91 protein-coding genes (2 of these 91 only partly in view) are annotated in these 115,343 nt (G+C 48.9%); 53 read left to right on the top strand and 38 right to left on the bottom strand.

Features of this window, described 5'->3' with window-relative positions; translation table 11 throughout:
* From ACJJIZ_RS05140 to ACJJIZ_RS05175, 8 genes are all read left to right on the top strand, one after another.
* Positions 1 to 169, top strand: the 3' portion of a protein-coding gene (locus tag ACJJIZ_RS05140) for an MBL fold metallo-hydrolase (protein WP_444915424.1). Its footprint begins 482 nt before the window's first position; 169 of the gene's 651 nt are visible here — the last part of the coding sequence; the start codon falls outside the window, past its left edge; it ends in the stop codon at positions 167 to 169.
* Positions 170 to 224: 55 nt separating this feature from the next.
* Positions 225 to 839: a DUF2799 domain-containing protein gene (locus tag ACJJIZ_RS05145; RefSeq protein ID WP_444895986.1), complete on the top strand. Its 615-nt coding sequence runs from the start codon at positions 225 to 227 to the stop codon at positions 837 to 839.
* 82 nt (positions 840 to 921) lie between these two features.
* A complete protein-coding gene (locus ACJJIZ_RS05150; RefSeq protein WP_444915425.1) occupies positions 922 to 1,350 on the top strand; it encodes a hotdog fold thioesterase in 429 nt (142 codons plus the stop codon).
* A gap of 33 nt (positions 1,351 to 1,383) precedes the next feature.
* Positions 1,384 to 2,091, top strand: a complete 708-nt coding sequence (locus ACJJIZ_RS05155; protein WP_444915426.1) for a M48 family metallopeptidase — start codon at positions 1,384 to 1,386, stop codon at positions 2,089 to 2,091.
* A 43-nt stretch (positions 2,092 to 2,134) separates the two neighbouring features.
* Positions 2,135 to 3,496 carry a 23S rRNA (uracil(1939)-C(5))-methyltransferase RlmD gene (gene rlmD / locus ACJJIZ_RS05160; protein ID WP_444915427.1) on the top strand — a complete coding sequence of 454 codons (1,362 nt, stop codon included), beginning with the start codon at positions 2,135 to 2,137 and terminating at the stop codon, positions 3,494 to 3,496.
* 61 nt (positions 3,497 to 3,557) lie between these two features.
* The gene (locus ACJJIZ_RS05165) at positions 3,558 to 3,926 is read left to right on the top strand and encodes a DUF2750 domain-containing protein (RefSeq protein ID WP_444895989.1); all 369 of its coding nucleotides are present in this window, start codon (positions 3,558 to 3,560) and stop codon (positions 3,924 to 3,926) included.
* Positions 3,927 to 3,981: 55 nt separating this feature from the next.
* Positions 3,982 to 4,356, top strand: a complete 375-nt coding sequence (locus ACJJIZ_RS05170; protein WP_108734658.1) for a VOC family protein — start codon at positions 3,982 to 3,984, stop codon at positions 4,354 to 4,356.
* A 23-nt stretch (positions 4,357 to 4,379) separates the two neighbouring features.
* A complete protein-coding gene (locus ACJJIZ_RS05175) occupies positions 4,380 to 5,309 on the top strand; it encodes an SDR family oxidoreductase (protein WP_413663457.1) in 930 nt (309 codons plus the stop codon).
* A gap of 6 nt (positions 5,310 to 5,315) precedes the next feature.
* Here ACJJIZ_RS05175 and mnmH read toward each other — a convergent pair whose 3' ends face one another.
* Entirely contained in the window at positions 5,316 to 6,419 is a 1,104-nt protein-coding gene (mnmH, locus tag ACJJIZ_RS05180) for a tRNA 2-selenouridine(34) synthase MnmH (protein ID WP_444915428.1), read from the bottom strand.
* Between the two features lie 351 nt (positions 6,420 to 6,770).
* On the opposite strand from mnmH, the gene ACJJIZ_RS05185 reads away from it, so the two are divergent.
* Positions 6,771 to 7,361, top strand: a complete 591-nt coding sequence (locus tag ACJJIZ_RS05185) for a hypothetical protein (protein ID WP_413663455.1) — start codon at positions 6,771 to 6,773, stop codon at positions 7,359 to 7,361.
* A gap of 128 nt (positions 7,362 to 7,489) precedes the next feature.
* Positions 7,490 to 9,331, top strand: a complete 1,842-nt coding sequence (locus tag ACJJIZ_RS05190) for an SLC13 family permease (RefSeq protein WP_444915429.1) — start codon at positions 7,490 to 7,492, stop codon at positions 9,329 to 9,331.
* Between the two features lie 11 nt (positions 9,332 to 9,342).
* On the opposite strand, the gene ACJJIZ_RS05195 is transcribed toward ACJJIZ_RS05190, so the two are convergent.
* Entirely contained in the window at positions 9,343 to 9,789 is a 447-nt protein-coding gene (locus ACJJIZ_RS05195) for a CBS domain-containing protein (protein WP_444915430.1), read from the bottom strand.
* Between the two features lie 550 nt (positions 9,790 to 10,339).
* Here ACJJIZ_RS05195 and ACJJIZ_RS05200 point away from each other — a divergent pair.
* Positions 10,340 to 10,816, top strand: coding sequence for a DNA binding protein (locus tag ACJJIZ_RS05200; protein WP_282931121.1), 477 nt, complete (start codon positions 10,340 to 10,342; stop codon positions 10,814 to 10,816).
* Positions 10,817 to 10,985: 169 nt separating this feature from the next.
* Positions 10,986 to 11,549 (top strand): SixA phosphatase family protein, encoded by a 564-nt coding sequence (locus ACJJIZ_RS05205; protein WP_444915431.1) that lies wholly within the window; start codon positions 10,986 to 10,988, stop codon positions 11,547 to 11,549.
* Here the strand turns inward: ACJJIZ_RS05205 and cobB are convergent.
* From cobB to ACJJIZ_RS05220, 3 genes are all read right to left on the bottom strand, one after another.
* Positions 11,546 to 12,256, bottom strand: a complete 711-nt coding sequence (gene cobB, locus ACJJIZ_RS05210) for a Sir2 family NAD+-dependent deacetylase (RefSeq protein WP_444915432.1) — start codon at positions 12,254 to 12,256, stop codon at positions 11,546 to 11,548. The genes ACJJIZ_RS05205 and cobB overlap by 4 nt on opposite strands.
* Before the next feature lie 195 nt (positions 12,257 to 12,451).
* Positions 12,452 to 13,759, bottom strand: coding sequence for an NAD(P)/FAD-dependent oxidoreductase (locus tag ACJJIZ_RS05215; protein WP_444915433.1), 1,308 nt, complete (start codon positions 13,757 to 13,759; stop codon positions 12,452 to 12,454).
* A gap of 207 nt (positions 13,760 to 13,966) precedes the next feature.
* Positions 13,967 to 16,249 carry a slr1591 family oxidoreductase gene (locus ACJJIZ_RS05220; RefSeq protein ID WP_444915434.1) on the bottom strand — a complete coding sequence of 761 codons (2,283 nt, stop codon included), beginning with the start codon at positions 16,247 to 16,249 and terminating at the stop codon, positions 13,967 to 13,969.
* Between the two features lie 258 nt (positions 16,250 to 16,507).
* On the opposite strand from ACJJIZ_RS05220, the gene ACJJIZ_RS05225 reads away from it, so the two are divergent.
* The 3 genes from ACJJIZ_RS05225 (at position 16,508) to ACJJIZ_RS05235 (ending at position 23,104) form a co-directional block, all read left to right on the top strand.
* Entirely contained in the window at positions 16,508 to 21,706 is a 5,199-nt protein-coding gene (locus tag ACJJIZ_RS05225) for a DUF748 domain-containing protein (protein ID WP_444915435.1), read from the top strand.
* 392 nt (positions 21,707 to 22,098) lie between these two features.
* The gene (locus tag ACJJIZ_RS05230) at positions 22,099 to 22,506 is read left to right on the top strand and encodes a GFA family protein (protein ID WP_413663447.1); all 408 of its coding nucleotides are present in this window, start codon (positions 22,099 to 22,101) and stop codon (positions 22,504 to 22,506) included.
* Between the two features lie 292 nt (positions 22,507 to 22,798).
* A complete protein-coding gene (locus tag ACJJIZ_RS05235) occupies positions 22,799 to 23,104 on the top strand; it encodes a hypothetical protein (RefSeq protein WP_282931129.1) in 306 nt (101 codons plus the stop codon).
* 70 nt (positions 23,105 to 23,174) lie between these two features.
* Here ACJJIZ_RS05235 and ACJJIZ_RS05240 read toward each other — a convergent pair whose 3' ends face one another.
* Positions 23,175 to 23,975, bottom strand: a complete 801-nt coding sequence (locus tag ACJJIZ_RS05240) for an ABC transporter permease (RefSeq protein ID WP_444911598.1) — start codon at positions 23,973 to 23,975, stop codon at positions 23,175 to 23,177.
* Positions 23,972 to 24,577, bottom strand: a complete 606-nt coding sequence (locus ACJJIZ_RS05245; RefSeq protein ID WP_444911597.1) for an ABC transporter ATP-binding protein — start codon at positions 24,575 to 24,577, stop codon at positions 23,972 to 23,974. The genes ACJJIZ_RS05240 and ACJJIZ_RS05245 overlap by 4 nt, the downstream gene beginning before the upstream one ends.
* Positions 24,578 to 25,273: 696 nt before the next feature.
* Here ACJJIZ_RS05245 and ACJJIZ_RS05250 point away from each other — a divergent pair.
* From ACJJIZ_RS05250 to ACJJIZ_RS05265, 4 genes are all read left to right on the top strand, one after another.
* On the top strand, positions 25,274 to 28,336 hold the full coding sequence (locus tag ACJJIZ_RS05250; RefSeq protein WP_444915436.1) for a hypothetical protein: 3,063 nt from the start codon (positions 25,274 to 25,276) through the stop codon (positions 28,334 to 28,336).
* Between the two features lie 304 nt (positions 28,337 to 28,640).
* Positions 28,641 to 30,890, top strand: coding sequence for a DNA topoisomerase IV subunit A (gene parC / locus ACJJIZ_RS05255; protein ID WP_282931134.1), 2,250 nt, complete (start codon positions 28,641 to 28,643; stop codon positions 30,888 to 30,890).
* A gap of 137 nt (positions 30,891 to 31,027) precedes the next feature.
* Positions 31,028 to 31,477, top strand: coding sequence for a MarR family winged helix-turn-helix transcriptional regulator (locus ACJJIZ_RS05260; protein WP_444915437.1), 450 nt, complete (start codon positions 31,028 to 31,030; stop codon positions 31,475 to 31,477).
* The gene (locus ACJJIZ_RS05265) at positions 31,470 to 32,549 is read left to right on the top strand and encodes an HlyD family secretion protein (protein WP_444915438.1); all 1,080 of its coding nucleotides are present in this window, start codon (positions 31,470 to 31,472) and stop codon (positions 32,547 to 32,549) included. The genes ACJJIZ_RS05260 and ACJJIZ_RS05265 overlap by 8 nt, the downstream gene beginning before the upstream one ends.
* A 62-nt stretch (positions 32,550 to 32,611) precedes the next feature.
* Here ACJJIZ_RS05265 and ACJJIZ_RS05270 read toward each other — a convergent pair whose 3' ends face one another.
* From ACJJIZ_RS05270 to ACJJIZ_RS05280, 3 genes are all read right to left on the bottom strand, one after another.
* On the bottom strand, positions 32,612 to 33,031 hold the full coding sequence (locus ACJJIZ_RS05270) for a DUF2147 domain-containing protein (protein ID WP_108734638.1): 420 nt from the start codon (positions 33,029 to 33,031) through the stop codon (positions 32,612 to 32,614).
* A 183-nt stretch (positions 33,032 to 33,214) separates the two neighbouring features.
* Positions 33,215 to 34,738, bottom strand: a complete 1,524-nt coding sequence (locus ACJJIZ_RS05275) for a protein adenylyltransferase SelO (protein ID WP_444915439.1) — start codon at positions 34,736 to 34,738, stop codon at positions 33,215 to 33,217.
* A gap of 15 nt (positions 34,739 to 34,753) precedes the next feature.
* Positions 34,754 to 36,226 carry a Ppx/GppA phosphatase family protein gene (locus ACJJIZ_RS05280; protein ID WP_444915440.1) on the bottom strand — a complete coding sequence of 491 codons (1,473 nt, stop codon included), beginning with the start codon at positions 36,224 to 36,226 and terminating at the stop codon, positions 34,754 to 34,756.
* 385 nt (positions 36,227 to 36,611) lie between these two features.
* Here ACJJIZ_RS05280 and ppk1 (ACJJIZ_RS05285) point away from each other — a divergent pair, with 385 nt between their 5' ends.
* Together ppk1 (ACJJIZ_RS05285) and ppk1 (ACJJIZ_RS05290) are read left to right on the top strand one after the other, a co-directional pair.
* Positions 36,612 to 38,660, top strand: coding sequence for a polyphosphate kinase 1 (ppk1, locus tag ACJJIZ_RS05285; RefSeq protein WP_444915441.1), 2,049 nt, complete (start codon positions 36,612 to 36,614; stop codon positions 38,658 to 38,660).
* A gap of 360 nt (positions 38,661 to 39,020) precedes the next feature.
* Complete coding sequence (ppk1, locus tag ACJJIZ_RS05290; protein WP_444907178.1) at positions 39,021 to 41,072, top strand: polyphosphate kinase 1; 2,052 nt, start codon at positions 39,021 to 39,023, stop codon at positions 41,070 to 41,072.
* A gap of 127 nt (positions 41,073 to 41,199) precedes the next feature.
* On the opposite strand, the gene ACJJIZ_RS05295 is transcribed toward ppk1 (ACJJIZ_RS05290), so the two are convergent.
* Both ACJJIZ_RS05295 and aceK read right to left on the bottom strand, forming a co-directional pair.
* Positions 41,200 to 41,709 (bottom strand): hypothetical protein, encoded by a 510-nt coding sequence (locus tag ACJJIZ_RS05295; RefSeq protein ID WP_282931142.1) that lies wholly within the window; start codon positions 41,707 to 41,709, stop codon positions 41,200 to 41,202.
* Between the two features lie 56 nt (positions 41,710 to 41,765).
* Entirely contained in the window at positions 41,766 to 43,520 is a 1,755-nt protein-coding gene (aceK, locus tag ACJJIZ_RS05300) for a bifunctional isocitrate dehydrogenase kinase/phosphatase (protein WP_282931143.1), read from the bottom strand.
* A 156-nt stretch (positions 43,521 to 43,676) separates the two neighbouring features.
* Between aceK and ACJJIZ_RS05305 the strand changes: the two genes are divergently transcribed.
* Both ACJJIZ_RS05305 and ACJJIZ_RS05310 read left to right on the top strand, forming a co-directional pair.
* The gene (locus tag ACJJIZ_RS05305; RefSeq protein WP_444915442.1) at positions 43,677 to 44,285 is read left to right on the top strand and encodes a MarC family protein; all 609 of its coding nucleotides are present in this window, start codon (positions 43,677 to 43,679) and stop codon (positions 44,283 to 44,285) included.
* Between the two features lie 150 nt (positions 44,286 to 44,435).
* Complete coding sequence (locus ACJJIZ_RS05310) at positions 44,436 to 45,170, top strand: sulfite exporter TauE/SafE family protein (RefSeq protein WP_444907181.1); 735 nt, start codon at positions 44,436 to 44,438, stop codon at positions 45,168 to 45,170.
* 128 nt (positions 45,171 to 45,298) lie between these two features.
* Here the strand turns inward: ACJJIZ_RS05310 and ACJJIZ_RS05315 are convergent, their stop codons facing one another.
* Positions 45,299 to 45,658 (bottom strand): putative quinol monooxygenase, encoded by a 360-nt coding sequence (locus tag ACJJIZ_RS05315; RefSeq protein WP_444915443.1) that lies wholly within the window; start codon positions 45,656 to 45,658, stop codon positions 45,299 to 45,301.
* 923 nt (positions 45,659 to 46,581) lie between these two features.
* On the opposite strand from ACJJIZ_RS05315, the gene ACJJIZ_RS05320 reads away from it, so the two are divergent.
* Positions 46,582 to 48,444: a sensor domain-containing diguanylate cyclase gene (locus ACJJIZ_RS05320; protein ID WP_444915444.1), complete on the top strand. Its 1,863-nt coding sequence runs from the start codon at positions 46,582 to 46,584 to the stop codon at positions 48,442 to 48,444.
* A 1-nt stretch (position 48,445) separates the two neighbouring features.
* Here ACJJIZ_RS05320 and pstS read toward each other — a convergent pair whose 3' ends face one another.
* Positions 48,446 to 49,528, bottom strand: coding sequence for a phosphate ABC transporter substrate-binding protein PstS (gene pstS / locus ACJJIZ_RS05325; RefSeq protein WP_444915445.1), 1,083 nt, complete (start codon positions 49,526 to 49,528; stop codon positions 48,446 to 48,448).
* Between the two features lie 111 nt (positions 49,529 to 49,639).
* Entirely contained in the window at positions 49,640 to 51,562 is a 1,923-nt protein-coding gene (locus ACJJIZ_RS05330; protein WP_444915446.1) for a PhoX family protein, read from the bottom strand.
* A 229-nt stretch (positions 51,563 to 51,791) separates the two neighbouring features.
* Between ACJJIZ_RS05330 and ACJJIZ_RS05335 the strand changes: the two genes are divergently transcribed.
* Together ACJJIZ_RS05335 and ACJJIZ_RS05340 are read left to right on the top strand one after the other, a co-directional pair.
* Entirely contained in the window at positions 51,792 to 54,395 is a 2,604-nt protein-coding gene (locus tag ACJJIZ_RS05335; protein ID WP_444915447.1) for a TonB-dependent receptor, read from the top strand.
* A 132-nt stretch (positions 54,396 to 54,527) separates the two neighbouring features.
* The gene (locus ACJJIZ_RS05340) at positions 54,528 to 56,408 is read left to right on the top strand and encodes a phytase (protein WP_444915448.1); all 1,881 of its coding nucleotides are present in this window, start codon (positions 54,528 to 54,530) and stop codon (positions 56,406 to 56,408) included.
* On the opposite strand, the gene ACJJIZ_RS05345 is transcribed toward ACJJIZ_RS05340, so the two are convergent.
* The 5 genes from ACJJIZ_RS05345 to ACJJIZ_RS05365 form a co-directional block, all read right to left on the bottom strand.
* Positions 56,386 to 56,823, bottom strand: a complete 438-nt coding sequence (locus tag ACJJIZ_RS05345) for a VanZ family protein (RefSeq protein ID WP_444915449.1) — start codon at positions 56,821 to 56,823, stop codon at positions 56,386 to 56,388. The genes ACJJIZ_RS05340 and ACJJIZ_RS05345 overlap by 23 nt on opposite strands.
* Before the next feature lie 592 nt (positions 56,824 to 57,415).
* Positions 57,416 to 58,126: an outer membrane beta-barrel protein gene (locus ACJJIZ_RS05350; RefSeq protein WP_444915450.1), complete on the bottom strand. Its 711-nt coding sequence runs from the start codon at positions 58,124 to 58,126 to the stop codon at positions 57,416 to 57,418.
* Positions 58,127 to 58,344: 218 nt separating this feature from the next.
* A complete protein-coding gene (locus tag ACJJIZ_RS05355; protein ID WP_444915451.1) occupies positions 58,345 to 59,055 on the bottom strand; it encodes an outer membrane beta-barrel protein in 711 nt (236 codons plus the stop codon).
* A gap of 142 nt (positions 59,056 to 59,197) precedes the next feature.
* Positions 59,198 to 59,863, bottom strand: a complete 666-nt coding sequence (locus tag ACJJIZ_RS05360; RefSeq protein ID WP_108734620.1) for a replication protein P — start codon at positions 59,861 to 59,863, stop codon at positions 59,198 to 59,200.
* Complete coding sequence (locus tag ACJJIZ_RS05365; RefSeq protein ID WP_444915452.1) at positions 59,775 to 61,082, bottom strand: DnaT-like ssDNA-binding domain-containing protein; 1,308 nt, start codon at positions 61,080 to 61,082, stop codon at positions 59,775 to 59,777. The genes ACJJIZ_RS05360 and ACJJIZ_RS05365 overlap by 89 nt, the downstream gene beginning before the upstream one ends.
* Positions 61,083 to 61,282: 200 nt before the next feature.
* On the opposite strand from ACJJIZ_RS05365, the gene ACJJIZ_RS05370 reads away from it, so the two are divergent.
* From ACJJIZ_RS05370 to gbpA, 4 genes are all read left to right on the top strand, one after another.
* Positions 61,283 to 63,526 (top strand): heavy metal translocating P-type ATPase, encoded by a 2,244-nt coding sequence (locus ACJJIZ_RS05370; protein WP_444915453.1) that lies wholly within the window; start codon positions 61,283 to 61,285, stop codon positions 63,524 to 63,526.
* A complete protein-coding gene (locus ACJJIZ_RS05375; protein ID WP_444915454.1) occupies positions 63,527 to 63,895 on the top strand; it encodes a cupredoxin domain-containing protein in 369 nt (122 codons plus the stop codon).
* Positions 63,896 to 64,050: 155 nt separating this feature from the next.
* Complete coding sequence (locus tag ACJJIZ_RS05380) at positions 64,051 to 64,878, top strand: DUF417 family protein (RefSeq protein ID WP_444915455.1); 828 nt, start codon at positions 64,051 to 64,053, stop codon at positions 64,876 to 64,878.
* A gap of 784 nt (positions 64,879 to 65,662) precedes the next feature.
* Positions 65,663 to 67,312, top strand: a complete 1,650-nt coding sequence (gene gbpA, locus ACJJIZ_RS05385) for an N-acetylglucosamine-binding protein GbpA (protein ID WP_444915456.1) — start codon at positions 65,663 to 65,665, stop codon at positions 67,310 to 67,312.
* Positions 67,313 to 67,401: 89 nt separating this feature from the next.
* Here the strand turns inward: gbpA and ACJJIZ_RS05390 are convergent, their stop codons facing one another.
* On the bottom strand, positions 67,402 to 68,013 hold the full coding sequence (locus ACJJIZ_RS05390) for a TetR/AcrR family transcriptional regulator (protein WP_444915457.1): 612 nt from the start codon (positions 68,011 to 68,013) through the stop codon (positions 67,402 to 67,404).
* Positions 68,014 to 68,147: 134 nt separating this feature from the next.
* Between ACJJIZ_RS05390 and ACJJIZ_RS05395 the strand changes: the two genes are divergently transcribed.
* The 3 genes from ACJJIZ_RS05395 to ACJJIZ_RS05405 all read left to right on the top strand — a co-directional run bounded on the left by ACJJIZ_RS05395 (position 68,148) and on the right by ACJJIZ_RS05405 (position 70,650).
* Complete coding sequence (locus ACJJIZ_RS05395; RefSeq protein ID WP_444915458.1) at positions 68,148 to 69,206, top strand: MBL fold metallo-hydrolase; 1,059 nt, start codon at positions 68,148 to 68,150, stop codon at positions 69,204 to 69,206.
* A complete protein-coding gene (locus tag ACJJIZ_RS05400) occupies positions 69,190 to 70,113 on the top strand; it encodes an SDR family NAD(P)-dependent oxidoreductase (RefSeq protein ID WP_444915459.1) in 924 nt (307 codons plus the stop codon). Before ACJJIZ_RS05395 ends, ACJJIZ_RS05400 begins: the two co-directional genes overlap by 17 nt.
* A 243-nt stretch (positions 70,114 to 70,356) precedes the next feature.
* A complete protein-coding gene (locus tag ACJJIZ_RS05405; protein ID WP_444915460.1) occupies positions 70,357 to 70,650 on the top strand; it encodes a hypothetical protein in 294 nt (97 codons plus the stop codon).
* 125 nt (positions 70,651 to 70,775) lie between these two features.
* On the opposite strand, the gene ACJJIZ_RS05410 is transcribed toward ACJJIZ_RS05405, so the two are convergent.
* From ACJJIZ_RS05410 to ACJJIZ_RS05445, 8 genes are all read right to left on the bottom strand, one after another.
* Entirely contained in the window at positions 70,776 to 71,213 is a 438-nt protein-coding gene (locus ACJJIZ_RS05410) for a hypothetical protein (protein ID WP_444915461.1), read from the bottom strand.
* A 29-nt stretch (positions 71,214 to 71,242) separates the two neighbouring features.
* On the bottom strand, positions 71,243 to 72,514 hold the full coding sequence (locus ACJJIZ_RS05415; RefSeq protein ID WP_444915462.1) for an alpha/beta hydrolase: 1,272 nt from the start codon (positions 72,512 to 72,514) through the stop codon (positions 71,243 to 71,245).
* A 145-nt stretch (positions 72,515 to 72,659) separates the two neighbouring features.
* Positions 72,660 to 73,406: a copper resistance protein B gene (locus tag ACJJIZ_RS05420; protein ID WP_444915463.1), complete on the bottom strand. Its 747-nt coding sequence runs from the start codon at positions 73,404 to 73,406 to the stop codon at positions 72,660 to 72,662.
* Entirely contained in the window at positions 73,399 to 75,189 is a 1,791-nt protein-coding gene (locus ACJJIZ_RS05425) for a copper resistance system multicopper oxidase (RefSeq protein WP_444915464.1), read from the bottom strand. The genes ACJJIZ_RS05420 and ACJJIZ_RS05425 overlap by 8 nt, the downstream gene beginning before the upstream one ends.
* Before the next feature lie 11 nt (positions 75,190 to 75,200).
* Complete coding sequence (locus tag ACJJIZ_RS05430; RefSeq protein ID WP_444915465.1) at positions 75,201 to 75,689, bottom strand: DUF411 domain-containing protein; 489 nt, start codon at positions 75,687 to 75,689, stop codon at positions 75,201 to 75,203.
* A gap of 108 nt (positions 75,690 to 75,797) precedes the next feature.
* The gene (locus ACJJIZ_RS05435) at positions 75,798 to 76,145 is read right to left on the bottom strand and encodes a hypothetical protein (protein ID WP_444915466.1); all 348 of its coding nucleotides are present in this window, start codon (positions 76,143 to 76,145) and stop codon (positions 75,798 to 75,800) included.
* An 82-nt stretch (positions 76,146 to 76,227) separates the two neighbouring features.
* On the bottom strand, positions 76,228 to 77,025 hold the full coding sequence (locus ACJJIZ_RS05440; protein ID WP_108734605.1) for an oxygen-binding di-iron domain-containing protein: 798 nt from the start codon (positions 77,023 to 77,025) through the stop codon (positions 76,228 to 76,230).
* 13 nt (positions 77,026 to 77,038) lie between these two features.
* Entirely contained in the window at positions 77,039 to 77,482 is a 444-nt protein-coding gene (locus tag ACJJIZ_RS05445; RefSeq protein WP_444915467.1) for a pseudoazurin, read from the bottom strand.
* 261 nt (positions 77,483 to 77,743) lie between these two features.
* Here ACJJIZ_RS05445 and radA point away from each other — a divergent pair, with 261 nt between their 5' ends.
* Complete coding sequence (radA, locus tag ACJJIZ_RS05450) at positions 77,744 to 79,138, top strand: DNA repair protein RadA (RefSeq protein WP_444896030.1); 1,395 nt, start codon at positions 77,744 to 77,746, stop codon at positions 79,136 to 79,138.
* 82 nt (positions 79,139 to 79,220) lie between these two features.
* On the opposite strand, the gene ACJJIZ_RS05455 is transcribed toward radA, so the two are convergent.
* The 4 genes from ACJJIZ_RS05455 to ACJJIZ_RS05470 all read right to left on the bottom strand — a co-directional run bounded on the left by ACJJIZ_RS05455 (position 79,221) and on the right by ACJJIZ_RS05470 (position 84,427).
* Entirely contained in the window at positions 79,221 to 80,327 is a 1,107-nt protein-coding gene (locus tag ACJJIZ_RS05455) for a YHYH protein (protein WP_444915468.1), read from the bottom strand.
* Between the two features lie 52 nt (positions 80,328 to 80,379).
* Positions 80,380 to 80,634, bottom strand: coding sequence for a hypothetical protein (locus ACJJIZ_RS05460; protein ID WP_413663408.1), 255 nt, complete (start codon positions 80,632 to 80,634; stop codon positions 80,380 to 80,382).
* Positions 80,635 to 81,030: 396 nt separating this feature from the next.
* Entirely contained in the window at positions 81,031 to 82,089 is a 1,059-nt protein-coding gene (locus ACJJIZ_RS05465) for an AraC family transcriptional regulator (protein ID WP_413663407.1), read from the bottom strand.
* 736 nt (positions 82,090 to 82,825) lie between these two features.
* Complete coding sequence (locus ACJJIZ_RS05470; protein ID WP_444896033.1) at positions 82,826 to 84,427, bottom strand: AbgT family transporter; 1,602 nt, start codon at positions 84,425 to 84,427, stop codon at positions 82,826 to 82,828.
* 315 nt (positions 84,428 to 84,742) lie between these two features.
* On the opposite strand from ACJJIZ_RS05470, the gene ACJJIZ_RS05475 reads away from it, so the two are divergent.
* Both ACJJIZ_RS05475 and ACJJIZ_RS05480 read left to right on the top strand, forming a co-directional pair.
* Complete coding sequence (locus tag ACJJIZ_RS05475) at positions 84,743 to 85,444, top strand: glutamine amidotransferase-related protein (RefSeq protein WP_444907202.1); 702 nt, start codon at positions 84,743 to 84,745, stop codon at positions 85,442 to 85,444.
* A gap of 364 nt (positions 85,445 to 85,808) precedes the next feature.
* Complete coding sequence (locus ACJJIZ_RS05480; protein ID WP_444915469.1) at positions 85,809 to 88,814, top strand: TonB-dependent receptor; 3,006 nt, start codon at positions 85,809 to 85,811, stop codon at positions 88,812 to 88,814.
* A gap of 107 nt (positions 88,815 to 88,921) precedes the next feature.
* Here the strand turns inward: ACJJIZ_RS05480 and ACJJIZ_RS05485 are convergent, their stop codons facing one another.
* Entirely contained in the window at positions 88,922 to 89,239 is a 318-nt protein-coding gene (locus ACJJIZ_RS05485; protein ID WP_444915470.1) for a hypothetical protein, read from the bottom strand.
* A 963-nt stretch (positions 89,240 to 90,202) separates the two neighbouring features.
* Between ACJJIZ_RS05485 and ACJJIZ_RS05490 the strand changes: the two genes are divergently transcribed.
* Genes ACJJIZ_RS05490 through ACJJIZ_RS05500 form a run of 3 tightly spaced genes read left to right on the top strand, consistent with a single transcriptional unit; the run spans position 90,203 to position 96,229 of the window.
* Positions 90,203 to 91,387: an HlyD family secretion protein gene (locus ACJJIZ_RS05490; RefSeq protein ID WP_444915471.1), complete on the top strand. Its 1,185-nt coding sequence runs from the start codon at positions 90,203 to 90,205 to the stop codon at positions 91,385 to 91,387.
* A 2-nt stretch (positions 91,388 to 91,389) separates the two neighbouring features.
* Entirely contained in the window at positions 91,390 to 94,119 is a 2,730-nt protein-coding gene (locus ACJJIZ_RS05495; RefSeq protein ID WP_444915472.1) for an ATP-binding cassette domain-containing protein, read from the top strand.
* Positions 94,112 to 96,229: an ATP-binding cassette domain-containing protein gene (locus ACJJIZ_RS05500; RefSeq protein ID WP_444915473.1), complete on the top strand. Its 2,118-nt coding sequence runs from the start codon at positions 94,112 to 94,114 to the stop codon at positions 96,227 to 96,229. The genes ACJJIZ_RS05495 and ACJJIZ_RS05500 overlap by 8 nt, the downstream gene beginning before the upstream one ends.
* A gap of 630 nt (positions 96,230 to 96,859) precedes the next feature.
* Here the strand turns inward: ACJJIZ_RS05500 and ettA are convergent.
* A complete protein-coding gene (gene ettA, locus ACJJIZ_RS05505) occupies positions 96,860 to 98,524 on the bottom strand; it encodes an energy-dependent translational throttle protein EttA (protein ID WP_444907208.1) in 1,665 nt (554 codons plus the stop codon).
* Between the two features lie 180 nt (positions 98,525 to 98,704).
* On the opposite strand from ettA, the gene ACJJIZ_RS05510 reads away from it, so the two are divergent.
* The 5 genes from ACJJIZ_RS05510 to fnr (ACJJIZ_RS05530) all read left to right on the top strand — a co-directional run bounded on the left by ACJJIZ_RS05510 (position 98,705) and on the right by fnr (ACJJIZ_RS05530) (position 104,191).
* Entirely contained in the window at positions 98,705 to 99,811 is a 1,107-nt protein-coding gene (locus ACJJIZ_RS05510; RefSeq protein WP_444915474.1) for an enoyl-CoA hydratase/isomerase family protein, read from the top strand.
* A 72-nt stretch (positions 99,812 to 99,883) separates the two neighbouring features.
* Entirely contained in the window at positions 99,884 to 100,789 is a 906-nt protein-coding gene (gene mmsB, locus ACJJIZ_RS05515; RefSeq protein ID WP_444915475.1) for a 3-hydroxyisobutyrate dehydrogenase, read from the top strand.
* Positions 100,790 to 101,187: 398 nt separating this feature from the next.
* Positions 101,188 to 101,886 (top strand): OmpW/AlkL family protein, encoded by a 699-nt coding sequence (locus tag ACJJIZ_RS05520; protein WP_444896042.1) that lies wholly within the window; start codon positions 101,188 to 101,190, stop codon positions 101,884 to 101,886.
* Between the two features lie 123 nt (positions 101,887 to 102,009).
* Complete coding sequence (hemN, locus tag ACJJIZ_RS05525) at positions 102,010 to 103,392, top strand: oxygen-independent coproporphyrinogen III oxidase (RefSeq protein ID WP_444907212.1); 1,383 nt, start codon at positions 102,010 to 102,012, stop codon at positions 103,390 to 103,392.
* A gap of 73 nt (positions 103,393 to 103,465) precedes the next feature.
* Positions 103,466 to 104,191: a fumarate/nitrate reduction transcriptional regulator Fnr gene (fnr, locus tag ACJJIZ_RS05530; RefSeq protein ID WP_444916193.1), complete on the top strand. Its 726-nt coding sequence runs from the start codon at positions 103,466 to 103,468 to the stop codon at positions 104,189 to 104,191.
* A gap of 52 nt (positions 104,192 to 104,243) precedes the next feature.
* Here fnr (ACJJIZ_RS05530) and ACJJIZ_RS05535 read toward each other — a convergent pair whose 3' ends face one another.
* Positions 104,244 to 105,266, bottom strand: coding sequence for an adenosine deaminase (locus tag ACJJIZ_RS05535; RefSeq protein ID WP_444915476.1), 1,023 nt, complete (start codon positions 105,264 to 105,266; stop codon positions 104,244 to 104,246).
* 301 nt (positions 105,267 to 105,567) lie between these two features.
* Between ACJJIZ_RS05535 and ACJJIZ_RS05540 the strand changes: the two genes are divergently transcribed.
* From ACJJIZ_RS05540 to ACJJIZ_RS05555, 4 genes are all read left to right on the top strand, one after another.
* Entirely contained in the window at positions 105,568 to 106,434 is an 867-nt protein-coding gene (locus ACJJIZ_RS05540; RefSeq protein WP_444915477.1) for an SDR family oxidoreductase, read from the top strand.
* Positions 106,435 to 106,603: 169 nt separating this feature from the next.
* On the top strand, positions 106,604 to 107,326 hold the full coding sequence (gene fnr / locus ACJJIZ_RS05545) for a fumarate/nitrate reduction transcriptional regulator Fnr (protein WP_444915478.1): 723 nt from the start codon (positions 106,604 to 106,606) through the stop codon (positions 107,324 to 107,326).
* Positions 107,327 to 107,723: 397 nt separating this feature from the next.
* Complete coding sequence (locus tag ACJJIZ_RS05550; protein ID WP_444915479.1) at positions 107,724 to 108,386, top strand: putative adhesin; 663 nt, start codon at positions 107,724 to 107,726, stop codon at positions 108,384 to 108,386.
* Positions 108,387 to 108,755: 369 nt separating this feature from the next.
* Positions 108,756 to 109,457, top strand: coding sequence for a putative adhesin (locus ACJJIZ_RS05555; RefSeq protein ID WP_444915480.1), 702 nt, complete (start codon positions 108,756 to 108,758; stop codon positions 109,455 to 109,457).
* Between the two features lie 68 nt (positions 109,458 to 109,525).
* Here the strand turns inward: ACJJIZ_RS05555 and ACJJIZ_RS05560 are convergent, their stop codons facing one another.
* Together ACJJIZ_RS05560 and ACJJIZ_RS05565 are read right to left on the bottom strand one after the other, a co-directional pair.
* Entirely contained in the window at positions 109,526 to 109,969 is a 444-nt protein-coding gene (locus ACJJIZ_RS05560) for a SpoIIAA family protein (RefSeq protein ID WP_282931190.1), read from the bottom strand.
* A 29-nt stretch (positions 109,970 to 109,998) separates the two neighbouring features.
* Positions 109,999 to 110,574 carry a hemerythrin domain-containing protein gene (locus ACJJIZ_RS05565; RefSeq protein ID WP_444915481.1) on the bottom strand — a complete coding sequence of 192 codons (576 nt, stop codon included), beginning with the start codon at positions 110,572 to 110,574 and terminating at the stop codon, positions 109,999 to 110,001.
* Positions 110,575 to 111,054: 480 nt separating this feature from the next.
* Here ACJJIZ_RS05565 and ACJJIZ_RS05570 point away from each other — a divergent pair, with 480 nt between their 5' ends.
* The 5 genes from ACJJIZ_RS05570 to ribD all read left to right on the top strand — a co-directional run.
* Positions 111,055 to 111,543, top strand: a complete 489-nt coding sequence (locus tag ACJJIZ_RS05570; RefSeq protein ID WP_444915482.1) for an outer membrane beta-barrel protein — start codon at positions 111,055 to 111,057, stop codon at positions 111,541 to 111,543.
* Between the two features lie 149 nt (positions 111,544 to 111,692).
* A complete protein-coding gene (locus ACJJIZ_RS05575) occupies positions 111,693 to 112,190 on the top strand; it encodes a porin family protein (RefSeq protein ID WP_444915483.1) in 498 nt (165 codons plus the stop codon).
* 219 nt (positions 112,191 to 112,409) lie between these two features.
* Complete coding sequence (gene glyA / locus ACJJIZ_RS05580; RefSeq protein WP_108734578.1) at positions 112,410 to 113,678, top strand: serine hydroxymethyltransferase; 1,269 nt, start codon at positions 112,410 to 112,412, stop codon at positions 113,676 to 113,678.
* A gap of 153 nt (positions 113,679 to 113,831) precedes the next feature.
* Entirely contained in the window at positions 113,832 to 114,299 is a 468-nt protein-coding gene (gene nrdR, locus ACJJIZ_RS05585; RefSeq protein WP_108734577.1) for a transcriptional regulator NrdR, read from the top strand.
* A protein-coding gene (gene ribD, locus ACJJIZ_RS05590; protein WP_444915484.1) for a bifunctional diaminohydroxyphosphoribosylaminopyrimidine deaminase/5-amino-6-(5-phosphoribosylamino)uracil reductase RibD crosses the window boundary here: on the top strand, positions 114,296 to 115,343 show its 5' portion. It continues 98 nt past the right edge of the window; the window shows 1,048 of its 1,146 coding nt (coding positions 1–1,048); the start codon lies at positions 114,296 to 114,298; its stop codon lies beyond the right edge, outside the window. The genes nrdR and ribD overlap by 4 nt, the downstream gene beginning before the upstream one ends.

Here is a 115,343-nt window from a genome sequence, read left to right on the forward strand (position 1 = left end):
GCGCACAGATTTTCCCCAGGGAGACCACGATACCCTGGTTCGCTCTATCAAAGAGCGCCTATGGCCGCTGGGTGATGAGGTTCAATTTGTACCGGGGCATGGCCCCATGTCCACTTTTGGCCAGGAGCGCCAAACCAATCCTTTTGTCGCCGACAAGCGCTTTGGTTAAGTGATACCTGGATTCCAATAACAGGCGGGAAGTACAGCGCCGGGAGTCCCATTTTATGTTTGCAGGAAAAATACGTCTTTTTCTCGCCTTGCTGGTGCTGGGGTTAAGCGGCTGCGCAGTAATTTCCGAAGAGGAGTGCCGCGCGGGGCTCTGGTATGAGCGGGGCCTGCAAGACGGCGCTCGCGGTCGCTCACAGTCGCTGGTGTACGATATTGCCCAAGAGTGTGACAGCTACGATATGCATGTGGATAGCGATGCATGGCTGCAGGGCCATGAAGAGGGTGTAGAGACTTACTGCACTGCAGAAAATGGCTATCACCAGGGGCGTAGGGGACGGAATTACCAAGGGGTTTGCACTGGCCCTACTGCTGATTTGTTTTTACAGAATTACGAGCGCGGTCTCGCCGAATACCGTATAGAGCAGCATTACCAGCGCCTTTTGTGGCGTCGGGATAATTTAGAGCGCGAGTTGCTCTCCCTGCATTACGCCTATCGGAACACCGATAGTGAAGCCCAGGCCCAGGCATTGTACTTGCAGCGCAGCCGCCTTCGCTGGGAGCTGCGGATGTTGGATATGGAGTTGTTTCGTTATGGCTTGTTTGGCCCCACTCATTTAACGCCCGGCTATTATCCCCCTGGATTTTTTTCTGCCAGATTATTTTATTGGTAAGTAAAAAATTTATTGGTCCTAAATTGAAGTAAAGAAGTCCGGGTTAATGCCCCGGTATCACACGCACAAGAGATTTATTGTAATGGCAATTTGGCATTTAGATCCTTCACTGGAAGAACTGAACCAGGGAATATCCCAATGCATGCCCGGCTACCTGGGAATGGAAATTACGGAAATTGGCGATGATTACCTGGAAGGGACCTTGCCCGTAGACCATCGCACTCGCCAGCCCTTCGGTATTTTGCATGGTGGTGCCAATGTCGTATTGTCGGAGACACTGGGTTCCATAGGTGCCAACTTATTAGTGGATACCGATAAATTTTATTGTGTCGGTCAGGAAGTTAACGCCAATCATCTGCGCCCTGTCCCCGAGGGAGAGGTTCGAGGTCGTGCAAAACCCGTGTATATTGGGCGCAGCAGCCAGGTGTGGGAAATTCTGATCTATGCGCCCAATGGTAAACTCAGTTGTATTTCTCGCATTACCATGGCTGTTGTAGCTCATGGTGCCTAGTATTAGCTCCTGGGTTGCGAGTGGAGATCCCGCTTGAAACAGGCCCAGGATTTTATTTTTGAAGATATTCCCTATCGCTTGGTGCGCTCGAGCCGGCGCAAGCGACTGGGACTGGTACTGTCTTCCGGTGGTGTGGAAGTGCGAATTCCACAGCGTTGTGCAGCCCGTTATGGGCATGAATTCCTGCAGGAAAATATCCAGTGGGTGAGAGCGCAGTTACTCGCAGCCGACCGGCGCGCCGCGCAGGTGCCGCAATATCAGTACGCTTTTGGTGAGAGTTTTCCCTGGCTGGGACAGCAGCTTCCCTTAGAGCGTGCAATGAGCAGTAAAAGTGCCGGTATTGGCGATGGTGCTATCAGGCTTTATACCCGCTATCGCCAGCCCGATAACACACAGCTGCAAACCGCTTTACAACGCCTTTACCAGCGGGAAGCATTGGCATTGTTAACGCAAAAATCCCATGTGTTGGCCGAGCAGCTGGGGTTAAGTATTTCATCAGTAAAAGTCCGTCGCACCAAAAGCAAATGGGGTCACTGCAGTATCCGCGGTGAGCTGCAGTTTAACTGGCTTGTTTGTCTCGCTCCTGAGCCGGTGGTTGATTACCTGGTGGCTCACGAGGTCTGCCATTTGCAACATCATAACCACAGCCGCGCTTTCTGGGATTTAGTCCAAAGTGTGTGCCCCAGATTTAAAGAGTTGCGCCGCTGGTTGCGCGATAACGGTCACCGCCTGACCCTGTAACTTTTTTCTATTCTTTAGTTGTACTGAATTCTCCCAATTAATTATGAGTAAGAAGCCCCGTTTTATTACTGGCCGCAAGCCGGTTAAAAAAAACTTGCCGAGCCGCGCTGAAGCGACAATAGAAAAATTTAGTCACGATATGCGCGGTATTGCCCGGGTAGGTGGCAAAACGGTGTTTATTGATAGTGCCTTACCGGGAGAGCAGGTTAAATTTCGCTATACCGCACGGCGCGGCCGTTTTGATGAGGGAATTGTTGAGGACGTCATATCGGCTTCAGCGGGTCGGTGCGCGCCGCAGTGCGCCTATGTAGATTCATGTGGAGGCTGTTCGGTTCAGCACCTGCAGCCATCGGCACAAATTATTGAAAAGCAAAAAATTCTTTTGGATCAGTTGTTGCGTTTTGGCGGTATTGAACCCGAAGAAGTACTGCCTCCGTTAACTGCTGATCCCTATGGCTATCGACGCAAGGCCCGTATCGGCATTCGCAAATTGAAAAAGTCCCAGGGTGGCGAGCTGCTTTTTGGCTTTCGAAAAAAGCACAGCAATGATTTGGTAGATATTGATGAGTGCCCGGTACTACATACAAAAATTGCCGAGCATTTAGCGCCGCTAAAAAAACTCGTGGCTGAAAGTGACGGGCGCGCGAACTTTTCTCACCTGGAAGTGGCGGTTGGAGATGATGTGACAGCTCTGGTGCTCCGCCATTTAAAGCCTCTGTCAGATAAGGATTTGGCGCTCTGGTTAACATTTGCTAAAAGTACTGGTATACACCTGTATATACAAGGTGGAGGTGATGTCTCACAGGAGAGAATCTGGCCGACAGAGGGAGCTGCTGATCTAAGTTATCAGTTGCCGGAATTTGACCTGACGTTGAGATTTAAACCGCAGGATTTTGTGCAGGTTAATTTTGCGATAAATCGGCAGATGGTGAGTCGAGCCGTTGAGTTACTCGATCCGCAACCCTCCGAGCGTGTATTGGATTTATTTTGTGGATTGGGGAATTTTACCCTGCCATTGGCGCGTCGTGCAGCGGAAGTGATCGGGGTCGAAGGTGTCGGTGCTTTAACTCAACGGGGTGTGGACAATGCCGCTTTGAACCAATTACAAAATGTGCACTTCTATTCTGCCGACCTGAACGAAAAAATGGCAGGTGCGCCTTGGGCAGAAGCAGGTTTCGATAAAATCCTGTTGGACCCACCGAGGGATGGCGCTTTGGAGGCTGTGCGCGGATTGGCGCGATTTTCTGCCAGTAGGATCGTCTACGTCTCCTGTAACCCGGCCACCCTGGCCCGGGATGCCGGTGAATTGGTGAAGTTGGGGTACCGGTTGAGTAAGACGGGTGTCATGGATATGTTTCCCCATACCGATCATGTTGAGTCGATGGCAGTATTCGACAGAATTTAGGGCCTATTGAGGCCGGGAAAACTAACGTAAACTGCGGTAAAACCGTTTAAGCGAAGTTGTTATGCAAAGCGAAACCCTAACCGATAATTTTGAAGATAATTGCGCGCGCTTTTTGCCTGAAGCTGTAGGCCAGGGCTGCGTCTGGGCCCTGCAGGGTGAGGAGGGCTTTGCACTTTGTGAGTCTGAAAAGCGGGCCGATACCGAGGTTATGCCCTTTTGGTCGCAAAGAGAATTTGCACAAGACCACTGCGAAGGAGACTGGGCTGACTATGAGGCAGTGGCAATTGACCTGGAAGAATTTATGGATGACTGGCTTACCGGCATGCATGAAGATGTCTTATTGGTGGGGATAAACTGGAACGCCGAACTGGAAGGGGTTGAGATGGAACCCCTGGACCTACTGGAGCAGTTGGAGCAAGAGCTGCAATAAACTGCGCCATAGTGCCCCACCCAGTGGATAAAAATTACTCAACGGGATGTCTCAAATGGGGCAGATTCTTGGCTTGCGCAAAACAGTCTACGGAGTTGCCAACATTACCGAGGCTGTGGCCTGGTATACGCAGGTACTCGAACAGAAACCCAGCTATGAAAGCGATAGCTATGCGGCGTTTAGTATTGGTGATTGCGAGCTCGGATTAAATGCCGATGCGCGCAGTGCGATCAGCCGGGCCGATGGTGTAGTTGCTTACTGGCAGGTTTTGGATTTGGCCGCGCAGATTGAGCGACTCGGCACTATGGGGGTGCGGCAGCACACGGATATAGAGGAAGTCTCTGGACGTGTGCTGATGGCGAGCTTTCTCGACCCCTATGGCAATGTTTTCGGATTGATTGAGTACCTGCAAACGCCCATTGAGAGATAGGACCATTAAACGGAGCAGTTCCTGTGGATAAGCCGCCCATTTCCAGATTTCGTTCCCCCAATCGAAGTTTTGCTGCTGAAAGCCTTGCGCAAATTGGGCGGGGTTATGTGGTTCCGGATCGAGTGGCTTTAATTACCGGCTGCTCAAGCGGTATTGGGCGGGAGCTGGCTTTGGCGCTACATCGCCGGGGAACCATAGTGATTGCCACGGCGCGCCGCCCGGAAAGTTTACAAGAGCTGGCGGACCTGGGAATTGCCACTGAGGCCTTGGATGTGAATTCCCAGGCGGATATCAATCGAGTGGTTCACGCAGTAAAAGCGGCATACGGGCGGCTCGATATTTTGGTCAATAACGCCGGTTACGGTCAGATGGGGCCATTGCTGGAACTGGACACGCGAGCACTGGAAAAGCAGTTCCGAACCAATGTATTTGCCCCTCTCGCTTTGATTAGGGCCTGTGTACCTTTAATGCGTTCGGAGCAGGGCGGAATTGTGTGTAATATCGGTTCGGTTTCCGGGGTAATGCCCACACCTTTCTCTGGTGCCTATTGTGCTTCTAAAGCGGCCCTACACTCCATTTCTGATGTTTTGCGACTCGAACTAAAACCCTTTGGCATTCGGGTAATGACGGTGCAACCCGGTGCGATCGCATCGGAATTTGGTCGCCACGCTGAGACATCCCTGCGCGGTCTTTTGCCGCCGGACTCCCTGTATAAACGGCAGGAAGAGGCGGTTAGGGCCCGAGCCCAGGAGTCCCAACAGAATGCTACATTGGCAAGCACACTGGCCAAAAAGCTGGTGCGTGAGCTGCTGCGAAAACGCGCTCGTCCTTTGGTGCGTATTGGCAACCGCAGCAGCCTGTTGCCCTGGATGGCACGCTGGCTGCCGCGCAGTTTTAGGGACTGGTTTTTAATGCGGAGATTTAAATTAAATCGCCTCGCTCACAAAAGCTGAGGATTGTTATTCTGGTTTTTGCAGTGAGTGGTTGGACTCCTTCAACCACTGTTGTACTTCGTTGTAGTTGCCTCGATACAGTATTTTCTGTTCCGATTTCTTCATTAGATGGTCGTAGCTGCCGTCATAGTATTCTTGCAACAGTGACACGACGATAGGGATGTACACATCACTATTATTCGTTCTCAGTAATTCTTGGTTAGCTGAAGCTAAGGCTTCGTTGAGCTGCTTGTAGCGCAGCCCTCCCAGGCGTTTACTGATTTTATTGAGATTGAGATGTAATTCTTCCCCCAAAGATTCAGCTGCTGATTTTTCACTGCTTTTAAAGCGCTCTAAGCCCTCGTGAACATAATTTTGCACAATGCGCTGTGCCCGTGTTTCCAATGGCTCCTCGACAAGAACCCGGGGAGCGGCCTTCATAGCGGTTTGCAATACTGGAGGAAGTGCGCAGCGTCCAATTAGACGGCTTTCATCTTCAATAGCAATAGCACCTGTCTGTTGGGAAAGCTTCAGCAGGTCGATACTGATCTGATTTTCAAAATCGATTTGTGAAGGTTGGCTACTACTGGTACGGCCAAAGCTAGAACCTCGATGTTTTGCGATCCCCTCAAGGTCGATATACCGCCGCGCAGCCTGGATTAATTCCGTTTTGCCACTGCCGGTGTGACCAGCAACAACGATAAAGGGCAGTTGGGTACAATACTTTTCCAGCTCGTTTAACAGGAACTGCCGCATGGCTTTATAGCCACCCTCTACTATCGGGTATTCAATATTATTCGAGCGCAGCAGTTTTTGTGTCATTCGGGAGCGCAAACCGCCTCGGAAACAGTAGAGGTAACCTTGGGGGTGTTTACGTACAAATGCGCTCCATTGTGAAAGACATAAGCTTCGCACTTCATCTGTTGCTAAACGCCAGCCAAGGTCAATTGCTGCTTGCTGGCCTTTGTTCTTGTACTCAGTCCCGATCAGTTCACGTTGGTGATTGTCAAGCAGGGGGTGGTTTCTTGCGGAAGGGAAAGCGCCGCGAACAAACTCAACTGGGGCGCGTACGTCCATCAGCGGAATATCATTCAGGAAGATGTCCGTGTAATTCGCAGTATCGGTCCGCAAGGTAGCACTCCTGCTTATTTAGAAAATAGGTGGTATTTGATTGTATCTCCATTTTCTTTTCAGGCCTATGGCAACTGAAGAAGCTACTTGTATATGCAATATATGATGTGCTTAGCGTTAGATGACAGTTTGATATTTACACCGGAAATTAATGCTCAGTATGAGAGAATACTTTTTTAATTTATTGCTCGATAGCTCAGTGTTTACATTTACTTTTTGAACCTAATGCGATTCCAGGTCACAGAAGGTAAATCTTAGCTTACCTGAATTATTGCAGCTGATTTAAAAATCCTGGAAGCATTTGGATTACATAAGGGACGGGTTGCTCCTGCATGTATAGAGGATAAAAACGTGGCTAAAAAATATATCTATATCCCGATAAATAGTGATGAAATGCAGGAATATGCGGAGGGATTGGCGAAAGCCTGGGGCATACCGGTGAATCAAATCCTGGCCAATAAAGTAACCTCCGGTTTTGGAAAAGCCATGTATCGGTGGGTGAACCAGTGTTTGAGTAAGCTGAACCCTGCCGATACCCTTTACATCGTAACCCATGGCACGGGTGCCGGGGATGGACAATTCATTGGTGCTGAGCGCTCCACGAGTAACAACAAGCAGAAAAAAGTATATGTAAACGGCATGCCTAACTGGCAGGGAGGAGAGTGGAAAACCTACACGCCTCGACAGCTAGCAGATACCTTGGTTAAAGAGGGGCTTCCTGCTAATTTCGTTAATTTACATGTTTGTGCCTGTGGTTCCGGCTACGATGGAGAAAAGTTAAGACCTTGGGCTCAACGCTTGCGCCAGGCGATGGTTGGCACCTATAGAAATATTCAGGTCACTGGATATAGAGGTTGGTTCTCCTGCAGTACTGCCAGGGTTTGTATTAAAGTAGGTACTCAGTTTTATCCATTGGAAGAGCGGGCAGTTACTTTCTCCTGAATTTTGTACCCCTAATGTAGCTGGGGTTATGGCGTAGAAGTGCGCTCCATGTAATTTCCTGGGTATACCCTGAATAGATAGCTGAACAGAAATCTGAGCAGCTTTTATATTCAGGGATATCTTTCTCCATGACTGTTGACCAGTTACTAATCCTGATTATTTTAAGTGTCACTATTACCCTGTTTATATGGGGGCGGTGGCGCCACGATATGGTTGCTATAGCAGCCTTATTGACTTGTGTCTTTACCGGTCTGATTCCCCCGGAAAATGCTTTTATTGGTTTTGGCCATCCAGCGGTCGTGACTGTAGCTTGTGTGTTAATCCTGAGTCGTGGCTTACAAAATACCGGCGCAATGGATGCACTTGCACAACGAGTTGTCCGCAAAAGCGGGAGTATCTCACTATCCATATTGTTACTCATTGGGCTCGGCGCATTTTTATCTAGCTTTATGAATAATGTCGGCGCGTTGGCTTTATTAATGCCCGTGGCTGTGGATATGGCCGAGAAACAGAAAGTGGCACTGGGGAGGGTTTTAATGCCCCTGTCTTTTGCAACGATTCTGGGGGGAATGACCACACTGATAGGTACACCGCCAAACTTGGTCGTTTCCGGTTTTCGGGCGGATTCTGGCGCCGGTAGCTACGGTATGTTTGATTTCACCCCGGTGGGTCTGGCAGTTGCGATAGCCGGAGTTTTGTTTATTGCATTTGTTGGGTGGCGCTTGGTGCCTGCACGCAACCGAACGGGGGCCTCCTCCTTTGAAACTGGCACATATTTAACAGAAGCACTTGTTGAGGAAAAAAGTGTTGCTGCCGGTAAGAATCTACGTGAAATTTCCAAAATGCTGGGAACAGAAGATGCCCAAGTTGTGGGTGTCGTACACAATGATGCCAGGGTCTCTCCCGCGACTCCCTGGCATAAAGTAAATAGCGGTGACATTTTGGTCATTGAGGCGGAGCCGGAGAGTCTTGCTACCTGCTTGTCCAATCTCAGTTTGAAAACAGTGGGAGCCCTTGGGGCAGATTCATCGGGTAAGGCTCGACAATCGGGTAGCAATAACACCGAGAGTGATTCTCAGAATAAGACCCCAATAAAAGCACTGGCGGATCGTACCGAAATGCAGCTGCGGGAGTTGGTTGTCATGCCAGATTCCCCTTTAGTGGGACGCCCTATGAGGTTTTCACGCCTCGCAGCGAGATACCAGATTCACTTGCTAGCACTCTCGCGCCAGGGGCGCCGCTCGGTACGCCGGTTGCGTTCGACATCATTACTGGCCGGTGATGCTCTGTTAATGATGGGAGCCGATGAAAACCTAAACAGCTTTGCTAGGGAAAAGGGCTGTGTGCCTTTGGCCTCAAGGGATATTAGCATCCCTAACAAGGAGAAGGCGGCCATTGCCCTATTGGCTATGGTGCTTGGTGTCGCCGGTGCAGCGTTCGGCCTATTGCCGGCAGCAATCTCGTTTGCCACTTGTGTATTGGCTTTTATGGCGTTGAAGATAGTGCCGCTGCGAAATGTTTATGACTCTATCGACGGGTCCGTAGTCGTGCTATTGGGGACTTTGATTGCTGTTGCTGATGTGATGGAGTCAACAGGAGCTGCAGACTTGGTCGCTCAGGTTTTGTTGGATGTCCTGGCTCAGGGCAGCGCTGTTTTGGCCCTGGGGCTGATCCTGGTGGTTACCATGACGCTGTCTGATTTTATGAATAATGTCGCCACTGCGGCAGTGATGTGTTCAATTGCCATGAGTACCGCAGAACAACTGGCGGTGAACCCGGACAGTTTCCTAATGGCTGTCGCAATTGGAGCTTCTTGCGCATTTCTGACGCCGGTTGGGCACCAAAATAACACCTTAATTCTGGGACCGGGGGGCTTTGAGTTTGGTGATTACTGGAAAATGGGGCTGCCACTCGAATTGTTGGTACTGGTTGTGAGTATCCCTATGTTGCTTTGGGTTTGGCCCTTGTAATCGCGGTGAGCTCAAGCAATAGAATCGTCTACCGGCTGGGCCAACTCTGCCATGAACTTACTACAAAAGCGCAGAATATCAGTCACAGTTACAATTCCAACCAGCTCGCCTTCCCGCATAACCAGTACAGAGCCAATACTGGTATCGGCCATAGCTAAGAGAATTTTATCCAGCGGGTCGTGGATATCTGCGATAAAGGGACGTCTGGCACATAGGTCATGTACATAGAGCTGCTGCTCTTCTAGGCGGTGTCCCGGTGCATTGGCTCTTTCGATATCCCCTCGGGAAATGACCGTCTCCAAGTCGCCTGCACGTGTTACCGGCAGGTGGCGTACTTTGTGCTTCTCCATCATTGCCAGAGCATCCTCTACCGTGGCATTGATATCGATATGGTAGGGAAATGGCGTCATCAGAGCGGCCAAAGTCGGTATATGGTGGATATTATTGTGAGTGGACATAGTATGATCTGGGTATCCAATTGTATTTGGCAATATGCTCGATTACCGTTACACAGCGACTAATTTGCAATTGACGACTGCAGCTACAATATAGCTAATTGCGCTCCCTAGGGATATCCTTTTAAGATTGCAGATATGGCCGCCTTTGTTACACTTTTTAGCCCTTATTTTGAATTATTCCTATTATATTCAAAGGTAGGGACACAAATGGTTGATATTTGCCGGTGAAAGATTATTATTCGCGACCTCAGTCGAAAAATATAATCAGTGATTCGGAGTGTTTGCCGAACCGAGCTGAAATCGGCTAGTTTTTAATAATGTATTTGCCGAATATACCTAACACCAGAACTACACGATGTGTAGTGGTATCTACTCATGTATATCGGGCAATTCATAATATGCCGGACTAAACATCACTAAATTGCTTGCCATTGGCCAGCCACGGTGTTTGTTGATTTTTTACACGGTATATCCGAAATAACAATCTGTGTCGCCCAGCGCCACAGATATATCTCTGTGTTTTTTAATAACCGTCGTTGAGGTTTATTGAATGTTTCAGGAATACGAACAACTTGAACAACAAATCGCCGAACATCAGGCAAGAATCGAAGAGTTACAAGAGCAAATGGCTCAGGCTGAACGCAAGAAAGATGGCGTAATTGCCTATGATAAAGCATTGGTGAACCTTGCTGCTGAATACCACATGGATGAAGAGGAGTTCTTCGTTGCCCGTGGCCAGCAAATCGTTGAATGGTTGGTAGCACAGCTGGGTGATGAAGATCCTGCAGACTACGTACAAACCCTGAAGGCTCGCGTTGCCCGTCATCTCAAGAAGGAAGGTGACAGCCCCCGTCGCGGCCGTCGTGCAGCACCGGCAGCAAAGGCAGCAGAGCCCAAGCTGGAAACTGGTCACTATCGCAACCCGTATACCGGCGCTACTGTTGAAAAGAAAAAGCGTAATCCTAAGGCCCTGAGCCAGTGGATTGATGAGTACGGTCTGGACACCGTAAAAGAGTGGAAAATCTAATTCTGGATGACCACTCATTTGATGCCGGATATCCGGCATCAAATATTTTTTTAAAAATCGTTCGATTTTAATTCATCGCATTATTTGGCATTTTCGCCGCATCCTCTCTTTACTTACCTTATTATATTCAGCATATGTCTGCCCCGTTATTTACCTGGGAGTTTATACTGTGCTTTCAAGACTTAAGCTGTTTATTTTCTGTACACTTTTTGTTCTGGTTGGGGCTTCAAATTGGGTTTTAGCCGACTCTTCTGAGTCTCAGGTTATTTACTTAATACGCCATGCAGAAAAAGAGAAAGGGCCCGGGGTGGGTCGCGACCCTCATTTGACTGAGGCGGGCCGGCAGCGTGCACGGCAACTCGCCTATATTCTTGGGGGAGTGGGTATAGACGCTATCTATAGCACTGACTACAACCGCACCCGGGAAACGGTTGAGCCTCTGTCAAAAGAGCTGGGGCTTGAAGTGGAAATTTATAACCCCAGAGATTTAAAAGAATTTGCTAACTCTTTGCAGCAGGCGGGAAATCGAATTTTAGTGGTTGGGCACAGCAATACCACTCCAAAACTGGCGGAATTGCTCGGCGGTGAAAAAGGGCGACCTATTCGAGAGGCTAGTGAGTTTGACCGACTCTATATCCTTGTGCGTGATAATGAGGGGGTAACCACTTTGATACAGCGCTATGGCCCGGTGAAATCCTCGCAGACAGAAAATGCAGTTTCAGAGTCACCTTAATTAATAATTTCTTTTATAAAACTATCGACTACCTGTGACGCCAGTCCGTGGCGGTGTTCTTTGAAGGCATCGCCGACACTACTGCGCTCCAGGTTCAACTCTATGGTGTGAGCTCCAGCCTGATTGGCACATTCGACAAATCCCGCTGCTGGGTAGACGTTTCCAGATGTGCCAATGCTGATAAATAGGTCGCAATCGGACAACGCCTGATAGATAGCTTCCATTTCCAGAGGCATTTCTCCAAACCAGACCACATGGGGGCGAAGGTTTCCCGCCTGCTGACAGCAACTACAGGTATCAGCTATCGAAAGATCCGAATTGAGCGGATATAGTTTCCCGCTCCGGCTGCATCGTGCTTTTAGTAGCTCTCCATGCATATGAATCAACTGCTCACTGCCCGCGCGCTCATGCAGGTTGTCAATATTTTGAGTAACCAGTAAGTAATCCCCTTGGAATTTCTGTTCCAGTTCGGCCAGGGCGAGATGGGCAGGGTTGGGATGGATATCTGCAGATAGCAGCTGCTGGCGGCGTTCATTGTAAAATCTATGTACCAGTGCCGGATTGCGATCAAATGCCTCTGGCGTTGCGACATCTTCCAGGCGATGGTTTTCCCACAGGCCATCGGCACCGCGAAAAGTACCTATGCCAGATTCAGCTGAAATTCCTGCGCCGGTAAGTACAACGATTTTTTGATACTGTTTTTTCATTTTATATTTTCACACAAGGGCTTTGCCTGGATCTACAGAGGAGCTCGCATTCAGCTCAGAGGTCTTAATTGATGGCCTGGTGTGACTCATAATGTTACCGCCCTGGCACTTCCATGTGCAGGGTTTATTGGTAGCAGTATTAGTTAATTTTACACTAACTTTCTATTTTTCCCTTAGCTTCATGGGATTGATCCTTTAGTGCATCTTGAGCTTCGGCTTCACAAACCGGTTCGCCTGTCCGATTAGGTAGAGCAGCATAGCTCTCGGCCAGCCGTGGATTGCCGCCAAGTGCATACGGTAGAGCGAGCGATAGGCAAGGCCAGCAAGGCGTCCTTCTACGGTAAGACTGCCTTTAACCAACGCCCCCATCAGGTTGCCAACGGCAGTGTATTGACTGAGGGATACCAGAGAGCCTCGATCGCGATAATAAAAATGGTGCAAAGGTCTATCTTCAAATAGGGCAATAATATTGTCGCCAACCAGGGTAGCCATTTGCTGTGCTGCCTGGGCGCGCGGAGGCACTCGCTGGTGATTGCCGTCAATGCAACTGGCGCAGTCCCCCATGGCAAATATCTTTGCGTCAGTTTGGGTCTGTAAGGTAGTTTCCACTTCGATTTGATTGAGTCGGTTGGTACTGAGACCATCCAGCTGGGTGAGGAATCCCGGAGCTTTGACGCCGGCAGCCCACACTCGGATTGCGGCAGGGAGTTCCCTGCCACAGGAGGTGGTAAGTCCACGTTCGTTTGCTGAAGCAATATGGTGGCCGGTAAGGATATTAACCCCCATCTTGGCCAGTTCGCGTTCAGCATTATTTCCAATTCGTTTTGGTAGTGCTGGGAGTAGGTGCTCACCCCCTTCTATCAAGGTGATTTCCATCGCATTGGGACGAATGCGTCCATAGTTGCCGACTTGTTTTACGGCATCCACCAATTCAGCAGAGAGTTCTACACCGGTTGCACCGCCGCCAACGATTGCCACTTTTAACTTATCATCAACATGTGTCTCCAGCCGCAGGAAACGATTGAGAAGGTTTTGGTGAAATTTTTGTGCTTCGTTGCTGCTATCCAGGAAAAAGCAGTTTTCTCTGACGCCGGGGATATGAAAGTCGTTACTGTGCCCGCCGATACACATTACTAAATAATCGTATTCCAATTCCCGTGCGGGTACTAACTCGCTACCGTCCTCATCATTAACAGGTCCGAGCCCGACTACTTGTCGTTCACGATCCAGGGACTGCAGGCTACCCAACTGAAATTCATAGCCGTGAATGCGGGCATGCACCTGATAATTCAGTGCATCCATATTGGCATCCAATGCGCCGGAGGCAACCTGGTGTAGCAGTGGTTTCCACAGGTGGGTGCGATTTCGATCGACCAGAGTAACTTGTGCAGCGGGGGACTTGCGGCGGCGCTTAAAGAAAGGGGTAAAAGAAAAATATTGACCGAGCCGCGTAGCCAAATGCAGGCCGCTGGCACCACCGCCAATAATGACGATCTTTTTCATAGGGGTCTTCCTGTCGATTGCTAAAAGCCGACTCCCCAATCTGTGAAGACCTTTTTTGGTATCGGGAAATATGTCACCGATGTTTTTTCTAGCGCCAGTATGTCGCGCTGAAAGATAGATGACAAGTTAACAGAGTCGGTGAAAGCCTCTCTCAATAGAAATCATACAAAGCTCATAACCGGTTGTTGTTCCGGTTTCGCAAAATCCTTAAACCTGGCCTGGTACAGTCTCGTTGCCCTGTGAAATTAGCGCTCGCCAGTCTGCTGACTTGCGCAAGTGTACGCTCACTTCTGGATTCTGTGAGTCCGTCACTACACCGATAATTGACGCCTGGGTGTAACCGCGCTCTAGCAGTGCGCCCACGCAGGCTTCGGCTTGCTCAATAGGAACAGCAGCGAGGAGCCCCCCGCAAGTCTGTGGATCGGTAATCAATGACCACTGTGGCAATGGCTGCCACTCCTGGGGGTTTTCTACAAAGGCGTAGGCATTGGCATTTTGCGGTTGCAGGCTGGATAGCCATCCGCGCTCGATACAAGTGGCGGCGCCGGAGATTAGCGGTAGATTCTCAGCGATTAGTGTCGCGCTTAATCCTTCAGGGCCGAGCATTTCCAATAGGTGGCCCAGCAGGCCAAAGCCCGTGACATCTGTCAGCGCATTGGCGTTATGGCGGGCAAATATCTCTGCGGCGTCGGCATTACTATGCAACATGGTTTCCAGCGCCTGCTGCAACCATAGGCCTTTAGCCTCTCCCGCGCCCTCTGCTGCCAGGATAGTGCCTACTCCCAATGGCTTGCTCAGGATCAAGCAGTCTCCCCCGCGGGCCCCCGTTTTTTCCAGGAGCTGCTCCCGCTCGGAAAATCCATTGACGGTTAAGCCCATTAGCATTTCAGAACCTTCGGCGGTATGCCCGCCAGATAGGACACAGTGGTGCCGGTTCAGCTCGTGGATGGCTCCTGCAAGTAACTGCTGTAGGTCTCGCCGGGTAATTTCCTCTGCAGCCGTAGGCAGGGTTGCAAGGATTTGTGCGGTGGCGGGTCGAGCATTCATAGCAAATAGGTCGGATAGGGCGTGCAGAGCCGCCAGGCGACCAAATATCCACGGATCATCTACAGGTGCACGCAGTTGGTCGGAGCTCTGCACTAATAAATGATTAGCCGGCAGGTCCATAACTGCGGCATCATCACCGACGCCCTTTAACAGGTATTCCGAATGCTGATCCGGAAGGGTCGCCAGCGTGCGGCGCAGGATGTCGGCTCCAACTTTTGCGCCACAGCCATTACAGCGCATCGGAGATAGAGAAGAGCCTGAGCGCTGGTCGACGATGTCTTTGGTTTTGGCAGTGTGATCAGCCATGTCCATTGGCAGCTCACTGAAGCGTCGCATAAATGTGCGGTCGATAGAGTCTTTCCATCGCCACATCAGACCGCTTGCAGCGGCGAAGCCATTTCGAACTGCCACAGCCCGCTTGCCACCACAGGAGAGCAGGCTGAGAAAATCTTTTTGTGGCCGGTATTGTTTTAAGCGGCGTCCGGTCAGGGAGGCGCGCAGATTGTGAAATAGAACAGGCCCCTGGCGAACGGCGTAAACCCCAGCCTTGGGTAGAGGTTCTGGAGCGAAACTGGCCACATCACCAGCTGCAAAAACGTCTTCCCGCCCCTGGGCGCGAAGTGTTTGATCTACCACCACAAAGCCTTTGCCATCGAGGGACAGGCCCGAGTTGGCCAGCCAGGGGGGAGCACAGGCATTGGTGGTGAGTATTACCTGATCGAGGGGCAGGCAGTCACCACTCCCATTAACGACACCCTGTTCGGTAATTTCATTAACGGTCCAGTTATGGTGTAACTGAACCCCTAGCTCTTGCATCTCCTTTGAGACTAATTTGCGCGCTCTGACTGGATAGCCCTGGGGAATTGCGGCGGCACCATGAATCAGGTGAACCTCTACCTGCTTTTTCTTAACGGCACCTTGTAAAGCGTGCGCCATTGCCATCGACAGCTCGCAGCCTCCGGCACCGCCGCCGACAACTCCCAAGCGGAAGGGCGAGGTGTTTTCACCAACCTGTTTTTGCAGTTTTTGCCAGAAACGGTAGAAATGCCCGATAGGCTTTACCGGGATTGCCAATTCGGAGCCCGGTAACTCGCGGGCGGGAGTCGCACCGACATCCAAAGAGAGCAGGTCGTACTCTACCGGAGGCCTGCCCAATAGGGATACGGTGCGATTTTCGATGTCAATTTCGTGTGCACAGGCTTGTATAAAGCGGGCACCAGCGGCCCGGCAGAGCCTGGCCAGATCTATATGAGTGTCTTCCAGGGAGTAATGGCCCGCAACCATTCCGGGCAACATACCGGAGTAGGCGGTTTGCACCTGGGGAGAGACCAGGGTCAGACGCGCGCCTGGCAGAGGCTTCATGGCCCACATTTGCAGCACAATAGCATGGCTATGGCCGCCGCCGACCAAAAGGATGTCCTGGTAGTTTGGATGCTCCTGCATGTCTACTCACTGGCTGGGTAACAGAAAAAATGAGAGGCGGTAAGGATACTGGCTTCCCAAACTTCCGCGCCGCGCAAATACACCCCTGGATAAATAGTAGACAGTTCGCATTTGACTGCGAGCGAATGGACGACGCAGCTGCTTATTATCGCGAATAGCAGCGCCAAGGCAAAAAAATCCCCAGGTGCTGGTCTTTACTGTATGGGCCTAATTGCAGTTGTAATCTGCATAAAATTCATTTTCTGGCGCTTAATTCTAATGCCCCCAGAGCCCGCTTCTCAGAATGCCTTTTTCCGCCGCTTAATCTGGTGGCTGCTAGCTGGGCTATTGCTGGTGGAAGTTCTTCACTGGTGGGCAGCAAACTGGGTGCGGGTAAAAGCTGGCGACTGGATGGAGGAGCGAGGCCTTGAATTCCATGTGGATCATTTGCGCGTATCGCTGCTGGATCTAAGTGTTATAGCGATTGATGTAAAAGCTGAGAATCGCGAAGGGCGGGGATTCTCTGCTCATGAGGTAATGCTCGATTACAGCTGGTGGCAATTGTTATGGGGGCGAGCTCATTTACCCAAGGCATCGGTGAGCGGTGCCTATATGGACTTGCAGTCTTACCCGGGTGAACTGTACCGGGAGTGGGAGGTGGGTGGCTGGAATCTTGGAGGCGGAGCGCGACAGGATCGCGATTTCAGGCTGCTTATCGGTCGCGCCCAGATACGAGACAGCGAACTTTGCTACCTGCACAAGCCTATTTGGAGCCAAGCCACCTGCGCAGCCATCGGCAAACTCCAAACCGATAAATTCACGCTGGCATTATGGCGTAAAGGTGATGTTCCCCTGAACGTAGATATTGCTATTGGGGATTTACAGGTCGGTGATTTATTGGCCTGGGAGAGAGGTAAATCACGATACAACACGGTGATAGGCAGTTTGGAAGGAACTCAGGTCAATTTTTCCTGGCCGAGCCTCAATACAGATCTTAACAAGTTTACTGCGAAATACTTTATAGGATGCCCGCCACAGCGTTGGGCCGATGCAATAGCAGGGCTGCAAAGCCTGATTGGACATTGCGCCTCCGCCCGCCGGCTTGCCGCAGCAGGTGATATGAAATTCGGGTTTGGCCGCAAGGCTCGTGCCCAGTGGCGGCAGCTCAATGGTGAGAGTGTTGTACTGAGGCACAGTGATCGCCTTTGGCAGGATTGGCGGGCCGGGGTTATTAGCATCAGTGAGTTTAATTTTGAGCGCCCGAAAAAGCGTTTGGGATGGAGGCGAGGCTTTGCCCAGGCATTTGATTGGTGTCCACGACATCTGCGTAACGCCAATTCCCACCTGTGTCTGCGAGCGGCTAATTTAGACCTGCCGGAAAAAACGGTTTTCGACTGGAACGATCGCTTAAAAATAAATACAGGGGCCAGTTCAATTAATCGGGGCTACCTCTTGGATATGGCTCGATCTACCAGCCATCCCATCAGGGCTAATAATGGTGTATTTGGTCCTCTTCAGTTTCATGCCAAAACGCGAATATTATCTTTTGCCCATCTTGCGATAGAAACAGCCAATGGGTGTGTACCGGGCGGTCTGTGGAAGAAGCCCGATCACTGTGTCTCTATGGTTGGTCTCAAAAGTACAGAGGAATTTGCCTTTCAGTTCGGCTCTGCTGAACACAATATTGATTGGGGGCTTTCCAGCGGTCCTCTGCAATTGGCTCAATTTTCAATAGGTGCCAGAGGTCGTCCCAGAGCTAAACTACAGGACCTACGCTGGCGGGTTATTGATACAATAGGTCGTAACGGCCCGCTATCTGCTCAGGACTTTTTTATCCAGTCACTATCAGGGTGTTTGCCGCAGGACTTTCTCCCCTCGGATTGGCAGCCTTTATGCGCACGTTTGAACAGCTTTTCAGGGCAGGGACATTTTGCCTGGCAGGGAGGTGAAGATGGCTATGCCATTTTGGGAAAACTGCGCCTTCACCGATTACTTCTAAATGATTCCGCTGGTGCAGGAAATGGCTTAGTGATACAGCAGTTTGAAAGTGGCGATAGCTTATTTAAAAGAAAGGTTACAAATAATCCTTGGGTGGCGACCAGTCAGTTACCGGGTATTCCTCAAGAAGTTGGTGATGATAATTACGGCACCGAAAAAGGAAGACTGGATCAACAAAATATTGATGCGGATAAAAATCCTGACGACTTAGGGCTGGCCACCATAGAAAACCCAAACCTGGAAATAAAAAAGCTTGTTTTGAAGAAACTGGCTGGCTGTCTCACTGAAGGTTGGAAAAGGTTATTTTATCGCGCCAATAAAAACCACGAAAATCTGCCAGTTTGCTTTGATATCCGCTCATTAGAGCAAAGGGAGCCACTCTTTATATCTTGGCAGCAGGGGATAGATCTCTTTGTAAAAAAAATCTCCGTGGTTAGTGCTGAAGCGAAGACAAAAGGGGGCAGGAAATTATTTGACTTAAAAAAGATAGATCTACCCCTTGCCAGGCTAAGGCATAGACGTACACCAGACTCTGAATCTTATATCGCTTTGCCCGGTGCAAATGCTGAAAAGTTGAGTGGCTGCTTTCCCGGCGGTAGGCAAGTGAGTTCACTAAATATTCACTGTGTAGATGTTGAGCGCCTTTCACTGGGAGATTACTCCTTCGTTTATTTCAGCCAACGCAATCTAATTGCCAATATGGATGACTCAGCAATTCAATCTGTGCAGCTGAAAAACCTGTCTGGCGAGAATGTTTTCGACCTTGGGGGTGTACTTATACCAAAGCTAGAGTTGCTATGGTCCCGGGAAAAACCTACCCAGTCAAAAATTGCATTGCAGGATGTTGTTGCTGACAGAGTAACCTTGTGTATTCCCAGGCTAGCGAAGACTAATAAATCGATACCGACCTGTGTATTTGGGCAAGATATCCATTCTGTAGGGCAAAGCGGTTGGTCGATCGAAGAAGTGGAATTTAAGGAGGACTTCGAAACTGTACCCATGTTGCAACTGGGGCGAGTATTTACGAAGAGAACGTCTTTTTCCTCCAATACTCTCGATTTTTATGGGCTCAATATCGATGATGTTCTGCTTTGTGGGTTGAGATCTTATTCTTCTGAAAATAATGAAGATATGGGTCTTGCCGATTGCATTGAGACCCCACAAATAAGCTTTGGTGATTCCTGGGTAAAATTGGGTATAGATTCAGGCGCCCCCCGCTTGGATTTAGGGCCGTTAAAGAGTAAGCCTATCGCTTTTTGGCAAAAGGGTAGCGACTATTTAGAAGCTGGCGTGCAGGGCTTGAGTTGGAGTCGATTTATCTGGGATAGAGGTGCAGAGTTCTCAGTGTCGAATCTAAGCTTGCAGAATATCCGGGTGTGTACGCGGGATACGGGGCTTGCAGTAACTGTGGATAAACTGAGTCGGGCCAGGGCAGGTGACTCCCACCATTGTTTTGGGGTTGATAAATTATCCATGCCGGGATTACAGAAAATCAAATTGTCACACCCCTGGTCAGTTCAAGGTTCTGTAGAAATGGTTGGGTTATCAATACCCAGGAAAAATTTGGGGCCACTGAAAATACCAAAATTTGAAATTGATAATATCTCCTTGCAAGGGGAATCTTTGGCGAAAGCCTCTGGTGCGAGGGGATGTATGCCAGGGGGACTATTAAAAGACGAAAAGATTGCGCCCTGTTATGAATTTGGGGCCTTTAGTATTGGCAAGGCAGAAGGTATTACTGGCACTGGCGGAAGGCAGCTTATCCTTTCTGGGATAAAAATAAGTAATGTACAGTTGCATGAGCAAAATTTTCCACAGGAATTGCCACTTAAACTTTTATCTGTATCCGGTATGGGGGCCGGGCAATTAAACATCAGTCGACAGGGAGTTGACTTCAAGGATTTACAGTTTAAGGAAATTGCAGGATGTTTTCCCAGTGGTTATCTGGATCAGGGAGATCATTGCTTCAGCTTCTCGAGTTTAATGTTGGAGGGAAACTACCGCCGTGGTCAGGGGGCAGAACTTGCTGTTGTGAGGGTCAATGGCATCACTTTGCTTTCACCCTCTGGGGAAGAGTTAGTGCACGGTGAGAGCATAACCTTGTCGCATTTGCTCTTTACCGATGCCGAATGGCGCTTTGCCAGTGGTGAGGCAACTCACTTTCATTTTTTTGAGAGAAACCCGGACAGTTTGGATTTTGATCGCCATAGATGGATGGCTGATTTTAAGTCCCTGTGGGTTGAAGGTTTGAGCTATTACCGCCCTAAGAAAACACTCACTATAGGTTTTATCGACTTTCTGCGCCCTCGATTTATTCTCTTAAGGGATTTATCAGGGAAGTTTCCGGTAGCCCGAAAAATTAATGAACTGCGAGGATTTGGTGGCATTGACACGTTTGCTTTCAGGGAGGAGGGCAGCCCACCGCTACTTTATCATCTCGGTGACCTCTACCTAAAACACGGCACTTTTAGTTGGGTAGACTATCAAGATGAATTCAGGGCCCGCTTACCGGTCCGGGATATCAACTTTAATCTCAGTGATTTAAGTAACTTGGCCGAACACCCCCCAGCGGTGATTGTTGTTAATGGAAGGCCTGGCGGATTTGGTGAGATTCAGATAGGGGGAACTGTAGATTACTTGGGAGATAAAAAGTGGAATGCTGATCTTACCGGGTATCTCACCAGCGTAAATTTAATACCTGCTACGCCTTATATGGCCAAGTTGTTGGGTTACAAAATTCTTCAGGGGCAGGGAGATGCGGTAGTTAATATTCGGGTATTTGAAAATGAACTCGATGGCTTTGCGGATATACGACTGGAAAAACTAAAAGTTCGCCGGGTGCGGAAAGATGATCAGCTACCGGTGAAGTCCACGCTGATTCCCTTGAATATTGCTCTATGGTTGCTAAAAGACGGGCGGGGGGATATTAAGTTTGGCATGCCTGTTAGCGGCAATATTCGCGATCCCAAGTTCTCCTTTAGTTTTGTATTTAGTGAGTTGCTACAAAAGGCAATTATAGATGCCTTGATAAGCTATTTGACTCCCTATGGCGTTTATTTGTTAGCACGTTATGCCTGGGGGCGTTTCAGGACGAAATCATTTGCGTCTATTGACTTTGAACCTGGCAGTGCAAAATTAACTAATTTAGCACTGACACAACTACAGCGTATGGTCTTTGTTTTACTTAAGAACCCTGACGCACGACCAGGAGTATGCGGCATCTCTAATGCCCGGGACTGGCAAGCCCTGTACCCCTATTCCATGGCAGGTATGAGCAGAAGCGGAAGATCCCAGGTTGCTTTTTACCAAAACCCATCTCTGGAACTTCGTGAAGAACTTGAAAATTTGGCAATGGAGCGAAGCCGAAATGTCGAAAAGTATTTGATTGATGCAGGAATAGAGGCTTCAGAATTAATCCCTTGCGCACCTGACTATATTGGTAAGGATTTTGGTGATCCAAGGGTGGAATTTTCGAATTAGAGTTTATTTAAAATAATTCAAGTATTGTCTGGTTACTGAGTGGGTTCTCTCGGGGAATATAGAAGTTGGCCTGAATCCCAGTAAATAAGCGTTAATGTTGCTTGATAAGGTGCACATATTTAGCTGTCTTGAAAAAAATCATAGGATTTTCATTAACTTTTTAGATGTTAGGATGAGTTTAGTGTGGTGAGATGAATAAGCAGTGATTTATTGTTTATTGGCTGTTTATTGCGGAGTGATTATTTCTTGGGAGGTTTGTGCACTATTTCACATTGCGATATGAAGCTTACAATATTACTGATTTTGATCAATGGCTGATTAGTTTTCTATGGTAGATTCCACTCCCGATTTTGATATTGATTTTCTGAAGTAAGAAATACTTAGGTAAAAAAATGACTCAAGTACACGGAAGTTGCCTCTGTGGTTCAGTGACAATTAGCGCATCTTTGCCCTCTTCAAATCTGGGGGTTTGCCACTGCGGTATGTGCAAAAAATGGGGCGGTGGTCCTCTGTTGGCGGTGGATTGTCAAACCAGTGTTGAGATTACCGGTGAGGAACATGTCAGTGTATTTGATTCATCAATTTGGGCTGAACGGGGTTTTTGTTCAAAGTGCGGTTCGCACCTCTTTTATCGCTTAAAGGAAACTTCCCAGTACTCAGTACCTGCAGGGATCTTTGATCTTCCGGCCGAGACAACAATGACCCATCAAATCTTTATCGATGAAAAGCCGGACTACTACGAATTTGCCAACGATACCCAGAAGATCACGGGGCTGGAGATAGTTACTGAGTACTCATGATAGTGAGTGCTCGCTATCTCTATGGGTATCTTTTAGTCAAGACGGAATATACGCCCGGGATTCACTTTAGGGTTACTATAGCGTCCTAGGGCTGTATCGCCGCTCCCATCACTGGTGATTTCAGCTTAGAAGGGTACCAAAAGGGTCATCTGCATGGGTTTCGCTCACTGCGGCGGCTCTTTTAGCATCTTTGCGTTGGTATCCGGATGTCTCGTTCTGGAAGCACCTAATCTTTTAAGGTGCCGAGAGCATTAAGATGTAATCGGAAGGTAATACGGACTGGCGAAATTCCATGACTGAAACCCAAATTGTAGAAATTTTCCTGGCCAACCAATGGTGGTCCATCCTGGCGTTGGTGGTAATTGTAATTGGCGTAACTTTATGCTGGTTTGGTGGCCTGATGGCTGCGTTGACGGCCTTGGGTAACAAGCGCTGGGTTTGGGGGATTGTAACGATCGTCCTCGGGCCGATTACCGGCATTCCCTATGCATTGCGTTACAAAGAGGCGGAATATGCCCGATCGCTGATGCTGCGGGGTGTATGGGCCTTGCTGGTAGGTCTGATTATCGCCGGGGCTATCTTATTCTTTGGCCGTTAAAGGTTAATAGAGCGCTGGTTCTCAGGTGTCCAGCGCTCCTTCCTTCGATCGAATCATCTCTCCACAGACTTTAGGCATTTTTAATCAGGCGATCAGTGCGCAGGCGCTCCCGCTTATCAAAGAGCTGCCTTGAGGCCAGGGCAACGGCGAGAAAAGTGCCGAAACCGGTGCCTGATGCAATCGCAAAAAGAATCAGGATTTGATATTTGACGGCAATTGTAGGGGAGGTGCCTGAGAGAATCTGCCCTGTCATCATTCCCGGCAAAAATACTATCCCAGCGGCAGCCATGGAATTAATTGTCGGCATCAATCCTGCACGCATCGCATCCCGCCGAAACTCCAAGCTGGCTTGTTGCCAGGTATGCCCCAGCATCAAGCGATTCTCAATAATATCCCTGGAGCGGTGCATACTTTCTGTTAGACGGTCCAGGCTTAGGGCAACACCAGTCATTGTATTACCCAGCAACATACCTAAAAGTGGAATGGAATACTGGGGTTGGTACCAGGGAGTAGGGCCAATCAGTACGGCCAAACTCAATATGGTGATACTGAAAGCGGATACCAGCATTGATAAAGTGCCTACGGCAAAGCTCCAGCCACCGAGCAGACGATACTTTTGTCGGGCTGCCACTTGCTGCCCGGCAAATAGCAGCATTGCCAAGGCCAGTAGTCCCACCCAAAGTAGGGTGCCAACTGCAAAAAGGGTTTCCAGTACCAGTCCTACCAGGGTGAGCTGAATAGCCGTGCGCAGAGCGGCAACAATTAACGATCTACTTAGTTGTAGTCGTGCTACATGAGTGCATACAGCTAGAGCCAGTACCAACCCCGCAGCCAAAGACAACTGCCACCAGGATAGGTCGATTACACTCATCGATGGATCTCCTGTTCTTTCAGTTGATTATCAACAATGGCCAGGTGGCGGTGAGCTACCCTTCGAATCTGCTCCTGGCTATGAGCTACCCAAATCGTAGGCAGCTCGTGCTCCTCAATGAGACCTGTCAGCCATTGCTCTACCTCTTGCGCGGATCTGCCGTCTAGGTTGGCCGTAGGCTCATCTAGAAGAAGGGCTTGAGGTTTGTAGGATATTGCGCGAATAAGAGCCAGGCGCTGCTTTTCTCCCGAAGAGAGTCGATTTACTTGCCACTTTACTGCATTTTCAGGAAAGCCGAGAAGTTTAAGTGCATCATTCATAGGGGTTGCGAAGTGATCGCCGACAGTTTCTTCCCACCAGGCAGTCTGTGCAGGAACTAACATCACTTGTTTTCTCCACTGGTGTGCCGGGTAAGAATTTTGAGATCTACCAGCCAGGAATATATCACCTTCGTGAGATTCGAGATCCGCTATGGCTCTAAGCAATCGGCTTTTACCTGAACCAGATGGCCCAGATATGCAGGTAATTAGGCCGGGTTCCAGGGTAAAACTTGCGCCCTGTAAGGTGCCGATAGAAAGATCTTTGATTTTAAGGTCCGGCATGGATAGCCCTATAGATATTGGACACCAATAATTATCTCCGCATTGGTGCTCTGAGTGAAGTATTTATAGCTCTATTGAATGTTTATAATTTCTGCGTGGATAAGAAACCTTCATTTGGTTCTATCGTTTAAAAAATATCAATATAAGAAATTGTATTTCTTGCTTAATAAGGAACCATGTTGAGAAAATTAATTATTTTTCTGATGTTTTCCTATAGAGTTGTGACCAAAATATGATTATTCCTTATAGGTACTACTTTTAGTTGTTCAACATAGCTGAATCGAAAATTTTATGTTCTAAGACTATCCATTATAGACTTTATGAAAATCATATTTATAGTCAGGATAATATAGATTTTTATGTGGTGAGTTGTTTAGCATTAAATTAAGTTTGTGGGTTGTGCGATATAAGTTATAGATTTTGCATTTTTCTTAATGATGTTTCTCGGGCTATACGCGAGCCCTTCTATAAATATATTTAACATGTATATCTGCCTCTGTTATATGCGAATTTATTTAATTAATAAATTTGGTGGTAATGCGGGTTGGTGGAAAATTTTTGTTGTTGAATTAAATTAATTGCCATGTTAGAAAGCGTGCGAATTTTATCCTGTTGTATTGTTTTATTGCGGTGAACGTATGTGGATGGATGTGGCAGGCTAAAGGGATAAATTATAAAAATATAGGAAGGGAATAAATGAAATACTCGTCGAAATCGACAGCTGTTATGGGATTGGCACTAGTTGCTGGGCTGTCGTTGCACTCTCCTGCTAGAGGCGAATCTGGAGTCTCTGATAAGTTGTCTGGCAGTGAATTGATAGTTGCATCAAAACTAGATGGAGCTAATGCACAGGAGTTTTCTACTGGAATTGGTACTCAAGTAGAAAGTCAGCTGCTAGTAGATGCTATTCGTAAGCAGCTTTATTATAACGAAGCTGATTCAGTAAGTGCTGAGGCAGAGGATCCGCAAGGTGGGGTTTATTCTCGTGATAATGCAGCATTCCGTTATTTAGATTTAATGTATAGCTTGGATGCTAAATCTGAAGAGGTCATTAATAGCTATCTTAGCAGTGTTTCTCCCAAAGAGTTTTCTGATTTATATGGCGATCCGGAGCGTGCACGTATTTCTGTTGCTGAAACTCTGATTTATGAACAGTTAGAGTTGTACCCCACGAATTTAGAGCTGCAACAGTCGTTGCTGGATCTTTATTACGATCGAGCGGTCGCAGAAATTGTTCACGCCAATATTGTTCTGGATAAGGCGCTGTCCAGTCGTTTGAATGGAGAGCTGGCTGCTATTGAAATTGAGCATGTCGGGAATGCCTTTACCCTGCTCAATAGTGCTTTCGTTGAGTATGTGGCCCTTGTAGAGAATACGCCCACTTATCTGCAGCAATTGACCAGTTCTCGGGGGCAAGTCAGCCCTCGATATTATGATTCCGTAACAAATACCCAAAACGATGTCGCCCCAGCCGGTGTTCTGCCCGGCGAGTACAAAGATATCACCTTGCTGTACCAGTTAATGGGTAATCTCGCGGCTGTAAAAGTACAGCAGGCAGGTTTATTGATAGAGTCAGACCAGCTTAACTCTTCCTTGTCTACTCAAATGATCGATGAGATTTTATCTCTGCAGAATACTATGGTCGCCAAGGAAGCTGAGTTACGCACTCTATTCTCCGGCACTGATTTTACTGAAGTATCTTCGCATTCCGGTTTACCTCAGGCGGTAGAGCAGTGGCATTTTCAACTTGATCAGCTGGAAAATGCTATGTCCTGGCTTGCCGGTGATACCAACTTCCTCGGTATGTCGAAGTTAGCTGTGCCACACGGCTTTAGCAGCGATACACATTTTGATGCTTTCAATATATTGAGTGAGTTCCTCGATAGGGAAGATACAGGCTTTATCGTGCGGGCAGAAAGCAACCTTGCTGCTGCCAAGTTGGATTATGATAACTACCTCCATAATGCCCAGGCATTAACGGACGCCTATATTGGGCGCCATGAACTGTCGTCTAATAAATTATACAGTTTGTTAGGTGCCAGATTCCCAAGTAGCTGCTATGAAAAAAGCTGTGTAGATATCACCAGTGAGACTCGAGACAATAGTGAAGTAGCTGCTTGGTCGCGGAATGTAGAAAGTGTTCAAAATTCTATCACCCTAAGTCTTCAGCGGCTTGAAAATCGCCTGGCAAAAATTGAGTTGGAAGTGGAGCGCTTAGCGCAAGATGCTGGTGTTGCAGATGGTTTTGAGAAGATTGTTGTGGATTATCATTCGCAGCAGAGCTCACTTGGCCAACAGATTAATCGCATTCGCCAGAAGCAAGAAGTGTTCAACTCCCACTCGGTATTATTCGAGTCTCTATCTATAGCAGCTCAAAATTACATGAGTAGTAGCTGGGATGCCGTTGGTGAACTTTCAGATCGTTTGGTTGCGGTTAACAACTCTATTGACACCCTTGATGATTTTACTTTGCCCGAAGCTGCGAACGTGACTCTTGCAGCTGAGCACCGTGCGTCTCTGTATGATAGCAGCGGTAAAATTCTGCAAGCTGGTAGTCAGTACCGCCTGGAAAGCTTATGGCTCGAAGTGAATGCTATTGTATTGGAACTCGCCCAGAGTGAAGCGACACTGGTGCAGGAAGCAAAACGTCTCTCTGTTATTTTGAATCAGGCCAAAAGCTTGATCGCGGTTGCAACCAGTGATGCCCCAATGGCCGCTCAGCGCTATTTTGCAGACTTGATTTATTCTCGTCGAATTACAGAGACGGCCTTAAAAGCGACCAGTGATTTTGATCGGGCACAACGGTGGCTTTTCTATACTGCCGAGGCCCTGGAGTACAAATGGCAAAAACCTTTCGCTATTCGTGATGTAGATATCAGCAAAGGCTCTGTATTCCATCTGCGCAGTGCTGGGGATATGTGGGATTTTTACGGCAAAATGATGGATTTTGACTCGCCGGGTATAGCTACTTCTCATCAGGAGAGAGATGTCTTTTCCATCAAAGAGGATGTATTCGGATACAGGGATAGTATTGACGGTAGAGAGCAAACCTATTTACACCCAGATCCGAATCAGCAAAACGGTCCCCGCTTAAGCGCCCGAGAGGCCTTCCAAGAACAGCTGAAATTACTGGCGCGCACTTTCGGGTCAGACACCTGGGTTACAATCGAGTTTAGTACGGTTAAAGAGCCTGTTAGGAGTGATCTTTTCACTGGACCGATTATCAGTGAAGTGGATGGGGAGAGCTGTATCGCGGTTGCTGGTGCCTATGGGGATAAGATTGAAACAGTAGAGCTTAATATCCCCATTCTCTATAGCACTAGTGGTGAAGTTCAAACTCCGGCTTACCTTACCTATGGTGGTGCCAGTGTTGTGCGGGACTCTCTCCCTGGAAATGAAGTTATCACTGATGAAGGTGCTGCTGGGATTGAGGGAGAGTTCAACACTTACAGTGCGCTATTCTGGGATGCCGCAGGACTTTCTCAGCTGGCTGCTGTTCGCAATAGTTATCGTGTACCTATGAGTGCGGCTCTGGATGTATTTGGATCTGGAGCGGGTTCTATCAATACGGTTACGAATAAATTTAAAGAACGCAGTGTGGCAGCGACAGGTTGGCGTTTATCCTTCTTATTGGAGGATATCTACGGTTCAGTGGTGGATGTTGAAGCAATTAGGGATGTAGAACTGATTTTTGAGCATCGCTTTAAGGCCAGTAACTACTCCTCATGTGCTGGTGGCGACCCTTCTGGACCTCTGTAAAAAGTAACAATGCTTTTGGTGATACATAACTTCAAAAAGGGATTGCGCAATTGCCGCAATCCCTTTTTTGCTTTAGTCACTGCGTTCCAGGCAGGAAAGGGGAGCCGACACAAGGTCTTTTATTTACCTATTCCTTCCTAATGCAATAACTGAGTAGTACCATTTTGCATAGAACTAAAGCAGTTCGAGATTGAGGACTATGCCAATCCCCTTTGTCAGATAGTGCTTCATTACCAGCTCCCTTTGAACCTCCCGCCTCAGTCCGCCATAATCCGCCCCTTCCGAACAAAATAACGAGTGCTGTATGACCGACACCTCTGTTTATGAGGCCACAGAGCGCCTGCCGTTAAAGGAGTACACCGAAAAGGCGTACCTGGATTACTCCATGTATGTGATCCTGGACCGCGCCCTGCCGAATATCGGTGACGGCCTTAAGCCTGTACAGCGGCGTATCGTGTACGCCATGAGTGAGCTGGGCCTGAAGAATACTGCCAAGTATAAGAAGTCCGCGCGCACCGTTGGTGATGTGATCGGTAAGTACCACCCCCACGGCGATAGTGCCGTGTACGAGGCGATGGTACTGATGGCACAGCCGTTTAGTTATCGCTACCCCCTGATTGATGGCCAGGGCAACTGGGGCTCGCCGGATGATCCCAAGTCCTTTGCCGCGATGCGTTACACCGAGTCGCGCATGGGGAAATATTCGGAAGTGCTGCTGTCGGAGCTGGGTCAGGGCACTGTGGACTGGCAGCCCAACTTTGACGGCACCATGGATGAGCCCTGCGTACTGCCTGCGCGGGTGCCCAATATTCTATTGAACGGTACCACCGGTATTGCCGTGGGTATGGCTACGGATATTCCCCCGCATAACTTGCGCGAAGTGGTCAACGCGACTGTAGAGCTGCTGGAAAATCCCAAGGCCACAGTAGAAGAGCTGTGTGAGCATATTCTCGGCCCGGATATGCCCACTGAGGCAGAGATTATTACGCCGCGGGATGATATCCGTAAGATTTACACCTCCGGTCGCGGTTCTATCAAGATGCGCGCCCTGTGGAGTAAGGAAGACGGCGATATTGTCATTACTGCGCTGCCCCATCAGGTGAGCGGTGCCAAGGTGCTGGAGCAGATCGCCCAGCAGATGCAGGCGAAGAAGCTGCCCATGGTGAGCGACCTGCGCGATGAGTCGGATCACGAAAACCCGACGCGCTTGGTAATTGTGCCGAAATCCAATCGGGTGGATATGGAATCGGTGATGAATCACCTGTTTGCCACTACCGATCTTGAGCGCAACTACCGCGTCAATATGAATATGATCGGTATCGACGGGCGCCCGCAGGTGAAGTCCCTCGATAAAATCCTGCGGGAGTGGCTGACTTTCCGCGCCACTACCACCCGCCGTCGTCTGCAGTTCCGTTTGGATAAAGTTGAGAAGCGCCTGCACCTGTTGGCAGGTTTGCTGGTTGCCTTCCTCAATATTGATGAAGTGATCGAAATTATCCGTACCTGTGACGAGCCCAAGCAGGAGCTGATGGATCGCTTTGAGCTCACGGATATCCAAGCGGACTACATTCTCGATACCAAGCTGCGCCAGTTGGCACGCCTGGAAGAAATGAAGATTCGCGGTGAGCAGGCGGAGCTGGAAAAAGAGCGCGATACCCTCACCAAGACCCTGAATAGCGAGCGTCGCCTCAAGACCTTGATCAAGAAAGAGCTTCTGGCCGCAGCCAAAGAGTTTGGCGACGACCGCCGTTCCCCGATTGTGGCTCGTGAAGAGGCCAAGGCGTTTAGTGAATCTGAGCTGCTGTCTTCAGATCCCATCACCGTTATCGTTTCTGAGAAAGGTTGGATTCGCGCGGCCAAGGGCCATGAAATTGATGCGGCAGCGCTCAGTTATAAGGCAGGGGACAGTCTCGGTTTTGCCGCGCGGGGCAAGAGTAACCAGCCCGCGTTATTACTCGATAGCACTGGTCGCAGTTACTCCATTGCCTCCCATACTTTGCCTTCGGCACGGGGGCAGGGCGAACCCCTCAGCGGGCGTATCAACCCCCCCTCCGGTGCCACCTTTGAGGGCTTGTTGATGGGCCCTGATGAGCAGCGAGTGTTACTGGCTTCCGATGCGGGCTATGGCTTTATCGCCAAGCTCTCTGATTTGCAGTCGCGCAATAAGGCAGGTAAAGCCATGCTGACCCTGCCCAAGGGAGCCCAGGTGCTTTCCCCTCAATTGCTGGAGAGCCTCGATGATGTTCTGCTGGCAGCGGTGACCACCGAGGGGCGCATGTTGGTGTTCCCGGTGACTGAATTGCCGGAATTGTCCAAAGGCAAGGGTAACAAGATTATCAATATCACTTCGGCCCGAGCTGCGGCCCGCGAAGAGGTGGTCATCGGTGTTGCTGTACTGAAGGGCAGGGATCAACTGGTCGTTCACGCCGGTAAGCGCCATACCAAGATCAAGATCTCGGAGATGGATCACTATCGCGGCGAGCGTGGCCGGCGCGGCAACAAGCTGCCCCGGGGCTTCCAGAAGGTCGATAAGATTGAGGTTCTGGAGAAATAGATCCATCCCGGATGCAGGTCGAAAGGGCGGTCCTAGTGACCGCCTTTTTTAATGGGGTTTTGGGATATTGATAACTCACACATTGATGAAATAATAAGCAGGCTTATAATGAGCGGCCTTAGACAGGGAGAGCAGATATGTCCAGGGAAGATGCCGTTACTGAAATCAGTTTTGAACTACACAGTGCAGCACGGCTGCTGCGGCGAAACTTCGACCGCAGAGCCAAGGACCACGGGCTGAGTGGATCCCGCTGGCAGGTGCTTTGGCATCTATTGCGCGAGGAGGGCCTCAAGCAGGCAGAGTTGGCCGAGCGCCTGGACCTAGCGCCGATCAGTCTGGCGCGCCAGCTGGATAACCTCCAGCAGGAGGGACTGGTGGAGCGGAGGCCCGATCCCGAGGACCGGCGCTGTTTCCGTATTTATCTGACGGGGCAGGCAATGCCGGCCCTTGAGTTACTGGGCGGTGTAGCCCAGCAGACCCGCAGTGAGGCACTTGCGGGCTTTTCCGCCGCAGAGGTGGATCAATTGCAGTCGCTGCTATTGCGGTTGCGCAAGAATTTGACACGTGAAGAGATTGAATGTGACTGAAAAGCTGTCCATTAAGCTAGACCGCGCCGGACAACGAGAGTTCGCACTCTCCTTTTTCCTGGTACTGGCCGTCCTGATAGGGGGATGGAACCTGTTGCGCGGTAGCGATATTGTCGAGACAGAGAACGCTTACGTGAAAGCGGACAAGATTTCCCTGGCGCCCGAGGTTAGTGGTGTTGTCACTCAGGTGCTGGTGAGTGCCAACCAGGTCGTGGAGAAAGGGCAATTATTGATTCAGATCGACCGCACGGCCTTCGAACTGGCGGTGACTGAGGCGGAGGCGCGCCTGTCCCAGGTGCGCAACGAATTGCTCGCTCGCCGTTCAGAATATGCTGAAGCAGACGCAGCGTTGCAGCAGGCACGCAAAGATGCGGACTTTTACCGCCGCCAATTGGAGCGCAATGAAAAACTGAGCAAGGTGGCGTTTTCCGAGGCGGAGCTGGACAGCGCCCGCCAGCAGCTGGAGCGCGCTCGTGCCCAGATCACCATTAATGCTGAGAAGCTCTCCAGCTTGCGCGCTGAATTGGGGGGCGACCCGAGCATTGCCCTGGAAGAGCAAGCAGATTTAAAAGTGGCTCAAGCGCAACTGGATACGGCCCGCTACCAGTTATCGCGCACACGTATTATTGCTCCCGTGGATGGCACTATCGCCAATACCGTACCCAAGGTGGGGGAGATGGCCACCCTGGGCATTAACCTGCTGCAAATGATTGGCTCCACTGGCCTTTGGGTGGAGGCCAACCTGAAAGAGACCGAGCTGGGTCGCGTGCGCACGGGCCAACAGGCGGAAGTGACCCTGGATGCCTACCCAGATTTTGAGTGGCAAGCCCAGGTGGACAGTATGAGCCCCGCTAGTGGCAGTGAGTTTGCTTCTACACCGCCGCAGAATGCCAGTGGCAAGTGGGAGAAAGTAGTGCAACGGGTGCCAGTGCGCCTGCGTCTATACCCTCTCAAGGATTCTCCGCCTCTGCGCGCAGGTATGAGCGCCAAGGTACGAATTGATACCAGTGAAGATGATAAAGTGGTGTCGGCCCGTGCAACGAGCGGTGAAAGCGGCAGGGTGGTGCTTTAACTGGGTTTGAAAGAGAGGGTTCTGGGCCCGATAGGACTCGGGCCCGAGCTGCACCTAGTTGCTTATTGAACTCGGTGCCAAGTTTGGGTGCGGTAGAGGAAGCCCAGGTAGCCGCGCAGCTTAAGGGTGTTGTCATCCTCCAGCCAGACTTTCAGGTCGTAAACCTTGCCTTTTACCGGGTCGAGAATTTCCCCGTCCTCGTATTTTTTCCCTTTCTTTTCCAGCCCGCTGATGACATCCATGCCGACAATGGGCTTACCTTTCAGGTCGCCTGGGCACTTGTCGCAAACGGTGTCGTTAGGCTTCATCAGAAGATCCACTACCTTGCCGTAATACTTCCCATCCTTTTCATAGATGTTGACGATGGACTTTGTCTCTCCGGTCTCGTCATCGATAGTGCGCCAGTTGCCCAGGATATCTGCAGCACTGGCCTGCAGGGCGAACAGCAGGCCAAAGGTGGCCAGAAGCAGGTTTCTAATCATCACTTATTTTCCTATGTAAAGTAGGGTGACCCGGATATTACATCAAGTCACCTGCGAGGGCAGTGGGCTAGTCGTCATCAGGTAAAATCTAACAGTCAAAAAGTAGCATTTGGCCACATATCCCTGCCTTTTCTCTCTATTTGTTCCAATTTCGGGACCTTTGTGAGTTACCCAAAGGCACCTTTAAGAGGAACAGCTCAAGGGGATACGCTTGCCGGATTCTGGCGGTGCACTGGCCCAGACTTCCCGCTCCGGGTGCTCGGCGAAAGGGGATTGCAGTAACTGGCGCAGAGTCCGCAAAGGATGATAGTCGCCATCTTCAGCAGCCTCGATGACCTTCTGTGCCAAATAGTTGCGCAGAATGTATTTCGGGTTGACTGACAGCATGGCCAAATTGCGCTCCCGGGAGTTATTTGTCTCCCGGGTGAGGCGGCGGTCGTAGTGCTCCAGCCACTGATACAGGGCGCTGTGGTGAGTGGGTTTGAGTAACTCGTGCAAAGCGCTGGCCGGACGCTCCCCCCGGTAGTGGGCCAGGGCGCGGAAAAACAGGCTGTAGTCGGCCTCGCCGTGTTGTAGCAACTTCAGCAGTTCCGAGCAGAGGGCCTGGTCGCCATCTTCTTCTTTTTCCAGGCCCAGTTTGGCCCGCATACGTTGCGCATAGGCCTCGCTTACCACCGGCTGGAATTGCTCCAGGCATTCGCGTAGGGCGTCTACACCGACAAAGGCCGACAGTGAATGGGTGAGAGCATTCAGGTTCCACAGTACGACTCCAGGCTGTTGCTCAAAGGCGTAACGACCGGTGTGGTCGGAGTGATTGCAGATAAAAGTGGGGTCGTAGTCGTCCAGGAAGGCGTAGGGCCCGTAGTCAAAGGTGTCGCCAATAATCGACATGTTATCGGTGTTGAGCACGCCGTGGGCAAAGCCTACGGACTGCCAGGCTGCAACCAGCTCTGCACTGCGGCGTGTGGTAAAGCGCAGCAGTGCTTCAGCTTGGTCTCCCACTGCCATACCCTCTGTACCCGGTATAAAGCGTCGGCAAATAACCCCGATCAACTCCTGTAAGGCCTCCAGTTGCTTGGTGTAAAACAGGTATTCAAAGTGACCGAAACGCACGTGGCTCTCTGCCACTCGGATCAGCATGGCTCCGGTTTCGATTTTCTCTCGGGTGACAGGTTCGTCGCTTCCAACAATGCACAGTGCCCGGGTGCTGGGAATACCGAGGCCGTAGAGTGCCTCACTGGCGAGGTACTCCCGTATGGTGGAGCGCAATACTGCGCGGCCATCACCAAAGCGGGAGTAGGGCGTTTTTCCTGCACCCTTTAAATGCAGTTCCCAGCGTCGGCCTTCACTCTCGATTTCACCCAACAGCAGTGCTCGCCCATCCCCCAGGTCCGGGTTGTAGACCCCGAACTGGTGACCGGTGTATTTCATCGCAAATGGGCGGCTTCCCTTAAACAGGCGGGCGCCGCAGCCCAGCTCGGCCCAGGCGGGGTCAGATTTCTCGTTGGGATCTATTCCCAATAGTTGCAGCACTGAAGGGTTGGTATCGATTACCTTGGGGTGGCGGAAAGGAGTGGGTGCTATGGGGGTGCCAAAGGCTTCCCCCATATCCGCATAGTGGTGTTCGAGAGTGACTTCGCTCAGTTTCATAGCTTTTGATTGTAGGGTGAATATTCGTGTAAAACGCCAGTGTCCAGTGTGGCTCACAGGGGCCCCTGGCTCTTATATCGCCGTTATCTGTAGGGGCCGATTTTGTGAGCGCCAGTGTTGCTCTTCCTGCTCCAACAATTCTGCAATTGCCGGGCTATCCTCCAGCCACTGTTGATCGGCTTCCAGGTGATAGGCGTCTCCCTGGTCATATAGCTTTAAGCCGTCCAGGCTGCGTTCGGTGCGGTCCCGGTGAATAATACATCCGAGGCGCAGGCATAACAGAAGGTCTGGGCTGGGGTGGAAGCCATAGTGCTCCCGTGGCGGTTTGATTCTTCCCCGTTGGTTGTGCACCAGATAGGCCAGGTGCTCCTGTTCACTTTTGGCAAATCCGGCCATATCGGCGTGTTTAACCATATAAGCCCCCAGCTTGCGGAAGCTGCTGTGAGTTAGGGCCAGGCCGGTTTCGTGCAACTGGATAGCCCAGTGCAGTCGCACCTTGCCTTCTGGTGGGTACTGGGGGCGCAACTGCTGCAGGAGCTTGAGTGAGGTGGAACTGACACGTTTAGCCTGGTTGGTATCTACCTGCCAGCGCTCTACCATGGCGGCAATCGTATCTGCACGTCGATCCCCGCCGTGCAGGCGCCCGGCCAAGTCGTGCACAATGCCCTCGCGGATTGCATAGGGGGAGACTTCCATACGCATAATGTCGAGTTCGCAGAATATTGCATGCAGTATCGCCAGGCCGGCAGCGAAGACTGGGCGACGCTCTTCATCCAGGTAGGGTAAATCCAGGTCCGCGATATGTTTGGCGGAGGAAACCCGGTGCGCAAGCTGATCGATATCCCCGCGCTTGATCGCCTTTACTTCACCATCATTGCAAATCCTGGCAACCGCTTTGATAGTCCCGGAGCAACCGGTAACTTCCGCGCCTTCGGCAATATGCTGCAGCTCCTGCAATTCGGCCCGCGCCGCTCGCCGCGCGCGCTGGAAGTGGTTTACGGTGTTGCGGCTGATCAGGCCATCGGCGAAGAAACGTTTACTGTAGGAAACACAGCCTATATCCAGGCTTTCCAGTTGCTGTGGAGTATCACCACCGCGAACCAGCTCCGTGGAGCCACCGCCAATATCAATAATGCAGCGCAAGCGAGGGGGGCCATTGGCGGCGGCGAGAACCCCGGTGAAGATCAGGCGGGCCTCCTCGATACCGCTGATAATTTCCACCGGCACTCCGAGTATTGATTCCACTTCTTCCAAAAAACCATCGGCGTTGGCCGCAGCCATGCGCAGTGTATTTGTACCCACAACACGCACATGGTCGAGGGGCAGTTTATCCATCACTGGTTGGAAGCGTTGCAGAGCGGTCAGGGCCCGTTCGGTTACCGCCGGGTCCAGGTGGTGGTTAATATCCAGCCCCTCGGCCAGGCGCACCATGGCTCTGTCTGTGTGCAGGCGTACCATGCGCTGATCGCGAAATTCCGCCAGGAGCAGATGAAAACTGTTTGAGCCCAAATCTAGGGCGGCATAGCGTTCGTTTGGAGCTTGCATCAATATCCCGCTGAAAGCGCTAATGTATGGAGTCGGACGCTCTATTATTCATTTTGCCACTTTTCAGTCCAATAGTGGGTGCAGTCAATTTACAGCGCACCAAAAAGGCGTCACCTATAAAAGTGTTACAAAATTATTAAATATCTTTTATAAATAAAAGATATTTTTTATTTATTTGTGCCAATTTATGGACTGAAACAGTGTGGCAGAAAACTGTGAAGCCATACTAGATCGTTATATTGCTATAGGCGCTTGCTCACAGCCACATTTCAGTGGCATATTTCTTTACTTAATCTTGACCCTCAGCCCCGTGTTAAGGCTGCTTCCAGAATAATCTGGATTTTTAAACTGCCGTCAGATACTGGGTGCGTTTTATGGTTTTGCAATGTCTAACGATGTGCCTCTATTTCCCAAAGAGTTGAGCTGGCTTTCATTTAACGAGCGTGTTTTACAGGAGGTGGAAGATGAAAGTGTGCCTGTTATTGAGCGCGTACATTTTTTGGGAATCTTCTCTAATAACCTGGATGAGTTTTTCCGTGTGCATGTTGCAGCGGTACGTCGTTTAGCAGCCTTTTCCGTTGGCGGAGAAAAGAAGGAATACTACAGTAATCTATTGCAATCGATTAATAATCGAGTGTTGAGGTTACAGTTGCGCTATGCGAAGGCCTATAACAAAGCTTTAAAGGATCTGGCAAAGCATGATATCCATGTGGTTAGGGAGACTTCGCTTAGCGATAACCAGCGCCAGTTTGTAGAAAGTTACTTTCACCGGGAAGTGCTGCCGGAGTTGGAGCCATTCTTTATCGACGGGCGCAAGCCCATGCCATTGATTAATGAAACCAGTATCTATTTTGCGATAGCACTTGAATTGGATGATGGTACCGAGCGCTATGTGGCAATGGAGATTCCTACGGATACACTTCCCCGCTTTGTGGAGATTCCTCCACGGGAGGGGAAGCGGGAGAAAGTCTACATCGTTCTCGATAATATTATCCGGGGATGCCTTAAAGAAATATTTCGCCATGTGGTGCCTATCGCTAAAGCCAGCGCCTATACCTTTAAGATCAGTCGCGATGCTGAGTTGGAGTTAAGTGAAGAGGTAACCCAGAATATTCTCGATCGAATGGAGCGCTCACTAAAAAAGAGAAAGCGCGCAGATCCGGTGCGTATGGCCTACGATGGTGATATGCCTGAGGCTCTACTGGAGTTGGTGAAGAAGAAACTGAAAATGGGTCGTTATGATACCTATACCCCCGGTGGGCGTTATCACAACTCCAAAGATCTGATGAAATTCCCAGGAGAATCCGCCCGACTTCGCTATAAGCGCCTCACACCACTGCCAGCCTTACCGAAAAATGAAAGTGTATTTTCACAGCTGTGCGCAGGGGATCGGCTTTATTATTATCCCTATTATGACTTCCATGCGATTGTCAATTTCCTGGCATCTGCCGCACTAGATCCTCAGGTAAAAGAAATTCGGATTAATCTCTACCGGGTAGCAAAGAACTCCCGTGTAGTTGCGGCTCTGGTAAATGCGGTTCGTAATAACAAAAAAGTGACTGCGGTGGTGGAGTTGCGGGCGCGCTTTGATGAAAAGGCAAATATCCATTGGTCCCATGAGTTGAGCGATGCCGGGGTGAATGTAGTGTATGGCATGCCCAATCTCAAAGTACATTGCAAGTTAATTTCTGTGCTTCGCCGCGAGGATGGCAAAGACCGTTTCTACAGCCATCTAGGCACCGGTAACTTTAATGAGAATACAGCGAAGGTCTATTGTGATTTTAGCTTATTGACCAATAACCAGGAGCTGGGTAGGGACGTGTACAATGTATTTGAGTTTATGCAGGCACCGCGTAGGCGCCCTTCTTTTAAACGTATTATCACTTCACCTTTTTTCTATCGGGATGCGATTACTGCAGCGATAGATCGTGAAATTGATGCCGCCCAGGCAGGGAAGGAAGCGGCGCTATTTTTCAAGTGTAATAACCTTGTGGATAGCCAGATTATTGAGCAGCTGTATCGTGCCAGTGCCGCAGGTGTAAAAATTCGTATTATCGTTCGTGGGATGTGTGCATTGGTTTGTGAAACTCCGGGCGTATCAGACAACATTCGTATTATCAGTTTGGTAGATAAGTACCTGGAGCATGCCCGGGTCTATATTTTTCACAATGGTGGTGATGAGCTGATGTGGTTGTCTTCGGCGGACCTGATGAAACGAAACCTGGATCAGCGAGTTGAAGTCACTTTCCCGCTTATGAATCCGGAGCACCAGGCTACAGTTCGCAAAATTATGGAATTGCAGTGGAGTGATAATCAGAAGGCGCGGCTGATTGATGCCAAGCAAACAAATTCCAAGTTGGCTAATGAGGGACGAAAAGGTTGTCGATCCCAGGATGCCATCTATCGCTTTTTAAAGCAGCGTGAGGCGGAGTAGTATAGATCGCCAATAATGGACTGCAGACCTTCCTTAGACTAAATGGTGACCCTTCAGTTTGTCTGTGGGGTCACAAATACCATTTGCACTGTTAACATCACTATTCTACCCAGTTTAGGCTATCACTCTTGATAGAGTGCATCTTTTCTCTATTTATTGATCCCGCTACCAAGATAGAAACTCTACCGTTGGTTTTATAGCCGATATCACAAGGAGTTAATCCAAAAATACGCTGTCACCTTGTTCTATTATTTTATAGTTAGCCAGATTTTAAGCTCTGTACCAGTAGGGCGGATTTAGGGAGGCTGGCATCTGGATTTTGGTGATTAATAGTAGAAGCGTTGGTGAAGTGCTCTATCTATGCTGAATGATATTCCTCTATTTCCCAGCGAATTAAGCTGGCTATCTTTTAATGAGCGAGTACTGCAGGAAGCCGAGGATGAAACAGTCCCGGCTATCGAACGGGTACACTTTCTCGGAATTTTTTCCCAGAATATGGATGAGTTTTTCCGCATTAAGGTGGCTGGTGTGCGGAGGTTGGCGAGTATTGATTCTGGTGTGGGGCAGAGGGAGCACTTTTCCCAGCTATTGAAAACTATTAATGATCGTATTTTGACACTTGAAAAGCGCTATGCCGAAGCTTATGTCAAAGTGTTATCGGGATTGAAAAAACATAGTATTTATCTTGTTCGAGAAGATAGCTTAAATAGCCATCAGTTGGGATTTGTAAAAAATTACTTCCATAGCCTGGTTTTGCCGGAGTTAGAGCCTTTTTTTATCGATGGCAGGTCAGCAATGCCATTGCTGAGTGACAACAATATCTATTTCGCTATCACTTTGAATTTAAAAGGGGAACCAAGCAGATATGCAGTTATGGAAATCCCCACTGCTATTCTTCCCCGCTTCCTGGAAATTCCATCGCGCCAAGGCAGGAAAGAGAAAGTTTACATCGTTCTGGATAATATTATTCGAGTGTGCCTGGAAGAAGTCTTCCGCAATGTCCTGCCTATTCTTTCTGCCAAGGCATATATGTTCAAGATAAGTCGGGATGCAGATATTGAGCTGGGGGAGTATGTCAACCGGGATATTCTTGAACGTGTTGAACGGTCGCTCAAACAGCGTAAGCGTGCAGAGCCGGTACGTCTTGCTTACGACATGGAAATGCCTAATACACTGTTGGAGCTGATTAAGAAAAAGCTGAAGATGGGGTCCAGGGATAGTTATACCCCTGGTGGGCGTTATCACAACTCCAAAGATCTTATGGGCTTTGCCCCGGACTCCAAAAGTTGTCGGTATAGAAGGCCGGCACCGCTCTTGGCTTTATCCACCAGTGAAAATATTTTTGACCAATTGCAAGACGATGATGGATTGTTCTGTTATCCGTATCATGATTTTTGGGCAATAACAAATTTCCTTGCTTCGGCCTCTATTGACCCGCAGGTAAAAGAGATACGTATTACTTTGTATCGAATGGCGAAAAACTCAAGGGTAATCGCGGCGTTAATTAATGCGGCTAGAAATAATAAAAAAGTAATTGCGGTTGTTGAATTGCGGGCGAGTTTTGATGAAAAAGCCAATATTTATTGGTCCCGTAAATTAATAGAAGCAGGAGTGTTGGTTGTTTACGGTGTTCCAGAAATGGAGGTTCATGCGAAGTTAATTTCTGTAGTTCGCCGTGAGCAGGGAAAGAATCGCTTTTATACCCAGTTGGGAACAGGGAATTTTAACGAGAGTACTGCTCGTGTCTACTGTGATTTCAGTGTATTGACTAATGATCAGGGAGTGGGGCGCGACATCTATAACTTGTTTGAATTTATGCGATTCCCCAATACAAAACAGGTTTTCAAGCATATTATCGTTTCTCCTTTCTCATTGAGAAGTTCCTTTGAGCAGGCCATAAACCGGGAAATAGAGGCTGCCCTTGCTGGGCGTAAAGCTGGCATATTTTTTAAGTGCAACAGCCTGATAGACAGCAAACTGATTGCCCACCTTTATCGGGCGAGCGCTGCGGGAGTAGAGATTCGATTACTCGTTCGCGGTGAGTGCTCTTTGGTATGCGACACCCCTGGATTATCCGACAATATTAAGGTGATCAGTTTGGTGGATAAGTTTCTGGAGCACGCAAGGATTTATGTGTTTCATAATGGTGGTGATGAACTGATGTGGATGTCCTCTGCGAACCTGAAAAACCGCTGTCTGGATCAACGGATCGAAGTCACTTATCCGGTAACCAATTCTCGACACCTCCGAACCATTAAGAAGATCATGGAATTACAGTGGCATGATAATCAGAAGGCCCGCTTAATTGATGCCGGTCAAACCAATACCAGATTGGCTAATGAAGGGAGTAGGGGCTGTCGGGCCCAGGACGCTATTTACCGCTACTTGAAGAAGCATTCCCAGAGGTACTAAAAAGGACAGAAGTAAAGCAGTGTGGGGCTCAAGAGTGTATGGAGCATAGAAGCTTTACAGGCTTAAGTGAGTATATCCACGTTATGTTTCAAATACGGTCTACTCACACTAGTGGCAACTCTTTTCTTTAGTTGGGGCTAAATCCCACCAGTTGTCCATCACTAAATGAAAAGCGATACCCCTGGCCGACCTTCAGTCGCTGGCCGCAGGGGGATTGAATTGTAATACGGGGATATTGCGGGGTGGAAATCCAAGTTGCAAAGTCGCCTCTGGGTCCGCGTCCCAGCAGCTGGTAATAGTCTCCATAGTTACAGAAGGCCGCTGGTGTACACCTCTCACTGCCCCATACATAGCCGATTACATCGAACTGTTGGGGAAGGCCATATGACTCTACGAAGGGTTGGCGTGGGTTTTCAGTAAAAGTAAAGACCTCATCAAAGGACAGGGTTGGAAACCCCCGGGCGGGGGTTGCACAGCTGACCACATGGGGTTTTCCTGTGATTCGTGCGTAAGGTGGTGGGCGTTTTGCTGGAGGGAGCTTGCCGGGGATGGACATCTCGCTGGGGAAATAGCCGCAACCGCTGGTCGTCAGCAGGGTATAAGTTGCGGCAACTAGAGCCCAGCGAAAAATATGCACGGATTATCCGCTCCCTTGGAAAAGTCCTCCTACCAATATAGTCATAGATTGGTCGTCTACTTTTGTTGTGCACGGTTATGGGAGCGGCGCGGGAAACGCCACTTGCGTCGATAGGGGAAAGCACTCTCCACATGTCCGGCGCGAATACGATCTTGTAAGAGTTTCCAGAAGCGATAGTTGTATAAATCGCCGTGCAGCTTTTCGAATGCAGCGCGCGCGGTGGGATTGCCAGAGAAGAACAGGCGGAATTCTTCTGGGAAGACGTCGGCTTCTGCGACGGTATACCAGGGCTTGTCGGCCAGCTCCTGCTCAGAGGTATGAGCTTCGGGAATCTTGCGGAAGTTACATTCCGTCAATGGGCAGAGTTCATCGTAATCGTAGAATACTACCCGCCCGTGACGGGTAACCCCAAAGTTTTTCAGCAACATGTCACCTGGGAAGATATTTGCGGCTGCCAGCTGTTTGATGGCATTGCCATACTCTTCCATGGCCTCCTTGGTTTGCTCTTCATTGGCGTGTTGCAGGTAGAGGTTAAGCGGTTCCATACGCCGCTCTACATACAGGTGTTTGATGATGACCCGCTTCTCATCAATGATCAGTTTTGATGGTGCCACTTCCTGCAGTTCTTTGATCAGCTCTTCACTGAAGCGATTGCGGTAGAAAATAAAGTAAGAATACTCCTGGGTGTCAGCCATACGGCCGACCCGGTCAGAGCGGGATACGAACTTGTACTTTTCTTTTACGATCTTCTCGGTGACAGTTTTCGGCTGGTCGAATTCATCTTTAATGACTTTAAATACCACCGGGTAGGAGGGCAATGTGAATACACTCATCACCATCCCTTTAATGCCCGGTGCAATAACAAACTTGTCGTTACTGACCTTCATATGGGCGAGGATATGGCGGTAGAACTCGGTCTTACCGTGTTTGTGGAAGCCGATAGAGTTGTAAAGCTCAGACTTCTCCTTGAGCGGCATAATAGTGGACAGGAAGCGCACAAAGCGGGAGGGGATTGGCGCATCCACCATAAAGTAGGAACGGGTAAAACTGAAAATGATACTGGCGGAGTCGTTATTGTAGATAAGGGTGTCCACAAAAATACCGCCGCGCCCGTTGTTTAGGCAGGGCAGGATCATGGGGATAACTTCGCCGTTCAGGATAATGCGCCCCACCAGATAGGCTGCTTTGTTACGGTAGAAAACCGACTCCAGCATATCCACCCGCAAGTGTTTCTCGTTGTCCACATTGGCCAGGGGGGCGCTGCGCAGGGATTCGCAGATATGGGCAATGTCGCGCTCCATATTCTCCCAGGGCGTGGAGAAGCTGAAATCCTTGAGAATATCTTCGACCATACACTCGAGGCCGTGGCGGCCGCTGTAACTGATATAGATGCTGTAATCCCGTAGCGGTTTGTCTTCCGGTGCTCGGGACGGCTTGACGAAGATATTGCTGTCGTGAATGTTGGTGTGGTGAAACTGGCTGCAAAACACCGAGTTAAAAAAGGTCTCGGCGATCTCATAATTGCTGTGATTGGCAATCAGCTGTGCATAAGTGGCGCGGGCATCACGCCACAGCTCCAGCTGGCTGGTGTCCTTGCTGGTTACCGAATGGACCAGGTCCACCACTTGGGTGACCTTGGTTTTGTAAAGATCGATCCGGGCTTTATTGGCCTCATGTGCCGCTTGCCAGGAGGCGGTTTCAAAACGGGCCTTGGCGCCCAAAGTGATGTTCTGATAGTCTGCGAAATAGGCGTCAAAACCATTGAGGATGGTTTTAGCGATGCGTCGGGCGGTCGGTGAGTGATTCGTCATGCACTAGACTTTTTTTCTAAGTTACAAGTTACGCTTGCGCCAGCAGTTACCGTAGATAACGGCGTTGGACCCCCTAAGCACACCTCGCTCCGGTCCTGCCCATACTGCCTGGGGCTCTAATTAAGCGGATAGTAGCACGGCACGTCGGAGTCCCAATTGAACGATTGGATCAGTAGCTTTGTCTTTTTCTTTGCTGTGATTGACCCGGTGGGTACTCTGCCAGTGTTTATCGCAGTCACTTCACGACATGCAGAGTGGCAAAAGCGCAGGATAGCTTGGCTGGCAGTACTCGTCGCAACCGGGATCTTGTTGTTCTTTTTGGTCGCAGGGCAATTCTTCCTTGAGGCGATTGGCGTGCCCCTTTCTGCATTTCAGGTAGCTGGAGGCGTCGTCCTGTTCCTGTTTGCCTTAACCATGATATTTGGTGAGAGCAAGCCAGAGCAGGAGATAGAAATCATCCGTGAGGGGCATGAGACAGCGATTTTCCCTCTTGCGGTGCCCTCCATTGCCTCACCCGGAGCCATGCTCGCGGCTGTGGTACTCACAGATAACCATCGATTTGATGTGGTTCATCAGCTGAGTACAGCATCTGCCATGGTAGCTGTGTTGGCGATAGTGATATTGCTGCTGCTAACTGCCAACTGGATACATCGATTTATTGGTGATGCCGGGGCCAGTATCGTGAGTCGAGTTATGGGGCTGATCCTGGCCTCAGTGGCAACAACCAATGTACTTGTCGGGATTCAGCAGTTCTTTTCAATTTAGCTCCTGGCATTTGGTTTTGTACTGGTTGAGCTAAGGCTGCGTTTCTTTTAGTGAAGAGAGTATTGGATTGCCGGTTAGGTGTTGGAATTGCGTCCAAGCCTGAATTTCTACTTTATTCACTGTGATTTTGGTGACTTCTGAAGCGGTAAAATGATAGAGCTATTGCTGCTGTTTTTTGGCGTCTTGATTTGGTATATCAGCACGCTTGCGGCCGGGGGCGGGGCACTGCTCCTTGTTCCAGTGATTAGCTTTATCGTTGGCCCACACCTGGTTGCACCAACGGTAACCATTGCCAAGTGCCTGGCTTCGCCCTACCGGGCACTGGTTTTCTGGTCCTATATTGATTGGCGGGTAGTACGCTGGCTTACTCCAGGAAGCTTAGTCGGGGCATTGCTAGGTGCATATTCCTATACACAGATGTCCCCAGAGTGGATACAAATAGTGGTTGGGCTTTTTTTAATGTCCACGATACTTCAGTATCGCTTTGGCCATAGGGAAAGATCTTTTCCCATGTCACTTCCCTATTTTTTACCTCTGGGATTGGTGACTGCTTTTGCTTCCGGTCTTATTGGGGCAATGGGTCCACTTAAGAACCCTTTCTTGCTGAATTATGGTCTCGAGAAAGAATCCCTGATAGCCACTAAGGCCTTTAATGGGCTGTTAATGCAGCTTGTAAAGCTGGGAACTTATATTACATTCTCGGCGGTATCCCTAGAGTTGGCATTCTATGGTGTGGCGGCTGGGCTTGGGGGGATTATTGGTGTAACCCTCGCTAAAAGGAGATTGAATCAGGTCAGCTTTAAAAAATTTAGGAAATACACTCTATTGGTAATGTTTTTGTGTGGCTTGGTATTAGTGATAAAAGCGCTTTATGACATGGTTTAGATTTATAGGGATAGTGTTTATAATTTATTGCCAGAACTAACCGTTTGGAAAGCAAAGAATTAAAATTCGCTCTCCTAATTACAATACTATCATCATAAGAATTAGTATAATTTTTTATATTCAGTTTATTAATGGCTGCGTTCGAATCCTGCATAGGTGTGATACTGCTGGGGGGGGAGGCCTGCATGGCGTGCCTGAAGATCTTTGGGAAGATCGCCTAAATAGATGACGCGAGTGGGTTCTGCCGTCTTGAGCCAGCGCTCTGAATAATTCTCCCAGGTATCCACATGTTTATGTGCGGCACTTACATCTTTGAAATGCTCGTATACAATAATTTCTCCACTATCAGAAATATAGTACTGGTAATTCAATGTCCCCGCTTCTTTCTGCGAGACTACCTCTACCATTTCATCAACAATTGACCTAAAGGCCTGCTCCTGTCCGTTCTTTATTTTCGCCTCCACAAGCCAGCCAACATTATTAAACATAAGTATCTCCAATACGGTTTAAGAGGCTTTGACATAAGTGGTAGAGCAACAACTGTCCTGGAAGCATGCTGACTGATAAGCAACCTGTCGCTAAATACCAGAGGGGGAGTAACTGCTCTACTCAGGAAGAAGATCAAGTGATGGTCCTAGATATTGTAGACGACATCGTGGCGTCTAGTTTGGTAAGGCTAGCTATTTGATAGCTCTCCAGTTGCACTGAACCTCACCGGGCTACTTGTATAAGAAACCTGCTTCAGGAATGACTATTGGTTCATTGTTTGGTCTAAGGGAGGGTTCAATGCTTGGGTTGTGAGATAAGCCCAATTGTATTCAGCTGTTCTTTAGAGGCTCCTTAATATCTAAGAGTGGCATATTTTCTATATGTACTGATTGGTAAACAATGATGAGATCCCCGGATCAGCAACAATTTCTAAATTTAGCGTTCTAGAGACAATATTTAAATTTGATGTGGGTAGTCAAATGTAATCGTTAACAGGAATTTTCTCTTTGGCGCATTTAAGATTTTGTATTCTTTGTCTCTCCTAATTAATACTTGATTTTAAGGATTAGTCCCAAGGTGTAAGACGGCGTAACAGCCTGTGTACCCTTATTTCAAGCTAAAAGGCATAAAACACATTACTTAAGCGCTTGATAAATGAAGAGTGAAACTGCCAAATAGGGGGAGTAGAAAAAAGTTGTACCTGATAATTTAAAGTCCTTACTAGTGTGTTTTTTGTACAGGTGCGGACTTGTAGAATTCATACATAGCTATTTTATTTAAGTATGAATTGATGACTTTCTTGTATGGAAGCTATTTCTCTGAAATACAACAAGCATTATCAATTCACTTTGGAAGTCAGTATCCATTATGACTGATTTGGTCTTTATGAAGACGGAAATTGTTGCGTATCTACATAGTAAGAATGAAAAAAACAATTGGTGAATTTGAACTGTGGACTCAAAAGGGTGGCTCTAAATGGCACTACCGTTTGGTTTGTTATGCAGTGCTGATGTTCGCCATACTTCTTTCTATGCCCAGTTACCCCCATACGGTTGTGGATATCACCTTGTTGGACGGAGGAAGTAAACCGAGTGGCCTAAATGCAATTTGGCATGATCCATCGGGGTTTGGAAACATTGTTGAAGCTGAAAAATCTTACAAAAATAAACTTTTTCTTCCCCTGGGAACTGCTGGATCTACCGGACTTAAATCTGGAGCCTTCTGGTCTCACTTCATATTAAAAAACTCCAGTAGTGAAACAGTTTATGTCTCAATTGAATATGTGGATAACCAGCTCGATGGGCTGACGGCCTTTTCTAGGATTCAGGGCGGTAGTCAACCTTATACGGAGCTGGCAAGTCTGTCTGCGAATCAGCCTTTTTCCAGTCGAAAAATCAGGCATCATCGCTTTGCTTTTCCATTGGAAATCCCCCCCTTCGCATCAAAGGAAATGATGGTTAAATTTGATGTTGGAGTTTTAGGTGTTGCCTTTCCCAGTATGCGTATTTGGCGACCTGAACAACTTGAAGAGAGGAGTAAGGCTGAGGCCATTTTAACGTCATTTCTTTTTGGTGGTTATTTTTTGATGGCCATTCTTGCGCTGATTGGTGCTATTACTGCGCGTAAGAATATCCTGTATCTATACTCGTTATATTCCGTAACGAAAATTTGGGTGTGGGGATCTTTACTGGGATATACCCACCAATATTTGTTCCAAGAACAATTTGATTGGCGCTATCAATCGATTAGTAGTGCTGTGGCGATTCTGACCGGAATTCTTTTTGCCCGATACTTTCTTGAAACGGCAAAGTACACCCCAAGACTGGATTACTTTTTAAAATTAATTCTACTCAACGGTTTATTCCTGGTTATTTGCGTTGTACTGCAGTGGGAGGCTCTGGGGCACATTTCCATGATGCTCGCTCTGTTTTTCTATCCTGGCGTTGTTGTTGTCGCATTGGTGCGTTGGCGCCAGGGGGATACTTCTGCGGCCGTTTTTGCATTAGCCTGGAGCGTTTTGGTGTTGGGGCTTTTGGTGCAGGCGATGAGGGATCTCGGTTATGTGGTGCACAATCCAATTAATTATTATTGGCCCCCGGTTGCCTCTTTTGTTGAGATGTTGGCAATAATGATAGCTATTGGATTACTGGTAAAAGGTTTACGGCAACAAAAAGAGACTGCAGAAAAAAGGTATCTACTACACCTGGAAGCCTCGAGAACCGAGCTGGAGCAACAGGTAAAACTTCGCACACAGGAATTAGAGTACGCCAAAGCCAAGGCTGAAGAGGAGGCGCGCACAGACCCGCTAACAGGTATTTTTAATCGCCGCTGCTTTTTTGAAGAGGCCAGTAATCTAGTGGCTGTGGCAATTAATAACCAAATGCCATTGTGTGTATTAATGCTGGATATCGACAATTTTAAATCTGTTAATGATATTCATGGCCACTTAATCGGCGATCAGGCACTCTGTGCGACTGCCCGAGTAATTTCCCAACACGTACGGGATGTGGATATCTTCGGGCGTATTGGTGGTGAGGAATTCGCGCTAGTACTCAGCTCCAATGTCGAAGGAGCAATGAAGGTTGCCAATCGTATACACCGGGATATTGCTAAAATCGTGATTAAAAGTGCCGTTGGCCAAGCTCAATTTACCGCAAGTATTGGCATAGCTCACCTGCAAGGGCGGGAAGACATCCTGGAGTTAATGCGGCGGGCGGACTCTGCGTTATATCAGGCTAAACGAGCTGGCCGTAATCGTATTGTGGAGTGCGCTGAAACTACCTGAGTTAGCGCACATAAGTGACAGCGTTTAACACTTTGAGCCTTATGTTTTCTGGAAGAGGGACCAAACCCAAGGTCCCGGCTTGACTTTGAGATGCGTTACTCAACATAAAGACCAGCATTTGCCTTAATGCCTGTGCTTTTTGATCATCCTGGTCTGCGTAGAGCAACAGCCAGGAAAAACTGGTAATGGGATAGGCTGTTTCTCCTTTGGGGTCCCAAATCCAGGCGATTAGGTTGGGAGCTCCACTAATTGGTAGTGATGCTTTTGGAAATTCAATCTCTGAAAGAGCCTCTGCTCCGCTCTTGGGGCCTGCGGCAATATAGTTTCCCGCGTGGTTTTCCAGTGAAGCCACAGGTAGGTTTACCAGTTGAGCAAATCCGTGCTCCACATAGCCAATGGCCCCAACTTTCTTTCTTACTTTAGCGGCTACGCCTTGATTGCCCGGCGCTCTTTTAAATCTGGGCAGTTTTGGCCAACTGGGTGTTCTGTCCAAACCAATTTTTTCGCGAAACTCTTGACTCACACTGCTCATATGCCCAGAAAAAATATAGGAGGTACCCGAACTTTCAGAACGGGTAACAACGGTGATCTCATCCCTTGGCAACTTGATATCGGGATTTACAGCTGCAATCTTGGGATCATCCCAGTGGGTGATTTCCCCCAGAAAAATCCCCACATAAGCTTCCCTGGACAGTTTTAGATTATCGATCCCGGGGAGGTTAAATACCAGTACCACTTCCCCAGCAGTAACCGGCAGTACCACGCCACCACCTTTTAGGTTGCGTAACTCATCGATCTCAATAGCAGCATCTGAGGCGGCAAAATCGACTGTGTGACCGAGAAAGTCTCTGATGCCATCACCGCTACTGCTCATCTCGTAGAAAATAAATATATTGTTTTCCCGATGGGTGAACTGCCGAAACCACTCTACATAGATTGGGTAGGGGAAACTGGCGCCACTGCCCCGGAGATTGACAGGATTTTCCGGTACCTGGGCAGATCCCGGTGTGGCGGCAAGGATAAAACTGGCAGTTGCCAGCACGGCGGTAAGGCGGCGTAAAAGGGTTGCACACCTCGATATCATAGGGACCTCGGCTTATAGGCCTCTGGCAACCTGCCTATAGGCGGGATGAGAGGCCGAAAACTGCTTTAGATTAAAATTTTAGCAGGGTCCCTGGTTCGTCATATCAATTGCCTAGCTACCGACTATTTGGTCGTCCTCGCGGTAGATGGCCAGTACCGACGGCCGAGGTGGTAACTGGGGATTATTATCTGGCCACCGGTGCAGGGGATTGTCATAAGTTGAGTTGCGTGAATCGGCGGGGTGCTGCACAGCAATAAATAGTGTTTTTCCGTCGGGGGTAAATTCCGGCCCGCATACCTCAGCCCCTTGCGGGCAACCAAAGAAGTGCTTGGGTGCCGCTCGCAGGGGCCCCTCGGTAGCCATGGCCCAAAGACCATCGTGGAAACCAAAACTCTCACAGCCATCGGTAGCAATCCACATGTTACCTCTGGGGTCGAAAGCAACGTTGTCAGGATTGGCGAACCAGCCGTGCGCAGAAATATCATAGGGAGACTGCTGTCCGTAGGCGCCTCGTTCAGCGGGGTTCTCAGCGTTGGGGTTCCCGCCAAGTAGAAATTGCTGCCACTGAAATTGTGCGCTTGTGTGGTCGCGATTTCCCTTTTCCCCGGGGGGCACTATTTCCAATACATGCCCGGCAGTATTGCGGGCGCGAGGGTTGGCGGTATCGGTATCACTGCGCTTCTTGTTTTTGGTCAGCATTACATAGGTGCAGTCATTGTAGGGATTCGTTTCTACATCTTCTGGCCGATCCATTGGTGTGGCCCCGAGTAGTGCGGCTGCGCGGCGCGCATCAATCATTACATCTGCTTGATTATGAAAACCATTCTCTGCGGTCAGTGGGCCCTGGCCATATATCAGCGGCAGCCATTCGCCACTGCCATCGTCGGCAAATCGCGCGGCATAGAGCGTGCCATTAACGAGTAGCTTTCGGTTTGTATCGGGATCTTCGGGCTGATAGTTATCTTGGGATACATAGCGATAGACAAATTGATGTTCATCATCATCGCCGCCGTAAGCAACGATCGGTTGTCCCGGTTTACAGACCAGGGTAAAGCCTTCGTGCTCAAAACGCCCCAAACTGGTCAGCTTGCGCGGTTTTGATTGGGGGTTATAGGGGTCAAACTCCACCATCCAACCGAATCGATTGGGCTCATGGGGTTCTACCTGAATATCAAATCGGCGGTCGTGGTCACCCCAGTTGCGATTTTCTGGTCTTATACCAAAAAGTTGATGGTTTTCGATCTCCCGGGAATCTTCGAGCTTTTTTGGGTCTCCCTGAAAAGCGCCGCCAAACCCCTCTTCAGCAATTAATACGGTTCCCCATGGAGTTTTCCCTCCTGCACAGTTACCTATGGTGCCGAGGACCTGGGTTCCGCTGGGATCTTGGCGGGTCTTCAAACGTTCGTCGCCTGCGGCGGGGCCAGTGATTTCCATTGGCGTCGTAGAAGTTATCCGCCGGTTATAGGGACTGTCAGCCACTACTTTCCAGCCCTGTTTACTTCTTCGAATTTCCACGATGGAGTGTCCGCAGGCGGCCTGTTCAATGGCCACATGCTCGGCACTCACTCCTCGGGTGGCACTGTATTCGTCGTTATAACCCGAGAACATCAGATGGGGCTGAGTGTATTCGTGATTGACACATAAAAGCCCGCGATCACTATTTTTACTTTGTATATGCAGGTACCCCAGGGTGGAACTGGTCCCCGCTGCCAAGGGCATAAATGCAATAAAATCGTTGTTGTAACCGAATCGCTGTTCCTGGCTACTGGCGCTAAGTTCTTCAGGCTGAAAAGATGTTTCCTCTTTATGTAGAGGGTCTCCCCACCTCAGCAGAACCGTGGATTTATAGCCCTCTGGTAGATGGTGTTGGTAATCCAGTCTATGGGGGATTTCTTTAAAGGTGAGGGAGTTGCGTGTGGGATTTTCACTCCCACTACAGCCGGGTAGTAAGCTGCTTACAGCACCGGTGGCGGTTACACCACCCAGGACTTTAAATAGAGAGCGGCGTGCTGGATTTTTGGGACTTTCGTTCATGACTGCTCCATATTTGGTTTCAGTATATGACGCTTTTTACTGTTAATTGCCTTGATGGTTCCTTTTAAGGCGATTGATATCTGTGTAAATAGCAGGGCTTACATCTATCGTCGCAGTACTAATTGACTATGTGATGACAAGCTTAAAAAAAATGTCACGTAAAGTTCATAGCGGCCTTCTAGTCTGCGTTCAATTCAATTAACCACCGGCAAAGTGGGAGTGGGACGCAATGAAATACAGAACTTCAGGCTTGCGGTTACTGGGAATGCCATTGGCGGCTCTGGCGACAGCCATCATTAGCGCAAATGCTATCGCAGAAAATGAGCAGGTAATGGAAACTGTGACGGTTACCGCCCAGGCAAGTAATGCGCGCAGCGACTTGGATCGACAGCGGGACGCCAATAAGGTCGTAGCGGTGCAAACTTCTGATGCGATTGGTGAACTCCCCGATGCCAATGTCACAGAAGCGTTACAGCGAATGCCCGGTGTATTTATTGCGAGAGATCAGGGTGAGGGGCGTTTTGTTGGTGTGCGGGGTATAGACCCAAATTTGAATGCGGCAACAATTAATGGCGTGAGCCTGCCCGCACCGGAAACAAACACCCGGGCGGTAGCCCTGGATGTTATTCCATCGGACTTATTGGCGAGTTTGGAGGTATTTAAAACTCTTACGCCTGATATGAGCGCAGACTCTATTGGTGGTGCCATTGAGATTAAAAGTCTGAATGCCCTGGATTATGACAGCAATCGCTACAAGTTAAGCGTAGAGAATAGCTACAGCGAGCTTCAGGAAGAGTACAGCCCCAAAGTAGCTGCGACCATGACCAATATTTTTGAACTTGATGGAGAGCGCCGTCTCGGGGTGGCCTTGGCGCTAAGTCACCAGGAGCGGGATTTTGGCTCAGATAATATTGAGACTGACGGTAGCTGGGAAGAGCTGACTGCTGAAGACGGCTCTGTAGCTAAGGGCGCGACCGAAATAGAACATCGCGATTACAGTATTACCCGGGAGCGCACAGGTCTTGCTGCCAACTTCGACCTGGACCTGGGCAGTGACTCAAGCATCTATCTCCACAGCTTGTACTCCGATTTTTCTGATCAGGAAATCCGCCAGCGCAATTCCTGGAAGCTCGATGATGAACGCGATGAGCCGGAGACTATTTCGGCCAACTCGGCAGAGTGGGAAGAGGCCGCGTTGGAGAAGTCCCTGAAGGACCGCCTGGAAGAACAGGAAATTATTTCTGCGGTATTTGGTGGCGAGCATGATTTTGAGCAATGGGGATTGTCCTATGCCTTGGGATATTCCCATGCAGAGGAATCTGAACCCAATCGACGCGATACCGATTTTGTCTTGGACTCCCTGCGTTTGGGGTATGTTGAAGCTGGTGATACTCCCCGTATGGCGGTGGGAAGTGAGGATGTTGAAGCAGTATTGGACCCGGCCAGTTATCAACTCGATGAGTTGGTCATTGAAGATAACTTTACTGAAGATGAAGAAATTAGCTTCCGTATTGATATCAGTAGAGAAATTGATTGGGCTAGCAATCCTTCAGTAGTTAAATTCGGATTACATGAGCGTCAGCGAGAAAAGGCTGGTGACTTAAATGCGACTGTATATGAAGGGTTTGGTGGGGATTACACTCTGGCGGACTTTTCTCGCAATAGTATCGATTATGGTTTGGATGCATTTGGACCTGGCGTCAATGTTGGAAGCCTGAATAGTTTTATCAATGCTAACCTCAGTGATTTTGACATAGATGAGACGGAGACCGCTTTGGCATCCGCCCGTGACTACGCAATGAATGAAGACATCACGGCCTTGTATGTGATGAATTCTATTGAGTTGGATCGCTCCCAGCTGGTTTTTGGGGTTCGCTATGAGCGCACCGAATTTACTGCTGAAGGAGTGAATGTGGCAGAGTCGGAAGAGCCCCTGCCGGGTGCCGATTTAATTGCAGAGGAGGTTTATGCCACTGAGGTTAACTACGAGCGGGACTACGACAACTTCTTCCCCAGTATTAATTACAAATTTGATTACAACGATAATGTTGTTCTCCGTGCAGCCTATTCGGAGTCCTTATCGCGTCCATCATTTGGCTATTTGAACCCCTCTCCGGCCAAAATTGAATACGATGATGGGGAACTGGAGGTTGAAGCTGGAAATCCAGAATTAGACCCTTATGAATCCCGCAATATCGACCTATCTGCCGAATACTATGCGGACGACCTGGGTATGTTCTCTGTGGGACTTTTCCATAAGAGTATCGATAACTTTATTGTTATGTCTGAGGTTTCCAGTAATACCGATTTTACCCGTTTTGTAGGGAATTTAGCGGTTGATGATGCTGAAGTATGGCAACCGATTAACGGAGACAACGCCCGTATCAGCGGTGCCGAACTGGCCTGGACCCAAGGTTTTGAAAATGGGTTCTTACTCAGGGCTAATGCAACATTAACCGATTCAGAAGCTGATCTGGGTCTCAATAGCAGTGATCGCAGTGACAAAATATCTATGCCTTCCCAGGCGGATTTTGTCGGCAACTTTATTGTAGGCTATGAACGCGATGCCTTTAGTATGCGCCTGTCAGCAGCTTTCCGCAGTGAACGCCTGCTGGAAGTAGACCTTGAAAATGAGGTCAATGACCGCTACGAAGAAGACCATTTGCAATTGGATTTGTCGGCCCGCTACCGCTTTGATAATGGCCTTCAACTCACTTTTACTGGGGTTAACCTCACGGATGAGCCTTACTATGTTCACACGTCTGGGTTTAATGGTCAGTACGAAGAATACGGTCCGACTTATGCGATTGGGTTGAGCTACAGCACTTTCTAAAATTTTAACTGGAATTTTTTGGTTAGTGTAAATTCTTACCTTGATAAAGCCCCTGCAATATTGTGGGGGTTTTGTTTTTTGCAAAAGTAATATTTTCTGTTATTTTCCGGTAAATCCTGAGCAGGTTTTATTATGCGTTTTTCAATAGTGGGTGTTTTGTCCTGCCTTATATTACTGGGATGCGATCTTGAAAAGGGTAGTCAAAGATTATCTTCGCAAAAGATCATATCTTTAAAGGGGGTGATAGCTGAACAGATTCAGCTGGTCAGTTTCCTTGAGCAGCAATACTTGTTGCTATCCAGTAAAGATAAGGGGCTGGTGCTTGTAGATGATTCCGCAGAAATACAAGTTCAAAAGGATGGCAGAGTAGAGGCACTTGTAATTCAGCCAAGAGAAGATGGTAGCTACCTGGTGGCCGCTTACGAAGAGCAGGAAGCAGAATTACATCTATATCAATTATTTACTGATCTAAACGATGATTTGCAGCTTCAACTTTTAGGAAAGCTTGAGAGTGCCAAGCCTGTGAGCGCACTCTGTTTTTCACTACAAGCAGGAAGAGATCACCTGTTTGCCATTGGAGAGGACGGACTGGGATTTGAGTACCTGCTTTCTCCCAGTGATGAGCACTGGGACTTTACCGAGATCCGCCCAATATATTTGGGGGAGGAGGTTAATAGTTGTAGCGTGGATAACCGTCGGGGGCGATTACTGGTATCACAGCCGCCTATAGGGATATTGGCATTGAATGCCGATGCAGAGCGAGATGAGGAGCGTGAGTTTTTAATCTCGGCGAAACAGCTCGGTGATGATTTCGGCAGCTTGCAACTGGATTATCAGCAGGACCAAATCTGGATTGCTGTGGAACAGGGAGTACAAGTTTTCGACTTGTCAGGAAGTGGTAGGCCCGACCAGTCTTGGACATTGCCTGCAGAAAGTCCTGCCTCTATTGCAGTTTTTGGTGATAGGTTGGCCGTGCTAAATGATAAGCAGAGTGAAATAACCTATTTCCCGATAAATAACAAGCTGACCAGCGTTACAGATAATCCGCTTGAAATTATTCCCACTGTTGCCGCCAGGGGACAAACTGACCCCGTTCACTCTTATGGTGATGCTGCTGATGATCCCGCTATTTGGGTGAACTCTCATTCGCCGGCAAACAGCCTGATTTTTACTACAGATAAAAAAAAGGGGCTCAATGTCTATCATCTGTCCGGCGGGTTAAAACAGCATTTTCCAGTGGGCAGGGTCAATAATGTCGATATCCGTAAAATTTCCCACCCTAATATTGATGCGATTGCCGTTGCCTCTAATCGTACTAATCCCGGTTTGGATCTATTTGCTATCAGTGCAATGGGCGAAGTGGAGCACCTGGGATACCGGGGTATAGGGCTTGGTGATCCCTATGGCTTGTGCCTGCAACAGGACGATAGTGGGCTTTATGCCTGGGTTTCTGATAAGGAGGCCAGCTTGCATCAGCTCAAAATCAATGTCTCTGAGTCCTCCAATAAGTTTGAGATTGAGCAGGGTATCCAGTTTGATGACTATGGACAGGTTGAAGGCTGTGTTGTGGATGACCAGTTCGGAACCCTGTTTTTTGCTGAGGAGGACCGGGGGATTTGGCGGCTGGACCTAAAGTCCTTATCAGAGGCCTCTCCAGAGTTGGTGGCAGCAGTGGATGGTGAAAAGCTGGTGGCAGATATAGAGGGATTGGCACTTTATCAGGATGGCGACAAGGGCTATCTAGTGATATCCAGTCAAGGTAATGATAGCTATGTACTATTCAGCCGTAGTGGGAATGAATTTATTACCCATTTTCGGGTTGGTATGAATTCCCAGCTAGGTGTGGATGGCAGCTCGGAGACCGATGGTTTGGCCGTTACCAGTTCAGCTTTGGGTGCGGAATATCCTCAAGGTTTGTTAGTTGTTCAGGATGGGCGCAACCGAATGCCCAGCGCAGCCCAGAATTTTAAATTGGTTGATTGGAGGGATGTCAATCGTCTGTTGTCTCACTAGTGGCGCCGGGGTTTTCAGGCTGGTTTAAATTGTTAATATTGCGGGCTCTCTGAACCAAGTATACTAGAGAGCTCGCAAGTAACACTCCAACGATATCGGCGGCCAGATCAAGTAAGTCAAAAGTCCTTGAGCGAACAAATGCCTGGCTTATCTCTTCAATCAGGGCAAAGCCAAGCACTGCGATAGCACCACAGTAAACTCTAATAAAGCCGAGCTTAAAATAAGTGGCGCGGGTGGCAAGTATCAGGATAAGGCCAAAAGTACCAAACAAGACGATATGGCCTAGTTTATCGCCATAGGGGATAGCACGGACAAGGTCAAAAAATATACTATTCGATCCGGTATTGGCTAGATAGATAATCCAAAGAATAAAAAGAAAAAACAGTAGGGCTGAAGCCTTGAGAAATCTTGGCATAATACTTATTGATACAGTTTTGTTTAATCTTGTGAAGTCTAGATGTTGATTTTATCTATATCTTATGAGAGAGGAAAGAGAGGCCTTAAAAAACTGAGAGTTAACCAGATTGTGATGGCTCAGTATCAATTATTTTTGACTTGCAGTCTTCACATAGATAGACGATTCCCCTCAGATCTTGCCACCTGCATCCGCTGGTATATTCACAGCGCCGCATCTTGTTATTGCAATTACTGCAGATAGGGGGGTGTTAATTTTCTTCTGTTCCAGTTGCCAGTTAAGACCGTATAAAGTAAGTATAATCCCAAAGGTAATGGCCATTAAAAGTTCGTCATATCGTTGAGCGTAACCCGAAAGAAAAACTGAAATAATAAGTAATATAGTGAAAAATAATAGTGAAAATGTTTTAATTAATTTATGTTCATCTTTTAATCGATTTTCAAATTCTATTTTTGCTCTATAGTCTTCACTGTATTCTTTTAGATCTTTTGCTTGTAGGTTTTTTTCTTATTTTTCATTTTTTTATTGTTTGAATCGGTGAGCTGATAGCTGTTTTTCTAGGAATAATTAATGTTGAACCTTCCTTGCTTTATCAAAAGTTAATACTCCACCCCATAGTGATAGCTTCACTATCTATTTCATCCAGAAACGTATCGCCCCCAATTTTTGAAAACTGTTCCCACTCTATCCGTAGGCTCCACTTACCCCTATAGCTATAGTTAATACCAGCACCATAAGCCCAGTGGAATCCATTGCTGCTATCGGTTAATTCACCTCTGACTGGAGTTAATTGTTCTATTAAACTTCCATCTTCAAGCTGGTATAGGATAAAAACTTCACCCTTCTGAATCTCATTGGTTTCCGCGTACCAGATGCCGGTGCCAAGTTTCCCAAATAAGCTAAATGACTCTCCCAGGGGAAGATACGCCAGGGAAAATATATTGAAAAGCTGGCTATCAAAATCAGAGAAATAGTTTAAATATTCACCATCCCCATATGAGATATGGGTATTCAGCTGGTACTTATTGAAATTTTGATAGCTGGCTTCAATTGCCAGGTAAGGTGTCCATCGAATTCCTGCAAATAGTTTCCAGGCGTTATTTTTATCATCACACTGACTGAGATCCACTTGATCTAAGCTGGCGCCAATTTGTTGAACCCGCTTCTCTGCTTCGCTACACAAGTTATTGGCATGCTGGTTACCGAAAGAGATACCAGCATATTTGTGTGAGTAGAAATCGGCGCAAGTAAGGGCAGGCAAGGAAAGTAGAAAAATAATGAATAGGGGGCTAAAGCGGTTCATGGTTTGACCTTGTTTAGCTTATATGGGGGGACCGCTGAAGCTGATTTTAGAGTGAAATTTGATTAAGGCAACCACCAAAATAATAACGTCTTTTAGATTGATCGAAGGTAGGACCTACTCTATTAACTGGATTCGGCGCCTAAAGGTAGAGTTCCCAGTAATAGTTCGCGGGAACTCTATTTAATTTGTATAAAGTTATAGGTGTCAATTAACAAAATTCAAAAAAGCCGCCCTAAACCCAGTGATAGTGTTTCTGCATTGAAGTCTACTCCAGTGGGCTCCAGTTTCTCCCACTCCAGTCTCCAAATCCAGTGATTCCTATAGATATAATTCATGCCGACCCCAACACCCCAGTGAGGGCCTTTGTGGTTTTGGGACTTGTCTTTATCGAACGTCTGAAGTTGTGCCGTGAATTGTCCATTGGATAATTGCTGGGGGATATAAAATTGAGCGGATTGTTGCTCTGATAATTTTCCTCTCCAAGCTCCAGCCCCGACTCTGGCAAACATATTTATATTAGAGTTAACAGGATAAAAACCCAATAAAAAGGCGGTCAATGAATATGTCTCAACCTGGTATGCAGCCTTTGCATACTCTCCATTTTCATTATTGGTATAAAAGCTGCTTTGCGCAGCTGAAGGTTTTAGATAGCTGATTTCAAGGGCGAGGTATCTGTTCCAACGCAAGCCGCCATAAAACTTAATCGTACTGCCGCTACTATTGCAATGAAAGCGTCCGTCTGTAGATCCTTGAGGAATCTGTGATTTTATCCGGGGGTTTGCAGATGAGCAAAATTGAGGATAAGAGGTTTCACCGAGGGTAGCCCCAATATATTTCCTGTTGGCAAAGTCAGCGCTGGTATTTGTAGCGAAAGTGAATATAAGGCTGGAAAACAAACTTGTTTTTACGGTGGTCTTAAAATTATTCATGATCTGTCCTGTGCTTTGTTTATTTTTATTTCAAGCACAGTAAAGCTAGATCAGGGCTTTTACTTCACAAGTCATTGGCGTGAGGGCCTTTAGGTATCAGGCCCTGTATTCAAAGTCAGAGTAAGCAGTTGGCTGTTAATTTCTAAATGCCAAGCTTTGCTCGCATCTCCGAGAGTCTTTTCGAATTTTCTTCCTTGGAAAGTGGTGAGCCGGGGTTTTCCTCCAGCTTTAATTGCTCTGGAGCGGTTAGTTTTTCTCCCCCCAGGACTCGTTCACATATTTTTCGATAGTGCTCAGCAAAGACCGGGTAGGCGATAGACTCGGGGTTATTGGCAAGAAAAAACCAGTTGGATTCCCGCCCTGCGTGATAGATCGCTAAGTGGCTCCAGTTGTAATTGGTTTTGGGGCTGGGGGCATTGCAGGCTTCGCGATAGGCGGCGCGTGCTTCCGGTAAACCATTCTCCCCAGCGGCGCACAGCTGCAGCATTTTATGTACGGTGGGCAGGTACTCGCTTTGCAGGATTGCTCGCTTGGCACCCTGCATAATATCCTGGGGAGCGAAAGCAAGCAGGGCCTCCAGCCAGAGGCGCTTGGCGTGGTGAAGGGTTTCAGTGTCTGGAAACGCTGCGCTGAACTGATTGTGATAATTCAGTTTAAACAGCGCAAATACTTCATTGATTGCGCGCTTCTTTTCGTTCAGCAGTTCCTGGCCCTGTTCACTACCAGTTTGTGTCTGTGAGTATGTCGCCGATTGACCGGTCGCGGGTGCGCTGGTTGGTGTTGTTGTGGGAGTCTTGTGGATTGCCATAAGAGTTTCCTATTGCCAGTTTGTTGCGCTCCGCCCACTGGTGGCGCGCGTGACGCACAAATACGGCGTCCCAGCTTTTACGTGCGGCATTTTGACCGCGCCAGTAAATAATAAATTCCGGAACCAGGGATAGAGCGAAGTCGCGATCTATCTCGCATTGGTTCATCAAATGACTCAGGCAGTCACCACTGGGCTGCCAGTTGCGGGAGATGGGTTTGGCCACCGGGTTTTTCTCAATACCCTGGCAGTAATAGGCCCACTCTTCCCGCGCATACTCGATAAACAGTTCACCCCAGCGGGCACTGTGGCCACCGCGCTCGGTCCATTTATAAATGAATTCCGGCAGCAATTCGGCAGCAAAGCGCGGATTGATGGCCAGGCGCTGTAACTGCTCCCAGGTGTGCTCGCTGGGCTGCCAGTCGCGGGACATAGCAGTGGGCTTGCGCTTTTCGATAAATGGCGTGTCCTGCTTTTCCCAGTCTTCCATAATCCAGTCATTGAACTCCAAATCCCAGGAAATGGACTGCTTGCCACTGGAGCGGTGGTAATCGAGAAAGCGCTGTAGGCCGCGACCGACAAAAGTGCTGGGGACTCCCTCGTCCGCCAGCTTGCGCAGGGTCTCATCGCCGGGTTGCCAGCCGTTGGGCAGTGGCTGCTTGCGCTGAGCCGTTGCGCGAAAAGCCTCCCACTTGCTTTTAACCTGGCGCAGGAACAGGGAGCCAAAGGAGTGGCGGGGCTCGGCGCGCTCGCGCCAGTAAGTGACAAACTCTGGCAATTGCTCCCTTACAAAGTGCTCGGGAATACCCAGTTGGGCGATACGGGCCATGGTTTCACTATCCGGCTGCCAACTGGGGGCAATGGTGTTGGCATTGCGGTTGGACGGGGTAGGGGGTGTTGCCACCGGGCGCTTGTACTCACCGGGCAGGGCGAACTTCAGAATCTCGCTACTGCCGAATGGTGCCGCCCCCAGCAGAAGGGCACCCCGGTTGCGCAAACTGGTGGCTACCCTCTGGATATCCGCTGCCTGCCAGAAGGGCAGCAGCAGATATAGCTGCTCCCCCTCGGCGGTATACCAATCCCGGCCTCCGTAGGGCTCCAGGGGAAGGAATGGAGCCAGGTCGCCAAGTGCAGTGAGCAGCACAGCTTCCTCCAGGCCGACAGTGGCAGCCAGAGAAGGAGAGATACTCAGGGGTCTTTCGGGAAGCAGGGGATGTGTCATGGCGCGATAATAACATTCCGGCGCATCGCATGCGCGATCATTGGCGAATCCTCAGCCTTTTCCTGCCCCTGGTGCCAACCACTAAGCTGAAGGATGAATTGACTGCGAAATTTCGGCGGGCGGTGCGCTGCCAACGGTTGCCTTCCCCTAGCGGTAAGGTTGTAACTTTGTCGCTGTAATTGGTGTTGCGGGAGAGCAAGATGACGAAGGAGCAACAATCTGCGCCAACGGTGTTCCGTTTGAGTGGAGTCAATTGTGCCGGTTGTATCAACAAAATTGAGACTGCGGTTAAGGCCGTAGCCGGGGTGACTGATGCCCGGGTAAACCTGTCCGATAAAATCCTGTCGGTATACGGCCCGGCGGAGGCTGAATCCTGTATCGAAGCCGTCCGAGGCGCGGGCTACGGCGCTGAACTCCTGCGAAGTAGTGAACGAGAGCAGCGCGCGGAACAGCGGGAGCAGACACAGCGGCACTACCGCCAGCAGTTGTGGCGCTCGGCATTTGCTCTGGGCGTGGGCGTGCCAATGATGGCTTGGGGGCTGATCACTGACAAGGTATCGGTGAATACCCCTGCGGAGCAGCTGGCCTGGGGTGCTATGGGGCTGATTACCCTGGCAGTGCTGGTCTTCTGTGGCGGTAACTTCTTCAGCGGTGCCTGGAAGGCACTGCGCCACCACAATGCCACTATGGATACGCTGGTGGCCCTGGGCACGGGAACGGCCTGGCTCTTCTCCATGCTTGTAGTATTGGTCCCCCATCTCTTACCGGAAGCGGCACGACATGTGTATTTTGAGGCCAGTGCCATGATTATTGGCCTGATCAGCCTCGGCCAGGCACTGGAAATTCGGGCTCGCGGGCGCACCAGTGCCGCAGTGGAGAAGCTGTTGGAGCTCCAGGATACATCCGCGCGGGTATTGAGAGACGGCCGAGAGGTGGATCTGCCTATCGAGCAGGTGCAGCAGGGAGACCAGCTGCGCGTCCGCCCCGGCGAGAAAATTCCGGTGGATGGTACTGTGCTTGAAGGGCGCAGCCTGGTAGATGAATCCATGCTCACCGGGGAACCAGTGCCGGTGAAAAAGGCGGAGGGTGACAGCCTCGCCGCCGGCACCCTGAATAAAAATGGCAGCCTGTTGTTTCGCGCAGATAAAGTGGGTTCCGACACCCGCCTCGCGCAGATTATCGAGATGGTAAAGAATGCCCAGAGCTCCCGGGTACCTATCGCGCGCTTGGCGGACAAGATTTCCGGCATCTTTGTGCCAGTGGTGATGATTATTTCCCTGGTGGCCGCACTGGTTTGGTTCAACTTGGGCCCCGATCCTCGGGTTGCCCATATGTTAGTAGTACTGACTTCGGTGCTGATTATCGCCTGTCCTTGTGCCTTGGGTTTGGCGACTCCCATGTCGGTTATGGTGGGGGTCGGCAAAGGTGCCGAGTACGGTGTATTGGTGCGCAACGGCAAGGCCCTGCAACAATCCTGCACTCTGGATGTCCTGGTTGTGGATAAAACCGGGACTCTCACCGAGGGTTCTCCGCGTCTGACAGATATCGATAGTGATGGCGACAGTGATGAACTGCTGCGTTTAGTGGCGAGCCTGGAGCAGGGCTCAGAGCACCCCTTGGCTGAAGCCATAGTGACGGCAGCTCACGATAAAAACCTTGAATTGCAGTCTCCAGCCAACTTTGAAGCCATCACAGCTCACGGTGTGAGTGGTGATATCGGTGGCAGTCGCGTGCTGTTGGGGAATACCAAGTTAATGCAAAAGGAGGCTGTTTCCCTGGATGCCTGGAGTGAGCGGGCAGCCAAATTGGCCGAGGTGGGGCGCACGGTGATGTACGCCGCCGTGGACGGCAAGTTGCGGGGGATTATTGCTGTAGCCGATCCGATTCGCGCTGATGCGCAAGCTGCAATCGAGCGACTGAACAAACTGGGTTTACGCATTGAAATGCTTACCGGGGACAATCACGGCAGTGCCGAAGCGGTTGCCCGGCAGCTGGGTATCGATCGAGTTCACGCAGAGCTATTGCCGGAAGATAAAGAGGGGATAGTCGCTGAATTGCAAAAAAAAGGCGAGCGAGTGGGTATGGTGGGTGACGGGATTAACGATGCCCCGGCCCTGGCGCGGGCCGATGTGGGCTTTGCGATAGGTGCCGGTACCGACGTTGCTATTGAGAGCGCCGATGTCACCCTGATGCGTTCCTCCCTGCACGGGGTTGCCAATGCCGTGGAGTTGTCCCGGGCCACTTTGCACAATATCAAGCAAAACCTGTTTGGAGCTTTTATTTATAACACTCTGGGTATTCCCATCGCCGCCGGTGTCCTCTACCCGATTACAGGTATGTTACTGAGCCCCATTGTTGCCGGTGGTGCTATGGCGCTTTCCTCCCTGACGGTGGTCAGTAATGCCAACCGCCTGCGCTTCTTTAAACCATCGGAGACTCGCTAAATGGCTGAAGTTCTCGTAAATATCGTCGGTGTGCTGATGATTCTGGCTGTTATCTGGTGGTTTTGGTTGGGGCCAAAAAGAAGTGCCAGTAAGGCGACACCGAGTACGGATAATTTACAGATTCTGGTTAAGGGTGGAGTTTACGAACCGGATCTTATCCGCCTGCCCGCCGGTCGCACAGCGACTTTGCATTTTCACCGGGAGGACCCAAGTCCCTGCTCCGAGTGGGTATTGTTTCCAGACTTGGAAGTCAGCGCTCAGCTTGCCCTGAACCAGGACACCTTGGTGGAAATACCAAAAGCCGAGCCGGGCGAATACCCGTTCAACTGCCAGATGCAAATGTATCGGGGCACATTGATACTGGAGTAACAGTAAATGTGATTCTCTTTGGGGGTGTAATAATTCCCCGGGCCAAGACGACATAGATTTAACCAATACCCCAGAGCCGCCTTTCACCTGTATGGAGAGAGGGGCTCTGGTCAGGCTGGTGACTAAGCTCTAATTTGTTAAGAGGTCGTCAACAAATGTCATTTCTTCTTCGAAAACTTCCCTTCGCCCTGGTGGCCATCGCCTTTGCGCTTATTGCGGCGGCGCTTTTTTCCGGCCAATGGGGTGGTATCAAGCGCGTATTTGAATTTTACGGTGTCACTAATGAGGAGGTGCTTTCCTCTATACGTTTACTGACTGCCATTATTTTTTCAGTCGCCGCTATTTTGGGGGCGCTCGTCCTTCGCTTTGAGCGGGTTGTTAAGCCCCTGGCAATCCTTCTGATTTTAATATCGCTAGTGCCCCTACTGAGTCTTCTTGGCAGCGGCCATTGGATCGACTCCCTGGGCGGCTTTCCGGCAATTGGCTCAGGACAGGGGATAATTAAGTACTTTGCCCTGTTAACCTTGGGTATTACCTGGTTGTATCGGGATTCGTTGAGTCCACTAAAGCTGATATGGCTCAATTATTTCCCTGTCGGCTTGGTATTACTCTGGATTGGTGGGATGAAATTCACAGCGCTTGAGGCTGAGGGGATTGAAGGTCTGGTAAGCACTTCGCCACTGATGTCGTGGTTATACAGTGTATTTAGCGTGCAGGTGGCCTCAAATCTTATCGGTATATATGACTTGATTGCGCTGGCTATCCTCGCCTTGGGTATTTATATCCGGCAGCTGTTTTGGCCGGGACTATTGCTTTGTGCCGCAGTATTTATAACAACCCAGACCTTCCTCTACTCCTACCCAGGCAGTTGGGTAGCTCCCTGGCAACTTAGTTCCAGCGGTATTTTTATTATTAAAGACCTGTGGTTTATCGCAAACCTAATATTAATCCTGGGCTTTAGAAACTCCATGATTAAATCTTAAAGCTGATGGGGTCAAAGAGTTGCTCTGAGGCCCCAAAATATCGGTTTTGATTCATTGGGGATACTATTTGTAAGTTATCGAAAGGTAGCATTTTCTGTGGACTCAGAGATATCTGGTCGGCATGAATTCAGTAAAGTGAAAGCTTTAAAAAACTAATATTTTTAATTGTCATTGGAAAACCCTCTGCCCGATTAGTTATAGAAGAAGTATTGGCCGTTGTTTTCTAGGTTTTTTCTATTTCAATTTTGTCGTGGGTGCACCGTGTTTTTTTGCCGGTAAGCGATAGGTGGAGTTAGTTAGGGTTTCATATTGATTTCTGGGAGGATTTAAGTGTGAAATTCATAGTTCTTCCATATTTTGTTTTTATATTTTTATAAGCGGTATATTCGGATTTATACCTGGCTGCCCTTGCTGGAATAAAATACCACTAAATGTCGCTTTTATTGATTTTATGTTGCAGTAATTGCCCGAAATTGTGGTCTTATTTTTTGTTTTGGGTCGTCATTTTTCTATTTTTTAAGAAATTATTTTGTCATTATTTATGTTTTTATTTTTGTGCTTATATGGAACTTTTAATGGGATGGTATTTATTAAAAATTAGACTTATCTTTCGGTGACACGCTAAAAGTTGTTTGTTTAAATTATAAAAATAATAGGAACCGTGCCAATTAGTGGTGGTCCATAACTCTGTCGCTAGCGTTGCAGGATTTACATCCTCTAAAAGTAAAAATTTGTGTTCAGCTGGGGAAGGAAGTTGAGCGCAAAGTAATAAATGGGCAGAGATATGATTCTACGTAAGAAAAAATTAGCATCCGTATTTAAACAACCGATAGTCAATCGCACATTAATGGCAGTGGTATTAGCCGGTGCCAGTTCTAATGCTTTCAGTCATGGTTATGTTGAGGCCGCTGACGGTGGTGTAGCTTCTGCGCGTGGTACCCTGTGTAAATACGCATTAGATACCGGTGAAATGAACTTGAATTGCGGTGCAGTTCAGTGGGAACCACAGAGTATTGAAGGTCCTGAAGGCTTTCCCGATAGCGGCCCTGCCGATGGGCAAATTGCCAGTGGAGGAAGCAGTGCCTGGTCTGAGCTTAATGAACAGACATCTGATCGCTGGGTAAAAAATTATATTAGCTCCGGTTGGCAAACCTTCAAATGGTACTTCACCGCCAACCATGTAACTCGTGATTGGAAATACTATATTACTAAAGAAGATTGGAATCCGAATTCAGTCTTGACTCGCGATCAATTTGATCTCGACCCATTCTGTGAGATAGATGGCAATTATGAACAGCCAGATGTAAATACAACTCATGAGTGTCAGGTGCCGGATCGCGAGGGCTATCATGTAATTCTGGCTGTTTGGGATGTAGGTGATACGGTTAACGCTTTCTACAATGTTATCGATGTAGAGTTCGATGGCGATAATGTCACTAATACCGAGTGGAGCGCTGCGGGTACCATCAATCCGACGCAGGACTTGAATGTTGGCGATAAAGTATATACCCGCGTATTTGATGGCTCAGGTGAAAACTCATCTTACAGCACTGTTTTGGAAATTGCCTCCGAAGAGCAGGGCATCGCTGAAAACTGGTCACATGATTTGGCTGAGTTGATTAATGTAGAGCAGACCGATATCCGCGCCGGTGATTTCGATGGTGATAATAGTTTTGAGCCTCTGTACGGTATCAACCGCATTTATCTAAAAGATGGCAGTGGCCTGGAAAATGTCGAGATCGGTTACGAGTTGAGCGAAGAAGAGCCCAACTATGAAGTAACGGTAAGTGGTCTTGAAAGTGAATACACAATTACAGGCGGTGCTATTTCTCTAGACTTGGCTCTCAGTGCTACGGGAGATGTCAGCGTTGAGGTTACAGTGGTAAATCATGGCGGTGATACTCTATCAAGCTATAGCAATAACATTGATGATGGTGATACTGCCAGTACTAGCTTGACTCTCTCAGAGACTGTAGCAGGGCACCACATGGTTGTAGTGGTGGTAAAAGATCGCGATGGCAACATGGTTGATCAAAATACCCTGAACTTCTATCTGGTTGAAGATACCTCAGATGATGACTCCTCTAATGGGGATGATGACTCCTCGAACGGCGACGACGACGCTTCTAATGGTGACGACGATAGCTCCAACGGCGATGACGACACCTCTAATGATGACGACGATACTTCAAACGGAGACGATGATAGCTCCAATGACGATGACCAATCCTCGAGTGATCAGGATTATGATTATGTCTTCCCTAGAGGCCATAGAAACTATGCTGCGGGCACCAAAGTCCTGGGCCGTGATGGTAATGTCTACGAGTGTAAGGACTCTGCTTACTCCCACTACTGTAAGGAAGTGAGAAGAGGTGCAAAACAGTTCGAGCCGGGTGTTGGCGGGAACTGGGAGATACTCTGGGAAAGACTGTAATTTGTTCCCGATAAGATAAAAAAGGCCCCTTTTGGGGCCTTTTTTATAGGTAAATTAGTAGGTGAAAAATGGCCTTTTAGGGCAGAGGTTCAAGCTTGGTAATAACTTAAAAACATCGCAGCGGTGCGCTCGGCCAGTGCCTCTTGCTCGGCGGAGCTCGGTGGGCCAGAGAGTTGAAGTAACTGAGGCCAGTAGCAACCGCCCTTAATCAGGTTGTGAATCTGCCCACTGGCGACCTCTATGTCGAGAGACTTTAGTCGCCCATCAGCTACGGCAGATTTGATCCAGCGCTGCACCCCGGTTTCATGGGCCTTATATTTTTCCATTTCCTTCTGTAGTGCTTCCGGCTGGTGGAAGAAGTAGTCGAAGGCCATGCGGTTAAGCTCAATATACTGCGGGTTGCAGATCGTTTTTATTTCCTGCTCTAACAGTGTGTGGAGTTGTGATTGCATATCACTATCCGGGTTGTAGTCACAACCGGAGGGCTGGGTGGCCTGCTGCCAGAGTTCACCGATCAAATGCATCACCAGGGCTTCTTTACTGGAGAAGTGGTTGTACACGGTGCGTTTTGATACCTGTGCTCGGGCTGCCAGCTCGTCCATACTCGTGCCCTGCACTCCCAGCTCCTGAAAAGCCTGCTTGGCGGCATCAATAATAGCTTGGCGTTTCAGCTCACTTCTGGTTGGTTTCTTTTCAGTCATGGGTATCTCTGTGAAATCTGGGCCGGGGGATTCCATTGCCGGCAAGTTACTTCTTACGCAAATTTTACACTATATAGTTTACTTTCATATAGTTAGTTTATACACTGCACTGTATAGTTTACATGGTAAGTGAAATGAAGAAGCGCTGGTGGATTCTGGCAGGAGTGATTGTTATGTCGGTAGGTCTCTTTGGTAGCTGTACAAATCAACCCGAGAAGTTCCGCAACAGTGATACGGACTACAAAGTCAGTAGTGGCGGTATAGTTGAGATGATCGGCGCCTACATTAAGGCGGATCGCGCAGCCCCCGCACCGGTGAAGCCTATTCCATTGCGACAGATTCCCGCTGCGGAGCTGGCTGCCCCAGTCGCTGAGAGTGCCGTATATCGCCTCGGGCACTCCACAGTACTGATTCGAATGGATGATCAGTATGTTTTGACAGATCCGGTATTTAGCAAGCGGGCATCCCCGGTTCAGTGGATGGGCCCGAAGCGCTTTCATCCATTGCCCATAGAGATTCGAGACTTGCCTTCGATTAAAGCGGTCGTTATCAGCCATGACCACTACGATCATTTGGACAAAAATAGTATTCGCGCACTCAAGGATAAAGTAGAGCAATTTATCGTTCCTACCGGGGTGGGAAGTCGTTTGCGTAACTGGGGAATTCCGGCCGAAAAAATTGAGGAGTTGGCCTGGTGGGAATCGTTTGCCCTGGGCAGTTTGCACTTTACCGCGACCCCGGCTCAACATTTTTCCGGGCGTGGACTAACGGATAAAGACTCAACATTGTGGGCCAGCTGGGTAATTGAAGGGCGCGAGGGCCGTATATTCTTTAGCGGTGACAGTGGCTATTTTAGTGGCTTTCGTGAAATTGGTGAGCGATTTGGTCCGTTCGACCTGACACTGATGGAAACGGGTGCTTATAACAAGCTTTGGAGTTCGGTTCATATGATGCCCGAAGAGAGTGTACAGGCACATCTCGATCTCAGAGGGCGAGCAATGTTACCTATCCACAATAGTACTTTTGATCTTGCTCTGCATGACTGGTTTGAACCATTCGAGCGTGTAGAAATTGCTGCGGAAAATCGGGCTGTAAAGCTGTTAATACCGGTGATAGGTGCACCGGTAAAGTTGAGAAATCCATTGCCAACCAAATCCTGGTGGCGGGAACTTTTAGTTGAAAAAACTAAATAAGTTATCGCTTAAGTTGTGGCTAGGTAAATATAAGTTATACATCTTTTGTTCGTTTAAATTTTTTCCAATATTTAAATATTTAAGTGGCTGTACTATGAAGTCAAAAACTGTATTAATCACAGGTGCCTCTTCAGGGATTGGGGAGGCGTTTGCTTATGAGTGTGCGAATAAGGGAACTCATTTGGTTCTCGTTGCTAGATCTCAAGCGGGCTTGGCAGAAGTCAGCAAGAAAATTAAAGAGAAATATCAGGTCCAAGTGTCCTTAATTGCTATGGATTTAAGCGTAGAGGGGGCTGCACAGAAATTATTTCAGAAAACGAAAGATAAAGGACTTGATGTAGATATTCTTATTAATAATGCTGGATTTGGGAAATGGGGCAATTTTGAGGATTTTGACCTTCGAACCTATAAAAGGATGCTGCAACTCAATATTAGTACATTGACAGAGCTTTGTTACCTATACCTTGATGGTATGAAAAGTAAAAGATCTGGAGGAATTATAAATGTCGCCTCAGGTGCGGCCTTAATGCCAGTGCCCTATGCAGGCGTATATTCTGCATCCAAAAGTTATGTCTTGAATTTTTCAGAGGCTTTATATAACGAATTGGAAGGTACAGGTATCACAGTAACTTGTTTATGTCCTAGTGGAACTAAGACAAACTTTGCGGCAGTGGCAAATAATGATGTAAGTGTTGATGAAAAACAGTATGAAAGTGCGGAGCATGTAGCCAAAGTAGGGTTACATGGATTTCTTGCCAACAGAAGCTATGTGCTTTCAGGGAAGCAAAAGGTATTACTTAGTATCTTGCCTCGAATCTTAAGTCGCGCTAAGTTATTAAAATTATCTGGGAATGTATTTAAAAAGATAGTGGATAATAAAAAAACAGAGATAGTTAAAGGCCGTTAAGTGATTTCCTGGAAGTACTTTGAGGATAGCCTAGATTGTTTATGCCAGGGCTGTCTTTTGAGAGATTTATATTAGAATAGATTTTTATAGGTTTTGTGATTTATCTTGATTTCCTTACTTTTTCTTTTAAAAATAAGTAGGCTGCCAACCCCAGTTGTCACACTATTAAACCCAGGTTCTCTTTCTTTTAGATCAGTCTTCGTTGGAAGTAGTGGTTGATGTCCATCTCTCAGGCTCAATTATATGCAGAAAACGGGTAAAAGTATCTTTTGGCCTTTTCAGGCCTCTCGAAGAGAGTGTACAGCGCATCTGGAACTTGGTGGGGGAGCAGTACTGCCTATCAACAATAGTACTTTTGATCTTGCCCTACACGATTGGTATGAACCCCTGGAGCGCGCACAGGCGGCAGCCAAAGATCAGGGTGTCACTTTGGTAACGCCTATCATTGGAGAGGCTGTTCGCCTGCAATCTCCCAAAGCAACAAAGGCTTGGTGGAAAGATGAGATGGCTACGGATTTACGCCTGGTGAGTGAGTAGAGAGGTTCTGTGAAATTGCTATTAGTAGCTGTGTGCCAGATAGGTGTTGGTATATTTTCTGTAGGCGAGCTGGAGGTAAATGCCAGCTCGTTTTTTAGTTTTCCACCTTACTAAGTGCCCTTGGCCTAAGGTTCTGAAGAGCAATTATCGTCCTCTGTGATCATATGTAAAAGATAACCTGTACTCCTAACAGATATACGTCCTTCTCTAACGCAGCTTGGAAATCCGTAATTAAAAGCAGCAGTGATTACTGTGTCAGGGGTTCCAGTTGCATCACTATAATAGCTGGTAGATAAAGTGAAGCTTCCGGGAGCTATTCCTTTGAAGTTGTCTATAACGTCTTTTGGTATTTCAATTGGTGTGTTATTTAGGGCAAAAACAAGGTTTTTGACGGTTTTTGTAGTATTCGAAAACTCAGGTTTTAAATATACATCAAGTCTAAGAGTCCCGATTTCTGTCCGGAGAGTTTTGTAATAACTTATCCTGTCCCACCATCTTGGATTTTCCTGTGAGGTGAATGCCAACGGGGAAAAGAAAATTAGTGTGATAACTATATTTTTCATTTTTTGTAAATACAATTTTTAATTGTATGCTAATTGAGCTTGAGTTCTGCTAGTTGCCGATTTATCGCCGCCGTTTTACTTTTATCCTGATTGCGAGAAATTTCTAGAGCTTTCTTCAAAACATCAGAAGCCTCTGAAATTTCATCATTCTGTTGTAACGCCTGGGCCAAACTTTGGTGGGCATCAATAGAGTTTGGCCGATATTCCACCCATCGCCTTGCAACACTGATAGCTTCTTGGATGCGACCATCCTTTAGTAACAAACTGGTGATATAGCTTAATTTGTTAACATTTCTCCAACGTGTAGCCCTGGGTAAAATAGGAAAGCCATATTTCTGTGAGAGTGATTGGTAGAAATGATCGATATTTTGTAAGGCGTCACCAGGCTGGGATATCAATTCTCGATAATTTGCGGACCATTCTTCGTGGGGATAATTAAGCTCGATAGCCGATAACGCGGCTTTTATAAAGGCACCGTAATGGTTTTCATTGTTAATAATTTCTATTTTTAATTTGAGGTTCTCTTTTGCGTAAGGAGAAAGTTTGGTGTTAATTTGACTTAAGATTTTTTCATAGCGCTTATCTTTACGCATATCACTGTCAGCCATCGCGAAATAAAAAGCATTGATCTTGTTTGATGAGGTCTGCATGCTTGTGGTTATTTCATTAATAAAAGTACTTTCTGAAGTGGGCCCCATACCAAATATGTCAGCTGCAGATAAAAAGAAGTAAGACTGAAACAATCCAGGTATGTTAGTTAGGGCGTAGAGAGGAAAGATACTGCTAGTTGAGACACCAATAATCATTCTATTGTTGAGTGCGCGGTAATTGCTTTCTAAATATGGGAATAGTTCTTCAGTTAGAAAATTACTATAGGTCTCAGGGTTTCCCAGGGCGCTAAATTTCTCCTCAGTGGTATGCTTCCACATTCTATGTAGGTAGGTTTCCGGTTCATCACCGCCATCATTAAGGCTGATTACAATACTTTCCGGCATACGTTCTACGTTACTTAGATGCTTTACTACCCCGGTTAAGGCGTGGAAAAATTCTTTGCCGTGAGTGCCATTAATAAAGATAACCGGGTATCTATGCTGCTTTGATGCTTGATGGAACGTTTGCGGTAAATATATGTTGATTGGTATTTCACGACTCAAGATTCTGGATGAGAAAAGAATTTCATCACCATAACTCAGGTGTTTGGTCGTGCTAACAGAAGAGTGGCTCTGTGGGCTTTCAGGTTCTGCTGATAGTCCCACACACAGTAAAGAAACTGCGATTAACAGTATTCGGGGAAAAATCATATCACCGGCATCCTTGCTGAATTTAAATTTTTTTAAAAAGGCGATTAAGATCTATTAGATGCTATGACAGATTGAGGGGGTGGTAAAGTTGGTTACAGCTGATGCGAAGTGGTACAACTTGTATAGATATAAAAGTTGGATTTTTTCAAAACCAAGCTCTAAACCCCAGTACCCATACGGTTGAGTCCACATCCTCACCTTCTTCACGGGCGAAATCAGCGGCATTGCCCACTTCCCGTTCATAGTGGACGCCAATATAGGGTGAGAATTTCCTGGTGACTTCATACATGAGCCGAAAGCCGACTTCCGCTTCCGATAAGCCGGAGCCGCTACCTCGGGCCTCATCGTTCTGCCCAAAAAAGTTCAGCTCGATACGTGGGACCAGGTTCCAGTCCTGTGCCAACTTTATTTCATACTCGCCTTCCAGGCGAAATGCAGTACTGCCATGTTCTCCATAGAAAAATACTGCATCCATTTCGAATTTGTAGGGAGACTCTCCAGTAATACCCACAGCAGCCCAATTCCGGCTGGTAGTCTCCAGATTAAAATCGTGGCGAATTCCAATTAGGAAATTCCAATTTGCCGAAATTGCCCGGCTATAGAGCGCCCAGAGTTCATTTTTTTCGATTTCCCCACTGCTTCGCTCGTAGTCAACTTCGGCAACAAACTTATTTTGCTCTCCTCCATAGCTGAAGTCTCCCTCGATTTCCCCGCCGTTATCACCTCGTAGTTCCACATAGTCGAGGCTGACTTCAGCCATGGGTTCTTCTTCGTTATCCTCGCCAGAGGACTGGTAGCTATGGTGCTGATGCTGAGAGTCTGCCTGCCCATAGCCGGTCTGGGCAGCAAGTATCCATAGTGTTACTGCTATCCATGAAATATTCTTAAACAATGCGCACCTCCCGATACATACCGGGCCTCTGGTAAAGCATTTGACTGTGCAGAGCCCAGCGGCCATAGGTGTCGGCGCTGACCAAGTAACTGATGCTTGATCCGGGTTGTGCGATCACCGTGTGCTTGCGAGGTAAATACTCTCCGTCGCCGGTTTCCAGCTCACTCCAAAAACCGTGTAAGTGCATGGGCTGTGGAAGCGTGGTGTCATTGACCAGGGTAATACGCAGGCGCTCCTGGTGCCGAAATAATAATGGGCTGGCATCGCGAAATTTTTCACCATTTATTGACCAGAGATAGCGCTCATAATTGCCGGTCAGGTGTAACTGTAATTCCCGCTGTGGCTCCCGTTCATCCTGGGTGGGTTCACTGCTGCGCAAGTCACTGTAAGTTAGTACACGGCGGTTATAGCGATGTTTATGGTTTCTGAGTCCTACACCGGGATCAGAGATGCCGTTTACTGGCGTCAGCGCGCGGTGATCCACCCTGAATCCGGATTCACTTCGCTGGTGAATAATAGGGCTATTACTACCGAGCCCCGCTGCAGCGAGGTTCCCGTAAAACCATCCCCCCTCAGTTGCATCGGGCAAATTGGAATGTTTTTCGGTGTGAGCAGTTTGGGTTGTTTTAAAGTGTGTGTCTGTCTCTTCGGTTTTTCTCCCTAGTCCCAGATCTTGCCGGGTGAGCACTGGGCGGTGATCCATCGCGGGAATCTCTGCGCTCAGACGTATATCACTTGTCAGTGTGCCTCGCGCATAGCCACTGCGGTCCATGGACTGCGCAAATATACTGTAGGCCTGTTCACTCTCTGGCTCGACAATTACGTCATAGGTTTCGCCGCTGCCAATACGAATTTCATCGACGCTAATGGGCTCGACATTTTGTCCATCGGCCGCCACCACCTTCATTTTCAGGCCGGGGATACGCAGGTCGAATAAGGTCATCGAAGCTGCGTTAATTAATCGCAGGCGAACCCTCTCACCAGGTTTAAATAATGCAGTCCAATTGGTATCGGGTGTATGCCCGTTAATCAGGTAGGTGTAAGTCTCGCCTGTGACCTGGGAGATACTGCGGTCGGAAAGCTGTTTCCAGTTCCATTGATGCCGGTCCCGCCAGGTTTGTGCGACACCTTTTGTGCGCACCTCACGCCATAAATCTGTAGCCGTGCGCTGTTGCCGGTTGTAGTAGTCTGGGTCTTTTTTTAGATGGGTATAAATAGTTTGGGGAGATTCATCGCTCCAATCGGATAGGACAACAACATAATCCCGCTCGTAAGAAAATGGTTCTGGAGATATCGGATCAATGACTATTGCCCCAATTAGCCCCCGCTGTTGTTGAAACCCGGATTGGCTGTGATACCAATAAGTACCACTTTGGCGCACAGGGAATCGGTAGCGAAATGTTTGCCCGGGTTGAATGCCGTTAAAGCTCAACCCCGGTTCGCCGTCCATATCGCTGGGTACCCTAACACCGTGCCAGTGTAGGGAGGATTTGTCGGGTAATTGGTTGTGGACATTCAGGGTGACGGTTTCCCCTTCCCGCCAGCGCAAAATGGGGCCCGGTAGACTGCCATTAATGGTAAGGGCTTGTCGTTCGCGCCCGGTAAGATTTACCTGGCGGTAACTGATGGATAAATCAAAGTGATTACCGCGCAGGGTTGTTGCCGAAGCTGTAGGCGAGTTTGGGCGCGAACTGTGGGATAACCCCAGCAGCAGGGCTCCCGCTCCGAGACCTGTGACGAAAGTACGCCTCGATACGGCGTCGGTGCGGAAGCTCTCTGTCATCGATGTCCCTTCTAAAACTGCTCCTGTGCCGTATTGATTTCGGCGTAAATTTCGCTGCTGCCGTCTTTGTTAAGCAGCATTACCTGATAGGGCGTAAAACGGTCGCCCACTTCCATACCGGGGCTGCCCAGGGGCATACCTGGCACTGCGAGGCCAATGGCATCTTGCGGTGGATTCTGCAAGAAACGCTGTATCAGCTTTGCAGGTACATGCCCTTCAAAAACATAGCCCTGTTCTGACACTGTGGTGTGGCAGGATTGGTAGCGCGGAGAGATATGGTGCTGCTTTTTCACGCCGTTAAGGTCTTCGACATCCTTTGCTACGATGTCAAAGCCACTTTGTTGGGCATGCTCAACCCAAATTTTGCAGCAGCCGCAAGTGGCGGATTTGTAAGTGGTCAGGCTCACAGATTCCTTTTTGGGGTCTGAAGATTCGGCACAGGCATTTAATGCCAGGGTTGTGAGTAGCGCCGCAATAGCGACCAAAATTGAACGGTTCATATGAACTCCGATGATGAGATTTAGGGCGCACACAGGCGTGCGAGCATTTATAAAAAATATTTGGAGTAAAACTGGGGAGTGCGCGTATGCCTAGGCATACGGGGCCCGTTAAGTGCGGAATATGGGTGGGCGCAGTGCCATTTCCGGATCTGGAGAGGAATTAAATTCCCGGTAGGCAGTTACAAGTAGATTGCGGTTGTATACAAGGATTTTATATTGAGTGTTTACCGCAGAACTGGTGCCAGGCCCTGCACAGCAGCTGCACTCAGCAGTACAACTGGAGGGGTGGCTGTCGCTGCAGTTCTCAAGGGTTGCTTCGTCGCAGTGGGCTTTTTCTTCTGCAGCGATGGATGCCGCTGGGGATTCGTGTGTTTCCGCACAGGATGACGCAACTGCCTGGCCGCCGAAGGCCAGCAGTAGTATGAGCAAAAATAGGCGCAAGATCCCGGTGTGCATGGCGGTATTCAAAAAACAAGCCAGCCCGCAGTGTATGGGCTGGCCTCTGCCGGTGCAACTTTCCCGCTTGCGGGATGGCGGGTTAAGAGCGGCCCAGGGGTAGGCGGAAGTCCTGGTGTCGCAACAGGTCCGGCCCACATTCGAGGCGCTCGAGCCAGCCCAGGAAGCGCTCTTTGACATCGCCTGAGGCAAAGTAACCGCCGTGCTGGGGCACAATCATTGCGGGGTTGAGTTCCCGAATCATTTTGGCCCAGAGACGACAGGTCCAGTTCCCGCCCATATAGCGGCGGTGGAACCCTTCCATCGACGGCAGGTGCTCGTCGAAATCTTTGACTTCGCCCTCCTCACCACCGAGTGAGGCACCGATATCGCCGGAAAATAATATGCGGCTGACCGGATCATAAAAACTGAAGTTGCCACAGGAGTGCATAAAGTGTGCTGGCAGCGCCCAGATCTCGCTGTCGCTGAAGGGGATAATTTCTCCCTTGTCGTCCAGAGGCATGATGCGTTCCTGCCAGCGTTCAGCACCGGCACGCGAGGCGACAAAGCCGGAAACCAGGTGTGGCAAAAACCGCGACCACAGCTTCGACACTGCCACCTTACAGCGCGAATGCAGCATCCAGCGCGGCAGCGAGGCGATAATATCCGGATCCTGGTGAGAGGCCAGGATCAGGTCCAGTTCGCTCAGGTTCAAATGGCGGCTGAGCTCAATGGTGAGGTGTGTGTAAGTCAGATCGCCGCCGGGATCGATAAGCGCCCCTTTGGTGCCGCGGCGAATAACAAATTGATTGGCCTGTACCCCATCGCTGCCATTCTGCTCTTTAACCAAATCGCCGAACCGCGCAACCAGGTGGTGACCTTTTTCAAATAGGATGTCCACGCCGCGACTCCTCTTATTGGACTTGGCCGAGGTATTGAGTGAGCCTCTCCTTGTTTATGGCGATGGTGGCATTCATGCCTTCGGCATGCTTCTTGGCTTCTTCCAAGTTGGTTGCCTTACCTACCTGAATTACCCCAACCATACCCAGCGGCAGATGTGGGTCGCACTGGTATACGTAGACACCTTCCTGGTTCAAAGTGACAGTCACCTTTTCTCCCATGCTGCCATTCCAGGTAGCGCCCTCGGCAGGGGACAAAACTGAGTGAGTGTTGTGGGCCGCATCAGTGGGCAGGAAGGTGACAGAATCGCCCGGTGCTACTGCGAGAAATGCCGGTTCAAAAGTCATCATGCCGTCCTTGCCCTGGTTCAGCATCTTAACTTCGTGATCCGCAGCCAGGGCGGAGGTCGAGGCCATGGCGAGCGCCAGAATCGCGCCGCGAAGAGTAATAGACGACATACTTACTTCCTGTTCGATGGTTAGTCAGTGTTGTTCAGCGCCTCCCCATTAGTGGGTAGAGGCAGCGGCGGATGTTATCTCGGAGGGGGCTGGGTGAATTGATCTAGATCAATCGCGTAGATAGACCAATTAGAAGGAGAAGATGCCAATAGAAGGGATCCGTGTAGGAGAGTCATTTTAGACTGCTGAGCACCACCCGCCTCGGCCGGATAAGGGGTAAACTGTGCGCCGATCAATTCTGTGACTTTTCGGGAGAGTGCTTTGGCCACAAAACGTAAAACTGCCTACGTGTGTAATGAATGCGGCGCTGACTACACCAAATGGGCAGGGCAGTGTAGTGCTTGTGGCACTTGGAATAGCCTATCGGAAGTACGCCTGGGACCGGATCACAAAGACAGTCGCGCCGCGAATTTTACCGATGCACAAAGTGGTTACGCCGGTTCCGCTGGTGCTGGCAAAGTACAAAAACTATCGGAAATCGACCTCAGTGAATTGCCGCGTATTCCCACTACGGCCTCGGAACTGGATCGAGTGCTAGGCGGCGGACTGGTGCCGGGCTCCGTTGTATTGATCGGCGGCCATCCCGGTGCCGGGAAATCTACTGTTTTACTCCAGACCCTGTGCCATCTCGCCACATCAATGCCGGCGCTTTATATCACCGGTGAGGAATCTCTCCAGCAGGTTGCTATGCGCGCTAAGCGCTTGGGTCTGCCCACGGATTCCCTGCAATTGCTCAGCGAAACCGATGTGGAGCGTATTTGCCTGGCGGCCAAGGAAGTGAATCCTCGGGTAATGGTAGTGGACTCGATCCAGGTGATGCACATGAGCGATGTGCAATCGGCACCCGGCTCTGTGGCACAGGTGCGCGAGAGTGCGGCCTACCTGACCCGCTTTGCCAAACAGACTGGCACGGCGCTGATTCTGGTGGGGCATGTCACCAAAGATGGCAGTCTCGCGGGCCCCAAGGTGCTGGAACATATTATCGACTGCTCCATTCTCCTCGAAGGCACCCACGACTCCCGCTTCCGCACATTGCGGGCCCATAAAAATCGCTTTGGGGCCGTTAATGAACTCGGCGTGTTTGCCATGACAGAGCAGGGCCTGAAAGAGGTATCCAATCCCTCAGCCATTTTCCTGCAAAGGGCCGAGGAGATCGCTGCCGGTTCTGTGGTGACTTCGGTGTGGGAGGGCACCCGGCCACTGTTAGTAGAGTTGCAGGCCCTGGTGGACGATAGCAGTCTTGGCAACCCCCGCCGGGTAGCGGTGGGCCTCGACCAGAACCGCTTGAACATGCTGCTCGCTGTGTTGCATCGCCACGGTGGGGTCTTGGTGGGGGACCAGGATGTTTTTATCAATGTGGTTGGTGGGGTAAAGGTGATGGAAACCAGCGCCGACCTGACACTCTTATTGGCGGTAGTCTCCAGTTTCCGCAACCGTGTCCTGCCCCGGGATCTGGTGGTATTCGGGGAAGTGGGGCTGTCAGGCGAGATTCGCCCAGTGCCTTCGGGCCAAGAGCGTTTGCGCGAGGCCGCCAAACACGGTTTCCGCAAAGCCATTGTGCCTGCAGCCAACCGTCTTAAAAACGATATCGAGGGAATGGAAATGCACTCGGTCAAAACCCTGGCGGAAGCGCTGGCGGTAATTGATATGAGCTGACACTCCAGTTGGCGACAGCTGTTTTGACAGGGGAATACCTTGCGTATTCCCCTGGAGAAGTGAGTTTTCAGAGCCTCCTGCGCTAGGGGCGCCTAGTTGCTCCTTTGCGCTGGTTGTTACCGGGGCCCCGACGAAAATCCTCTGACGGAGTGCCCTTGTAACAGCGCGGGATAATGGGCCAGTCCTCTGTTAGAAAATAGGCATAGGTGCCCTTGGGGAATTCCGGGGTGCGAACCATTCTGCCGTTGCACTCATCCAATGTGCCGGAGCCAGCCACATAGTGGTAATCATCCACAAAGGTACCATCGTAGTAGCCACCGGGTTCTTTACTGCCCTTGGGGCGTTTCCCGGATTTCACCTGATAACTTGAAGTCATTGCCGCAATCCCGGATTTCGGTTCCCAACCATCGGCATAGGCGTACAGGGCATAAATGGGGAATCCATCGGCAGCCCAGCCAATCAGTGGCGAATGCCTTTCCTTAGATACCCCCAGGCGCTGTAATAAACCGGTGGGAATTCCGTGATAGTGATAGGCACCATTGGGCTGAACATGGGCGTAGTTATCGTCTACACCCAGTTGAATCGCACCGGATAGGGCTTCGTAGCGCCAGCGTCCCCGATTGCCCAGGTACCATTCCGCAGCGCTGGGGTCGAAAGGCACTCCGTTCAGTCCGATACCAAAATTCTGCAACGGAACCGGTGTAGATTGGGCGGCAATTTGGGGAATAGCCGGAACTCGGAAACGGTAGCGCTGCACCTCGATTTCATGGGGATTGCCGCGATTGGGGAAGGTACCAGTCTTATGCTCGGAAATACCGTTGGCCTCAATAACGCGCCAGGGTCCCTGGATACTGATACTCACTTCACTAAAGGTAATCGGCGCTTCGGTAGCAGGGACAGTGTGCTGCAGACCATCGGATTGCACTACTGTGTGTTTGCGAGCGGTGTGGCGCCCACCAGTGGCGCCCCCTCCTGTAGAGCGCGCAGTCGGTTTGCGCTCGGGAACACAAGCTAGGCCATGTGATTGGGGGTGGTTGCGGCAGCGACCACTGACTCGGCCATTGGGCAGTTCCATTGAGCAGCTGGCGCCACTGGACAGGTTTCGACAAGCCTCCAGGGCGCTATCGGGTACGTGAGCCAGCGAGAGAGGCGCAATATTGCAAAGCCCCACAAATAACCACTTCTTCATAATGACATCTCAAGATTTACAGTACCGCTGGCCGGTTGCGATTTATTGGGAGTTACTGTTCTTCATCTTCCATGGGGCGAGGGCCGCCTTTGCCCTTGCCGCCGGCAGGTACACAGACCAGCTGCTCAATCTGCGGGGGCATACGGCAGGTGCCCTCCAATGTGCCTCTGGGTGTCTCGACAGTGCAGGCGTCTCCTTCAGCCAAGCTGCTGCAGGCATCAATCGCTTCCTGCGGAGGCTGGCGCGGCTGTGCAGATACATTTGTGGCCAGTAAGAGGGCTGCTACTGGGATAAATATTTTCTTCATCGTGTTCTCCTGTCGTAGGCACTTTGAGGGGAGTCCCTGGAGCCTCAACTTTGCTCATTGGGTTTTGACAGAGGTTATTGCTGTCGCCCGAAACTATAGACTCGGGAAATGGCGATTACCGCTCAGCGAAGGGCTGGCTTCTCGAATTGGCCTGGGACTGCCATCGAAAATAGTCGAGGAATGAGTAAGTAATGTGGATAACTTGTAAAGAAGTGTGGGGCTGGAGAGCTCACTTTACGACTAATGATCCAGAGATCTGACAGGCTCTAATTGATCAGTGGTGGAGGTGGGAATTAGGGGATGAGTAAGTAGGAAAGGCTGGGTATTTAATCAGTCGTGACACAAGCAAAAATCTGGCTTGTGTCACGACTGATTCTGTATTTTTCTGAAGGGGCTTTAACTTTCAGTTTCCAGTGCAGCTTTCGCCGCAGCTTCACTCAACAACCTGCGGCGAACTTTCATTGGAGTGGTACCAAACCAGCGGTCGCAGGCCCGGTTAAATGAGCTCTGCTCCCGATACCCCAGCATATTGGAAATCTGGGCCATAGGTGGCAACTTTCTACTGAGGTAATGTTCTGCGCGTTCGCGGCGAATACGGTCGAGAATATCCTCAAACACCAATTCCCGATCTCGCAACCTGCGCTGCAGAGTGCGCTTGTGCATCCCCAGCTGATTGGCGACTTCCTGCAAACTGCAGCGCTTTAGCGGCATCAGGCAATAGATCAGCTGTTCTACTTGGTGAATCAGGTTTGACTCACCTTGTTCCAGTACTTTGTCGATATAAGACTTTAACAGAGGCCTTAAAACCGGGTTGCACTTCTCGGTCGGTTGGGCCAACTGGCCGCTACTTAGAATCAAGGTGTCGCTATTTTGTGAAAACTGTACATTTGTACCAAAAAAGTTTTCATATTGGTCGTGGAGCGGCTGTTTGGACTTTAAATGAACCGCCTCCAGATTGAACTTTTCACCACATAATATTTGTAGTGCGACAACAGAAACCCCAAGGAGAAATTCCCGGAATAGCTCGAGAGGCAATGGAGAGTCCGAAGGTATATAACTTTCTAAATCATTTAAACAATGAAAAGTTATAAACGTTTGGAGCCCTTTAACTTCCAATTCAACTCGCAGGTTATAAGGAGGGGCGGCAAATTGCTTTACGGCAGCATTGAGGAATTCCCCGAGGGTCAACGACTGCAATACTGCTGCTCCAAGAGAACTGAGGGCGGCAGCCCCCTGGCTTTTTGCCAGTCTCAGTCCGAAATCCGCGCAATTGAGTTGTCGTGCGGCCTTTTCAACAAGGTCAGTCACTTTACTCAACGGGAGATACCCCTCGAGTTTTTCAACTTGCTCGGGGTTAATACCGGCGCTATTAAGCAGTGTTTCCGGGCAGCCATTTAGCTGGGATACTTGGTCATAAAAGCCGGTTAACAGCTTAGCTCTTATTTGTTGGGTCAATTTCTTCCAAATCCTTCCAAGAACCCAGCCTGATTTAATTATTAGGCGTGCCGGGTCGCAACTTCTATTTGAGCGGAAATATTCAACTGATAGGCGCGCCCGATAATTTTAGGAATCTACAAATAAATGCAAATTCCAGGATTACACATTCCTGGGCATTGTCTGACGGATTTGCAAAACCGTCATATTGGCGAATGCCTGTTTTATTTCGAATTCCTGATATGTATTGTGCGCTATGGATAACTGTTACTGCACTAACTACCACAAAGTGCACACGACTCATCCTGAGAAAATAATATATGAGATTAAAACAAGGCAGCCGAAACTGGCGCAATTCGCCAATCAGTCTCCGCTAAGTATTATTTCAAGGCCTATATTACTTGTTTTTTTTTGTGGATTCGAAGGGCTTTTGGCTTTTGCTCATAATTAAAATGTCACCTAATGAAAAAAAATACCAATTAAAGTTAATACATTGAAACTTTATTCCCTTATGACAGTAAAAAAATTTTTTTGTTTTATGGTGACTCCATATCTGGGAATAATAATTTTTTCTTAATTTATCCACTTTTTTACCCCTGCCTAAAGCTATCTTGAATGACTGGTGATTTCAGGAACGCTTTAACACTTTTTGGGTAGTTACCAGCGGATATAAATGACCAGTTCAAATGTACGGTCATTTTGGGGAGACAAAAAAGCCCGCATAAGCGGGCTCTAGGATTACTGATTAATCAGTGGATTAGCCACCATAGTAGGTAGCTGCACCGGGGCCGACGGGCAGTCCCAAGGCAAAAACCCAGATGAAGAACAGGGCTGTCCATCCGATAAAGAAGAAGATGGAATAGGGGATCATAGTGGCGATCAATGTACCCATGCCCAAGTCTTTCTTATAGCGCGCAGCAAAAGTAATGATCAGGCCAAAGTAACTCATCATCGGCGTGATAACGTTGGTCACAGAGTCACCGATACGGTAGGCCGCCTGGATTACTTCCGGGGCGTAGCCCAGCAGCATCAGCATGGGTACAAAAATGGGAGCTGTCACTGCCCACTGAGCAGAGGCACTGCCCAGCATTAAGTTCACAAAGCCACACATCATGATGAAGAACAGGAACAGTAGTGGCCCAGTGAGGCCGATGCTTTGTAGCGCATCAGCACCTAAAACGGCAAAAATGGTGCCCAGGTTGGTGATCTTAAAGAAGGCGACAAACTGCGCAGCAAAGAACACCAGGACAATGTACATCCCCATACTGTTCATGCTCTTGGCCATGGCATCAATGACATCTCGGTCATTCTTCATGGTGCCGACAACCTTACCGTAAACAAATCCCGGGATAGCGAAGAACACCAGGATCAGTGAGACGATACCTTTTAGGAACGGAGAGCCCGCGACCAAGCCTGTCTCGGGATTACGTAAAACACCCCACTCAGGCACCACCGTCAAAGCGAGTACTGCAGATACGCCCAAAACAGCCAAACCTGCGTACTTAAGGCCGCGCTTCTCGGCGTCGGTCAGGGTGCCAACTTTGTCTTGAGTCAGGTCGACAGATGCTTCACTGGGATCATATTTACCCAGCTTGGGTTCTACGATCTTCATGGTCACCCAGCTACCAACCCCGGTGATCAGGAAGGTACTGACAATCATAAAGAACCAGTTTACTTCCGGGCCCACGGAGTAGGTCGGGTCGATCATATGGGCTGCTGATTCTGTGATCCCCGATAGCAGCGGGTCCACCGTTCCCAGCAGCAAGTTAGCACTGTAGCCGCCAGAGACACCGGCAAACGCGGCGGCCAGGCCAGCGATAGGGTGTCGACCGAGGGAGTGGAAAATCATTGCGGCTAATGGGATCAGTACCACGTAGCCCAATTCAGAGGCGGTATTAGAGATGATACCGGCAAAAACCACTATGACAGTGACTGTGCGTTTGGAAGCCTGGAGTACCAGGCCGCGAACAGCGGCACTTAACAGGCCGGAGTGCTCGGCAATCGCAACCCCCAATAGAGCCACCAAAACTGTCCCCAGAGGAGCAAATCCGGTGAAATTCTTAACCAGACTGGTAACGATCATCCTGAGGCCATCGCCACTCATAAGGTTGAAAACCTCAATGACGCCATCTGGCGCTCGGCCAGCAGCGCCAACCGGGCGGGGGTCGGGGACAGACAGGCCAAAGTAAGAAGCGATACCACTAATGACTATCACGCTAACGGCGAATAGTGCGAACAGTGTGATTGGGTGGGGGAGAAGGTTGCCGAGCCATTCCACTGCATCTAAGAAGCGGATAAAGGCTGTCTTGCGCCCTGGGGGACTGTCCTGCCGATCGCTCGGGGAGGTTGTTGTGGTCATTGTTGGTCCTCAGTCGTTACTGCAAGCGACCCTAATTGCCTCTGGGCCGCCTTGTAGCCGAAGGGTTGGCTGAAAAATGTGCTAAAGCCGAGATCATACACAAAACTACTTCAGCTAAGAATGCCCAGAGAGAAATGTTGCTCCTAGGCGGCGGGCCAAAGAGCTATCAGGCGACCCGGATAGGTAAAAGATCTATGATGAAAGATGTGCTGTTATGGCGCTTGTCATATCAGGGTAAGTCTTTCTGATAGCGGTCTCAGATGACTGGATATGCCATAATCCCAATACTATGTAGTCAATTCAGCGGTGAAAATAATGAAGATTGGAATTTTAAAAACCGATGATGTGCGCAAAGAGCTTGTCGGCGAATTTGGGGAGTACCCGGAGATGTTTGCCGACTTGTTGCGCGACCAGGACTCCAATTTGGAGTTTAACACCTACGAAGTCCAGCACGGCCAGTATCCCGATCATATAGATGAAGTAGATGCTTACCTGATTACCGGTAGCAAGACAGGCGTTTATGACGACAAACCCTGGATTGCGCCCTTAATGGATTTTGTACGCAAGTTACATGGTGAGAAAAAGCCGACCATTGGTATTTGCTTTGGTCACCAGTTAATTGCCCAGGCACTGGGAGGCCGGGCCCGAAAGTCGGATAAGGGCTGGGGGCTGGGGGTGCACACCTATGAAATGCAGGAGACGCCTAGTTGGATGTCTGAACCCGCCCCCAACTTTAGTCTCTTAGTAACGCATCAGGATCAGGTGGATCAGCTGCCGCTTGGTGGGCGAGTACTGGCTTCCAGTGAGTTCTGCCCAATGGCAATGGTGCAGGTGGATGATCATATGCTTAGCTTCCAGGCGCACCCGGAATTCACTAAGCCCTACTCGAATAGCTTAATGGAGCTTCGACGGCAGGCTTTTGGTGAAGCTGTGGTTGATAAAGGGCAGGAGTCGCTCAAGAACGATATCCATGAAAATGCAGTTGCCAGATGGATGTTGGAGTTTTTACGTAAGTAGTATTACGCCAACTAAACTTTAAGGTGGGGTAGCCCACCTTTTTTATACTTGATTCTCCTCATACAAATATTTGATTAATACTCAATAGACTAAATTCGATGGCTGATGTTGGCATTCCCTTTCAAGTAAAAATGGCTTGTTGTTTATTAGTTTATTTCGTTTTCTTCATATTATGAGGATTATATAAGCGTTAAATATTCAGCTTTCACAGTTAGCTTTTTCGTACCACTTTCTGAGTTTGTAATTCGTCTTATTGCTTTAATGGCGTTTTAATTTTTTCTTTATTGAGCGTGTGTATGGTCTCTGTAACGCATATCAGACTTTTGTTTGATTTTTATTAAAACCCTTTAAGGTTTTGTTGTTTTTGAGAACTGATTTGCAATTTTTATGTGTGTTTTTTATTTGCAAAGTTGAGAATGAGTTTTCTCGGGATGCTTATCTCGATGTACCAGATTGCGTCCCAGTTATTCAAATAAAGATAATTTCTGGGGGTTTTATGGTTTCTATATGTAAAGTTAAGAAAGGGTTCTCTAAAAGCCTGTTGGCGATCTCTATTGGTGCCACTCTTTCGATAAGCTCAATTGTTCTGGCAGACAATACGACGGGTACGATTAGGGGGGCTGTGTTAAATGCTGAAAAAGCAGACAAAGTAAGAGTCACAGATATTGCTCGAGGTATTTCCAAAGATGTTTCTATAGGTAATGGAGGCGAGTTCAGAGTGGGGAGCTTGCCGCCTGGAGAGTACCAGCTAGAACTTTATTCAGATGGCCAAGTTACGGAATCTCGTTCAGTATCGGTGAGTTTGGGGGGGACTATTAATATTGCTCTTGGCGATACTTCTGAGATGGAGGAAGTTATTGTTCAAGGGCAGAGAATTTCTCAGTTGGATACAGGGATTGCCGAATCAGGTTTGGTTATTTCATCAGATGAAATTGTTGAGCTTCCTGTAGCTCGAAATTTAGATTCTGTAACGCTTTTGGCGCCAAGTGTTTCCAGAGGCGATCGTACCTTTGATGAATTTGGTGGTGGGACTAGTTTTGCTGGAGCATCAATTGCAGAAAATGTTAGTTATATTAACGGATTAAATACTACTAATTTTAGAAACGGATTGGGCTACTCTACAGTTCCATTTGAATTTTACGACAATATACAGGTAAAAACTGGTGGTTATTCAGCCAAGTTTGGCCGCTCTACGGGTGGGGTAATGAACGCCACTACCAAGAGTGGTTCTAATGAATTTAAATTTGGTACTAGTTTTTATTATGATGAGGAGACTGAAACCGCTCCAAATACCTTTGTCTACGATAATGATCAGGATGAACTAAATACCCGGGAGGCAAATATTTATGCTTCAGGGCCAATCATAGAAGATAGGTTGTTCTTTTATGCTCTCTATAGTGGTGTTTTAAAAAACAAAGAATACTATGGGATGACCAGTGGTCGTGGCTATAAAGAGGAGACCGAATCAGATTTTTGGGGAGTGAAAATAGATGGCTATATTACTGAAGACCATCGAATAGAGCTTACCGCCTTTAGTGATGAGAGAGATATTGTAGAAGGTATTTATAACTATGATTCCGACACAGAGCAAACAGGCGACTATATCGGAGATATTGTTTATGGAAGGGGAGGTTTTAATTGGATAGCTTCCTACATCGGGAATTTAAATGATGATATGACTTTAAGTATTTCCTATGGCGAAAATACACAGGACCGAAGTGAAATACCAGAGAATAAAGATGCTTCTACTGTTTATTGGTATAACCCGGGTCGGGTATCAATTGGTGATTGGGTTGGATCGACAGTGGAAGTTGGTGAAGATACACGGGAAATGTTCCGTATAGATTTTTCTTGGGCTATTAATGATCACTTTGTTGAAGTTGGTATTGATAATGAGGCAAATAGTCTTACAGAAAATACCACATATTCAGGAGGAGAGGTGTGGAGGCTCTATCCAGAGCTAGGGCGGGCTCGCAACCTTATTTATGAAAATGTAGGCAGCTTTGAAACAGAGTCTACAGCTTTTTATTTGCAGGATACCTGGCAGATAACAGATGACTGGTCTGTTCAGTTGGGTTTACGGAATGAGACTTTTACCAATAAAAATGCTGCTGGAGAGAAATTTATTGATGTGAGTGATCAGTGGGCACCTCGATTTTCTACTGTGTGGGACCCAACTGGCGAAGGAAAGCAAAAGGTATTTGCAAATTTTGGCCTTTATTACCTTCCTGTGGCTTCAAATACGAATGTAAGACTTGCGGGTACAGAATTATATACCACTGAGTGGTTCGACTGGGATGGTTCTTGCCTGAATAATGACGCAACTCCGTGTAACTTAGGTGAATCTGACGGTCTTGGCTACTATGCTGATGGGAGCTTAAAGGACACCGAAAGTGTTGTAGATAAGAATATTGATCCGATGTATCAGTCTGAGTATATACTTGGCTACGAATATATTATGGATAGTGGTATTCAGCTGGGTGTACGTGGTATTTATCGCAATTTGGAAGTCGCGTTGGAAGACTTGGCAATTGATGCTGCGGTAATTGACTACTATAACTCGTCAGGTACTTGGGATGCATCCAAAGTTGATGGAGCAAGTGTCGAAGATATATTTGGAGGCTTCCATCAGTACGTATTGACTAACCCCGGCAACGATATGCGGATTTATATCCCTGAACAGGGTGAATATATCAATTTATCGGCAGCTCAATTAAGGTATCCAGAAGCGAAGCGACAATATGGTGCAGTTGAATTTACGTTCAAGCGCCCATTTGATGGCAGGTGGTCATTAGATGCCTCGTATACTTGGGGGCATAGCTGGGGTAATAATGAAGGTTACGTTCGCTCAGATAATGGGCAAACAGATTCAGGTTTAACAACTAACTTTGATCAACCGGGATTGATACAAGGTGGGTATGGTAACTTGCCAAATGATCGCAGGCACACGGTAAAGGCATTTGGTACTTACAGCTTTGATATGGGATTGAGATTAGGGGCTAATTTTATGTGGCAAACGGGTCGCCCAAAAAATTGTTTTGGAATGCATCCCACTGATGTTTTTGCCCAAGCATATGGATCTGAATCTTTTTATTGTCAAGGGGAGCTCAAGTCACGGGGTAGTTTGGGAAGAACCGATGATTACTGGAACCTTGACTTAAATGCGCAATACCCGATTGAGCTTGCCGACAATCAGAGGTTGTTGGTTAGTTTGGATGTTTTTAATGTATTTAATGATGATGCTGTTTTAGAAGTAGAGGAACAAGGTGATCTTGATGGGACATCAGAGCCATATGACTACTTTGGGCGTGCTTATTATTATCAAACTCCTCGCAGTATTCGCTTAGGTTTTAGATATGATTTTAACTAGATTTGATTTTTAACTTAATGTTTATTAAGTCCAGGCAAGTAAAAATTTGCCTGGACTTATATGGTTGAATCTTTGGTTGTTTGTCTGTGCTATAAGCTTTATTCTTTTTAATTTACCCCAAAGAAAAAATCTTCTTCCAGCATAATAATTCGAACTCTAATTGGCTCTTCGATTTGAAATAATCTACGAGCGGATACATCAATTTGAATGGCAAGACTTTGTAGGACCTGATGAGTCCTGTTGGGTTGCTTTTTGCATAATATTTCAATATAGCAGCCTGCAGGAACTGCTAAGGTGGCAGGTATGATCACAACAGCAGTATCTTCTTCTACATCAAGCTCCCGGTTTAGTAGCTCTGTTAAAAAGGATGGGGTTGAATCTGGAGATAGCTTAGACTCATCAAGATAAATTTTGCAGCTGGCCATACTTAGTTTCCGGTTTTAATTAGTTGAATTAGTATCTGTCCTAAAGTGTATTTACCGTAAATTTCTCTTGGTTGGTCATTCTTTAAGGTCTAATTTTAGCTTTTAATAAGGAGAAGTGTCTGAATAATGTAGATGATTATAGTTTTTATAGAGTGGATTTTAATGTCTGTAAATCAAAATTTTTAAGTTGTCAGTACATTTATATAGCGATATTTTATATATGAAAGATGGTTGGTCGACTGATGAAATTAATATATTGCTTTGGTGGAAGTTCAATTGTTAGCGAAATGTATTGCGAAATACGCAATGCCGTAAATAACTTTTAATTCGGCTTTGTGGGGGACAAAGATGACTGCCTCTTTTATTTGGCATAAATAATAAATATGCTTTGATTTGGAGTGTTTAATGACTCGAATTAATCCCCCATATCCTTGGGTAGATCTGTTAAACGTGAAAATGATTTTCAGTTGTCGAGAAGTATAGCTTATCTAGGAGAAGTAGCTAATGTGTTGGCCATATGAATAAGATGTATGTAAGAGCGAAGTTTGTAGACTGGTTAGTTTTTCTTTTCCAGCTAAGGCTTTTGATGGAAAAACTTTTCAATAATTCTAGGGTGCTTCTGTCCGGAAATTATATTTCTATGCGGCCTAATGCAAACTTAAAATTAATATATATGGCCTCAATATATCCTGCTTCTTATTGACTAATTCTGGTAGAGAAGCTCTGAATGAATTGATACTGGGGGCATCAGGGGTTTTTCTAAGCACACTTGTAACGAGTAGATTAGAAGTGTGAAATGATTGTTATTTGTCGAGAAATGAAGTATAGATTTTAATTGACATCCTTAATGTAAGAAATTTAAATTTAGCAAATCTAATTTTGAGCAGTTAGTTTACAATAACCTGCAAAAACAGAGATTTTCTTCTTTACCTGCCTTGCAGGTCGACTAATAGGTTTACAGCATTGTCAACGCCTTTTTCTCATACTACTAGAGCTATTGCCTCAGACTCTATCCATGCTTTGGTTCTTGTTACCTTGTTAGGGTTTTTGCTTCTGATTGCTTGGTTAATTTGGTTTTTTACGAAAGATATTACGATCTACAGTGTAAGTGATGATGCTAGGTTGGAGCAGGAGCAAAACACAATTCATGTAAGTACCCAGAGGGTTGGCCGGGTGATCACTGTTGATGCTGAGCTAGGTGATACCCTTGAGGTCGGGGATATTCTGGTACAACTTGATACGTCTGTACTTGATTTGAGTTTAAAGGGTGATACCAAAATATCTGAAAGCCTGAAGGAGCAACTTGACTCTGTTCAGCGAGAGCGACGGTTACTAGATAAAAAATTTGGCGAAGATGAGAAAGCCCTTAGCGATCAATTGAAGATACTGGAACAAAGGTACCATCTTCAGGTTAGTAATCAAAAGATACAAGCTGAGGTAGCCGATCGTTATGAGCGATTACTGGAGAAACAACAAAGTTCAGAGTTGGATTATTTAGCAGCAAAACGTGCCTACCAGCAAATGGCAATGGCGACACTTAAAATACAAGCGGATATTCGTGCTTTGGAGGATCGAAGAGCACAGCTGATCAGTGAATATGAGTTGGAGGTGAGTACCCTCAGGCAACGAAATCAAGATATAGATGGCAAGCTTGCAGAAGTAGATACCCGTATTCAACAAAGCCACCTAGCTGTGAGTGAGCAAAAATTGCGGGCGCCAATCGCCGGTACACTTGCTGCCCTTGCAGAAATTAGGGAGGGCGAAGTTCTAGCGGCAGGTCAGCAAATAGCGACTATTCAAGCAGAGGGCCTTATCTCGATTCAGGCATTTTTTCCACCGGCACTAGCCCTGGGACATATCCAGCCCGGACAGAAGGCCCAAGTAAAACTGGATGGATTTTCCTGGGCCCGTTATGGGCAATTGGAGGCCCGAGTAGAACGGGTCGCTAGTGCCGTCCAGCAAGGCAAAGTTCTTGTACAGCTATCCTTACAAGGTGAAGCACCGCCCCATCTCCCTTTACTGCATGATTTACCGGCCAGGGTAGAAATTGCCACAGGCAAGAAAACACCATACCAACTGCTTCTACAAAGGACGGGTGAGATACTCTCGGGCAAAGCTCCCGCAGAGACAGTGGAAGAGGGAGCGTAACAGTGGAAAGCAAAAGACGCTGGTTAGTTCCAGAGGTAGTTCAGACCTCTAATATGGACTGTGGTCCGGCTTCCCTGAAGTGTCTGCTCGAAGGTTTTGGTGTAAATACACACTACGGCCATTTGCGCGATGCCTGCCAGACTGATGTAGATGGAACCTCGATAAATACCCTGGAAAAAATTGCGGTAGAGCTTGGGCTAGAAGCTGCCCAGATGGTGGTTCCCGTGGATCATCTCTTATTGAGCTCCACCGGCTACTTGCCGGGATTGGTTGTGGTACGGCTACCAAACGGTAACACTCATTTTGTCGTGGCCTGGAAAAATCATCGCGGTATTGTGCAGGTGATGGATCCCGCCAGTGGTAGGCGCTGGCCCAGCGCGCGTCGTTTTTTGGATGAGTTGCATGTTCATACCGCACGGGTGCCCCCTCAGGGCTGGAGAAACTGGGCAGGTGGTAATGATTTTATTGCCCCGCTGAAAGAGCGTATTGCTCAGTTAAAGGTTGGCAATAAAGAGGCCGCCACGCTCTGTGAAAAAGCGCTAAAGGATGAGAGTTGGCTCTCGTTGGCATTTCTCGATGCATCTGTTCGAATGCTCACCTCATTGGTTACGTCCGGGGCGATAAAGCGCGGAACTGAGATCAGTGGTATGTTGCAGCGGCTGTCTGTTGAATTTACTACAGATACCACCCAAGCATTTTCTTTAGTACCAGAGAATTACTGGTGTGCTCGACCGTCCCGTCCCCGTGGAAGTGAGCCTGCAGAGACAATTGAACTGTCGCCGGAGCAGTTGGAGTTTAGTGGCGCGGTCATAGTGAGCGTAAAAGGGGTTCGCGATGTCAGTGAAGTTAAACCGAAATCGGAAGCGCTATCCAGGGCTTTGCGGGAGCCACCGGTTCAACCTCTCAGGCAGCTCTGGGGGTTGATGCGCGAAGATGGATTGATTGCGCCACTCACTATAGTTATTGCTATGCTCGGAGCGGTATTGGGGCTGATGTTCGAAGCCTTGCTTTTCCGTGGCCTGATTGATATCCACAGCGAGTTAGCGACAGAGATACAGCGAGCAGGCACGATTGCATTGCTGTTGTTCTTTATGATCACATTAATGCTTTTGCAGTTTCCCGCAGGAAAAGTCCAAATGGTGGTCGGGCGCCGTTTGGAAAATCGTTTCCGCATACGGTTTTTAGCGGCCCTACCCAAAATACCTGATCATTTCTTTCAGAGCCGTCCCACCTCTGATACAGCCGAACGCTCACATCGTATTGCCGCCTTGAGAGATTTGCCTGTTCTCGGAACGAGTCTCATTTTTAAAATTTTCTCCCTGTTCGCCACTGCACTCGGAATAATCTGGCTTGCTCCAGCTGCCGCTCCTTTGGTGCTAGTCATGTCGGTATTGCAAGTCGCTGTACCCTTGATGTTCCATCCAGTACTCACTGATTACAGTATGAGAGTACAAACTCATGCGGGAGCCCTGGCTCGCTTCTATATGGATGCGCTGCTGGGAGTTATTCCAATCCGTGCGCACGGCGCCGGTGAGTCTGTTCGGCGTGAGCATGAAAACCTGCTCACTGAATGGATAAGGGCTGGATACTCATCACTGAGTTTTCAGCTCAATAGCCAGGCGGTACAGCTGTTGATTAATTGTACCCTCAGTAGTGTATTGGTGATTTATTGTGTTAATGCACGAGGGGCAAGCCCCGATCTGCTTTTATTGATTTATTGGGTATTGGCACTGCCGCCGCTGGGTGAAGATATTGCGGGACTGATGCGAAGTTATCCACGGCAACGGAATTTTTTACTGAGAGCCCTCGAACCGCTGCAAGCAGTCACTGAAACAGACACAGATAAAAGTTCCGCTGATAGTGTGGAATTTTCCCCGGCAAAACCGGTGGGTATCAAGTTTGAGAATGTCACCGTTAATGCCAGCGGTCGTACTATTCTCGACAAGGTAAATCTGGAAATCAGCCCCGGTGAGCAAATTGCTGTGGTCGGAGCATCCGGCGCCGGCAAGTCGAGCCTTGCCGGATTATTGCTGGGGTGGCACAAACCCGCCAGTGGCCGTGTGATGCTCAATGGTGGAGAGTTGAAGGGAGAGTTACTGCATCGTTTTCGCCTTCACTGTGCCTGGGTTGATCCCGCAATTCAGCTGTGGAATAGCAGCCTTCTGGAAAACTTGAGTTACGGCAATAAGCCCGGAGCTCCCCTTTACCCCATTTTACAGCAAGCGGATTTACTCAAGCTGGTAGCAGCGTTACCGGAGGGGCTGCAAAGCCCGTTAGGCGAAAGTGGTGCCCTGGTCAGTGGTGGTGAAGGGCAGCGCGTACGTCTGGGGCGCGCATTTGGCCGCGAGGAAACTGCTTGTGTGATTCTGGATGAACCGTTCAGGGGGCTTGATCGCCAACAGCGGCAGCGCCTGATGAACCGGGTGCGGGAGGTTTGGCAGGGGGTCACCCTGATCTGTATTACCCACGATATCAGTGAAACCCGGGACTTTCCTCGTGTTTTGGTCGTGGACGAGGGTTGCATTATTGAAGATGGTAATCCCAGTGAGCTTCAAACCCAGGGCGACACGCGCTATGCGCAGCTACTGGCAGCTGAAAGCAGTCTCTGGCAAGAGTGTTGGCAGAGTAGCAGTTGGCGTCACTTGCGCATGGCCAGCGGTCAATTGACAGAAGTACAAGGAGTTCCTGGGGCGACACCGGCCTCCCGGTTTACGGAGGTTGCCAGTGAGTAGTAAAGAATTAATGTCCTATTGCTGGCCAGTGTCGCAGCTGGAGGCCTCCTTACAAGCGTTGGCAAAATACAGCGGCTTGGAGCCTGAAGTAGCGGAGCACAAATCCCTTGGAAGCACCCTGGAGTTGAATGCCAGGTTGCAGGCAGGTGCTGAAGCTTTGGACTTGCAAGTGGAGCAGGTGAGTTGTAGCTACCCAGAGCTGGAAACCATGCTGTTGGGAGCCGCCCCGGCGCTATTGCGGGTTCGCTTTCCCGAGGGGGAATATTTTATCGCACTGTGTGGTGGCAGGGGGCATAAGTTACAGCTGCTCACACCGGCACTGCACCTGGAGAAAGTTTGCCTAGAGCTGGTTATTCAGCAGCTGGCTCGCGAGCTTGAAGGGCCCCAGCGCGAGCGTATCGAACAGTTGCTGGATAGTGCAGACATTCAAGGGCGTCGGCGCAAGAAAGCCATGACCGCCCTACTGCGAGAAAACCTTGCCGGCGTACGCTTGGATGATTTCTGGTTGTTGCGTCAATCCTCTCATCGGTCTTTCCGCTTACAGCTTCGCCAGCGTGGGCTGTATTGGCGCTTTGCCGCCATGCTTGCCTGTCACAGTGCCCAGATGGCTATTTTTCTGTGCAGCTGGTGGGTGATAGGTAGGGCTGTGCTCGAGGGCCATATTGATACCGGCTGGCTATCTGCCTGGGTGTTGTTGTTGGTGACTCAGGTTCCCCTATCCCTGCTCACAGCCCGGCTGCGCGGTGTGGTCTCCGTTGAGACCGGCGCACTTCTGAAACAGCGATTGCTCGCCAGCGCGTTGCGCGTCATTCCCAGTCGTATTCGCCATATGGGTTCGGGTCAGGTATTGGGCAGGGTTTACGATGCGGAGAATATAGAAGCCAGTGCATTACAGGGTGCCTTTTTATTATTGCTCGGTGTTGTAGAGCTGTTAATTGCAGCCTCAATTTTGCTGATGGGAGCTGGTGGTCTTATCTATGCAGCAATTTTGCCCCTATTTTTAGTGGTTGCATTTTTCCTGGGGCGGGCACAGTACTACGGCCGCAAAGAGTGGACAGCACAGCGCCTGTCTATGACCCATCGCTTGATTGAGAAAATGATCGGCCACCGCACCCGGCTCGCGCAGCAGGCACCCGGCGAGTGGCACCGGGGCGAAGACAGTGAGTTAAATAACTACCTGGAAACTTCCTCTCACATGGATAACACCATGGCGCGTTTGCAGGCTTTTTTGCCGCGCCTGTGGTTACTTTTAGGGATCGTGGGGCTGACCCCAACATTTATTAGCGACAGTGCCAGTAGCACCCAACTCGCGATTGCCTTTGGAGGCATGTTGTTGGGGTATCGCGCAGTTTTAAAGTGTATGAATGGTTTTACCAGCGCCTTAAGTGCCGCAATTTCCTGGGAAAAAGTACGTGAGCTGTTCTCCCTGGAAGATCGCCACTTAAAGGGCAGTGCCGGTTCGGCAATGGCCGCGTCGGCTGGCCAGCAGGACTCCTCGCAGCCTCTGTGTTATTTGCGCGATATCCGTTTCACCTACGAGGGAAAAGATCAAGCAGTGTTGGCGGGATGCAATCTCAGCATTTATCCCGGCGACCGGCTTTTATTACAGGGCGCTTCCGGCTCTGGAAAATCTACACTAGCGAATATTCTCACCGGTATTCAACAACCGGATGATGGGTTATTACTGCTCAATGGTTATGATCGTGCGAGCATCGGTGTTGAATCTTGGCGCAGGATGGTTGCTTCTGCTCCTCAATTTCATGAAAACCATGTGTTGGGAGATTCATTTTTATTTAACTTACTGATGGGGGATCAGTGGCCGCCCCACCAGGAGAGCTTGCGCAGAGCTTATATAATCTGCGAGGAATTGGGCCTCACACCGCTTTTAAGAAAAATGCCGGCGGGAATTCTACAGACAGTGGGGGAGATGGGCTGGCGTTTATCTCATGGAGAAATGAGTCGATTATTTATTGCCCGTGCACTGTTACAAAATACTGAACTAGTGGTGCTGGATGAGAGCTTTGCTGCACTCGACCCTGAGAACCTACGTATGGCGGTGGCTTGTGTGCAAAGAAATTCGAAAACACTAATTGTTATTGCTCACCCATAGTTGAGTGCGGGTGTTAATTTTTTATGAGACTTAATTTTAAAGGGATTTTGCTTAACTTAGGAGCGGGCCTATATTGGTGATGCAGCTCGCAGCTAAATATGGCAATAGTAATATGTTGCCAATTTCTTTTGACTTGTAGGCTTTTTTAAGAAATCTTTTGCGGTTAGAAAAATTTAAAAATGGGAAGTATCTCACTAAATGATCTGCGCGGCTTATTATTTGCTACGAACGTGCCATTTAGGTGGGTGAGTTGGATTTTACAAAGTGACGGTTTATCTTTGTTTTTTAGCTGGAAAAGCAACATGAGTTTAGGTTGTGTGACAGGTGAAAGTTTTATTTGTGATTGCTCACCCATAATTGTTGATTATTAATGGTGTAATCTAGTGTGATCAGGTTAAGCTTAGTGTCATCCAATGACCTAATTGGATATTAGTTGAGAACAAATTATACGACAGGAGATTTATATGAACGTAGAAACCGATATTTGTGCGGGCCCTGACGGGGCATTTGAGCCGCCCCGTCTGGAAAATTAAGTTGCTTGATAAATTTGTGCGAGTTCTAATAATCAACTCGTATTTATTTCTTCGAAAGTAAAAAAGCCCGCTTAAGCGGGCTTTTTTATGATCAAAATCAAGTCTTAAGTTTCTTATAATGCATCCGATGCGGCGTTGCATCCTCACCTTTGCGCTGCACAAAGTCCTCGTGGTACTCGGTATAGTTACCCTCGAAGAATACCGCTTCACTCTCACCCTCATAGGCGAGGATATGGGTGGCAACGCGGTCCAGGAACCAGCGATCGTGCGAGATTACCAGGGCACAGCCGGGGAAGTTGAGCAGGGCTTCTTCCAGGGCGCGCAGGGTTTCGATATCCAGATCGTTGGAGGGTTCATCCAGCAGCAGTACGTTGGCACCCTGCTTGAGGGTATAGGCCAGGTGCAGGCGTCCGCGTTCACCGCCGGAGAGTTCGCCTACGCGCTTCTGCTGGTCACTGCCCTTGAAGTTAAAGCGGCCAACATAGTTGCGCGAGCCCACTTCGTAGTTGTTGATCTTGAGCATATCGTGGCCGTCTGAGATGGCTTCCCATACGGTCTTGCTGTCATCCAGATTTTCACGGCCCTGTTCAACGTAGGCGACCTTAACGGTTTCACCCATCTTGATCTCGCCGGAGTCCGGCTGCTCGGTGCCGCTGATCATACGGAACAGGGTGGACTTACCGGCACCGTTGCCGCCGACGATACCTACAATTGCGCCCTTGGGCACGCGGAAAGACAGGTTGTCGATCAGCAGGCGCTCGCCGAAGCCTTTGCTCACATCTTTAAACTCAATCACATTGTCGCCGAGACGCTCGCCGGGCGGAATGTAGATTTCGTTGGTCTCGTTGCGGGCCTGGAAGTCCTGGGACTGCATTTCTTCCAGGCGGGACAAACGGGCCTTGTTTTTGGACTGACGGCCCTTGGGATTTTGGCGGGCCCACTCGAGTTCCTTTTGCATGGCTTTGGCGCGAGCCTGTTCGCCGCGCTGCTCTTGCTCCAGGCGTTTTTCTTTCTGTTCCAGCCAAGTGGTGTAGTTACCTTCCCAGGGGATGCCGTGGCCGCGGTCCAGTTCCAGAATCCAGCCGGCAACATTGTCGAGGAAGTAGCGATCGTGGGTGATGGCAACCACAGTGCCAGTGAAATCGTGCAGGAAGCGCTCCAGCCAGAATACGGATTCCGCATCCAGGTGGTTGGTGGGTTCGTCGAGAAGCAGCATATCCGGGCGGGACAGCAGCAGGCGGCAAAGGGCCACACGGCGCTTTTCACCGCCGGACAGATTGTTTACGTCCGCATCCCAGGGGGGCAGGCGCAGTGCGTCTGCGGCAACTTCCAGGCGGTGCTCCAGGTTGTGGGCGTCCCAGGCCTGGATAATGTCTTCGAACTGTTGCTGTTTCTTGGCCAGGGCATCGAAGTCTGCGTCGGGCTCGGCGTAATCGGCGTAGACCTGTTCCAGGCCGGCGAGGGCGTCGATGGCTTCGCGTACACCGTCCTCTACGTTGCCGCGCACGGTCTTGCTGGCATCGAGTTGCGGTTCCTGGGGCAGGTAGCCGACCTTGATGCCGGGCATTGCGCGGGCTTCGCCGTTAAAGTCCTGGTCGACCCCGGCCATGATGCGCAGCAGGGTGGATTTACCTGCGCCGTTTAGACCGAGTACGCCGATCTTGGCGCCGGGGAAGAAGGAGAGGGAGATGTCCTTGAGGATCTCGCGCTTGGGGGGCACTACTTTGCCCACCCGGTTCATGGTGTATACGTATTCGGCCATTTGGGGTTCCGTAATGGGTGTTGGAATCGGTCAGATTTTGCGCGCAACTTATCAGTTTGCGTAAAAAGTGCAACCGGGCATGTCTGTGGTAGCCCGCTGTACTCGCGTGTGGCTGACGTCAAATGTGATCTGTGTTTAACTGCGACACTATCTAGTACAAGAGCTATAAGACGAATAAAAATGGATCAGGATTCCCCGGTGTTGTTTTCCCGGCGCGGCGCCCTGGCGATCGCGACACTAAACCTCCCCAAGGCTCTCAATGCCTTAAATTCATCCATGATCGATCTGTTGTCGGCCCAGTTGGACCGCTGGGCTGAAGACACTGAAGTCGCGGCAGTCTGGATCGATGGCAGTGGCGACAAGGCGCTGTGCGCTGGCGGCGATGTGGTGGCGCTGTATCGGGAGTCCGCCGCCTATGGTGAGACACTGGACTACGGATTCACCACCGACTTCTTCTCCCGCGAATATCGCCTGGACTACCAGATTCACACTTACGCCAAGCCCGTCGTGGTGTGGGGCGGTGGCTTCGTGATGGGAGGCGGTATCGGCATTATGGCGGGAGCCAGCCACCGGATTGTGACCGAAACCACTCGTATGGCAATGCCGGAGATTACGATTGGTTTGTTTCCCGATGTGGGGGGCAGCTGGTTCCTGAATCGTATGCCCGGGCGCCTTGGACTTTTCCTGGGGCTGACCGGTGCGCAGTTTAATGGCGCCGATGCCCTGTTTGCCGGTATGGCGGACCGCATGATAGGCCGGGATCAGCGGGAATCAGTCTTGTCTGCGTTAGCGGAGCTCAGTTTCGGTGAAAACCTGGAAGCCAATCACCAGTTAATTAGCAATTGCCTTAAATCCCAGGAGCTGCCCCTTCTGGAGCGGCCTGAGTCTGCTCTGCGAGAGCATTATGACCAAATCCAGCAGCTTACAGATTTTGCCACCTTGCCAGAGGTTTGTGCCGCCATCAGTGCATACCAGGGTGTGGATAAGTGGTTGCAGCGGGCAGCTGCCACTTTGGCAGGTGGCTCTCCGCTGACACCCTGGATTGTGTGGGAGCAATTACAGCGGGCTCGACACCTGTCCCTGGCGGATATCTACCGCATGGAGTTGGCACTCGCGGTAAACCTCTGTGCCAGTGGCCACTTCAAGGAAGGGGTGCGCGCGCTGTTGATTGATAAAGACCGCGAACCCCAGTGGCAACCTGACAGCTTGGAACAGATTACACCTGCACAGGTGGAAAGCTGTTTTGTAGGCCCCTGGGCTGGTGAGCACCCGCTGGCCGACCTGTAGATATCGTATTTACCGAGCGTCCCGGGCTGTTAATCGCCAGGGATACCAACAACAAAATAGGGAGTGGCTTTTATGGAAAAGATAGCCTTTTTTGGTTTGGGTAATATGGGTGGCCCCATGGCTGCCAACTTGGCGAAGGCCGGCTATACCGTAGCGGCATTTGATTTGAGCCCTGTTGCTCTGGAACAGGCACAGCGAGATGGCTGCCTGCCCTGTGACAGTGCCCAGCAGGCTGTTGAGGGCGCGGATATCGTAATTTCCATGTTGCCCAGTGGCGACGCGGTGAAAGGGCTCTACCTGGGAGAGGCTGGGTTGTTGCAGCAACTCCCGGCCGATACCCTGATTATCGACTGTTCGACTATCTCTGCAGAGGATGCCTGCCTGGTCAGCCAGGCTGCCGGGGAGCATGGGTTGAGAGCGATAGATGCTCCGGTATCCGGTGGTACAGCTGCGGCACAGGCGGGGACGCTTTGCTTTATGTGCGGCGGGGATGAAGCGGCATTCGATGCAGCGCGGGCCCCGCTGCAGGTGATGGGCAGCAAGATATTCCTCGCCGGTGCTGCCGGTGCCGGGCAGGTGGCAAAGATCTGCAACAATCTGTTGCTCGCGATCCATATGACCGGTACCGCAGAAGCTTTACAGCTGGGAGTGGATAAGGGGCTGGATGCCAAGGTACTGAGCGATATTATGCGGGAAAGTTCGGGTAATAATTGGTCCCTGGCTAATTACAATCCCTACCCGGGCACTATGGAGAGCGTGCCTTCGGCAAAGGGTTATGCCGGCGGTTTCAGTGTGGCATTGATGCTCAAGGACCTGGGACTGGCTATGGATGCCGCCTCAACCAGTGCATCCTCTACTCCGATGGGAGCCCTGGCGAAAAATCTTTTCCAACTGCATGGCGCCAGTGAGGAAAACCGGCAACTGGATTTCTCCAGTATTCAGAATATGTTCCGGCGCCCGGCGGGCAGCCTTACTTAGCGCCTGTTTAAAGGCCTTGCACCACAGTCTGGCAATGTCGGCAGTGGTGCAGTTTTGGCCTGGTTTGCTTGCCCTCAACCTTGTCACCTAAAGAAAAAAATTTGCGGTAGTTCTCAATTTGGCAAGATCGTATCAAATACCATTGAGTGCTCGGTTCCCTCGGACTTTCTGAGCCGCTATCTTCCCCGCCCCTTCCCGGAAACGGGTCTCCCTTAAACAGCGCAATTATCTTGCTGCTGCACATTCCAATGGATTTTTTTCCAGGTAATTCGGCAGCTTGATTTGGATCAAGCAGCCTCAGGCAGCCAGCGAGTAACCTGTCCGCGACTTGTGATTGTGCCTGGAGGGGGGCCCTTCCTGAGTCGGGAAAAATGCCTAATCGCTTTATGGAGAAGTTAATGAATCGTATAACTGCTTGTGCGACAGCCGCTTTGACCGCCGTACTTTCTGCACCCGCACTGGCCTATGAACAAGGCAGTTTAATTCTGCGCGGTGGCATGGCCACTGTAGCACCCGATGCTAATTCCAGCGTACTTTCCTTGAATGGAACCGGCATCGACCAAACTGGTGTTGATGTGGATAACGGTTCCGCACTGGGCCTGACCGGCGTCTACATGTTCCGCGATCATTGGGGTTTGGAACTGGTTGCCGCAACGCCGTTCAGCCACGATATCGAAGTTGTTGGCGAGGGCCTGGGCAGTTTCAACCTGGGGGAAACCAAGCACTTGCCGCCGACTCTGTTGGTTCAATGGTATCCGATGGAGCCACAGTCCAACATTCAGCCGTATGTTGGCCTGGGTGTGAACTACACCGCTTTCTTTGATGAAGAAATCAGCAGCACCGCCGATAGCGCTTTCGAAGGCCTTGGCGCCACCGGTGATGCAGAACTGTCCCTGGACAATTCATTTGGCCTGGCAGCAGAAGCCGGTATCGATTTTACCTTCGGTGCCGATCAACGCTGGCTGTTCAATATGTCTGTGTTCTGGATGGACATCGAGACCGACGCCAAAGTCAAAGTACCTGGCCTGGGTGAAGTGACTGCCAATGTGGATATTGATCCGCTGGTTTACATGGCTGGTCTGGGCTACCGCTTCTAAAAGGTAGCAATAAATAGGTCTGGGGTAGAGCAGTCACTGTGGTTTTCTGGTCGAAGACCCGGTGGCTGCTTTTTTGTTTGTGTCGGATTTCCAAGCAAACTACCGAACGAGGTGTGAATGAATATGAAGCAAGAGATTAAAAGCCCCGTGGGAGGGTTGTCTGAAGAACTCTTATCCCGTTATAGCGGACCCTGCCCGCGCTACACCTCGTATCCTACCGCCGATCGTTTTCACACATTAAATGGAATTGAGCCCTGGGCAGCACTGCAGGATATTCGTAGCTTGTCCCTTTATGTTCATATTCCTTTTTGCCGTTCTCTCTGTTACTTCTGCGCTTGTAATAAAGTAATCACTCACCAGTATGGACTGGCTTCCAGTTATCTGGATCACTTGCTGCAGGAAGCCCAGTGGTACCGGGATAAGGTGGCTGATGTCCCCGTTACCCAATTGCACTTGGGCGGTGGTACGCCGACATTCTTGAGTGATAGTGATATGCGTCGCTTAATGGGAGGGCTGGCTGAAGTTTTTGATTTGCGCCCAGGCGACGGGGTTGAATACAGTATTGAGGCCGATCCACGTACCCTTGAGTTAGAGACCCTGGATACCCTGCGAGAACTGGGTTTTAACCGCTTGAGCCTGGGGGTGCAGGATTTCGATATCGAAGTTCAGCGTTCAATCAATCGTATCTGCAGTGCCGACCAAGTCACGGAGTTGACCGTAGCGGCGCGTGAGCGCGGGTTTGAGTCCATTTCCTACGACCTGATTTACGGACTACCCAAGCAGGGGCTGAGCAGCCTGCACCGCACTTTGGATAAAGTGCTGGAGCTGCAACCGGACCGCATCGCTCTCTATCACTATGCACACCTGCCACACCGATTTAAGGCCCAGCGCCTGATTGATACGGATTTAATCCCTTCTGCTGCAGAAAAAGTGGCGATGCAGCTGGCGGCTGTAGAGCACCTGGGTAAGGCGGGGTATGAATTTTTGGGGATGGATCACTTTGCCCGTCCTGGGGATGAACTGGCTAAGGCAGCCCATGCCGGTATGCTGCAGCGCAATTTCCAGGGTTACACCCTAATGCCGGCAGATGCTTTGGTCGGTCTGGGGGCATCGGCGATCAGCTACAGTCGCGATGGCTATTGGCAAAATTTACATCGCTTAAAAGAATATACTCAGGCGATTGGAGAAGGAAAATCTGCAGCCTGCCGCGGCTGGTTAATGGATGATGAAGATCGTTTGCGCCAGTGGATTATTAGTGAATTAATGTGTCGTTTGCGCCTGGATAAAAACCTTGTTGAACAGCGTATAGGTGCTTCCTTTGAGGAGTATTTCTCTGAGGAATTAGCGCGCTTACAGCCTATGTTTGACGATGGTCTAATTTATCAGGATAACGAAAATATTATTGTTACCGAGGAAGGCCGCTGGTTCGTGAGAAATGTTGCCGCTGCATTTGATATGTATTTGCACAGTCAAGAAACAGATGCGAAATATTCACGTGTTCTATAGCTACCGGCAGGAGACTAACGGCTCGACAGCCGTTACAATTGCGGCAAATTAGTTTACCGACCGGTTTAGTATGATGGATTCCTCTACAGCTGTTAGTTGCGGCAACTGTTCAGTCAGGCGTTTGTGCTTGCCAGCTGGTTTGTGTCAGTCTGATATTGATCGGCTAGAGCAGATCACGCGTCGAAAGAAAATAATTAAAGCGGGGGAGACCCTTTACCGAGCTGGCGATCCATTTGCCAATCTCTATGCAATTCGCTCAGGTAGTTTTAAAACTGTGGTGATTGCCGCAGATGGTGACACTCAGGTCACCCACTTCGCTTTACCTGGGGAACTGCTCGGTCTGGATGCCTACAGTACTCGGGTACATCCGAGTTATGCGGAAGCACTGGAAGACAGCAGTGTTTGCCTCCTGCCTTTTACTCAACTGGAAATTTTGGCCCAGCAGGTGACAGCCCTGCAGCAGCAGATTTACAGCATTTTTTCTGAAGAGTTGCGCCAGGAAAACGATATTTTAATGTTGTTGGGTAAGCGCTCTGCCGATACTCGTTTGGCGGCTCTTCTGATTAATATTTCCAGCCGTTACGCTCGCCGTGGATACTCTCACAGTGCGTTTGTTTTATCGATGCCGCGCACTGATATCGCCAATTATTTGGGTTTGACAGCGGAAACTGTCAGCCGGCTTTTCTCGCGTTTTCAGCGAGAAAAATTAATTAAGGTGAGTGGCCGATCAGTTGAGATTATTAATTTAATTGAACTCAGTGAGCTAGCGGGTACTCACTGCGGATATGATGAAGACTGAATTTTGAAATAGTGTCCTGGCTTTATGGTCAGTCAGGACACTACCCAATCCTCTATACTTCAGCAACCGTTTCGATTGCTGATATTACCTCCGCCCACTTTTCTTTATCTGCCTCTGGAATGTAGCTTGCTTTAAAACTATTTAGGGCCAGTTTTTTCGCCTGCTCTTTGGTCATGCCCAGACTTTCGCTAAGGGCCAGATAATTTTTATTGACGTAACCGCCAAAGTAAGCTGGATCATCTGCATTAACAGTGACACACAGGCCGCGCTCGAGGAGTGACAAAATAGGGTGTTGGTTCATATTGTCGTAAACACAGAGTGCGGTATTGGAGAGCGGGCAAACGGTCAGGGGGATATTTTCCTCTTTCAGGCGCTCAATTAGTACTTCGTCCTCAACGCAGCGAACCCCATGGTCGATTCGGCTCACGTCCAGAAGATCGAGAGCCTCTACGATATAATCGGCAGGCCCCTCTTCACCGGCGTGGGCAACTCTCTCAAGCCCTAGCTCTTTGGCCATAGCAAATACTTTCTGAAATTTGCTGGGTGGATGACCCAGCTCAGAAGAGTCCAGCCCTACACCTTTTATTAAGTTGAGGTATGGTTTTGCCGCTTCCAAGGTGGCAATTGCTTCCTCTTCACTCAGGTGGCGTAAGAAGCACAAAATAAGGTGACTACTTATTCCCCACTCATTTCTTGCATCATCAAGAGCGCTGTTAATACCCTTGATAACCACACCGATATCAATGCCCCTCTCTGTATGGGTTTGGGGGTCAAAGAAGATCTCTGTGTGGACAACATTGTCTTCACGACAGCGCTTGAGATAAGCCATGGTCAGATCATAAAAATCCCGCTCATGGATCAGGACCGAAGCGCCTTGATAATAAATATCGAGGAAGGACTGTAAATTATGAAATTTATAGGCTGCTTTAATTTCCTCAATACTGGAAAAGGGAATTTCAATATTGTTGCGCTTGCTCAACTCGAACATTAGCTCCGGTTCCAGTGAACCCTCGATATGGAGATGAAGCTCGGCTTTTGGCAGTGCTTTCAAAAAGTTCAAATCGGCAATGGACATAGAAATACCTTGTTGCGGGACTACCTGTGAACGTGAATGCGCCGGAGGCTATCCAACATTCCGACTCACAGAAACTGTCTGGGCTATAGAAGGGCGCTAATGGTATCAGGTTACGCCCTCTGAGAATAAAGCTGGCGGAGCTTATTTTACGGCTTATTCTGACTCGCCAGCCCTATTGTTTAGCTGCAGCCAGATTAATTGCCAAAAATACACCGATCGGTTTACTTAATACCATTCATGTGTATACTGTACTGAGTAGTTTACATTTTGAGATTGATTAACGGATACTGAGGATAGAGCAATGAGTAAGGTTGCCTTGATTACCGGGACCTCCACAGGGCTGGGGCAGAGTCTGGCGCTGCAAATGGCTAAGCAGGGGTTTAGGGTCTTTGCCACCATGCGAGATCTCTCCAAGGCCGACCAGCTGATAAATGCGGCTCCTCAGGGGGCGGCTCTCGAAGTGATGGAATTGGATGTAACAGATTCTGACAGTATTCAGAACTGCGTAGATACTATTATCCGGGATGCTGGGCGTATCGATTTATTGATCAACAATGCTGGCGCTGGTTTTGTAAAGACCACTGAACACGCCAGCGAAGAAGAGATACGTTGGGTGACGGATGTGAACTACCTCGGTGTAGTTCGTTGCACTAAAGCAGTTTTACCCTATATGCGCGAAGCTCGCAGTGGACACGTTATCAATATTTCGTCAGTGGGTGGGCTAGTTGGGCAGCCGTTCAATGAGCTGTATTGTGCGGCAAAGTTTGCTGTTGAGGGTTATACAGAGGCCCTGGCAAGTTATATAACCCCTGCCTTTAATATTAATTTTACCGCTGTCGAGCCCGGTGGAATCCACTCAGAGTTTGCCAATAATGTGCTTTCGCAGTTGGAGCGGAGCCAGGGGTATCCCGAAGATGAATACCAGGGGGTCTTCAATCAGTATATTGGTGGTATGAGGTCGCGAAGCCCAGAGCAGACAGCTGAGATATACCAGACATCTGACCAAGTAGCCGGCGTGGTTTTACAAGTGGTACAGGCTGAGGAGCCACCTATTCGGGTCAGATCATCCAAGTGGGCCAATAAACTTTGCAATTTTAAGAGCGGCTTGGATCAGGATGGCAAAAAACAGCAACGAATGGTAATCGAAAGCTTTTTACCTGAGTTTTAATCTTTTAACTTTACGAATTTAGCACATAGGGCAAGTTACTAACTACCATGTGTGTTGCTTAGTATTATGGAGTGTATTTACCAGGACAAGCCGGTTATGAAAGAGTCAAAAAGCTGATTCATGGCCGGCAATAGTATTACTGTCAGTAAAAGAATTTGGTTGCCTAGCTATGACCAAGTCAGCGCAGGCCGTAAGTTGTAGTAACTGTTCAGTCAGGCGTTTGTGCTTGCCTGCAGGGCTGGTGCAGGCAGATATTGACCGGCTTGAACGGGTTACCCGCAAGAAAAAGGTAATTAAAGCGGGTGAAACCTTGTATCGAGCAGGTGACCCTTTCCAAAATCTCTATGCGATTCGCTCTGGAAGTGTCAAAACGGTAGTCATTGGTGCAGATGGGAATATCCAGGTAACACATTTCGCCCTTCCTGGTGAGCTGTTGGGGCTCGATGCTTATAGTAGTCGGGTTCACCCCAGTTATGCGGAGGCGCTGGAAGATAGCAGTGTGTGCTTGTTGCCATTTGACCAGCTGGAAACCTTAGCTCAGGAAGTTCCAGCACTGCAGCAGCAAATCTATAGCATTTTTTCCGAAGAGTTGCGGCAGGAAAATGAAATCTTAATGTTGCTGGGAAAGCGTGCTGCTGATGCCCGCTTAGCGGCATTGTTGATTAATATTTCCAGTCGCTATGCATGTCGTGGTTACTCCCCCCGCGAATTTGTACTCTCTATGCCGAGGACAGACATCGCCAATTACTTGGGGTTAACAGCGGAGACGGTGAGCCGTTTATTTTCGCGTTTTCAGCGAGATGGACTGGTGAATGTTAGTGGTCGAGTGGTTGAAATCCTTGACTTGTTGGCGTTGAGTGAATTGGCTGGAACCCATTGCGGCTACGATTGATAGCAGTAAAGGCTTTCATTTTTCCAATTGATTCTCTCGAAGCTAGTTCTTTTTAGTCAGACTGGTTTTTGGGTATTGGCGCATAATTCCTTCTAAAATTAGTTTCTCTTCCCTGCCTATTTTGGCAATACCCGGGCCATTTCAGCCAAAATAACTGCGAATACTGCCGTCCAAAAAAAGTACGATGGTTTTAATTGAATGCCGCTATTTTGGAAGCGTTTTCTTTTCCCCTCTGTTTAAGAGGGTTTAGCTATATAGCTTGGATATTTGTAGTTCTCTTGCCTGGTATTTTTTGTATTTCACTCCTCTAGCAAATATCCAATAAGCCATAGTAGCCTTTGTCACAGAGCGCTAGTCAGTAAGCCTCAAAAAAATAAGAAGTGAGAGGAAGGGAAGTATGCCTGTCAGAGAATTTGATCTAGTTAAGATTTTTGCAGCGGAAGGAACACAAGTGGGAGATGCTCCCAACCTGGTAATTTCTGCTCACGGTGCAACAACCAAGCAAATTTTTTATCCCAAAGGGCATGGAGGGGATAACCTCTTTTTCTTTTCTCCCCATGGTTACTCTCTAAATGATCCAGGTATTGGTAGCGTCTTGAGTGGCAATGCCAAATATCATGAGTGGGTTGGTAGGGGGAAGGTTTGTCATAACTATACCCTGAGCAAATTTCAGGGGTATCACGGGTCAACAACCGGTCAGATTCTAGGCCGCGTTACTCGCCATTTTATTAAAGGTGAGAGCTATGCCGATGTGCAAAAGGCTGTAGATAATGCCCATGAGCACAATGAGATGGTGCGAAATCTGGATCCCAATAATCCCATGCATCAACCTTATATTAAGAAAGGGGTTAAGCCGGTAATGTCGGCGGATTTATTGACTATTCGCAATAGAGTAAAAATGGATAACCCCACCTTAGTGGATATTCTAAATATTCTGCATAGAAATAATCTGCACTATGAAAATATCTACTGTTCTTTTTGTCGAAGCGAAGTGAGTTTTAGCAATATCCTTATTGGAACTCCATCCTGGGACAGCAAAATGCAGCGACCAACCACTTAATCGGTGTTTTTTAACTTCGTATTCAATTCTTAAGTAGAGAGAGGATGGTGCCCGTTAAGCTAGAAATGTGAATGCATTTTTATTATGGGTCACCATCTACTAATTTGTTACGGCTCACTTTTTTGAGCTTTGAGCTTGCCAGGCCTGTACTGCTTTCCTCAATTCCTCCTTATTTTTGTCATATTTATTTCATACCTCACTTATTTGACTAATATTTAGTCCAAAAAATTTTCCTCTTCGTGACTAATGTCAAAAATCATGCAATAAAACTTGAGTGTGGATGATTGGTCATAGTAGGTTGTTAGTACGGTTGTTTTGTTTGGAGGGGTGACCCTCTTATTTCTGTACTCGACGTTAGATAGGTGTCATATGCCTGTTCGTGAATTGGATTTAGTCAAAATTTTTGCACCGGAAGGTACCAATGTTGGGGATGCGCCGTCCCTGGTGATTTCTGCCCACGGTGCCGCAACCAAGCAGGTTTTTTATAATAAAGGTCACGGTGGCGATAACCTGCTTTTCTTTGCACCTCACGGTTACACGTTGGAAGATCCTGGCCTACAAGATGTTGTAGATGGGAAAGCAAAAGTTCATGAGCATATTGGCAAGGGTAAGATATGCCGTAACTATATGTTGAAAAAATTCCAGGGGTACCACGGCAGTACAGCCGGACAGATTTTTGGTCGCCTATCGCGCCGATTTATTAATGATGGTGAGAGTTACGCTCAGATTCAGAATGTTGTGGATGAAGCCCATAAACACAATGTGAAAGCTATTCGGAATCAGGCAAGACTGCAGCAATATGACTTAAATGATCCCTTTCAAAAGTCTCTGTATGACGCAAAGGTTGGTGCTTCTTTGTACACCACAAAGATGGAAGCTAACTTCTTGACGATTCGAAATAGGCACAATCAAAAGAGTCCAACTCTGGCTGATGTGCTCAATATTCTGCATCGGAACAACTTACACTATGAGAATATTTACTGTTCTTTTTGCCGTAACGAGTTGAGCGTAGGTAATCTTATATTGGGAACGCCTTCCTGGGACAGTAAAAAGAGGAAGGTGAATACTTAGAAATAAGTAACTGAGTAATTTACGGGCAAAAAAAGGGGGGCGTAAACGCCCCCTTAATCCACTACTTATCAGGAGTGTGTGGAGAAAGCTAATTCCTTTTCAGATTCCTTGTGACCAATACCCGTCTTCCTTGTTTCCTGTAGCCAATCCATGGCCTCTTGTTGCTGCTTGAAATAGCGGACTTCACCGCTAACAAACCAGCTCCCGACTTTTGTGGCTATTTGCTGCCACTCCTCATCCCCAAGTACAGCGACATGCGAGAATTCATTGCCGTGCTTTAAGGCCAGCTTGAACTCATCCCAGATCGCGTGCATCCCCCAGCCCTCGAAATCCCGGAGATCAATCAGTAATTGAACCTGAGGTTTTTTTACCCCTTCCAGAGCATATTCTAATAGTGGTGTTATATGCTCATAATCCTCATGGGTTAATTCACCAATTGCCTTTATGTAAAGGAAAAATTCATCATTTATGCGTTCCATGCCAATGGATATGCCGTGGCGTTTAAACTGCATTAATATTTCCTCCCTGCTGTTTTGGTGACCTAAGCTAATGCCTGAGCGGGCATTTGATATTGTGTCAGATCTTCGTGCAGGGACTCGTAAATTTTTCTGGTTGCCCTGTCGAAATATCTGCAGCTTAATTCACTGACCTGTTTCTGAATATAAATCCAGTCGGTAGTCCCCAGGTACTGTTCGATCTGTGGGAAAATAGATTTATTTTCCAAGTCCATATGCTTGCGTTGCAGCTTCAGGTAGGTGTTGCAAGCTCCTTGCAGCACTCTCCGTTCAACGGTCGCATCGTTGGCAATAGCGTAAAATAAAGCGCACATGTGTTTTGTCGCTGCGGCTATATTTTCATGCTGCATTTGCGCTTCGTAAATTGATTCCCTGTCATGTACTGGCTTAGTCAACAGCCGGGAAAATATTAAGTCCTCAACTGGGTGGTGATACCTATCCGGGTATGCCGATAAATAATCCAAAGCATCAAGGATCAGTGACAAGGTGTTCGGATCGCGGTCGCCGCAGCCAAAAAGATCCAGGAGTAATTGCTCAAAGGCGTTGAGCAACTCTTGCATATGTTTATGGTCACAGCACAGTTGTCGGTAGATGGCATTCATCCCAGACCTCCGCGATTTGTCGATGGGTCTATTGTTGCCATATGTACCAATCCAAAGTTGATTTGGATCAAGTGAGGGGGACTTAGTGGGACTCAAGGTGGAATTTACCGCTACCTACTCAGGGGAAGGCTGGGGTTATCAATAGGTATGAGGCTGATGATGCCGCTGAATTCCTTGGTTCAACTCTTATCTGTACCTCGTTGTATTTGACCACAAGATAAATTAAACCTATTTTCGAGTAGCCCTTTCTTCAGTTTTTTCCACAAGTACGCTCTTCTGTCGGACCTAGATAAGGGTGTGTCTGATCTTTCATATTTTAATAATTTCTAATGACGTGTTGTTGCACATTTAAGCATGCTGCGATGTTTCCCGTTGTTCAATAAATTTATTGGTGCTGAAGTCGTAGGTTGTCATCGAATTATTCCGCAGCGCTCTATTTATGTGTCACGACAAAGTTAATGCAACAGGATGGGAGTGTTAATGAAAATAGTTAAGGCTGGTATAGGTGTGCTGGCACTCGTTGTTTCAACGGGCGCAATTGCCGAGGGCGCCTACTGGGGGGGTGTGGCCGGAATAGCTGATTTTGATTTCAAGGGGGTCGATAATCCACTGAATTTGGGACTGCGAGCAGGTTATGTGCGGGCCTCGGGTTTTGGGGTGGAAGGTGAATATACCAGTTCACTATTAAGTGGTGAGACTGAGGCTTATGGTCGGAATGTGGATGTAGACATACGTACTCTTGCTACTTATGCGACTTACAGAACAGAGGGGGACTGGTACCTGAAAGGACGCCTGGGCCTTCTCTATGAAGACGTTTCTGTTGGCAGTGCAAGTAGTGATGACTTGGGTGTCAGCTTAGGGGCTGGAATTGGTTATAGCCTGAATGAAATTTATCATCTGGAGCTTGAGTACACCGTATTAGAGAAGGATGTCAGTTATTGGTCAGGCGGGTTTAGCCTGAGATTTTAATTGCCTCTTTCCTAAGTTTGACTAATGGTGACACCTCTTTTTAAAAGCTCCCAGGTTACATACTGACCTGTCTAAGTGACCACTTGTGCCAGTTGATTGTGCCCCTATAATCCCTGCCCTTTGATCAGACTTCGAGATTTAAGGGGAAGATGGTGGGCTTTAATCTCAAGGCAATGGCTGCAGTTACCGCTCTGTTGTGTTCCGCTACCGCTTATGGCCAGGGTGCGTATATCGGTGGCGTCTTCGGTGCTTTGGATGTTGATGCCAGGGGGGAGAATCCTTTAAATGGGGGGATTCGAGCCGGTTATACCTGGGGTTCTGGCTGGGGATTCGAGGCAGAAGTCACCGACTCTGTCATTGATGGTGAGTTCGACTACTACTGGCACGATTACAACTACTCCCTGGCAACACAAGCTGTTTATGCCACCTATCGCAGCCCGGGCAACATTTATCTGAAAGGTCGTATCGGCTACCTCCATGAGGAGTTGGAGATAGATAATTGGGAGAAAGAGTACTCGGATAACGGTGCATCTGCCGGGCTCGGGGCTGGTTTCAAACTGACCGACGAGGCGACCCTGGAACTGGATTACACCATCATTGAGTCCGACGTGAATTACTGGTCTGGCTCTGTAGTGTACAAATTCTGACCGTCTTTTTAAGGTGGGCGGGTTGGTCCCGCCACGTCTCTGCATTTGCGCATTCATGCTGCCCTTGGTGTACAATGCGCGCCTTTCTAAAATGCCCAGAATGCATTGAGCAGTAGGGCCATCCCACGCTGGGAGCCTTTGGTCCTACTCATAAGTCTGGGCGCTGTGGTATCGAGTTTTACAAGCCTCTACTCAAGCCCGCTTTACCGAGGGAACACCATGTTTGATTCATCTGTCACTTTAGCTTCTTACGACCCGGAAATTTGGGAAGCCATCCAGGAGGAAGACTCTCGTCAGGAAGACCATATCGAGTTAATCGCCTCTGAGAACTACACCAGCCCAATGGTAATGGAAGCTCAGGGCAGCAGCCTGACTAACAAGTATGCCGAGGGCTATCCAGGCAAGCGTTATTACGGCGGTTGTGAGTACGTGGACAAAGTGGAAACCCTGGCCATTGAGCGCGCCAAGGAGCTGTTTGGTGCTGACTACGCCAATGTGCAGCCGCACTCAGGATCACAGGCTAATGCGGCTGTTTACCAGGCGCTCTGCGCCCCAGGTGACACTGTACTGGGCATGAGTCTGGCCCACGGTGGCCACCTTACCCACGGTGCCCGCGTTAACTTTTCCGGCAAGATCTACAATGCAGTGCAGTACGGTCTGAACCCGGAAACTGGCGAAGTGGATTACGAGGAAGTTGAACGCCTGGCGCTTGAGCACAAGCCGAAGATGATCGTGGCTGGTTTCTCTGCCTATAGCCGAGTGATGGATTGGGCGCGTTTCCGCGAGATCGCTGACAAAGTGGGTGCTTACCTGTTTGTGGATATGGCTCACATTGCAGGCCTGGTTGCCGCTGGTGAGTATCCCTCCCCAATCTCCCACGCCGATGTTGTGACTTCTACTACTCACAAAACCCTGCGTGGCCCCCGCGGCGGTATCATCCTGGCGCGCGCCAACGAAGAAATTGAGAAGAAGCTCAACTCCGCTGTATTCCCCGGTGGTCAGGGTGGCCCGCTGATGCATGTGATCGCGGCGAAAGCGGTTTCTTTCAAAGAGGCCATGACCCCTGAATACAAGGCCTACCAGAAGAAGGTTGTGGAAAATGCCCGCGCAATGGCGGAGACCTTCCTCGATCGCGGTATCAACATTGTATCCGGTGGGACCGATGATCACCTGATGCTGGTTGACCTGATTGGCAAAGAGTACACCGGTAAGGATGCGGATGAAGCCCTGGGTAACGCCAACATCACCGTTAATAAGAACGCGGTACCCAACGATCCGCGCTCTCCTTTCATTACCAGCGGCCTGCGTGTTGGCACTCCGGCAATCACTACTCGCGGCTTTGGTGTAAAGGAAACCCAACAGCTCACTCACTGGATCTGCGACGTGCTGGACGCACTGGAGAAAGGTGATGTTGAAGCCACTATCGCCGATGTGAAGCAGAAGGTTCTGGGTATTTGCGCAGAGTTTCCTGTGTATAAAAAAGGCTGATCAGCACTGCTGACAAAAAAGCGGCTCATAGAGCCGCTTTTTTTATGTGTCCATGTTGAATTTGCGATGCACTGTGGCTGTGCGTGCCGCGGTCACACAGTGCAACGGCTGTGGTAAACTGCGGCCCATTTTCCATTCCGGGGATAATCCCACATGCACTGTCCGTTCTGCAGCGCAGAAGAAACAAAAGTAGTCGATTCCCGATTGGTGGCTGAGGGCGACCAAGTACGCCGCCGGCGCGAGTGCCTGGAGTGCCACGAGAGGTTTACCACATTTGAAACTGCGGAGCTGCTGCTGCCGCGAGTGATCAAGCAAAACGGCCAGCGCGAGCCGTTTAATGAAGACAAGCTGCGCGCGGGTATTCAGCGCGCTGTGGAAAAGCGCCCGGTGAGTATTGAGCGGGTGGAGTCGGCGGTATCTCAAATAAAACACGCCCTGCAGGCGACCGGAGAACGGGAGTTGCCGGCGCGTGCTATTGGTGAATTGGTGATGGAGCAGCTGCGTGAGCTGGACCAGGTGGCCTATGTGCGCTTTGCTTCTGTCTATCGCCGTTTTGAGGATGTCAGCGAGTTTAGAGAAGAGATTGAGCGACTGACCAGTAAGGGATCGAAGACAGAATGAGTCAAACTGTTGTACACAGTGCGGAAGCACTGATGGCCCGCGCTATTCAGTTGGCAGAGCGCGGTCTCTACACCACTATGCCGAATCCGCGAGTGGGCTGTGTGATTACTGACGGGGATGGCAATGTTGTCGGCGAAGGCTGGCACAAGCGGGCCGGCGAACCCCACGCTGAGATCGAAGCCTTGAGTGATGCCGGCGACCTGGCTCAGGGGGCTACGGTTTATGTCACTCTTGAGCCCTGCAGTCATACCGGCCGCACAGGTCCCTGTGCCGAGGCGCTGGTAAAGGCCGGCGTGGCCCGGGTTATTTACGGAATGCAGGATCCGAATCCGAATGTCAGCGGTGCCGGATTGCAAATATTGCGCGATGCTGGGATCGAAGTGGAAGGCCCCATCCTGGAAGAGAGGTGTCGCGCTCTAAACCCCGGCTTTATCAAGCGTATGACCCTGGGACTGCCCCTGGTGCGAAGCAAATCCGCCATGAGCCTGGATGGGCGCACCGCTATGGCCAGTGGGGAATCAAAGTGGGTATCGGGCCCTGCGGCTCGCGCCGATGTACAGCGCCTGCGTTCTCGCAGTTGTGCAGTGATCACCGGGGTTGAGACGGTGCGTTTCGACAATCCCAATCTCAATGTGCGCGCCGATGAAATGGCACTGGAAATGCTGGCCGCAGAGCGAGCCGCCGAAGTGCAGCCGCTGCGGGTAATTGTTGACAGCCAGCTGCGCACCCCAGCGAGAGCCTTTATTTTGCAGGGGGATGCCCCCACATTGGTGTGCACGACAGAGCGCGCGGAGGCCGAGCGCCGCGAGCGTATTGAGAAAACGGGTGCGGAAGTCGTGGCTTTACCCCACGACAAAGAGGGCCGCGTAGACCTGCTCGCCCTGCTCAAGGAGTTGGCGCGACGCCAGTGCAATGAAGTTTTGGTAGAGAGCGGTGCGACCCTCTCTGGTGAATTCCTCTACCGGGGCCATGTCGACGAAATAATTGTTTATATGGCGCCAAAACTGCTGGGTAGCACCGGGCGACCGCTGTTTGAACTGCCTA

This window comes from Microbulbifer maximicatervae (SeqCode), from assembly GCF_052467225.1.

What these genes read in the sequence shown, in the direction of transcription:
- nrdR (WP_108734577.1), top strand. Translation starts at nt 113,832, where the DNA reads ATGCACTGTCCGTTCTGCAGCGCAGAAGAAACAAAAGTAGTCGATTCC.
- ACJJIZ_RS05555 (WP_444915480.1), top strand. Translation starts at nt 108,756, where the DNA reads ATGCCTGTTCGTGAATTGGATTTAGTCAAAATTTTTGCACCGGAAGGT.
- ACJJIZ_RS05150 (WP_444915425.1), top strand. Translation starts at nt 922, where the DNA reads ATGGCAATTTGGCATTTAGATCCTTCACTGGAAGAACTGAACCAGGGA.
- ACJJIZ_RS05390 (WP_444915457.1), bottom strand. Translation starts at nt 68,013, where the DNA reads ATGACTGAAAAGAAACCAACCAGAAGTGAGCTGAAACGCCAAGCTATT.
- ACJJIZ_RS05200 (WP_282931121.1), top strand. Translation starts at nt 10,340, where the DNA reads ATGTTTCAGGAATACGAACAACTTGAACAACAAATCGCCGAACATCAG.
- ACJJIZ_RS05415 (WP_444915462.1), bottom strand. Translation starts at nt 72,514, where the DNA reads ATGATTTTTCCCCGAATACTGTTAATCGCAGTTTCTTTACTGTGTGTG.
- ppk1 (WP_444907178.1), top strand. Translation starts at nt 39,021, where the DNA reads ATGCTGAATGATATTCCTCTATTTCCCAGCGAATTAAGCTGGCTATCT.
- aceK (WP_282931143.1), bottom strand. Translation starts at nt 43,520, where the DNA reads ATGACGAATCACTCACCGACCGCCCGACGCATCGCTAAAACCATCCTC.
- ACJJIZ_RS05395 (WP_444915458.1), top strand. Translation starts at nt 68,148, where the DNA reads ATGAAGAAGCGCTGGTGGATTCTGGCAGGAGTGATTGTTATGTCGGTA.
- pstS (WP_444915445.1), bottom strand. Translation starts at nt 49,528, where the DNA reads ATGATATCGAGGTGTGCAACCCTTTTACGCCGCCTTACCGCCGTGCTG.
- ACJJIZ_RS05565 (WP_444915481.1), bottom strand. Translation starts at nt 110,574, where the DNA reads ATGAATGCCATCTACCGACAACTGTGCTGTGACCATAAACATATGCAA.
- ACJJIZ_RS05320 (WP_444915444.1), top strand. Translation starts at nt 46,582, where the DNA reads ATGAAAAAAACAATTGGTGAATTTGAACTGTGGACTCAAAAGGGTGGC.
- ACJJIZ_RS05330 (WP_444915446.1), bottom strand. Translation starts at nt 51,562, where the DNA reads ATGAACGAAAGTCCCAAAAATCCAGCACGCCGCTCTCTATTTAAAGTC.
- ACJJIZ_RS05315 (WP_444915443.1), bottom strand. Translation starts at nt 45,658, where the DNA reads ATGTTTAATAATGTTGGCTGGCTTGTGGAGGCGAAAATAAAGAACGGA.
- ACJJIZ_RS05540 (WP_444915477.1), top strand. Translation starts at nt 105,568, where the DNA reads ATGAGTAAGGTTGCCTTGATTACCGGGACCTCCACAGGGCTGGGGCAG.
- ACJJIZ_RS05220 (WP_444915434.1), bottom strand. Translation starts at nt 16,249, where the DNA reads ATGCAGGAGCATCCAAACTACCAGGACATCCTTTTGGTCGGCGGCGGC.
- ACJJIZ_RS05245 (WP_444911597.1), bottom strand. Translation starts at nt 24,577, where the DNA reads ATGCCGGACCTTAAAATCAAAGATCTTTCTATCGGCACCTTACAGGGC.
- ACJJIZ_RS05165 (WP_444895989.1), top strand. Translation starts at nt 3,558, where the DNA reads ATGCAAAGCGAAACCCTAACCGATAATTTTGAAGATAATTGCGCGCGC.
- ACJJIZ_RS05405 (WP_444915460.1), top strand. Translation starts at nt 70,357, where the DNA reads ATGCAGAAAACGGGTAAAAGTATCTTTTGGCCTTTTCAGGCCTCTCGA.
- ppk1 (WP_444915441.1), top strand. Translation starts at nt 36,612, where the DNA reads ATGTCTAACGATGTGCCTCTATTTCCCAAAGAGTTGAGCTGGCTTTCA.
- rlmD (WP_444915427.1), top strand. Translation starts at nt 2,135, where the DNA reads ATGAGTAAGAAGCCCCGTTTTATTACTGGCCGCAAGCCGGTTAAAAAA.
- ACJJIZ_RS05575 (WP_444915483.1), top strand. Translation starts at nt 111,693, where the DNA reads ATGGTGGGCTTTAATCTCAAGGCAATGGCTGCAGTTACCGCTCTGTTG.
- ACJJIZ_RS05345 (WP_444915449.1), bottom strand. Translation starts at nt 56,823, where the DNA reads ATGCCAAGATTTCTCAAGGCTTCAGCCCTACTGTTTTTTCTTTTTATT.
- ACJJIZ_RS05410 (WP_444915461.1), bottom strand. Translation starts at nt 71,213, where the DNA reads ATGAAAAATATAGTTATCACACTAATTTTCTTTTCCCCGTTGGCATTC.
- ACJJIZ_RS05335 (WP_444915447.1), top strand. Translation starts at nt 51,792, where the DNA reads ATGAAATACAGAACTTCAGGCTTGCGGTTACTGGGAATGCCATTGGCG.
- ACJJIZ_RS05425 (WP_444915464.1), bottom strand. Translation starts at nt 75,189, where the DNA reads ATGACAGAGAGCTTCCGCACCGACGCCGTATCGAGGCGTACTTTCGTC.
- ACJJIZ_RS05560 (WP_282931190.1), bottom strand. Translation starts at nt 109,969, where the DNA reads ATGCAGTTTAAACGCCACGGCATATCCATTGGCATGGAACGCATAAAT.
- ettA (WP_444907208.1), bottom strand. Translation starts at nt 98,524, where the DNA reads ATGGCCGAATACGTATACACCATGAACCGGGTGGGCAAAGTAGTGCCC.
- ACJJIZ_RS05375 (WP_444915454.1), top strand. Translation starts at nt 63,527, where the DNA reads ATGGCTGAAGTTCTCGTAAATATCGTCGGTGTGCTGATGATTCTGGCT.
- cobB (WP_444915432.1), bottom strand. Translation starts at nt 12,256, where the DNA reads ATGAAAAAACAGTATCAAAAAATCGTTGTACTTACCGGCGCAGGAATT.
- ACJJIZ_RS05240 (WP_444911598.1), bottom strand. Translation starts at nt 23,975, where the DNA reads ATGAGTGTAATCGACCTATCCTGGTGGCAGTTGTCTTTGGCTGCGGGG.
- hemN (WP_444907212.1), top strand. Translation starts at nt 102,010, where the DNA reads ATGAAGCAAGAGATTAAAAGCCCCGTGGGAGGGTTGTCTGAAGAACTC.
- ACJJIZ_RS05145 (WP_444895986.1), top strand. Translation starts at nt 225, where the DNA reads ATGTTTGCAGGAAAAATACGTCTTTTTCTCGCCTTGCTGGTGCTGGGG.
- ACJJIZ_RS05435 (WP_444915466.1), bottom strand. Translation starts at nt 76,145, where the DNA reads ATGCACACCGGGATCTTGCGCCTATTTTTGCTCATACTACTGCTGGCC.
- ACJJIZ_RS05550 (WP_444915479.1), top strand. Translation starts at nt 107,724, where the DNA reads ATGCCTGTCAGAGAATTTGATCTAGTTAAGATTTTTGCAGCGGAAGGA.
- ACJJIZ_RS05260 (WP_444915437.1), top strand. Translation starts at nt 31,028, where the DNA reads ATGTCCAGGGAAGATGCCGTTACTGAAATCAGTTTTGAACTACACAGT.
- ACJJIZ_RS05365 (WP_444915452.1), bottom strand. Translation starts at nt 61,082, where the DNA reads ATGACACATCCCCTGCTTCCCGAAAGACCCCTGAGTATCTCTCCTTCT.
- ACJJIZ_RS05310 (WP_444907181.1), top strand. Translation starts at nt 44,436, where the DNA reads ATGATAGAGCTATTGCTGCTGTTTTTTGGCGTCTTGATTTGGTATATC.
- ACJJIZ_RS05470 (WP_444896033.1), bottom strand. Translation starts at nt 84,427, where the DNA reads ATGACCACAACAACCTCCCCGAGCGATCGGCAGGACAGTCCCCCAGGG.
- ACJJIZ_RS05190 (WP_444915429.1), top strand. Translation starts at nt 7,490, where the DNA reads ATGACTGTTGACCAGTTACTAATCCTGATTATTTTAAGTGTCACTATT.
- ACJJIZ_RS05460 (WP_413663408.1), bottom strand. Translation starts at nt 80,634, where the DNA reads ATGAAGAAAATATTTATCCCAGTAGCAGCCCTCTTACTGGCCACAAAT.
- ACJJIZ_RS05535 (WP_444915476.1), bottom strand. Translation starts at nt 105,266, where the DNA reads ATGTCCATTGCCGATTTGAACTTTTTGAAAGCACTGCCAAAAGCCGAG.
- parC (WP_282931134.1), top strand. Translation starts at nt 28,641, where the DNA reads ATGACCGACACCTCTGTTTATGAGGCCACAGAGCGCCTGCCGTTAAAG.
- ACJJIZ_RS05570 (WP_444915482.1), top strand. Translation starts at nt 111,055, where the DNA reads ATGAAAATAGTTAAGGCTGGTATAGGTGTGCTGGCACTCGTTGTTTCA.
- ACJJIZ_RS05485 (WP_444915470.1), bottom strand. Translation starts at nt 89,239, where the DNA reads ATGGCCAGCTGCAAAATTTATCTTGATGAGTCTAAGCTATCTCCAGAT.
- gbpA (WP_444915456.1), top strand. Translation starts at nt 65,663, where the DNA reads ATGATTCTACGTAAGAAAAAATTAGCATCCGTATTTAAACAACCGATA.
- ACJJIZ_RS05170 (WP_108734658.1), top strand. Translation starts at nt 3,982, where the DNA reads ATGGGGCAGATTCTTGGCTTGCGCAAAACAGTCTACGGAGTTGCCAAC.
- ACJJIZ_RS05280 (WP_444915440.1), bottom strand. Translation starts at nt 36,226, where the DNA reads ATGCAAGCTCCAAACGAACGCTATGCCGCCCTAGATTTGGGCTCAAAC.
- glyA (WP_108734578.1), top strand. Translation starts at nt 112,410, where the DNA reads ATGTTTGATTCATCTGTCACTTTAGCTTCTTACGACCCGGAAATTTGG.
- ACJJIZ_RS05360 (WP_108734620.1), bottom strand. Translation starts at nt 59,863, where the DNA reads ATGGCAATCCACAAGACTCCCACAACAACACCAACCAGCGCACCCGCG.
- ACJJIZ_RS05520 (WP_444896042.1), top strand. Translation starts at nt 101,188, where the DNA reads ATGAATCGTATAACTGCTTGTGCGACAGCCGCTTTGACCGCCGTACTT.
- ACJJIZ_RS05235 (WP_282931129.1), top strand. Translation starts at nt 22,799, where the DNA reads ATGACTGAAACCCAAATTGTAGAAATTTTCCTGGCCAACCAATGGTGG.
- fnr (WP_444916193.1), top strand. Translation starts at nt 103,466, where the DNA reads ATGGATTCCTCTACAGCTGTTAGTTGCGGCAACTGTTCAGTCAGGCGT.
- ACJJIZ_RS05380 (WP_444915455.1), top strand. Translation starts at nt 64,051, where the DNA reads ATGTCATTTCTTCTTCGAAAACTTCCCTTCGCCCTGGTGGCCATCGCC.
- ACJJIZ_RS05250 (WP_444915436.1), top strand. Translation starts at nt 25,274, where the DNA reads ATGAAATACTCGTCGAAATCGACAGCTGTTATGGGATTGGCACTAGTT.
- ACJJIZ_RS05510 (WP_444915474.1), top strand. Translation starts at nt 98,705, where the DNA reads ATGGATCAGGATTCCCCGGTGTTGTTTTCCCGGCGCGGCGCCCTGGCG.
- ACJJIZ_RS05230 (WP_413663447.1), top strand. Translation starts at nt 22,099, where the DNA reads ATGACTCAAGTACACGGAAGTTGCCTCTGTGGTTCAGTGACAATTAGC.
- ACJJIZ_RS05340 (WP_444915448.1), top strand. Translation starts at nt 54,528, where the DNA reads ATGCGTTTTTCAATAGTGGGTGTTTTGTCCTGCCTTATATTACTGGGA.
- ACJJIZ_RS05225 (WP_444915435.1), top strand. Translation starts at nt 16,508, where the DNA reads ATGCCCCCAGAGCCCGCTTCTCAGAATGCCTTTTTCCGCCGCTTAATC.
- ACJJIZ_RS05455 (WP_444915468.1), bottom strand. Translation starts at nt 80,327, where the DNA reads ATGAAGAAGTGGTTATTTGTGGGGCTTTGCAATATTGCGCCTCTCTCG.
- ACJJIZ_RS05430 (WP_444915465.1), bottom strand. Translation starts at nt 75,689, where the DNA reads ATGAACCGTTCAATTTTGGTCGCTATTGCGGCGCTACTCACAACCCTG.
- ACJJIZ_RS05370 (WP_444915453.1), top strand. Translation starts at nt 61,283, where the DNA reads ATGACGAAGGAGCAACAATCTGCGCCAACGGTGTTCCGTTTGAGTGGA.
- ACJJIZ_RS05195 (WP_444915430.1), bottom strand. Translation starts at nt 9,789, where the DNA reads ATGTCCACTCACAATAATATCCACCATATACCGACTTTGGCCGCTCTG.
- ACJJIZ_RS05215 (WP_444915433.1), bottom strand. Translation starts at nt 13,759, where the DNA reads ATGAAAAAGATCGTCATTATTGGCGGTGGTGCCAGCGGCCTGCATTTG.
- mmsB (WP_444915475.1), top strand. Translation starts at nt 99,884, where the DNA reads ATGGAAAAGATAGCCTTTTTTGGTTTGGGTAATATGGGTGGCCCCATG.
- ACJJIZ_RS05350 (WP_444915450.1), bottom strand. Translation starts at nt 58,126, where the DNA reads ATGAACCGCTTTAGCCCCCTATTCATTATTTTTCTACTTTCCTTGCCT.
- ACJJIZ_RS05270 (WP_108734638.1), bottom strand. Translation starts at nt 33,031, where the DNA reads ATGATTAGAAACCTGCTTCTGGCCACCTTTGGCCTGCTGTTCGCCCTG.
- ACJJIZ_RS05475 (WP_444907202.1), top strand. Translation starts at nt 84,743, where the DNA reads ATGAAGATTGGAATTTTAAAAACCGATGATGTGCGCAAAGAGCTTGTC.
- ACJJIZ_RS05355 (WP_444915451.1), bottom strand. Translation starts at nt 59,055, where the DNA reads ATGAATAATTTTAAGACCACCGTAAAAACAAGTTTGTTTTCCAGCCTT.
- ACJJIZ_RS05445 (WP_444915467.1), bottom strand. Translation starts at nt 77,482, where the DNA reads ATGTCGTCTATTACTCTTCGCGGCGCGATTCTGGCGCTCGCCATGGCC.
- fnr (WP_444915478.1), top strand. Translation starts at nt 106,604, where the DNA reads ATGACCAAGTCAGCGCAGGCCGTAAGTTGTAGTAACTGTTCAGTCAGG.